The sequence below is a fragment of the Sphingopyxis microcysteis genome (genome assembly GCF_012274265.1).
Classification (GTDB): domain Bacteria; phylum Pseudomonadota; class Alphaproteobacteria; order Sphingomonadales; family Sphingomonadaceae; genus Sphingopyxis; species Sphingopyxis microcysteis.
Genome location: NZ_JAANYY010000002.1, coordinates 343314 through 454501, shown reverse-complemented (window position 1 = coordinate 454501; position 111188 = coordinate 343314). Strand labels below are relative to the sequence as shown.

General features: G+C 65.7%; 107 protein-coding genes, 3 tRNA genes, 1 other RNA gene and 3 pseudogenes (1 of these 114 only partly in view). 43 read left to right on the top strand and 71 right to left on the bottom strand.

What is annotated here, in order from left to right:
• Nucleotides 1-1231: the 5' portion of an AAA family ATPase gene (locus G9408_RS02095; RefSeq protein ID WP_168452489.1), read on the bottom strand. It extends 494 nt beyond the left edge of the window; 1231 of the gene's 1725 nt are visible here — the first part of the coding sequence; it begins with the start codon at nt 1229-1231; its stop codon lies off the left edge, out of view.
• 141 nt (nt 1232-1372) lie between these two features.
• On the opposite strand from G9408_RS02095, the gene G9408_RS02090 reads away from it, so the two are divergent.
• Nucleotides 1373-2332: a hypothetical protein gene (locus G9408_RS02090; RefSeq protein WP_168452488.1), complete on the top strand. Its 960-nt coding sequence runs from the start codon at nt 1373-1375 to the stop codon at nt 2330-2332.
• Between the two features lie 191 nt (nt 2333-2523).
• On the top strand, nt 2524-3078 hold the full coding sequence (locus G9408_RS02085) for a GNAT family N-acetyltransferase (protein WP_168452487.1): 555 nt from the start codon (nt 2524-2526) through the stop codon (nt 3076-3078).
• Here the strand turns inward: G9408_RS02085 and G9408_RS02080 are convergent.
• The 3 genes and pseudogenes from G9408_RS02080 to G9408_RS02070 all read right to left on the bottom strand — a co-directional run bounded on the left by G9408_RS02080 (nt 3075) and on the right by G9408_RS02070 (nt 5909).
• The gene (locus tag G9408_RS02080) at nt 3075-4337 is read right to left on the bottom strand and encodes an RNA polymerase sigma factor (RefSeq protein WP_168452486.1); all 1263 of its coding nucleotides are present in this window, start codon (nt 4335-4337) and stop codon (nt 3075-3077) included. The two genes, G9408_RS02085 and G9408_RS02080, sit on opposite strands and share 4 nt — an antisense overlap.
• Nucleotides 4338-4448: 111 nt before the next feature.
• Nucleotides 4449-4808, bottom strand: a pseudogene (locus G9408_RS02075) (YciI family protein); the annotation flags it as partial.
• Nucleotides 4809-4898: 90 nt separating this feature from the next.
• The gene (locus G9408_RS02070) at nt 4899-5909 is read right to left on the bottom strand and encodes a GlxA family transcriptional regulator (protein WP_168452484.1); all 1011 of its coding nucleotides are present in this window, start codon (nt 5907-5909) and stop codon (nt 4899-4901) included.
• 128 nt (nt 5910-6037) lie between these two features.
• On the opposite strand from G9408_RS02070, the gene G9408_RS02065 reads away from it, so the two are divergent.
• The 4 genes from G9408_RS02065 to G9408_RS02050 all read left to right on the top strand — a co-directional run bounded on the left by G9408_RS02065 (nt 6038) and on the right by G9408_RS02050 (nt 9306).
• Nucleotides 6038-6865 carry an alpha/beta fold hydrolase gene (locus G9408_RS02065; RefSeq protein ID WP_168452483.1) on the top strand — a complete coding sequence of 276 codons (828 nt, stop codon included), beginning with the start codon at nt 6038-6040 and terminating at the stop codon, nt 6863-6865.
• Nucleotides 6866-6922: 57 nt separating this feature from the next.
• Entirely contained in the window at nt 6923-7699 is a 777-nt protein-coding gene (locus G9408_RS02060) for an SDR family NAD(P)-dependent oxidoreductase (protein ID WP_168452482.1), read from the top strand.
• Nucleotides 7700-7711: 12 nt separating this feature from the next.
• A complete protein-coding gene (locus tag G9408_RS02055) occupies nt 7712-8209 on the top strand; it encodes a hypothetical protein (protein ID WP_168452481.1) in 498 nt (165 codons plus the stop codon).
• A 125-nt stretch (nt 8210-8334) separates the two neighbouring features.
• Nucleotides 8335-9306 carry an NAD(P)H-dependent flavin oxidoreductase gene (locus G9408_RS02050; RefSeq protein ID WP_168452480.1) on the top strand — a complete coding sequence of 324 codons (972 nt, stop codon included), beginning with the start codon at nt 8335-8337 and terminating at the stop codon, nt 9304-9306.
• Between the two features lie 222 nt (nt 9307-9528).
• Here the strand turns inward: G9408_RS02050 and G9408_RS02045 are convergent, their stop codons facing one another.
• The 14 genes from G9408_RS02045 to G9408_RS01985 form a co-directional block, all read right to left on the bottom strand.
• Nucleotides 9529-10023 (bottom strand): AHH domain-containing protein, encoded by a 495-nt coding sequence (locus G9408_RS02045; RefSeq protein ID WP_168452479.1) that lies wholly within the window; start codon nt 10021-10023, stop codon nt 9529-9531.
• Nucleotides 10023-10844: a hypothetical protein gene (locus G9408_RS02040; RefSeq protein ID WP_168452478.1), complete on the bottom strand. Its 822-nt coding sequence runs from the start codon at nt 10842-10844 to the stop codon at nt 10023-10025. Before G9408_RS02040 ends, G9408_RS02045 begins: the two co-directional genes overlap by 1 nt.
• A 102-nt stretch (nt 10845-10946) precedes the next feature.
• On the bottom strand, nt 10947-12908 hold the full coding sequence (locus G9408_RS02035; RefSeq protein ID WP_168452477.1) for a potassium transporter Kup: 1962 nt from the start codon (nt 12906-12908) through the stop codon (nt 10947-10949).
• A gap of 39 nt (nt 12909-12947) precedes the next feature.
• A complete protein-coding gene (locus tag G9408_RS02030; RefSeq protein ID WP_168452476.1) occupies nt 12948-13625 on the bottom strand; it encodes a tetratricopeptide repeat protein in 678 nt (225 codons plus the stop codon).
• Nucleotides 13622-14017, bottom strand: a complete 396-nt coding sequence (locus G9408_RS02025; RefSeq protein ID WP_210423225.1) for a cytochrome c-type biogenesis protein — start codon at nt 14015-14017, stop codon at nt 13622-13624. The genes G9408_RS02030 and G9408_RS02025 overlap by 4 nt, the downstream gene beginning before the upstream one ends.
• 146 nt (nt 14018-14163) lie before the next feature.
• Entirely contained in the window at nt 14164-14694 is a 531-nt protein-coding gene (locus G9408_RS02020) for a DsbE family thiol:disulfide interchange protein (RefSeq protein ID WP_137871642.1), read from the bottom strand.
• Nucleotides 14691-16661, bottom strand: coding sequence for a heme lyase CcmF/NrfE family subunit (locus tag G9408_RS02015; protein ID WP_168452475.1), 1971 nt, complete (start codon nt 16659-16661; stop codon nt 14691-14693). The genes G9408_RS02020 and G9408_RS02015 overlap by 4 nt, the downstream gene beginning before the upstream one ends.
• Complete coding sequence (locus G9408_RS16630; RefSeq protein WP_268932519.1) at nt 16658-16780, bottom strand: hypothetical protein; 123 nt, start codon at nt 16778-16780, stop codon at nt 16658-16660. Before G9408_RS16630 ends, G9408_RS02015 begins: the two co-directional genes overlap by 4 nt.
• A complete protein-coding gene (ccmE, locus tag G9408_RS02010) occupies nt 16777-17214 on the bottom strand; it encodes a cytochrome c maturation protein CcmE (RefSeq protein ID WP_168452474.1) in 438 nt (145 codons plus the stop codon). Before ccmE ends, G9408_RS16630 begins: the two co-directional genes overlap by 4 nt.
• On the bottom strand, nt 17211-17366 hold the full coding sequence (locus tag G9408_RS02005) for a hypothetical protein (protein WP_168452473.1): 156 nt from the start codon (nt 17364-17366) through the stop codon (nt 17211-17213). Before G9408_RS02005 ends, ccmE begins: the two co-directional genes overlap by 4 nt.
• A gap of 3 nt (nt 17367-17369) precedes the next feature.
• A complete protein-coding gene (gene ccmC / locus G9408_RS02000) occupies nt 17370-18101 on the bottom strand; it encodes a heme ABC transporter permease CcmC (protein ID WP_168452472.1) in 732 nt (243 codons plus the stop codon).
• A 254-nt stretch (nt 18102-18355) separates the two neighbouring features.
• Nucleotides 18356-18709, bottom strand: coding sequence for a YbaN family protein (locus G9408_RS01995; RefSeq protein WP_168452471.1), 354 nt, complete (start codon nt 18707-18709; stop codon nt 18356-18358).
• 142 nt (nt 18710-18851) lie between these two features.
• A complete protein-coding gene (locus G9408_RS01990) occupies nt 18852-19901 on the bottom strand; it encodes a Glu/Leu/Phe/Val family dehydrogenase (protein WP_137871647.1) in 1050 nt (349 codons plus the stop codon).
• Nucleotides 19902-20012: 111 nt separating this feature from the next.
• Nucleotides 20013-20089 (bottom strand) — tRNA-His (locus G9408_RS01985).
• A gap of 111 nt (nt 20090-20200) precedes the next feature.
• Between G9408_RS01985 and G9408_RS01980 the strand changes: the two genes are divergently transcribed.
• Nucleotides 20201-20881, top strand: coding sequence for a prolyl hydroxylase family protein (locus G9408_RS01980; protein WP_408021858.1), 681 nt, complete (start codon nt 20201-20203; stop codon nt 20879-20881).
• Nucleotides 20882-21011: 130 nt separating this feature from the next.
• Here the strand turns inward: G9408_RS01980 and G9408_RS01975 are convergent, their stop codons facing one another.
• On the bottom strand, nt 21012-21758 hold the full coding sequence (locus G9408_RS01975; protein WP_168452470.1) for an SIMPL domain-containing protein: 747 nt from the start codon (nt 21756-21758) through the stop codon (nt 21012-21014).
• 135 nt (nt 21759-21893) lie between these two features.
• Between G9408_RS01975 and G9408_RS01970 the strand changes: the two genes are divergently transcribed.
• Complete coding sequence (locus G9408_RS01970) at nt 21894-23669, top strand: ABC-F family ATP-binding cassette domain-containing protein (RefSeq protein WP_168452469.1); 1776 nt, start codon at nt 21894-21896, stop codon at nt 23667-23669.
• Nucleotides 23670-23944: 275 nt separating this feature from the next.
• Here G9408_RS01970 and G9408_RS01965 read toward each other — a convergent pair whose 3' ends face one another.
• Entirely contained in the window at nt 23945-24427 is a 483-nt protein-coding gene (locus tag G9408_RS01965) for a DUF6456 domain-containing protein (RefSeq protein WP_235957436.1), read from the bottom strand.
• An 88-nt stretch (nt 24428-24515) separates the two neighbouring features.
• Here G9408_RS01965 and G9408_RS01960 point away from each other — a divergent pair, with 88 nt between their 5' ends.
• Entirely contained in the window at nt 24516-25076 is a 561-nt protein-coding gene (locus tag G9408_RS01960; protein WP_168452468.1) for a helix-turn-helix domain-containing protein, read from the top strand.
• Nucleotides 25077-25183: 107 nt separating this feature from the next.
• On the top strand, nt 25184-26368 hold the full coding sequence (locus G9408_RS01955) for a glycosyltransferase (RefSeq protein WP_168452467.1): 1185 nt from the start codon (nt 25184-25186) through the stop codon (nt 26366-26368).
• Nucleotides 26369-26452: 84 nt separating this feature from the next.
• Here the strand turns inward: G9408_RS01955 and secF are convergent, their stop codons facing one another.
• Genes secF through yajC form a run of 3 tightly spaced genes read right to left on the bottom strand, consistent with a single transcriptional unit; the run spans nt 26453 to nt 29443 of the window.
• The gene (gene secF / locus G9408_RS01950) at nt 26453-27433 is read right to left on the bottom strand and encodes a protein translocase subunit SecF (RefSeq protein WP_120215807.1); all 981 of its coding nucleotides are present in this window, start codon (nt 27431-27433) and stop codon (nt 26453-26455) included.
• 13 nt (nt 27434-27446) lie between these two features.
• Nucleotides 27447-29060, bottom strand: coding sequence for a protein translocase subunit SecD (gene secD / locus G9408_RS01945; RefSeq protein ID WP_168453410.1), 1614 nt, complete (start codon nt 29058-29060; stop codon nt 27447-27449).
• 53 nt (nt 29061-29113) lie between these two features.
• The gene (gene yajC / locus G9408_RS01940) at nt 29114-29443 is read right to left on the bottom strand and encodes a preprotein translocase subunit YajC (RefSeq protein ID WP_168452466.1); all 330 of its coding nucleotides are present in this window, start codon (nt 29441-29443) and stop codon (nt 29114-29116) included.
• 275 nt (nt 29444-29718) lie between these two features.
• Between yajC and G9408_RS01935 the strand changes: the two genes are divergently transcribed.
• A tRNA-Pro gene (locus G9408_RS01935) sits at nt 29719-29795 on the top strand.
• A gap of 65 nt (nt 29796-29860) precedes the next feature.
• Here G9408_RS01935 and G9408_RS01930 read toward each other — a convergent pair.
• Both G9408_RS01930 and G9408_RS01925 read right to left on the bottom strand, forming a co-directional pair.
• On the bottom strand, nt 29861-30190 hold the full coding sequence (locus tag G9408_RS01930) for an EF-hand domain-containing protein (protein WP_168452465.1): 330 nt from the start codon (nt 30188-30190) through the stop codon (nt 29861-29863).
• Nucleotides 30191-30288: 98 nt separating this feature from the next.
• On the bottom strand, nt 30289-31266 hold the full coding sequence (locus G9408_RS01925; protein WP_168452464.1) for an NADPH:quinone oxidoreductase family protein: 978 nt from the start codon (nt 31264-31266) through the stop codon (nt 30289-30291).
• 72 nt (nt 31267-31338) lie between these two features.
• On the opposite strand from G9408_RS01925, the gene G9408_RS01920 reads away from it, so the two are divergent.
• Together G9408_RS01920 and G9408_RS01915 are read left to right on the top strand one after the other, a co-directional pair.
• Nucleotides 31339-31908: a glycoside hydrolase family 108 protein gene (locus G9408_RS01920; RefSeq protein ID WP_168452463.1), complete on the top strand. Its 570-nt coding sequence runs from the start codon at nt 31339-31341 to the stop codon at nt 31906-31908.
• Between the two features lie 61 nt (nt 31909-31969).
• On the top strand, nt 31970-32383 hold the full coding sequence (locus tag G9408_RS01915; RefSeq protein WP_168452462.1) for a holin family protein: 414 nt from the start codon (nt 31970-31972) through the stop codon (nt 32381-32383).
• A 100-nt stretch (nt 32384-32483) separates the two neighbouring features.
• Here G9408_RS01915 and G9408_RS01910 read toward each other — a convergent pair whose 3' ends face one another.
• The 14 genes from G9408_RS01910 to dapA all read right to left on the bottom strand — a co-directional run bounded on the left by G9408_RS01910 (nt 32484) and on the right by dapA (nt 47557).
• Nucleotides 32484-32957 (bottom strand): SRPBCC family protein, encoded by a 474-nt coding sequence (locus G9408_RS01910; RefSeq protein WP_168452461.1) that lies wholly within the window; start codon nt 32955-32957, stop codon nt 32484-32486.
• Nucleotides 32954-35599: an alanine--tRNA ligase gene (gene alaS / locus G9408_RS01905; protein WP_168452460.1), complete on the bottom strand. Its 2646-nt coding sequence runs from the start codon at nt 35597-35599 to the stop codon at nt 32954-32956. The genes G9408_RS01910 and alaS overlap by 4 nt, the downstream gene beginning before the upstream one ends.
• A 74-nt stretch (nt 35600-35673) precedes the next feature.
• On the bottom strand, nt 35674-36414 hold the full coding sequence (locus G9408_RS01900; protein WP_168452459.1) for a hypothetical protein: 741 nt from the start codon (nt 36412-36414) through the stop codon (nt 35674-35676).
• Between the two features lie 126 nt (nt 36415-36540).
• Nucleotides 36541-37128: a DUF4019 domain-containing protein gene (locus tag G9408_RS01895; RefSeq protein WP_168452458.1), complete on the bottom strand. Its 588-nt coding sequence runs from the start codon at nt 37126-37128 to the stop codon at nt 36541-36543.
• Nucleotides 37118-37744: a glutathione S-transferase family protein gene (locus G9408_RS01890; protein WP_168452457.1), complete on the bottom strand. Its 627-nt coding sequence runs from the start codon at nt 37742-37744 to the stop codon at nt 37118-37120. Before G9408_RS01890 ends, G9408_RS01895 begins: the two co-directional genes overlap by 11 nt.
• 18 nt (nt 37745-37762) lie before the next feature.
• Nucleotides 37763-38578, bottom strand: coding sequence for an agmatinase (gene speB / locus G9408_RS01885; protein WP_168452456.1), 816 nt, complete (start codon nt 38576-38578; stop codon nt 37763-37765).
• Between the two features lie 310 nt (nt 38579-38888).
• Nucleotides 38889-39116, bottom strand: a complete 228-nt coding sequence (locus tag G9408_RS01880; RefSeq protein ID WP_168452455.1) for a hypothetical protein — start codon at nt 39114-39116, stop codon at nt 38889-38891.
• Between the two features lie 207 nt (nt 39117-39323).
• Nucleotides 39324-40403, bottom strand: coding sequence for a recombinase RecA (gene recA / locus G9408_RS01875; RefSeq protein WP_137870216.1), 1080 nt, complete (start codon nt 40401-40403; stop codon nt 39324-39326).
• 202 nt (nt 40404-40605) lie between these two features.
• Complete coding sequence (locus G9408_RS01870; protein WP_168452454.1) at nt 40606-40956, bottom strand: response regulator; 351 nt, start codon at nt 40954-40956, stop codon at nt 40606-40608.
• Nucleotides 40949-43297, bottom strand: a complete 2349-nt coding sequence (locus tag G9408_RS01865) for a hybrid sensor histidine kinase/response regulator (RefSeq protein ID WP_168453409.1) — start codon at nt 43295-43297, stop codon at nt 40949-40951. Before G9408_RS01865 ends, G9408_RS01870 begins: the two co-directional genes overlap by 8 nt.
• A gap of 122 nt (nt 43298-43419) precedes the next feature.
• Nucleotides 43420-45480 (bottom strand): M13 family metallopeptidase, encoded by a 2061-nt coding sequence (locus G9408_RS01860; RefSeq protein WP_235957435.1) that lies wholly within the window; start codon nt 45478-45480, stop codon nt 43420-43422.
• A 96-nt stretch (nt 45481-45576) separates the two neighbouring features.
• The gene (locus tag G9408_RS01855) at nt 45577-46155 is read right to left on the bottom strand and encodes a DUF2062 domain-containing protein (RefSeq protein ID WP_120218102.1); all 579 of its coding nucleotides are present in this window, start codon (nt 46153-46155) and stop codon (nt 45577-45579) included.
• 32 nt (nt 46156-46187) lie between these two features.
• On the bottom strand, nt 46188-46673 hold the full coding sequence (gene smpB / locus G9408_RS01850) for an SsrA-binding protein SmpB (RefSeq protein WP_120215792.1): 486 nt from the start codon (nt 46671-46673) through the stop codon (nt 46188-46190).
• Nucleotides 46674-46681: 8 nt separating this feature from the next.
• On the bottom strand, nt 46682-47557 hold the full coding sequence (gene dapA / locus G9408_RS01845) for a 4-hydroxy-tetrahydrodipicolinate synthase (RefSeq protein ID WP_168452453.1): 876 nt from the start codon (nt 47555-47557) through the stop codon (nt 46682-46684).
• A 100-nt stretch (nt 47558-47657) separates the two neighbouring features.
• Here dapA and G9408_RS01840 point away from each other — a divergent pair, with 100 nt between their 5' ends.
• On the top strand, nt 47658-49685 hold the full coding sequence (locus G9408_RS01840) for a lytic transglycosylase domain-containing protein (RefSeq protein WP_168452452.1): 2028 nt from the start codon (nt 47658-47660) through the stop codon (nt 49683-49685).
• A 6-nt stretch (nt 49686-49691) separates the two neighbouring features.
• Nucleotides 49692-50177: a transcription elongation factor GreB gene (gene greB / locus G9408_RS01835; RefSeq protein ID WP_168452451.1), complete on the top strand. Its 486-nt coding sequence runs from the start codon at nt 49692-49694 to the stop codon at nt 50175-50177.
• Nucleotides 50178-50218: 41 nt separating this feature from the next.
• Here greB and G9408_RS01830 read toward each other — a convergent pair whose 3' ends face one another.
• From G9408_RS01830 to G9408_RS01805, 6 genes are all read right to left on the bottom strand, one after another.
• Entirely contained in the window at nt 50219-51937 is a 1719-nt protein-coding gene (locus G9408_RS01830) for a caspase family protein (RefSeq protein WP_168452450.1), read from the bottom strand.
• A gap of 156 nt (nt 51938-52093) precedes the next feature.
• Nucleotides 52094-52249 (bottom strand): hypothetical protein, encoded by a 156-nt coding sequence (locus tag G9408_RS01825; RefSeq protein ID WP_168452449.1) that lies wholly within the window; start codon nt 52247-52249, stop codon nt 52094-52096.
• A gap of 78 nt (nt 52250-52327) precedes the next feature.
• Nucleotides 52328-52724: RNase P RNA component class A (gene rnpB / locus G9408_RS01820), an RNA gene on the bottom strand.
• Between the two features lie 593 nt (nt 52725-53317).
• Nucleotides 53318-53986, bottom strand: coding sequence for a DUF4197 domain-containing protein (locus G9408_RS01815; RefSeq protein WP_235957434.1), 669 nt, complete (start codon nt 53984-53986; stop codon nt 53318-53320).
• A gap of 542 nt (nt 53987-54528) precedes the next feature.
• Nucleotides 54529-56316: a sensor domain-containing diguanylate cyclase gene (locus G9408_RS01810; RefSeq protein WP_168452448.1), complete on the bottom strand. Its 1788-nt coding sequence runs from the start codon at nt 56314-56316 to the stop codon at nt 54529-54531.
• An 89-nt stretch (nt 56317-56405) separates the two neighbouring features.
• Nucleotides 56406-57017: a TetR/AcrR family transcriptional regulator gene (locus G9408_RS01805; protein WP_168452447.1), complete on the bottom strand. Its 612-nt coding sequence runs from the start codon at nt 57015-57017 to the stop codon at nt 56406-56408.
• Nucleotides 57018-57103: 86 nt separating this feature from the next.
• On the opposite strand from G9408_RS01805, the gene G9408_RS01800 reads away from it, so the two are divergent.
• Complete coding sequence (locus tag G9408_RS01800) at nt 57104-58546, top strand: 8'-apo-carotenoid 13,14-cleaving dioxygenase (protein ID WP_168452446.1); 1443 nt, start codon at nt 57104-57106, stop codon at nt 58544-58546.
• Here G9408_RS01800 and G9408_RS01795 read toward each other — a convergent pair.
• Together G9408_RS01795 and G9408_RS01790 are read right to left on the bottom strand one after the other, a co-directional pair.
• Entirely contained in the window at nt 58467-59327 is an 861-nt protein-coding gene (locus tag G9408_RS01795; protein ID WP_168452445.1) for an NTP transferase domain-containing protein, read from the bottom strand. The genes G9408_RS01800 and G9408_RS01795 overlap by 80 nt on opposite strands.
• The gene (locus G9408_RS01790; protein ID WP_168452444.1) at nt 59324-60352 is read right to left on the bottom strand and encodes a D-alanine--D-alanine ligase family protein; all 1029 of its coding nucleotides are present in this window, start codon (nt 60350-60352) and stop codon (nt 59324-59326) included. Before G9408_RS01790 ends, G9408_RS01795 begins: the two co-directional genes overlap by 4 nt.
• Before the next feature lie 286 nt (nt 60353-60638).
• On the opposite strand from G9408_RS01790, the gene G9408_RS01785 reads away from it, so the two are divergent.
• Nucleotides 60639-61664, top strand: coding sequence for a hypothetical protein (locus tag G9408_RS01785; RefSeq protein WP_168452443.1), 1026 nt, complete (start codon nt 60639-60641; stop codon nt 61662-61664).
• Nucleotides 61665-61776: 112 nt separating this feature from the next.
• Here the strand turns inward: G9408_RS01785 and rplL are convergent, their stop codons facing one another.
• Nucleotides 61777-62148, bottom strand: a complete 372-nt coding sequence (gene rplL / locus G9408_RS01780) for a 50S ribosomal protein L7/L12 (RefSeq protein ID WP_120218100.1) — start codon at nt 62146-62148, stop codon at nt 61777-61779.
• Between the two features lie 59 nt (nt 62149-62207).
• Nucleotides 62208-62723, bottom strand: a complete 516-nt coding sequence (gene rplJ / locus G9408_RS01775) for a 50S ribosomal protein L10 (RefSeq protein ID WP_168452442.1) — start codon at nt 62721-62723, stop codon at nt 62208-62210.
• Nucleotides 62724-63131: 408 nt separating this feature from the next.
• On the opposite strand from rplJ, the gene G9408_RS01770 reads away from it, so the two are divergent.
• The 5 genes from G9408_RS01770 (at nt 63132) to G9408_RS01750 (ending at nt 65571) form a co-directional block, all read left to right on the top strand.
• Nucleotides 63132-63740 (top strand): PadR family transcriptional regulator, encoded by a 609-nt coding sequence (locus G9408_RS01770; RefSeq protein ID WP_168452441.1) that lies wholly within the window; start codon nt 63132-63134, stop codon nt 63738-63740.
• The gene (locus G9408_RS01765; protein WP_168452440.1) at nt 63740-64060 is read left to right on the top strand and encodes a DUF2218 domain-containing protein; all 321 of its coding nucleotides are present in this window, start codon (nt 63740-63742) and stop codon (nt 64058-64060) included. The genes G9408_RS01770 and G9408_RS01765 overlap by 1 nt, the downstream gene beginning before the upstream one ends.
• A gap of 315 nt (nt 64061-64375) precedes the next feature.
• The gene (locus G9408_RS01760; RefSeq protein ID WP_168452439.1) at nt 64376-64900 is read left to right on the top strand and encodes a DUF2975 domain-containing protein; all 525 of its coding nucleotides are present in this window, start codon (nt 64376-64378) and stop codon (nt 64898-64900) included.
• Nucleotides 64900-65109, top strand: a complete 210-nt coding sequence (locus G9408_RS01755) for a helix-turn-helix domain-containing protein (RefSeq protein WP_168452438.1) — start codon at nt 64900-64902, stop codon at nt 65107-65109. The genes G9408_RS01760 and G9408_RS01755 overlap by 1 nt, the downstream gene beginning before the upstream one ends.
• Before the next feature lie 201 nt (nt 65110-65310).
• Nucleotides 65311-65571, top strand: a complete 261-nt coding sequence (locus G9408_RS01750) for a TFIIB-type zinc ribbon-containing protein (protein ID WP_235957521.1) — start codon at nt 65311-65313, stop codon at nt 65569-65571.
• A gap of 102 nt (nt 65572-65673) precedes the next feature.
• On the opposite strand, the gene G9408_RS01745 is transcribed toward G9408_RS01750, so the two are convergent.
• The 3 genes from G9408_RS01745 to G9408_RS01735 form a co-directional block, all read right to left on the bottom strand.
• Nucleotides 65674-67074, bottom strand: a complete 1401-nt coding sequence (locus G9408_RS01745; RefSeq protein WP_168452437.1) for an amino acid permease — start codon at nt 67072-67074, stop codon at nt 65674-65676.
• A gap of 141 nt (nt 67075-67215) precedes the next feature.
• Nucleotides 67216-67857, bottom strand: a complete 642-nt coding sequence (locus tag G9408_RS01740; RefSeq protein ID WP_168452436.1) for a YoaK family protein — start codon at nt 67855-67857, stop codon at nt 67216-67218.
• 4 nt (nt 67858-67861) lie between these two features.
• Nucleotides 67862-68149 (bottom strand): 4a-hydroxytetrahydrobiopterin dehydratase, encoded by a 288-nt coding sequence (locus tag G9408_RS01735; protein ID WP_168452435.1) that lies wholly within the window; start codon nt 68147-68149, stop codon nt 67862-67864.
• Between the two features lie 51 nt (nt 68150-68200).
• Between G9408_RS01735 and G9408_RS01730 the strand changes: the two genes are divergently transcribed.
• The 3 genes from G9408_RS01730 to G9408_RS01720 all read left to right on the top strand — a co-directional run bounded on the left by G9408_RS01730 (nt 68201) and on the right by G9408_RS01720 (nt 69994).
• On the top strand, nt 68201-68629 hold the full coding sequence (locus tag G9408_RS01730) for a metallopeptidase family protein (protein ID WP_168452434.1): 429 nt from the start codon (nt 68201-68203) through the stop codon (nt 68627-68629).
• Nucleotides 68626-69210, top strand: coding sequence for a heme ABC exporter ATP-binding protein CcmA (gene ccmA, locus G9408_RS01725; RefSeq protein ID WP_168452433.1), 585 nt, complete (start codon nt 68626-68628; stop codon nt 69208-69210). The genes G9408_RS01730 and ccmA overlap by 4 nt, the downstream gene beginning before the upstream one ends.
• Before the next feature lie 136 nt (nt 69211-69346).
• The gene (locus tag G9408_RS01720; protein WP_168452432.1) at nt 69347-69994 is read left to right on the top strand and encodes a heme exporter protein CcmB; all 648 of its coding nucleotides are present in this window, start codon (nt 69347-69349) and stop codon (nt 69992-69994) included.
• A 453-nt stretch (nt 69995-70447) separates the two neighbouring features.
• On the opposite strand, the gene rplA is transcribed toward G9408_RS01720, so the two are convergent.
• The 8 genes and pseudogenes from rplA to G9408_RS16730 all read right to left on the bottom strand — a co-directional run.
• The gene (gene rplA, locus G9408_RS01715) at nt 70448-71146 is read right to left on the bottom strand and encodes a 50S ribosomal protein L1 (RefSeq protein ID WP_168452431.1); all 699 of its coding nucleotides are present in this window, start codon (nt 71144-71146) and stop codon (nt 70448-70450) included.
• A 4-nt stretch (nt 71147-71150) separates the two neighbouring features.
• Nucleotides 71151-71582: a 50S ribosomal protein L11 gene (gene rplK, locus G9408_RS01710; RefSeq protein ID WP_120218097.1), complete on the bottom strand. Its 432-nt coding sequence runs from the start codon at nt 71580-71582 to the stop codon at nt 71151-71153.
• 274 nt (nt 71583-71856) lie between these two features.
• Nucleotides 71857-72786 carry an acyl-CoA thioesterase gene (locus G9408_RS01705; protein ID WP_168452430.1) on the bottom strand — a complete coding sequence of 310 codons (930 nt, stop codon included), beginning with the start codon at nt 72784-72786 and terminating at the stop codon, nt 71857-71859.
• A gap of 114 nt (nt 72787-72900) precedes the next feature.
• Nucleotides 72901-73437, bottom strand: coding sequence for a transcription termination/antitermination protein NusG (nusG, locus tag G9408_RS01700; RefSeq protein WP_168452429.1), 537 nt, complete (start codon nt 73435-73437; stop codon nt 72901-72903).
• 36 nt (nt 73438-73473) lie between these two features.
• A complete protein-coding gene (gene secE, locus G9408_RS01695) occupies nt 73474-73671 on the bottom strand; it encodes a preprotein translocase subunit SecE (protein ID WP_120215766.1) in 198 nt (65 codons plus the stop codon).
• A 157-nt stretch (nt 73672-73828) separates the two neighbouring features.
• Nucleotides 73829-75163, bottom strand: a complete 1335-nt coding sequence (locus G9408_RS01690; protein WP_168452428.1) for an MFS transporter — start codon at nt 75161-75163, stop codon at nt 73829-73831.
• 246 nt (nt 75164-75409) lie between these two features.
• A pseudogene (locus G9408_RS16735) lies at nt 75410-75700 on the bottom strand (TetR/AcrR family transcriptional regulator C-terminal domain-containing protein); the annotation flags it as partial.
• A 147-nt stretch (nt 75701-75847) separates the two neighbouring features.
• A pseudogene (locus tag G9408_RS16730) lies at nt 75848-76006 on the bottom strand (TetR/AcrR family transcriptional regulator); the annotation flags it as partial.
• Between the two features lie 149 nt (nt 76007-76155).
• Between G9408_RS16730 and G9408_RS01680 the strand changes: the two are divergent.
• The 4 genes from G9408_RS01680 to G9408_RS01665 are packed head-to-tail and all read left to right on the top strand — an operon-like array spanning nt 76156 to nt 82990.
• The gene (locus G9408_RS01680) at nt 76156-77310 is read left to right on the top strand and encodes an efflux RND transporter periplasmic adaptor subunit (protein WP_168452427.1); all 1155 of its coding nucleotides are present in this window, start codon (nt 76156-76158) and stop codon (nt 77308-77310) included.
• 3 nt (nt 77311-77313) lie between these two features.
• Entirely contained in the window at nt 77314-80481 is a 3168-nt protein-coding gene (locus tag G9408_RS01675; protein WP_168452426.1) for a multidrug efflux RND transporter permease subunit, read from the top strand.
• Complete coding sequence (locus tag G9408_RS01670; RefSeq protein WP_168452425.1) at nt 80474-81874, top strand: efflux transporter outer membrane subunit; 1401 nt, start codon at nt 80474-80476, stop codon at nt 81872-81874. Before G9408_RS01675 ends, G9408_RS01670 begins: the two co-directional genes overlap by 8 nt.
• A gap of 51 nt (nt 81875-81925) precedes the next feature.
• Complete coding sequence (locus tag G9408_RS01665) at nt 81926-82990, top strand: DNA alkylation repair protein (protein ID WP_235957433.1); 1065 nt, start codon at nt 81926-81928, stop codon at nt 82988-82990.
• Between the two features lie 156 nt (nt 82991-83146).
• Here the strand turns inward: G9408_RS01665 and G9408_RS01660 are convergent, their stop codons facing one another.
• From G9408_RS01660 to G9408_RS01645, 4 genes are all read right to left on the bottom strand, one after another.
• The gene (locus tag G9408_RS01660; RefSeq protein ID WP_168452424.1) at nt 83147-85120 is read right to left on the bottom strand and encodes a transglycosylase domain-containing protein; all 1974 of its coding nucleotides are present in this window, start codon (nt 85118-85120) and stop codon (nt 83147-83149) included.
• Between the two features lie 161 nt (nt 85121-85281).
• Nucleotides 85282-85357, bottom strand: a tRNA-Thr gene (locus G9408_RS01655).
• 60 nt (nt 85358-85417) lie between these two features.
• Nucleotides 85418-86122: a UTRA domain-containing protein gene (locus tag G9408_RS01650; RefSeq protein ID WP_168452423.1), complete on the bottom strand. Its 705-nt coding sequence runs from the start codon at nt 86120-86122 to the stop codon at nt 85418-85420.
• The gene (locus tag G9408_RS01645) at nt 86119-87468 is read right to left on the bottom strand and encodes a formimidoylglutamate deiminase (protein ID WP_168452422.1); all 1350 of its coding nucleotides are present in this window, start codon (nt 87466-87468) and stop codon (nt 86119-86121) included. Before G9408_RS01645 ends, G9408_RS01650 begins: the two co-directional genes overlap by 4 nt.
• A gap of 29 nt (nt 87469-87497) precedes the next feature.
• On the opposite strand from G9408_RS01645, the gene hutI reads away from it, so the two are divergent.
• From hutI to G9408_RS01615, 6 genes are all read left to right on the top strand, one after another.
• Entirely contained in the window at nt 87498-88709 is a 1212-nt protein-coding gene (gene hutI, locus G9408_RS01640; protein ID WP_168452421.1) for an imidazolonepropionase, read from the top strand.
• The gene (gene hutH, locus G9408_RS01635; protein ID WP_168452420.1) at nt 88706-90235 is read left to right on the top strand and encodes a histidine ammonia-lyase; all 1530 of its coding nucleotides are present in this window, start codon (nt 88706-88708) and stop codon (nt 90233-90235) included. Before hutI ends, hutH begins: the two co-directional genes overlap by 4 nt.
• Nucleotides 90235-91038: an N-formylglutamate deformylase gene (hutG, locus tag G9408_RS01630; protein WP_168452419.1), complete on the top strand. Its 804-nt coding sequence runs from the start codon at nt 90235-90237 to the stop codon at nt 91036-91038. The genes hutH and hutG overlap by 1 nt, the downstream gene beginning before the upstream one ends.
• Complete coding sequence (hutU, locus tag G9408_RS01625) at nt 91035-92699, top strand: urocanate hydratase (protein ID WP_168452418.1); 1665 nt, start codon at nt 91035-91037, stop codon at nt 92697-92699. Before hutG ends, hutU begins: the two co-directional genes overlap by 4 nt.
• A gap of 118 nt (nt 92700-92817) precedes the next feature.
• Entirely contained in the window at nt 92818-94188 is a 1371-nt protein-coding gene (gene rimO / locus G9408_RS01620; RefSeq protein ID WP_168452417.1) for a 30S ribosomal protein S12 methylthiotransferase RimO, read from the top strand.
• 93 nt (nt 94189-94281) lie between these two features.
• Nucleotides 94282-95736, top strand: a complete 1455-nt coding sequence (locus G9408_RS01615; protein WP_235957432.1) for a DUF4403 family protein — start codon at nt 94282-94284, stop codon at nt 95734-95736.
• On the opposite strand, the gene G9408_RS01610 is transcribed toward G9408_RS01615, so the two are convergent.
• Nucleotides 95737-96750 carry an inorganic phosphate transporter gene (locus tag G9408_RS01610; protein WP_168452415.1) on the bottom strand — a complete coding sequence of 338 codons (1014 nt, stop codon included), beginning with the start codon at nt 96748-96750 and terminating at the stop codon, nt 95737-95739.
• Between the two features lie 138 nt (nt 96751-96888).
• Nucleotides 96889-98013, bottom strand: a complete 1125-nt coding sequence (locus G9408_RS01605; RefSeq protein WP_171005249.1) for a DUF47 family protein — start codon at nt 98011-98013, stop codon at nt 96889-96891.
• A 188-nt stretch (nt 98014-98201) separates the two neighbouring features.
• On the opposite strand from G9408_RS01605, the gene G9408_RS01600 reads away from it, so the two are divergent.
• Entirely contained in the window at nt 98202-99740 is a 1539-nt protein-coding gene (locus tag G9408_RS01600) for a flavin-containing monooxygenase (protein ID WP_235957517.1), read from the top strand.
• A gap of 34 nt (nt 99741-99774) precedes the next feature.
• Here the strand turns inward: G9408_RS01600 and G9408_RS01595 are convergent, their stop codons facing one another.
• On the bottom strand, nt 99775-100608 hold the full coding sequence (locus tag G9408_RS01595) for a DUF4163 domain-containing protein (RefSeq protein WP_168452414.1): 834 nt from the start codon (nt 100606-100608) through the stop codon (nt 99775-99777).
• Nucleotides 100609-100663: 55 nt separating this feature from the next.
• Between G9408_RS01595 and G9408_RS01590 the strand changes: the two genes are divergently transcribed.
• The 3 genes from G9408_RS01590 (at nt 100664) to argC (ending at nt 104027) form a co-directional block, all read left to right on the top strand.
• Entirely contained in the window at nt 100664-102067 is a 1404-nt protein-coding gene (locus G9408_RS01590) for a leucyl aminopeptidase family protein (protein WP_168452413.1), read from the top strand.
• A gap of 130 nt (nt 102068-102197) precedes the next feature.
• Nucleotides 102198-103097, top strand: a complete 900-nt coding sequence (locus tag G9408_RS01585) for a C40 family peptidase (RefSeq protein ID WP_168452412.1) — start codon at nt 102198-102200, stop codon at nt 103095-103097.
• A 3-nt stretch (nt 103098-103100) separates the two neighbouring features.
• The gene (gene argC / locus G9408_RS01580) at nt 103101-104027 is read left to right on the top strand and encodes an N-acetyl-gamma-glutamyl-phosphate reductase (protein ID WP_168452411.1); all 927 of its coding nucleotides are present in this window, start codon (nt 103101-103103) and stop codon (nt 104025-104027) included.
• A gap of 129 nt (nt 104028-104156) precedes the next feature.
• Here argC and G9408_RS01575 read toward each other — a convergent pair whose 3' ends face one another.
• Nucleotides 104157-104372 (bottom strand): hypothetical protein, encoded by a 216-nt coding sequence (locus tag G9408_RS01575; protein ID WP_120215739.1) that lies wholly within the window; start codon nt 104370-104372, stop codon nt 104157-104159.
• 183 nt (nt 104373-104555) lie between these two features.
• On the opposite strand from G9408_RS01575, the gene G9408_RS01570 reads away from it, so the two are divergent.
• Nucleotides 104556-105899: a PQQ-dependent sugar dehydrogenase gene (locus tag G9408_RS01570; protein WP_168452410.1), complete on the top strand. Its 1344-nt coding sequence runs from the start codon at nt 104556-104558 to the stop codon at nt 105897-105899.
• Nucleotides 105900-105987: 88 nt separating this feature from the next.
• Here G9408_RS01570 and dnaN read toward each other — a convergent pair whose 3' ends face one another.
• A complete protein-coding gene (gene dnaN, locus G9408_RS01565; protein ID WP_137870257.1) occupies nt 105988-107103 on the bottom strand; it encodes a DNA polymerase III subunit beta in 1116 nt (371 codons plus the stop codon).
• 172 nt (nt 107104-107275) lie between these two features.
• On the opposite strand from dnaN, the gene G9408_RS01560 reads away from it, so the two are divergent.
• Nucleotides 107276-107773 (top strand): hypothetical protein, encoded by a 498-nt coding sequence (locus G9408_RS01560; protein ID WP_168452409.1) that lies wholly within the window; start codon nt 107276-107278, stop codon nt 107771-107773.
• A 21-nt stretch (nt 107774-107794) separates the two neighbouring features.
• Here the strand turns inward: G9408_RS01560 and G9408_RS01555 are convergent, their stop codons facing one another.
• Nucleotides 107795-108676 (bottom strand): LysR family transcriptional regulator, encoded by an 882-nt coding sequence (locus G9408_RS01555; protein WP_168452408.1) that lies wholly within the window; start codon nt 108674-108676, stop codon nt 107795-107797.
• A 151-nt stretch (nt 108677-108827) separates the two neighbouring features.
• Here G9408_RS01555 and G9408_RS01550 point away from each other — a divergent pair, with 151 nt between their 5' ends.
• Nucleotides 108828-109160 (top strand): UrcA family protein, encoded by a 333-nt coding sequence (locus tag G9408_RS01550; protein ID WP_168452407.1) that lies wholly within the window; start codon nt 108828-108830, stop codon nt 109158-109160.
• A gap of 74 nt (nt 109161-109234) precedes the next feature.
• On the opposite strand, the gene G9408_RS01545 is transcribed toward G9408_RS01550, so the two are convergent.
• Entirely contained in the window at nt 109235-109738 is a 504-nt protein-coding gene (locus G9408_RS01545) for a hypothetical protein (protein ID WP_168452406.1), read from the bottom strand.
• 122 nt (nt 109739-109860) lie between these two features.
• Between G9408_RS01545 and rlmN the strand changes: the two genes are divergently transcribed.
• Nucleotides 109861-111105: a 23S rRNA (adenine(2503)-C(2))-methyltransferase RlmN gene (gene rlmN, locus G9408_RS01540; RefSeq protein ID WP_210423158.1), complete on the top strand. Its 1245-nt coding sequence runs from the start codon at nt 109861-109863 to the stop codon at nt 111103-111105.
• The last annotated feature ends 83 nt before the right edge of the window (nt 111106-111188 follow it).

Below are 111188 nucleotides of genomic sequence, written 5' to 3'. Positions count from 1 at the left end.
GAAACTCGAGGCCATCGCGAAGGATATCGAAATCAACGATAACAGCATGACCCGTCCCCATATTCCGATAAGGAGCGGTCATCTTAATCGCCGCCGACTTCCCATACGCGTTTAAAAAGTGGATAGAACCGCTTCCGTCTGCTTGCTCCAATACCTGACGGTAAATTGCTACATCTGAATCGGACTCCGCTATGACAACTCCTCGATAGAAAAGCCCGTCGAGGACACGAGCAGAAGATAGAAGAGGATCTCTCGATATTTCTCGGAGGTCTTTTGAATCGATCAATCTAGAACGAAATCCAGAATCAGTTTCAGTGAGACGAAGAATTTGGACGTCGGTCGTTTCACCTATAATGCCGCGCAACACTTCCGCGCTGTGCGTGGCAACAAAGACTTGCGCTCCCATGCCGTTGAGGCGCGCCAAAGCTCTGCCCATCAAGAGTGCCTGGGGCGGATGTAAGAATGCTTCGGGCTCGTCTATCAGGACAATAGACCGGTCGGTTGTCGCCGCCGCCGCGACGACTCCACAGTAGGCACGTACCCCATCGCCCTGCTCCTCTGCCTTACGAAGCGTTCCCAATGCGATTCTACGCTCTTGATGATGCGTCGGCACAGCCTCGGCATCGCCAAGCACAATTCCGATCTGAAAGAGCACGCTATCATCGACAATCAGATCGCTTTGGAAAGCTCCTCGAACTTGCTCGTTTATCCAGTTGATGACTTTGGTATCGGCAGCGTGCATAGCCCCAGCAACCGAACTCGGGCCGACGATATGTGCCTCCACCGATTTCTGACGTGCAATCAGATTGAGCCTCGTCTCGGTTCCAAGATTAGCCAAATAGAAATGGCCAAAGAACTCTAACGCACTTTTCTGCTGATCGACGTGCTGTTGCCTAGATTCATTCACCATAAAGGGCTGCACGTTACTTTCGTGATGCCTCAGATGATCAGATTTGACCAAGTCCACCCCTAGTCGGTCAAATATAAGGTTCCCCTTCTCATCCTTCTTCAGATTTGAGGCCAGTTTGTCTAACAAGGCACGCCAACTTGGAAGTGCCTCTATGTCAGCATCAAGTACACTAGGTGTGTGCGCTCGTGGCGTCGAGATTTTAGCCTTAATATCTCTAAGAAATTGACTTTTTCCGCCATTATTGGGACCAATCACCACCGTCAAAGCAGCAGGATGAAACGATACCCCGCTGGTCAGCTCGACTTTTGATACCTTTAACAATCGCTTCCTCCCAGATATTCCTCAAGATAGATTTGTCTGGCGAGACAAACAAGATAGCTAAAAAGGTAGAAAATCCCCCTTTCCTACATTTCACCCATATGGTTCATTCTATCGGTTTCAACCAACCGAAAGGACGAATCGATGGACGACTACCCCTATGACCCCGCGCAAATCCCTGCCCCCGCTAGCTATCACTGGACGCCGCAGCTCCAGCGCGAATTTCTGGAGGCGTTCGCCACCAACGGGTCGGTGAAAATTTCGGCGGCAAAGGTCGGCATGTCGCCCGCCGCCGTCTATCAGCTGAAACAGCGGCCCGCGGGCGCGGCGTTCCGGCTCGGCTGCGGCGCGGCACTGCTGATCGCGCGCGGGCGGCTCGTCGACGAACTGCTCGACCGCGCGATCTGGGGGCATGACGAAACCACCGAGCTGCAACGCGAGGACGGCCGCAGCTTTATCAAGCGTCGCCGCATCGACAGCCGCCTTGGCCTCGCGATGCTCGCGCGGCTCGACCGCATGGTCGAAACGCGCGCGGAGGCGGGCGAAGATATGCTGGCGCAGTCGATCGCGGCCGACTGGCCGGGCTTTCTGGCGCTGTTCGACGCCGCGGCGGCGCCGGGCGCCGCGGGCGACGCGGGCGCAGAGGACGCGCCGGGCGACCTGATCGCCGCGCTCGCCGTCTGGCTGGCGGCGCGCGACCGCTGCACCGACCCGATCGCGGCACTGGCCGGGGATAGTGAAATCGCGCGTCAAGTTGCGCAGATTTCCGCCGATCCGGGCTATGGCGACGATGGCAGCGAAACCCCCGAAGAGGCAGCGGCGGCGATGACCGTGTGGTTCGACGACCATGCGGGCGACTGGCGCACCGATTTCCCGCCGCCCGCCGATTTCTGGGGGCACGAGGAGGGGCAGTTCGGCGACCCCGCCTATGCCCGCGCGCTCGATGACGACGAGCTGGAAGTTTACGAAAACCTGCGCGCGGCCGAGGTCACCCCGCTGCTGATCGCGGGCGAAGCCGCGCGCCGCGCCTTTTTCGCTTTGCTCGATCCGGCGAACGATCAGGTTGCGGAGGGCGGAAGCGTGCGCAAAAGCGCCAGCGGCTGACGCGCTCCCCCCTTCGCCATCCCGGACGACATCTGCTCCCCGGCGAAAGCCGGGGTCCAGGGCGTCCTGAAGCAACGCCGGTCGTGGAGCGCCCTGGGCCCCGGCTTTCGCCGGGGAACGGACTTCGGGGCAAAAGCGCGGCGCACATCGCACATGGACTCGCCCACGCCCCGTCCCATAAAGGCCGCCCCATGTTCACCCATCGCCTTGCCACCCCCGCCGACCTCGACGCGCTGCGCGACGTGATGGCGCGCGCCATCGCCGAGCTGCAACGCGGCTTTCTCGACCCCGACCAGATCGCCGCAAGTCACGCGGTGATGGGGCTCGATACCCAGCTGATCGCCGACGGCACCTATTTCATCGTCGAGGCGGCGGCGGGGGACGGCGGCGCGCGCATCGCGGGCTGCGGCGGCTGGTCGCACCGCGCGACGCTCTATGGCGGCGACCATAGCGCCGATCTGCGCGACCCGGCGCCGCTCGACCCCGCGGTCGACGCCGCGCGCATCCGCGCGATGTACACCCACCCCGATTTCGCGCGGCGCGGCGTCGGGCGGCTGGTCATGGCGCTGTGCGAGGATGCGGCGCGCGCCGCGGGCTTTCGCCGCGCCGAAATGATGGCGACGCTGGCGGGCGAGCCGCTGAACCGCGCCTGCGGCTATGCGCCGATCGAGCGGATCGAGGCTCCCGGGCCGGGCGGCGCGCGGGTGCCGCTGATCCGCATGGGCAAGCCGCTGACCGGCGGCTAATCGGCGCAGCCCGCGGCGCGGCGGAGCAGGAATTCGCGTTCACGGTCGTTGCCCGCCAGCGCCGCCGCCGCCTCGAACGCCGCCTTCGCCTCGGCGGGGCGACCGGCGCGGAGCAGGAAGTCGCCGCGCGCGGCGGGCAGCGGGGCATAGTGGCGCAGCGCCGCGTCGCCCGCGATCTGGTCGACCAGCGCCAGTCCGGCGTCGGGGCCGAACGCCATGCTGTGCGCGACCGCGCGGTTCAGCTCGACCACGGGCGAAGGCATCACCTGCCCCAGCCGGTCGTACAGCGCCGCGATGCGCCGCCAGTCGGTGTCCTCGGCGCGGCGGGCGCGGGCGTGGCAGGCGGCGAGCGCGGCCTGCAACGCATAAGGTCCGTCGGCGCCGCCCAGCGCCTCGGCGCGCTCGAGCGCGTTGAGGCCGCGGCGGATGAGCAGCTGGTCCCAGCGCGCCCGGTTCTGCTCGGTCAGCGGCACGAACTGACCGTCAGGACCGGCGCGCGCCGCCAGCCGCGACGCCTGGATCTCGACCAACGCGAGCAGCCCCAGCACCTCGGGCTGCTCGGGCATCAGCCCGGCCAGGATGCGCGCCAGCCGCTGCGCCTCGGCACAGAGCGGCGGGCGGACCAGCGACGGCCCCGCGGTCGCGGCATAGCCTTCGTTGAAGATCAGATAGACGATTTCGAGCACCGACGGCAGCCGCGCCGCCAGCTCGGCGCCGCGGGGGACTTCGAACTGGACCCCGGCCTTGGCAATGGCTTTCTTGGCCCGGGTGATCCGCGCCGCGATCGCCGCTTCGTTGGAAAGGAACGCCCGTGCAATCTCCTCCACCGTCAGCCCGCCGACCAGCCGCAGCGTCAGCGCGGCGCGCGCCTCGGCGCCGATCACCGGGTGGCACGCGGCAAAGATCAGCCCCAGCAGCTCGTCGCCCAGCGGATCGTCGAGCGCCGCCTCGACCGCCGCGGCGCTCATGTCCTGCTCCTCGTCCAGTTCACGAGCGATTTCGGCATGTTTGCGGCTTTGCATCTGGGCGTGGCGGATGCCGTCGATCGCCCGCCGCTTCGCCGCCGCCATCAACCAGGCGCCGGGATTGTCGGGGACGCCGCGGGCGGGCCATTCGGTCAGCGCGACCAGCAGCGCATCCTGCGCCAGCTCCTCGGCGCGGTCGACGTCGCGGGTCAGCCGCGCCAGCCCGGCGATCAGCCGCGCCCGCTCGATCCGGAAAACCGCCTCGATGGTCCGATGGGTGGGGTCCGCCGCCATGCGCCACGGTTAGAGGCGCATGGCGGGGCAGGCAAGCGATCAGCCCTTCGCGAGCTTTTCGCCCACGCCGTCGTGGATCGCGGCGGCTTCGTCGGGGATGATGTCGGCGAAGTCTTCCATCTCGTACAGCGGGCGGATCTCGATCTCGCTCGGCCCGAACATCGGGTTGGGGCAGCGCTTCACCCATTCGACCGCTTCGTCCATGTCCTTGACTTCCCACAGCCAATAGCCGGCGACCAGTTCGCGCGTCTCGGCAAAGGGCCCGTCGATCACGGTGCGGCTGGGGCCATCGAAGGCGACGCGCTTGCCGAACGACGATGGCTTCAGGCCGTCACCGGCGACCAGCACCCCGGCATTGACCAGCTCCTCGTTGAACTTGCCCATGTCGACGAACATCTGGTCGAGCTCGGGCGACGCCGTCATCCCCTGTTCGCTGTCCTCGGTCGCTTTCACAAAAACCATCACGCGCATTCTTCATCTCCTTTTGGTCGGGCCAACAGCGGCGCCTGACCACATGACGAACGAGCCAGCGCCAAATCGACACAGGCTGCGAAAAAATTTTCAGGCGACCTCGGCCAGCGACTGCGGCGTCGCAAAACGCTGCCGATACTCGTGCGGCGACAGGCCGGTCAGGCGGTGGAACAATTTGCGGAAGGCCGCCGCATCCTCATATCCGACGCTCCATGCGACCTGGTCGACGGTGCGCCGCGTGAACTCCAGCAGCTCGCGGGCCTTGCCGACGCGCAGATGCTGGACATATTCGACCGGGGTCATGCCCGTCGCCGCCTTGAACCGGCGCTGGAACGTCCGCTCTTCCATCCCCGCTTCACCCGCCATCGCGGCGACCGCGACCGGCCCCGCGCCGCGTCCCTGCAACCAGTGCTGCACCTTCAGGATCGCCTCGTCGCCATGCGTCAGCCGCGGCGCGAAGCTGGCGTAATTCTTCTGCTCGCGCCCGCCGGGGTCGATCAGCAGGAACCGCGCGGTTTCCATCATCACCGTCGGCCCCAGCAGCCGCTCGACGATGCGCAGGCCAAGGTCTGTCCACGCCATCAGCCCGCCCGCTGTGACGATGTCGCCATCGTCGATCACCATGCGGTCGATCTCCAGCCGCACGTCGGGGAAACGCTCGCGGAACTGTTCGGCAAAGAACCAGTGCGTCGTCGCGGGGCGTCCGGCAAGCAGCCCGGTCGCCGCCAGCGCAAAGGCGCCGCCGCAATTCGACGCCAGCACGGCGCCATGCGCATGGCGATCGAGCAGCCAGCGGGCATAGGGTTCGACCTCGCCGGGCTCGAGCAGCTTGTGCAGGCTGCCCGGCGCGATCAGCACCGCGGGCGAATTGCCTGCGGGCTCGTCGGGATGGCTGTCGTAACAGCGCGCAAAACCCCCGCCCTCCTGCAATCGCCAATGGCTGGCGCGGATCGGCGCGCGGCCGTGCTGCACCGCGAACCGTCCCGCGATGTCGAACAGGTCGGTGATACCGTGGACCATGCCGATCTGGCAGTCGGGATAGAGCATCATCCCGACCTCGACGAGCGGTTGCGGCGCATCGGGCAGCTTCACTTTCGGCATGGCGAACCTTTTGTCGGAATCGGCCCGCATAATGTCGGGTCCGCCAATCCCGCGCAAGCCCGCTCTGGCCTATCTCTCCTTCATCGGGACGGACATCCCGCCCCCCTCGAAACGAAAGGAACCACGCCATGACCACGATCACCACCAAGGACGGTACGCACATCTTCTACAAGGACTGGGGTCCGAAGACCGGCCAGCCGATCATCTTTTCGCACGGCTGGCCGCTCAGCGCCGACGCCTGGGACGCCCAGATGGTGTTCTTTGCGGGCCAGGGTTTCCGGACCATCGCCCACGACCGCCGCAGCCATGGCCGCTCGGATCAGGTCTGGGAAAACAACAATATGGATCAATATGCCGACGATCTCGCCGAACTGATCGAACAGCTCGATCTTAAGGATATCATCCTCGTCGGCCATTCGACCGGCGGCGGCGAGGTCACCCGCTATATCGGTCGCCACGGCACGGCGCGCGTCGCCAAGATCGCACTGATCGGCGCGGTGCCGCCGCTGATGCTCAAGACCGAAGCCAATCCCGGCGGTCTGCCGATCGACGTGTTCGACGGCATCCGCAAAGGTACCTTCGACAATCGGCCGCAGTTCTTCAAGGATCTGACCATCCCCTTCTACGGCTATAATCGCGACGGCGCGGTGGTCAGCGAAGCGGTGCGCGACGATTTCGTGCGCCAGGGCATGATGGGCGGCCTCAAGGGCCAGCTCGACAGCATCCGCGCCTTTTCGGAAAGCGACTTCAACGCCGACCTCAAGAAGTTCGACATCCCGACCCTCGTCCTCCACGGCGACGACGACCAGATCGTTCCCGTCGACGCCTCGGCCCGCGCCACGGTCAAGATCGTCAAACAGGCGGTGCTGAAAATCTATGCAGGCGCCGACCATGGCCTGACGGTCACGCATCAGGACCGCTTCAACGCTGACCTTCTGGATTTCATCAACAGCTGATACACGGAGGCGCGGTCCAGCAGGGCCGCGCCTCCTCCTGCATCAAGGAGACAGACCATGACCAAACAGACCTTTCTCATCACCGGCGCATCGGACGGCATCGGCGCCGTCTATGCCGACCGCCTCGCCCGCCGCGGCCACAATCTGATCCTCGTCGCGCGCCGTGCCGACAAGCTGGCCGAGCTCGCCGACCGGCTGCGTCAAGACACCGGCGTGTCGGTCGACGTCATCGCCGCCGATCTCGCCAGCCCCGCAGACCTTGCCCGCGTCGAAGCGCGCCTGCGCGATGACGATGCGGTCACCGGCCTCATCAACAATGCCGGGATCGCGGGCGAAACCAGCTTTGTCGACGCCGACCCGGCGCATCTGACGGCGCTCATCAATCTCAACATCCTGGCGGCCACCCGGCTCGCCGCGGCGCTTGCCCCACGGCTTGCCGCGAAGGGCAGCGGGGCGATCATCAACATCAGCTCGGTAACCGCGCTGATCCCCGACGGCTTCACCGCCACCTACCCGGCCAGCAAGGCCTATGTGCTGGCGTTCAGCGAAGCATTGGACGTCGAACTCGGCGCCAAGGGCGTACGGATCCAAGCAGTGCTGCCGGGCGCCACGCGCACCCCGATCTGGACCGAGGAGCAACTGGCCAGCCTGCCCGCCGAAATCGTGATGGACGTGAACGACATGGTCGATGCCGCACTCGCCGGTTTCGATGCTGGCGAAACCGTCACTATTCCCGCGCTGCCCGACATGGCCGATTATGACGCCTATATCGCGGCGCGCGCGGCGCTTCGTCCCAACCTGTCGCTGGCGCGCCCCGCGCCACGCTATCTGTAAAGGAGGCGTGCCATGATCCTTGGTCTCACCATCCCGCAGTTCACCGCGCTGCACGTCGCAATCAGCCTGATCGCAATCGCCGCGGGGCTGATCGCCCTTCCCGCTTTCGCTCGCGGCCGGATCCTGCCGCGCACGACCGGCATCTTCCTGTGGACGACGCTACTCACCAGCCTGACGGGTTTCCTGTTCCCGATCGTCGCCTTCACCCCGGCGCTTGGTTTCGGCATCCTGTCGACGCTGATCCTCGTCGCGACCTTCTGGGCCTGGTACGGTCGCAAGCTCGTCGGCGGCGCCGCGACCATCTATGCGACCACCGCCACCCTCGCGCTCTATCTCAACATGTTCGTGCTGGTGGTACAGAGCTTCCTGAAAGTTCCCGCGCTCAACGCGCTGGCCCCCAATGGCACCGAACCGCCCTTCGCCATCGCCCAGGGCGCGCTGTTGATTGCCATGGTCGGGCTCGGCTATCTGGCGTTCAAGGCGGCCCGTCGCCGAACCGTCACGGTCTGAACACAACGGGATTATTGGCACAGGCGGCTTCGGCCGCCTTTGTCCGTTGTGTCGCCGTCAACCCCTCTTGCACGACCTTCCGTTTACGTTAAGGTCAGTTTCAAACTGCTACCGGAGAGTGATTCATGGCCCTGCCCCCCATTTTCGACCGCCTGCGCCTGCCCGTCATCGGCTCGCCCCTGTTCATCGTGTCGGGGCCGGAACTGGTGATCGCGCAGTGCAAGGCGGGCGTCGTGGGCAGCTTCCCGGCCCTGAACGCACGCCCCCAGACGTTGCTCGACGAATGGCTGCACCAGATCACCGAAGAACTCGCCGCGTGGGACCGCGACAATCCCGACCGGCTGTCGGCGCCTTACGCCGTCAACCAGATCGTCCATAAATCGAACGACCGGCTGGAACAGGACATCGCGACCTGCGCAAAATGGAAGGTGCCGATCACCATCACGTCATTGGGCGCGCGCGAGGAGCTCAACCAGGCGGTACATGGCTGGGGCGGCATCACGCTGCACGACGTCATCGACGACCGCTTTGCGCGGAAAGCGGTCGAAAAGGGCGCCGACGGTCTTATCCCCGTCGCCGCGGGCGCGGGCGGTCATGCCGGACGGCAATCGCCCTTCGCGCTGGTGCAGGAAATCCGCGAATGGTTCGATGGCCCCGTCGCGCTTTCGGGCGCGATCGGCCACGGCCGCTCGATCCTTGCCGCGCAGGCGTGCGGCGCCGACCTCGCCTATATCGGCAGCGCTTTCATCGCCACCGCCGAAGCCAACGCCGACCAAGGCTATAAGGATGGCATCGTCGAAGGCCGCGCCGCCGACATCGTCTATTCGAACCTGTTCACCGGGGTGCATGGCAATTACCTCCGCCAGTCGATCGTCGCCGCGGGCATGGACCCTGACAATCTGCCCGAAGGCGACCTGTCGACGATGAACTTCGGTTCGGGTGGCAACACCAAGGCCAAGGCGTGGAAAGACATCTGGGGATCGGGCCAGGGCATCGGCCCGGTGACCGCGGTCCGCCCCGTCGCCGACTTCGTCGCCGAACTCGAAGCGCAATATTTGGCAGCGCGGCGCGAGCTGGAGGCCAAGGTGAGGCTGTAACGCCAACGACTATGACGATTGCGAACCGGGAAGGCGATGTCTGCTTTGGAGTGAGAAGCGGACCTTTCGGATCCTCCCCGCTTGCGGGGAGGTGGCAGCGCGAAGCGCTGACGGAGGGGGGTGGCGTCCTTTAACGGCGCATCAGGTCGATAGCCCCCTCCACCGCCTTCGGCGGTCCCCCTCCCCGCAAGCGGGGAGGATCTCGATGGCAACTTCCGGTCGTTAACCGCCGCTCCGGTTCACGCCGCCAAACAACCGCTCGATCGCATCATCCAGATAGGGACGATCCACAAACAAGCGCATTGGATCGCGGCGGTTGGGCCAGAATCCGGCCCCGTGCCGGTCGGTCAGTGCACGGCGCGTCGTGTCCTGCAACAGTCGCAGCCGCATCACCGCGGTCCGCCGCGCAGCACGCGGATCCGACGCCGCGTGCTGCGCGAAATGGGCGCGAATACCCTCGACCCGCGCGGCAACGACGTCGCTATAGCCTTGATGCGGTCCGCGGTGCAGCGCGTGGCCCGACGACAGCGCCGTCCCCTCGCAGGCGGGCAGCATCACGCCGTTGCGATGGAAATCGGCGAGGACAAAGCGCTCGGTTTGCAAATGATCGAACATCGCAGCCATTTGCGCCCTGTGCAGCAGCGCGATCGGGATCAGGTGATGGCGCTGGAAGCCCGGTTGCGGTGGCGGTGCGCCCAGCCAACCGCGGCCCGGCATCAGCGATCGCGGCCAAACTCGACGACGACGGTCGATCGCGGTCCGCCGGTAGCGGGCGATGGCGACAGGTCGATCCACTCGCCGCTCTCCAGCCCGCGCATCGTGCGGTCGTGTCGTACTGGACCGTTCAGCATCATATCGAGCGCCAGTCGGGACAGCCGTTTCACCATGTCGGCGACCGTCCACCCCTCGGGGATCCGCGCTTCCAACTCCTGCCCGGCGAACAGTGCCAGTCCGCGCGTCCCCATGCTGGCACCGTCGGCATCCTCGCGGCGCCGAAACGCGACGAGGTGCAGAACCGGCGGCATGCCGCTCGCCAGCATTTCGGCGATCGCCGCGCGAAACTGCGCCGCGTCCGACCACAGCCGCGCGGGCGACCAAAAAAGGTGGCTGGCATCGAACAGGTCGATCAGCAGCACCAACATCTTGAAGAATTCGCGCATCTGCGTCGGCTGCGCAGTCGCCGACGCGGGCTCGTCGGTCGGTTCGGGTACGAACATCCAGCAATGATCGTCGCCGCGCCACTCGCGCGGCAGGCTGGCGGCGAGCAAACTGGTCGACGGATGGTCGGGATCGGCGGCGTCGAGCGCATGATCCGTAGCGGGACCAGCCAGCACCGCGACCGCCCCGAAACGCAGGCGAAAGCGCGGCGGACCACCATCGGCAGCGTCAAGCGCGACCGGTTCGGGCCGCAATCCCATATGGCGCAGCGCCGTTTCCAGCGCGTCCGCCGACTGCCCCCGCATCGCCCCGCCGACGATCAGCCCGAAAGGTTCGGGCGGCACCGGCAGGATCAGATCGTCCGTGTTCCCCGCGCCCATCTCGCCGGCCAACCTCCATCGCCTCGCGCCCGCATCGCAAGACCGGCGGCAATGATCAAACGCATAATTGCCGATGACGGCGAGTTAATCCGGTCGGCCGCGTCAGATTGCAACCTGACTGCCCAGTTCGACCACGCGATTGGTCGGCAGCCGGAAATATTCCATGGCGCTTTCCGAATTGCGCAGCATCCACGCGAACAGCTTTTCGCGCCAGATCGGCATCCCCGGCTTGCTCGCCGCGATCAGCGTCTGGCGCGACAGGAAAAAGCTCGTCTCCAGCATCTTGAACTCGCCGCCGCAGCTCGTCACGCGCTTGAGCGCGTCGGGAACGTCGATCGGCTGCATAAAGCCATAGTTCAGGATCAGCCGATGGAACCCCTGCCCCAGATCCTCGAGCGCGCAATGATTTTCCTCGCGCACGAAAGGCACGTCGGCGACCTTGATCGTCAGCAGGATGATCCGCTGATGCAGCACCTTGTTGTGCTTCAAATTGTGGAGCAGCGCATGGGGTACCCCGTCGCTGCTCGATGTCATGAACACCGCCGTGCCCGGTACGCGCGTCGCGCTGTTCGCCGCCGATTTGACAAACACCGGGATCGGCATCGCGCCTTCGGCCATTTCCTGCTGCATCAGCTTGCGCCCGCGCGACCAGGTGGTGAGCATCGTGAAGATGATCAGCCCGATCACCAGCGGCACCCAGCCGCCATCGGGCACCTTGATCAGATTGGCGCCGAAATAGGCGATATCGACGATGAAGAACACCGCCAGCACCGGCAATGCCTTCCACGCCGGCCATTTCCACAAGGTGAAGAGGACGACCGACAGCAGGCAGGTGTCGATGAACATCGCGCCGGTGACCGCGATGCCGTAAGCGGCAGCGAGATTGCTCGACGAACCAAAGAACAACACCAGGATGATCACCATGATCATCAGGAACCAGTTGACCACGGGGATGTAGATCTGCCCCGCCGCCGATGCGCTGGTGTGTTCGACGCGGAGGCGCGGGATGAAGCCGAGCTGGATCGCCTGCTGGGTCAGCGAGAAGGCGCCCGAAATCACCGCCTGGCTGGCGATGATCGTCGCCAGCAGCGCGAGGATGACGACCGGCACCTCCAGATATTGCGGCATCATCTGGAAAAACGGATCGGAGATGAGGTCGGCGCGCGGCCCGGCTTCGGCGGCCAGCACCATTGCGCCCTGCCCCATATAGTTGAGCATCAACGCGGGCAGCACGAACGCCAGCCAACTGATCCCGATCGGCCCGCGCCCGAAATGGCCCATGTCGGCATAGAGCGCCTCGGCGCCCGTCACCGCGAGGACCACCGCGCCCAAGGCGATGAACGCGGTAAACCCATCGACGTAAAAGAAGCGCAGCGCGTTCACCGGATTGATCGTCTCGACGATGATCCAGGGATTATCCGCAATGTGCATGATGCCTAGCCCCGCCAGCGTCAGGAAATAGAGCAGCATGATCGGCCCGAACAGCGCGCCTACCTTGGCCGTGCCGCGTGACTGGATCGCGAACAGACCGATCAGGATCGTCAGCGCGATCGGGACGATATAGGGCGCAAACCCGGGGTTGATATAGCGCAGCCCCTCGGTCGCCGACAGCACCGACATCGCCGGGGTGATCATGCTGTCGCCATAGAAAAGCGCGGTCGCGAAGACGCCGAGCAGGATGATCGGCCAGGTCCAGCGCTTTTCCCCCGACGATCGGCTGATCAGCGCGAGCAGCGCGAGACTGCCGCCCTCGCCCTTGTTGTCGGCCTTCATGATCGTCAGCACATATTTGAAGGTGACGACCAGCATCATCGACCAGAACACCAGGCTCAGCACACCATAGATGTGCAGCCGATCGGGTTCGATCGGGTGATGCCCGGCAAAGGTCTCGCGAAACGCATAGAGCGGGCTGGTGCCGATGTCGCCGAACACGACGCCGACCGCGCCGACGGCAAGCTTCAGCTTGCCATCGCCTTGATGTCCGTGGCCATGATGGCCGGTATCGGCGGCGACCGGTGCGGCGCTTGGCGCGCCTGCGGCCCCCTGTTGCGACTCAGCAGTCATCGCGCGCCTTTAGACGAGCCAGCGCCTTTGGAATAGGTTTCAATTCGGGACGCCCGCCGCCGCTCCGGGAGCGTCATCGGCCGGTGGCGGCGGCAGCTGCGGCCCGAGCGCCTGCCGCAGCTGACCCAGCCGCATTTCCAGGTCGGCGCGCCACGGCGCGTCGGCGGGGCTGCGCACCAGAAGCTCGCTCCACACCGCCTCGGCGCCCTTCAGGTCGCCGCCCTGCGCGAGCGCGAGCCCCGCGAAAAAGGGCGGCGCGGGGTGCGAGGGATCGCGCTTCGCCGCCTCGTCGAAGGCGAGCGCCGCCGCGGGCGACATCATGCCACCGCCATGCGCCGCAAGTGCGTTACCGAGCCCGACCCACAGATCGACATTGTCGGGATATTTCTGAAGCCCCTTTTCGAGCGTCTGCGCCGCGAGCTCGGTCTTGCCGGTGCGCGCAAAGCCGTCGGACATGCCGAGCCACTGCGCCGCAGGGCCAAAGCGGTCCGCCATCCCCTGCCGCTGGTCGGTCAGCGCCTCGCCGAACCCCTCGGGCTCCTCGGGCGCGGCGACCGGCTTGCCCGCGAGCGACGGACTACCCTGCAGCGCATAGCCTGCAAGCCCCAGCATCACCGCCGCCCCCGCGAGCGGCCGCGCCGCCGCGGGCAGCTTGCCGAGCCAGAAGATGCCGCCGACCGTCAGCGCCGCGACGAGCAATACCCAGAGCCAGATCATGCCGCATCCTCTCCATCGCTCGCGCCGCGCCGGAAGCGGCCAAAGGCAAGCCAGCCGCCGATCGCGAGGAACAGCAAAGGCCCGAGCCACAGGAACGCCGTCGCCGCATCGAACGGCGGATCATAGCTCACCCAATTGCCATAGCGCGCGACGAGCCACGTCTTGATTTCGCCGGGGCTTTCGCCCGCCGCGATCTTGCTGCGCACCTCATGCCGCATATCGCCCGCCAAGGGCGCGTCCGAATCGGCGATCGACTGCCCCTGACAGACAAGGCAGCGCAATTCCTCCATCAGCGCCTTGGCGCGCGCTTCCTGCGCCGGGTCTTTGAGCTGCTGATAGGCATAGGGTGCGGGGGGCAAGCGGTCCTGTGCGAGCGATAACGACGAGAACATACCAGTAGCGGCCAGCAGCAGCGCCGCCAAAAGCCATGCTCCCCCGCGAAAGCGGGGGTCCAGGGCGACCTTGCGCCCACGTCGCACTTTGCCGCCCTGGACCCCCGCTTTCGCGGGGGAGCGCGACGAGGTGGAGCATGTCTTGCTCACTTCATCGCCTCGAGCTTGGCGATGATCTCGGGCACCTGATCGGCCAGGATAACCCCCTGGATCTGTTCGCGGATGATCCCCTTGCCGTCGATCAGGAAGGTTTCGGGAACCCCCGACGATCCCAAGGCAATCTGCACGCTCGACTGCATGTCGGCGCCGATCCGGTCGAAGGGATTGCCATATTCGTTCAGGAACATCGCGACATCTTCGGGCCGGTCGCGGATCGCGATGCCGTCGATCGGCACCCCCGCGGCCTTCAGCGCCTCGAGCTGCGGCGCCTCGGCGCGGCACGGAATGCACCAGCTTGCGAACACATTGACGAGGCGCGGTTTGCCGTCGGCGAGCTGGCTGCTCTTCAGCCCCTCGACCCCCGCGGTCGCGGGCGGCAGGTCGAACAGCGGCATCGGCTTGTCGATCCACTGCGACTGGATCAGCGTCTCGGCAGGGGTCACCAGCCGGTAGATGAAGGCGCCGAACAGCAGCCCCATGATCGCCAGCGGTACAAAAAGGACCCAGCGGTTCTTCATGGCGCAAATCGTTCCTCTGCCTTGCGCGCGCGCCGCGCGCGCCAGATTGCCAAAAGCTGCGCGCGACCGAGCATCGACAGCGCCGCACCGACAGCGATCAGCCCGCCGCCCAGCCAGATCCACCACACCAGCGGCTTCCACCACAGGCGGATCTGGTATCGATCGGCGCGCCCGTCGTCACCCGTCACCGGCTGGCCAAGCACCGCATAGAGCTGCCCGCCCGGCCGCGTGAGCAATGCCGCCTCGTTCGTCTCGGTCGGCGCGGTACCCATCAGCCCCGGAAAGGTGCGCGCTTCGGGCTTCATCGTAAAGCTCGTCCCCGACGACGACGTCGCGACCAGCGTCCCCTCGATCGCGGTATAGTTCGGCCCGGCGACCGGTTTCACGCCGACGAATTTCACCGAAAAATCGCCGATCCGGATGTCGTCGCCCGGCGCCGCCGCAACCAGCCGTTCCTTGATGAAGGCGCTTTCGGCGCCCATCCCGGCAAGGCACACCGCGACGCCGAAATGCGCCACCACCATGCCCCATGTCGGCAGCGGCGTGCGGCGCAGGTTGCGTCCCCACAGCGGCGCGAGGCTCGCCACCGCGACGATCCCCGCGACGGTCATGCCGAGCAGCGGCAATATTCCAACCTTGCCGCCGAACAGGATCAGGGCGAACAGCACCGCCGAGCCCGCGAAGATCGCGAGCGGCAGGCGCGACCAAAGCCGCTTCCCGTCATCCTTGCGCCAGCTCAGCAGCGGTCCCGCGACCATGACAAGGCAGAGGATCAGCGCGAGCGGGCCCGCGACGCGGTTGTAATAGGGCGGTCCCACCGAAATTTTCTCGCCCATCGCCTCGGCGACGATCGGATAGAGCGTGCCGAGCAGCACGAGCGCAAGGATCGTCGTCAGCAGCAGATTGTTGATGACGAGCGAGCCCTCGCGGCTCAGCAGCGCGAATTTCTTGCCCTCGGCGACCGCCCCGGCGCGCAGCGCAAACAGGGTGAGCGCGCCGCCGATATAGATCGCCATCAGCACAAGCAGGAAAGTGCCGCGCTCGGGGTCGACCGCAAAGCTATGGACGCTGGTAAGCAGCCCCGACCGGACGATGAAGGTGCCGACCATCGACATCGAAAAACCGATCACCGCGAGCATCACCGTCCACGCGCGCAAGGCATTGCGCGTCGCGGTCACCGCGACCGAATGGAGCAAGGCCGCGCCCGCGAGCCAGGGGACGAGCGAAACATTCTCGACCGGATCCCAGAACCACCAGCCGCCCCAGCCAAGCTCATAATAGGCCCAATAGCTGCCCGCGGTGATGCCCAGCGTCAGGAAAATCCAGCTGCCGAGCACCCACGGCCGCATCGCGCGCGCGAACGCCGGGCCGATCTCGCGCGTGATCAGCGCGCCGACGGCAAAGCTGAACGCTACCGAAAGCCCGACATAGCCGACGTAAAGCGTCGGCGGGTGGAAGGCCAAACCGATGTCCTGGAGCAGCGGGTTGAGCCCCTGCCCGTCGGGCGGCGCAACCGGCAGCCGCTTGAACGGGTTCGACGAGAAGAGCAGGAACGCGAAAAAGCCGATGCTCAGTGCCGCCTGCGCGGCGAGCGTGGCAATCAGCGTATCCTCGCGCAGCCTCTTCTCGAAAATCGCGATCAGCCCGCCCGACAGCGACAGGATCATCAACCACAGCAGCATCGACCCTTCGTGATTGCCCCACGTTCCCGCGACCTTGAAGATCATCGGTTTCAGGCTGTTGCTGTTGCGCGCGACAAGTTCGACCGACATGTCCGACCGCACGAACAGCGCGATCAAAAGCCCGAACGCCGCCGCGGTAAGCACGCCCTGCGCGACGCTTGCGGGGCGCACGAGCGCGCCCAGATCCTTCGGCCCGCCGCGCAGGAACAATATCCCCGCGACCAGCGACAGGCACGCCAGCGCGGCCGCGATCCACAGCAGCGCGAGGCCGAGTTCGGCGATCATTGGGCGACCACTCCACCATTCGTCATCCCGGCGGAGGCCGGGATCTCGCCGGTGCGTTCGAATGCTAAGGGCGAGACCCCGGCCTTCGCCGGGGTGACGACGAGGTGGTGAGTTGTCATACTTTGGGCGCCGCCTTCATATTCTTCGGCATCTCACCCATCTGCGGCGGCATATAGCGCTCGTCATGCTTCGCCAGGATGCGGTCGGCGACAAAGGTTCCGTCGGCGCGCATCCGGCCGTCGGCGACCATCCCGCTTTCTTCGCCAAACAGATCCGGGACGATGCCGGTATATTCGACCGGCACCGACGCCTTGCCGTCGGTCGCGACAAAACGGATGGTCAGCCCGTCGCTCTGGCGCTTGATGCTGCCCTTGGCAACCATGCCGCCCAGCCGCATCGCCTCGCCAACCGCGGCCTTGCCGCCTTGCACTTCAACCGGCGTGCGGAAATAGGCCGCCTCGTCGCGCAGCGCGCTCGCCGCGAGCACGCCAGCGCCGGCGACGCCGACCAGCGCGACCAGCGCCAGCACCAATCGTTGATGTTTCGCCTTCATGTGCGGTCCCGGCGCAGCGCATCGCTACGCCGCTCGGCCTTCGCCATAGCGCGCCAGCTCGACCACAGCACGGCGCCGGTGAGCAGCACCGTCAGTCCGTAAGCTGCCGCCACATAGGCCCATTGGCCGCTGCCGCTGATCACCCCCGTCACCCGTCAATCCTCCTCGTCGGCGAGCCGCCGTAGCCGCGCCGCAACGCGGTTGTCGGCAATGATCCGCCGCATCCGCATCAGCACGATCGCGCCGAATAACAGCGAAAAACCGAGCAAGGTCAAGCCCAACGGCCACAGCAGCGCATTGTCGATGCTCGACCCGCGCAAGGTGATGCTCGGCCCCTGGTGCAGGCTGTTCCACCACACGACGCTGCGGTTGATGATCGGAATGTTGATCGCGCCCACCAGCGCATAGATCGCCGCGCCGCGCGACAGCGAGCCGCCCTGCCGCTGCCCCTCGTCGCCATTGGTCAGCGCGATAAAGCCCGCATAAAGGAACAGCAGGACGAGCATTGACGTCATCCGCCCGTCCCATTCCCACCAGGTTCCCCACGTCGGCTTGCCCCAGATCGACCCGGTGGCGAGGCACAGCGCGGTGAACAGCATCCCCGGCACCGCGATCGCGCGCGCGGCGATACCCGACAGCGGGTGGCGCCACACCAGCTGGATCAACCCCGCAAGAGCCAGCGACGTCCAGCCGCCCATCCCGAGCCACGCCGCCGGGACATGGACATAAAGAATCCGTGCCGTTTCGCCCTGCTTATAGTCGCCCGGCACCTGCGTCAGCCCGGCCCACGCGCCCGCCAGCACGAGCAAAAGGCCAACACCGAGCAACCATGGCGTCAGCGGCCTGGCGATCGCCAGAAAACGGGTCGGATTCGCATAAGCGTGCATCGGTTCGCGTCCTTAGGGGAGCCCGGCGTAGGGGTCCAGCAATTTGCCCGATGCGACCCGGCGGCGCGGTGTCGCCTGTGCGGCGCGCGCAAACGGCTGCTTAAGGCCGAAGCAAGACGTCGCCCCCGCGCAGGCGGGGGCCGCTGTCGGTTTACGCTGCGACACAGGACAAGGCCGGTAGCGGCCCCCGCCTGCGCGGGGGCGACGGTCTATTAGAACGGCAGCTCCTCACCCCAACCCGGCCAAACCCCGCGCTAACCCTCCGGCCGCGTCCAGATCCAGCTGCCCCCCACCGCCGCCGCGATGATCGGCGCCATCATCCACGGCCAGGGGGCGAACAACAATGCCAGCACGATGCTGAACGCAAAAGCCAGTGTCGCCGCAATCTTCCCCTTGCGGCTGATCGCGCCCTTTTCACGCCATGCGACAATATGATGCCCAAAGGCGGGATGGCCCAGCAGCCACGCCTCGAGCCGCGGCGACGATCGCGCGAAACAGAAGGCCGCCAGAATTACCAGCGGCACCGTCGGCAGCAACGGCAAAAAAGCGCCCACCGCGCCGATCGCCAGCGACGCCCAGCCGCCGACCAGATACAAATGCCGCTTCATTGCGGGGTGGCTTAGCGGATTTCACAATCGACGCCAGCCCACTTCCCGTCGCCCCCGCGCAGACGGGGGCCGCAGTCGGTTTACGCAGCAGCGCGGGAATAGGCGGCTAGCGGCCCCCGCCTGCGCGGGGACGACGTTTTTCCTATCCCCGCCCGATCAGCTTCTGCGCCATCCGGTCGGCCACCGCCGACGCCGGCGTACCGCTCGCCTTGCTCTCGGCCCAGATCTCGGCGAGGCGGCCGGGGATCAGGTGGATGCGGCTCTCGACCTCTTCGCGGCTGCCCTGCCCCAGATATTCCAGCGCGACATTGATGATGCCGCCCGCGTTGATGACATAGTCGGGGGCATAGGTGATGCCGCGATCGTGAATGCGCTGACCGTCGGCGGCGGTCGCCAGCTGGTTGTTCGCGCCGCCCGCAACGATCGGTACGCGCAGCTTTTCGATGCTGCGTTCGGTCAGGATCGCGCCCAGCGCATTCGGGCTCAGCACATCGGCCTCGATCTCCATGATCGCCGCCGAATCGGCGAGCTCGGCGCCCAGTTCTTCGGCGAGTTCCTTGGCGCGCGTCAGGTTGACGTCGGCCAGCGTCAGCTTGGCGCCCTCGGCAGCCAGCCGCCGCGCGACGCCGCCGCCGACGCTCCCGACGCCCTGGATCGCGATCCGCACGTCCTTGGCGCTGTCGGTCCCCAGCCCCTGCTTGATTGCCGCCTTGATGCCCAGATAGACGCCGAGCGCGGTCAGCGGGCCGGGATCGCCGCCCGCTTCGCCGCTCGCGACGGGCAGCCCGCTGACATGCTTGGTATGCTTCGAAATCGCGACCATGTCGGCGTCGGACATGCCGACATCTTCGGCCGTCACATAGGCGCCGCCCAGCGACTCGACCGCGCGCCCGAACGCCGCGAGCAGTTCGGGGGTCTTCGCCGCGCCCTCATCGGCCAGAATCACGCCCTTGCCGCCGCCCATCGGCAGGCCGGCCATGGCATTTTTATAGCTCATGCCGCGCGACAGGCGCAGCGCGTCGGTGATCGCCGCGGCGCGCTGCGGATAGTGCCAGTAGCGTACGCCGCCCGCGCCCGGGCCAAGATGCGTCGAATGAACCGCAATGACCGCCGTTAGCCCGCTGGCCCGATCGCGGAACATGTGAACATGCTCATGATCGTCAAAATCGGCGAAATCCCAGACTGCGGACATGGATTCGATCCTTGCGTTAAAAAATTACGTCAAGGCGTAATAATCAGACGCGAGCGCAGAGTCACGTCGAAACGCGGTCCGAACGATTGCCTCGAAAGTCTCGGGAAAAGATGGGGCGACCAACGGGGCTCGAACCCGCGACCTCCGGTACCACAAACCGGCGCTCTAACCAACTGAGCTATGGTCGCCACACAGGACGGGGACGCGAAATGCGACCTCGACAGCGCGCGGCGAATAGGCGCGGGGGTGGCCCTTCGTCAAGCATTGTTCGCACGCGCTTCCCTGCTAAAAAGCGCGCCATGGCTGCGAATGAACATGTCGATATGACGACTTCGGGCGCCGATCGCACCGCGGCGCGGCTCGCCGCGATCCCCGGCATCCGCCGCGCGCCGACGCCAAAGCTTGAACAGTTCATGCTTTCGCGCTTTCTCGACCCCGAAGCCTGCGCCGCGCTGATCGCCCAGATCGACCGCGATGTGCGCCCGTCGACGATCGCCGATCCCAATGGCGACGACGCCTTTCGCACCAGCACGACATGCGATCTCGACCACCGCGACCCGCTGGTGATCGCGCTCAACAATCGCCTCCACGACCTCACCGGCATCCCGCTCGAATTTGGCGAGCCGATGCAGGGGCAGCGTTACGATGTCGGCCAGGAATTCAAGGCGCACACCGATTATTTCGACCCGCATGGGGCCGACTGGGAAACCTATTGCGCGGTTCCGGGCCAGCGCAGCTGGACGCTGATGATCTATCTCAACGAGCCCGCAGCGGGCGGCGCGACGCGCTTTCTGGCGACCGGAAAGCTGCACCAGCCCGAGGTCGGCAAGCTGCTCGCGTGGAACAATGTGCGGCCCGATGGCACGACGAACCCCGACACGCTCCATCACGGGATGAAGGTGCGCAAGGGGCGCAAATATATCATCACCAAATGGTTCCGCGAACGGCCGTGGCCATGGGCGGAGGGGGAGCTGGGGTAAACCTGCTCAGAACCCCGTTCGTGTCGAGCGAAGTCGAGACACGCTGCGTTCGTGCTTGGCCTCGTGTGTCTCGACTTCGCTCGACACGAACGGAATAGGGGAGTCGGCCAAAACCAACTCCCCGATCCGCTTACTTCACCAACCGATACTGAAAATTCAGCGTCAGCGTGTTCGCGACCTGCCCCGGTTCGACCGGCGTTGCCTTCGCCTCGGCGGCCATCAGTCCGCGCCCATAGGGCATCGGCGGTTGCGGCCCGCCAAAGCTGCCGCCTTCGCTGATCGACACCAGCTCGGCGCCGCGATAGCCCGCGAGCCGCGCATAGTCCGCCGCCTTCGCCTCGGCGGCCTTGATCGCTGCGCCGCGCGCGCCGACCAGCTGGGCATCGGCGTCCTTCATGCCGAACCACGGACCCTCGATATTGGTACCGCCCGCGGCCACCAGCGCGTCGAGCAGCGGGCCGATGTCGTCGATCTTCCCCGTCGTCGCGCGCACGGTGTTGCTGACATGATAGCCGATGAAGCGCGGCGGCTGGCCATTGCCCTGATTGCTGTAATCATATTGCGGCGACAGGTTGATGCCGCTCGTCTGGATGTCCTCGGGCTTGATCCCGCGCGCCTTGGCGGCGGCGATCAGCTTGTCCATCGCCGCGGCATTGGCGCGCATCGCTTCGACCGCGGTCGGCGCGGTCGTCGTCACGCCGGCGCCGACGGTCGCCTGATCGGGACGCGAACGCACCTCTTCATTGACGCTGAAGCTCAGGATCGGACCCTGCACCGTTGCTGCCGTCACCGTCGAACCTCCTTGCTGCGCCAGCGCGGGCGTCGCCGCCATCAGCGCCAGTCCGGTTGCCATAACGGCGAACAATTGCTTCGTCATTTCATTCTCCTGTCGGCCGGACCCCCGGCCAGTTGTGAAATCCGGTTCCGTAACGCTGACGGAGCAGACCCGTTCCGGCCTTTGTGCGCTCGGCGCTTGCATGATGCTGAACGCGCCAGTAGCGAGCCGTTCATCATGGCAGCACCGATTTTATCTTACGAAGGCCTTGGCCTTGTGCAGGGCAGCGGCTGGCTGTTCCAGGATCTCGACATCTATGTCGGCGAACGCGACCGGCTGGCGCTGATCGGGCGCAACGGCGCGGGCAAGACGACCTTGCTCAAATTGCTCGCGGGCCGGATCGAGCCCGACAAGGGCAAGCGCGTCATCGTCCCCGGCACCCATGTCGTGATGCTCGAACAGGAACCCGATTTTTCGGGTTTCGCGACGTTGATGGACTTTGCCGTCGCCGCTCCGAATGCGCCGGAAGAATTTGAAGTCGCCGCGATCGCCGACCAGCTCGGCATCGACATGAGCCGCACCGCCGCCAGCGCCTCGGGCGGCGAGCGCCGCCGCGCTGCGCTCGCCCGCGCCCTCGCGCAAAACCCCGACGTGCTGCTGCTCGACGAGCCGACCAACCATCTCGACCTCGCCGCGATCGACTGGCTCGAAAGCTGGCTCGCGCGTTACACCGGGGCGTTTGTGGCGATCAGCCACGACCGCACTTTCCTCACCCGCCTGACGCGCCAGACCTTGTGGCTCGACCGCGGCAGCATTCGCCGCAAGGAAATCGGCTTCGGCGGCTTCGAGGAATGGAGCGACGCCGTCACCGCCGAAGAAGTCCGCGCCGCGCAGCGCCTCGATTCCAAACTGCGGCTCGAGGCACACTGGCTCGAACGCGGCGTCACCGCGCGGCGCAAGCGCAACCAGGGCCGGCTCGAGAAGCTGAAGGAAATGCGCGCGACCCGCGCCGCGATGATCGGCGGCCCCGGCGTCGCCAAATTGGGCCTCGCCAACGACGATGTGCGCTCGAAATCCGTCATTGTGGCGGAGAACATCTCGAAAAGCTTTGGCGACCGCACGATCATCAAGAATTTCGATTTCCGCGTCCAGCGCGGCGACCGCATCGGCATCGTCGGCGCCAATGGCGCGGGCAAATCGACCCTGCTCAAACTGCTCACCGGCGAAATTACGCCCGACAGCGGCACCATCACCCTCGCCCCGACGCTCGACGGCATCGTCATCGACCAGCAGCGCAGCCTGCTCTCGCCCGACAAGACCGTCCGCGACATCCTCGCCGACGGCGGCGACTGGGTCGAGGTGCGCGGGGTGAAGAAGCACATCCAGGGCTATTTGAAGGAGTTCCTCTTCAACCCCGGCGTCGTCGAGGCCAGCGTCGGCGCGCTGTCGGGCGGCGAACGCTCGCGGCTACTGCTCGCGCGCGAATTTGCCCGCGAATCGAACCTGCTCGTGCTCGACGAGCCGACCAACGACCTCGACCTCGAAACGCTCGACCTGTTGCAGGAAGTCATCGCCGACTATGCCGGCACCGTGCTGCTGGTCAGCCACGACCGCGACTTTCTCGACCGCACCGTCACCGTGACGCTCGGCCTCGACGGGTCGGGCAAGGTCGACATCGTCGCGGGCGGCTATGCCGACTGGGAAGCCAAGCGGGTCAAGCCGAACACCGCCAAGGAAAAGGCGGCACCAACCGCCGCCCCGCCGCCGCCCACCGCGCGCAAGAAGCTGAGCTACAAGGATCAGCGCGACTATGATTTGCTGCCGGGCCGGATCGAGGAAATCGAGGCGGAGATGGCAGCGGCAGAAGTCGAGCTGTCGGACGGCACTTTGTTCACGCGCGACCATGCAAAATTCACGGCGCTGACGAGCAAGCTGGAAAAGTTACGTGAGGAAAAGGCGGCAGCCGAAGATCGCTGGCTCGAGCTCGCCGAAGCGGTCGAGGCGCTGGGGTAATATTGGCACGCCGCGTCCACTTTGGGGTGGGAAGCGGACGTAGCGATCCTCCCCGGAACGGGGAGGGGGACCAGCGAAGCTGGTGGAGGGGCACCGTCGGTTTGCCTTGCCGCCGAAGTCGTGATCCATTGCGACGTTCCCGGAACGCTTGGCTCTTCCAGCCCGGCGCTGCGGTAACCTCCTGTGCCCCTCCACCACCCTTCGGGTGGTCCCCCTCCCCCGTTGGGGGAGGATCGGCTACGTCCGTAACCGGTCATTTGTGGCCGCGCACTCTCTCACCCCGTCCCATAAAACCGCGCTAGCCGGTCCAGCGCCAGCCCCAGCACCAGCTTCCCCGACCGCGCTGGCCAGCCCAGCCCCTTCTCCGCTCCGGCAATCCCCTCGCCCGCGCAAATCACGCGCCAGCAGATGTCGGCCAACCCCGGCCCCGCGGCGTCGAGCGCCGCATGAAAGCGCCGGTGGGCATCGATCCGCGCCAGCGACGCATCCGCCGCGCGCGCGCCGCCACGGCTCTTCGCGGGCGGCGCCGCATCCCAGCGCATCGTCACCCGCGCCGCGAGCCCCGCGCGCTCGTAATCGGCGCGCAGCCGTTCGCCCGCATTGAGTTGCGCCGGCGTCAGATGCCCGCGCGCCGCCAACCAGGCGATCGGACTCTCGGCGATATTCACCGTCACCTGCCGCATCATCTGCGGACCGCTTTTATCGGGATCGATGCGGTCGTCGGGATGCAGGCGGGTGGCAAGCTGGCGTGCGGTCATGGCAATCTCCTTGATTCGAAGACAGGTCTTGACACTGGAATATTTTGTAGGAAAGAAGAAACCGATTTGGTTATTCGAGGATCTTGCAATGATCAACAGCATCCGCGCCGTGCGCCGCGCCAAGGGACTGACGCTGGAGGAGGTCGGCGCGCGCTGCGATCCGCCGACCACCGCGCAGACGATCGGCCGCCTGGAAACCGGCACGCGCAACCTGTCGCTCACCTGGATGAACCGCATCGCCGCCGCGCTGGGGGTCGATGCCGCCGAGCTGGTGCAGTTGCCGCAGGATACCCAGCTCACCATCACCGCGCACCTTGGTGCCGATGGCGCGCAGGCGCCGACGCGCGTCGAACAGGCGCTGACCGCGCGACCGGGGGAGGATATGGTCGCGGTCCGCGTTACCTCATCGATCGGCGACTATCGTGCCGGCGATGAAATCTGGTGTCGCCGGATCACCGGCGACTGGGCCAGCGCGCTCAACCGCGACCTGCTCGTTCCCCGCCCCGCCGGGCGCTTCTTCTTCGCGCGCCTGCTCAACGTCGATGGTGAGAAACTGCACCTGCTGCCGCTCGGTACCGGCGCGCGGCAACAGGTGGTCAGCAATCCCCCATGGGCGGCGGTCGCGGTGCGGCTGATTCGATCGCTCTAATTCACCCCGTTTGCCCTGAGCTTGTCGAAGGGCCGACCTTTCTTTCACCGACGCCAAGGAAAAACGGTGCTTCGACAAGCTCAGCACAAACGGTTGAGAGGGCGGACATGACGCCCCTCCGCGTCCTCAGCATCGCCACCCTCTTCCCCGACGCCGCGCGCCCGAACTTCGGGCTGTTCGTCGAACGCAGCCTCAGCGCACTCGCCGCGCAGCCGGGGATCGAGCTCACCATCGTCGCGCCGGTCGGCCTGCCGCCCTTCCCGCTCTCGCTCCACCCGCGCTACCGCAAGCTCCGCGGCCTGCCGCGAACCGAAAGCTGGCACAGCCTCACCGTCCATCGCCCGCGCTTCACGCTCATCCCGCGCGTCGGCGCTCGCCTGAACCCGGCGATGGTGTCGCGCGCGGTGCTGGCGGCGGTGCGCGGCCAGACCTTCGACGTCCTCGACGCGCAATTTTTCTACCCCGACGGCCCCGCCGCGATGCGCGTCGCCGATGCCCTTGCCCTGCCCTTTTCGGTCAAAGCGCGCGGCGCTGACATCAGCCATTTCGGCCATGACCCAGCGACCGCACCGCAACTGATCGCCGCCGCCGACAAGGCCGCGGGCCTGCTCGCGGTCTCCGAAGCGATGCGCCGCGACATGGCGGCGATCGGCATCGATCCGGCCAAGATCGCGGTCCATTACACCGGCATCGACCGCGCGCGCTTTGCCCCCGGCGACCGCGCCGCGGCGCGCGCGGCGCTCGGTATCGACGACGCGCCGACGATCCTGACCGTCGGCGCCCTCATCCCGCGCAAGGGGCAGGAACTGGTGATCGAGGCGCTCGCCGCGCTTCCCGGCGTCCACTATTATCTCGCAGGTGCCGGCGAAGCCGAAGGGCGCTATCGCGCGCTGGCCCAGCGGCTCGGCGTCGCCGACCGCGTGCAATTCATGGGTCCGGTCGCGAACGCCGACCTGCCGCTGCTCTACCGCGCCGCCGACGCGGTGGTGATGCCGTCGGTCAGCGAAGGGCTGGCCAATGCGTGGGTCGAGGCGATCGCCTGCGGCACCCCGATCGTGATCAGCGACGCGGGCGGCGCCGCCGAACTGGTCACCTCGCCCGTCGCGGGCCGGATTGCCGCGCGGTCGCCCAAAGCCATTGCGCAGGCGGTACAAGCGATCCTCGCCAAGCCGCCCGCGGCGTCGGACGTTGCCGCCACCTTGGCGGGCCGCTTCGACTGGAACCGCAACGGCCGCGAGCTCGCCGCGCATCTGCGCCGCTGTGTAAATCCGCCAGCCCAAAAAGAACCGTAGCCCTGAGCCTGTCGAAGGGCGCCTCTCGGAGAAGCGCCCGTCGACAGGCTCAGGGCTACGGTAATTTCTATACTGTCGGCCCGGTCAGACGACCGCGCCGTCATCCTTGCGCTCGATCCGCTCGCCGCCGGCGATGCCCGCGCTCGTGCGCGGGATAAAGCTGTCGGGACCGACCTTCAGCCACACCAGCACCGGCGTCGACATCAGCACTGACGAATAGCCCCCGATGAACACGCCGAACAGCATCGCCGCGGTAAAGCCGAAGATCACGTCGGGGCCAAAGAGCAGCAACACGCCGAGCGCGAGCACCATCGCCACGGTGGTCATCACGGTACGCGACAGCGTTTCGTTGATGCTGAGATTGAGCAGCGGAATGATGTCCATCTTGCGATATTTTTTCAGATTTTCACGGATGCGGTCATACACCACGATCGTGTCGTTCAGCGAATAGCCGACGATCGTCAGCAACGCCGCGACACTGTTCAGGTCGAACTGCATCTGCGTCACCGCGAACAGGCCAAAGGTCAGCGACACTTCGTGGAACAGGCGCCCCAGCGCCCCGACCCCGAACTGCCATTCGAACCGGATCCAGATGTAGATCGAAATGCCGATGATCGCGAGGCCCAGGCTGATCGCGCCGGTGCGGATCAATTCGCCCGACACCTTGCCCGACACCGTCTCCACCGACCCCGCCTTTGCCGTCGGGAACGCTTTCTGGATGCCTGCGACCAGTTGCTGTCCAGCGCGCTCGGCAGCCGCCTTGTCGCCTTCGGGCAGCGCGGTGCGGATCGACACCGCCTTGTCCGACCCGAACTGCTGGATCGTCGCTTCGCCGAGGCCGATCTGACCGACCTTTTCGCGAATTTCATCGATCGGCGGCATTTCCTGCGCGAATTCGACGCGCACCGACTGGCCGCCGACGAAATCGACGCCCAGGTTCAAGCCCTTGACCGCGACCAGCGCGATCGACACCGCGACCAGGAAAAAGCTCATGAACGACGCGAGCTTCCGCCAGCGCAGAAAGTCGATGTTGGTGTCGTCGGGGACGAGTTTCAGCAAGCGCATGATATCGCCTTCCTCAAATATTGATCGTCGTCGGACGCTTGGTCCGCAGCCAATGGGCGACGAACATGCGCGTGACGGTAACGGCGGTGAAAACGCTGGTGACGATGCCGATGGTCAGCACCACGGCAAAGCCCTTGATCGGGCCGGAGCCGAACCAGAACATCAGCACCGCGGCGATGACGTTGGTGACGTTGGCGTCGAAAATCGCGCGGCTGGCTTCCGAATAGCCAAGGTCGATCGCCTGGAACACCTTGCGCCCGCGTTTCAACTCCTCGCGTATTCGTTCATTGATCAGCACGTTGGCGTCGACCGCGGCGCCAATCGTCAACACGAAGCCCGCGATCCCCGGCAAGGTCAGCGTCGCGTTGAACGCCGCCATGATCGCGATGATCAGGAACACGTTAAAGAACAGCGCGATATTGGCGTAGATGCCGAACCGGCCATAGACGACCATCATCAACACCAGCACCGCGACCGTCGCGATGATGCCCGCGATCACGCCCTTGCGGATCGAATCGGCGCCGAGCTCGGGCGTGACGGTGCGTTCCTCGACGACCTCCATCTTCACCGGCAGCGCGCCCGATCGCAGCGAGATCGCCAACGCATTGGCGCTCGCCACCGAAAAGCTGCCCGAAATCTGGGCGCTGCCGCCCAGGATCGGTTCGTTGATCGACGGCGCCGACAGCACCTTGCCGTCCAGCACCATCGCGAACCGCTTGCCGACATTCTGTGCGGTCACCTTGGCAAAGGTGCTCGATCCGCCCGAATCGAAACTGATCGACACGACGGGTTCGTTCGACTGCGGGTCGAAACTCTGCTTGGCGTTGATCAGCTGTTCGCCGCTGATCATCACCTGGCGGCGAAGCACTTCGAACGTCGCGCCATTGCCTTCGCCTTCGGCATAGGGGACGATCTCGCTGCCCACCGGCACGCGGCCCGCAGCGGCCTCCGCAGGATCGGCATTGGGATCGACCATGCGGAATTCCAGCCGCGCGGTCTTGCCGATCAATTCCTTCAGTGCCGCCGGATCCTGAAGCCCCGGCACCTGCACGACGACGCGGTCATTGCCTTCGCGGATGATCGTCGGTTCGCGGGTCCCAAGGTCGTTGACGCGCTTGTCGATAATGTCGCGCGCCGAATCCATCGCATCGGCCACCGCCTGCTGCTGGCCCGCGTTGGTCGGGGTCATCACGATGCGGGTGGTATCGACGATGTCGATGTTCCAGTCGCGCTGTCCGGTCAGCGCCGCGCCCTGCGTCTGGCTGAACAACCGGTCGCGCGCATCGTCAAGCTGCGCCTGATCGCGGATCAGGAAGCTGATCCTGCCGCCCTCGGTGGACAGTTCGCCGATGGCGATGTCGTCGTCGGGACCGCGCTCGCCGCGCATTGCGGCGCGCACCGTCTTTTCCATGTTGGTGAGCTGCGTCTTGCGCAGGTCGGCGACGTCGGCCTCCAGCAGCAAATGGCTGCCGCCCGCCAGATCGAGCCCCAGATTGACCTTTGCCTGCATGAACGCCGGCAGGCTCTCGCGCGTCTTTTCGGGCAGGAAGCTGGGGATGGAAAAGAGGATGCCCAGCACCAGGATGATGCTGATGCTGATGGTTTTCCAGCGCGGGAAATCGAGCATGGTCTGATGGTCCGATAACATGCGCGGGGCGGCATAACACCGCCCCTGCGGCGTCAGTCGTTGGCGGGCTTGGCGCCGGGCTGCATCACGTCGGCCAAGGTCGACTTGACGACCTTGATCTTGACGCCCTGCGCGATTTCGACGTCGGCGAAGTCATCGTCGACGCGCGTGACCTTGCCGACGATGCCGCCGCCGGTCACCACCTGGTCGCGCGGCTTCACCGCGGCGATCTTGGCGCGATGTTCCTTGGCCCGCACCTGCTGCGGGCGGATCAGGAAGAACCAGAACACGACAAAGATCAGCAGATAGGGGACCAGCATCAGGAAACCGGCGGCCCCGCCGCCCGATCCGGCCGCCTGGGTCAGAAGCAATTGCGTCGACATGGATGAAAAACTTTCCGTTTGAAAACGCAGCCCGTTCCGTGGGGAACCGGCGCGCATATAATGGCGCGGCGCCTATCACGCAGGGGCGGCGCGCGCAACCGGTCGCTGCGCCCTCCCCCTTGGCAAGCGCCGCCGAAATGGGGAGGATCGCGATCAGGTCAAGGGCACGATGCCGCACACCCGCTGCAATCAACCTGCCGAACGACTTTGCGCAGGGAAGCCTTGCATCCCCCGACAACCCGCGCTAGTGGCCTCGCCTGCCCAACAGGGCCGGTCGGGACGTAGCGCAGCCTGGTAGCGCATCACACTGGGGGTGTGGGGGTCGGAGGTTCGAATCCTCTCGTCCCGACCAATTTTCAAACCAGCAAATCTTGGTAAGCGGCGGGCGGCGGACACAGCCGCCACCCGCGCGCAGGCTCAGTTCGCAGCCGTCGGCGCTTCGGCCGGCGGTGCCGATGCGCGCGCATCGCGCATTGCGGCGATTTCGGCCTTGTCGATCACGCCATCCTTGTTGGCGTCGACATGCTTGATGAACGCATCGACTTTTTCGGGCGACGCCAGCGTCGGGTCGCCCTGACGCTGCGCGCGCATTTCGGCCATCCGGGTCACTTCGGCCTTGTCCAGCTTGCCGTCGCCGTTGGCGTCGATCATCGCAAAGATACGGCCGTCGTCCGGCTTCGGCTGCGCGCTGGCAAGCGCCGGGAATGCCATCGCGAGCACAGCGGCAGTCATCGTCAATGTCTTCATATTCTATCCTTTGGTGATGGTCGGCAAAGTCGCCGGGATACCCCGCGCCGACATGGCAGCTTCGACGTCGCAAAACTATGGCAGCCGGACTCGGTTCGTCACGGTTTCAGCACGACCTTGCCCACCACCTCGCGCCGTTCCAGCATCGCAAAGCCCTCGCGCCAGTCGGCAAGGTCCAGTGCGGCGTGGACGTGCGGGCGGATTTTGCCCGCCGCGGCCAGCGCATCGACCGCCGCAACATTCTCGGCCCCGCGCGCCGGGAAGCGGCGGCCATATTCGCCCGCGCGCACCCCGACGACCGAGAAGCCCTTGATCAGCGGCATGTTGACCGACACCTCCGGAATCCGTCCCGACGCAAAGCCGATCACCAACAGGCGCCCACCGAACGCGATGCAGCGCGTCGATTCGTGGAAGACATCGCCGCCGACCGGATCGAAGATCACATCGGCCCCCACCCCGCCTGTCAGTTCCTTCACCCGTTCGCGAAACCCCGGCGCGCCGTCGATCACCGCGTCGGTCGCACAAAGCCGCGCAATCGCGTCGCGCTTGTCGGCGCTGCTCGCCGCCGCGATCACCCGCGCACCCAGCGCCCTCGCCAGATCGACCGCCGCCAGCCCGACGCCACCCGCCGCGCCATGCACCAGCAGCCACTCTCCCGCCTCGATCCGCGCACAGCGGACCAGCGCGACATAGGCGGTCAGATACGCGACCGGATAGGCCGCCGCTTCCTCCCATGTCAGCCCTTCGGGCTTCGTGCGCAGGGCCGCCGCGGGTACGGTACAATATTCGGCCATCGCGCCGAACCGGTTGCCGCCGACCACCGCATCGCCAATCCCCCAGCCAGCGACCCCGTCGCCCAGCGCATCGATTTCGCCGGCAAATTCCATTCCCGCCACGAACGGCAGCTCGGGCTTCAACTGATAATCGCCGCGCGTCATCAACAGGTCGGGGAAATTTACCGCCGCCGCGCGCACGCGCACCCGCACCTCGCCCGGGCCAGGCTGCGGAAGCGGCAGGTCGGCGAGCGCCGTCCCCGCGTGGTCGGGCAACAATTCGCGCACCTGCAAAGCCCGCATCAAGAAAAGCCTTTCCTACAATTTGCCAATATGGTTCGTTTGTTTAGTTCTAACAAACCACAGGAGCGAATCATGTCCAGAACCGAATGCCCGCCCGTCGACGCCGACGCGCTGATCGATGCCGTCATCGACCGCGAAGGTCGATATGTAAACCACCCCGCCGATCGCGGCGGCCCGACCTGCTGGGGAATCACCGAAGCGGTGGCGCGCGCGCAGGGCTATAGCGGCGCGATGCGCGACCTGCCGCGCACCGAGGCCGCGGCGATCTATCGTCGCATCTATTGGCTGCGTCCCGGTTTCGATCGCGTGGCGTTGCGCGCGCCGAAAATCGCCGCCGAACTGTTCGACACCGGCGTCAATATGGGCACCGCCGTCGCCGCGGGTTTCCTGCAACGCGCGCTCAACGCGCTCAACCGCGCCGCGCGCGACTATCCCGACATCGCCGTCGATCGCGACATCGGCCCGCGCACCCTGTCGGCGCTCGACGGCTTTCTGAAGGCGCGCGGCAAAGGCGGCGAGACCGTGCTGTTGCGCGCGATGGAAGCGTTGCAGGGCGAACGCTACATCGCGCTCGCCGAACGCCGCCCCAGCCAGGAGGCGTTTCTCTACGGCTGGCTCGCCAACCGGATCGGGCCGCAGTGACGCCGTTCGGCGCGCCATTGGGCTGAACTTTCCTGAACTTTGAACATACAGGAGCATCGAAATGAGCATCATCGAAGGCCTGATCGGCCCGATCGCCAAGCTGATCGACAAGATCATCCCCGACCCCGAAGCCCGCGACCGCGCCAAACTGGAACTGCTCAAGCTGGAGGGCAGCCAGGAAATGGAGGCGATCCGCACCCGGATGACCGCAATCGTCGCCGAGGCGAACAGCGCCGACCCCTGGACGAGCCGCGCGCGGCCAAGCTTCCTCTATGTGATGTACGCGCTGTTGCTGTGGGCGATTCCGATGGGCCTGATCGCCGCGGCGCGGCCCGAGATGGCGGAGGGTATCGCGCGGGGGATGAACGCCTATCTCGCGGGGATTCCCGAGCCCCTCTACGCGCTCTTTGGCACGGGGTATCTGGGGTACACGGCGGCGCGGGCGTGGGGGAAGGCGAAGGGGGTGGAGGCCTAAAGCTCAAATCGTCGCCCCCGCGAAGGCGGGGGCCGCTGGAGGCATGCGCAACGAAGCAAATCAAGGCCGGCAGCGGTCCCCGCCTTCGCGGGGACGACGGCTACTCCACAACCCTTGCCAAATTCGCGAGCGACGAATTCAACCCCTCCAGGTGATCCTTCGCCGAAATCCCCGGCGGCACATGATGCGCGTCGATCGTCACCAGCGTCCCCCCACCTTGCCGCGACAGATACCAGTGCATCGCCATCGTCCCCGAAAAGCGCGGATCGTCTGACACGAACTCGACCTCCCACACGATCAGACGGCCGTCGTCGAGCGTCGGAATATAGACCTCGACGACATCGCTATCGTCGTCGCTCTTGGTCTCGACATCGGCATCCTCGAACGTCAGCCGCATCAGAAAGCCGCCGCCCGCACGCAAATCGACATGCTCGAATTCGCCCGTCGCCCCCTCGGGCGGCAACCAGCGCGCGAGTTTCGCTTCGCTGGTGAATGCCGAAAAGACGTCGACCAGCGGCGCCGCGATCAGCCGTTCGGCATGATCGGTGCGCCGCGTTTTCTTGGTGGGTTTCAAGCGAGCGCCGAGCGCACCGCGGCGACCGCGTCCATCGCCGCGCTGCCGTCGGGACCGCCGCCCTGTGCCATGTCGGGCCGGCCGCCGCCGCCCTGCCCGCCCAGCGCCGCAACCGCGAGCTTGACGAGATCGACCGCATTATGGGGGGCGCCTTCGGTCACCCCGACCGCCACCGAAGCGCGCCCGTCGTTGACCGCGACCAGCATCGCGACGCCGCTGCCGACCTGCTTCTTCAGCCCGTCGACCGTGCCGCGCAGTTCTTTCGGGTCGAGCCCATCGACGACCTGCGCGATGAACGCGGTGTCGCCGACCTGTTCGACCGCCGGACCTGCCGCCGCGCCGCCGCCGCCCGAACCGCCGAGTGCCAGCGCCTTCTTCGCATCGGCGAGCTCACGCTCGGCCTTCTTGAGCTGCTCGGCGAGCGCCGCGACGCGCGCGGGGACATCGTCGGGCGAAGTCTTGAGCGCCGCCGCCGCCGCCTTCAGCGCCTCGTCGCGACCGTTCAGCCAGACGCGCGCGGCGTCGCCGGTCAGCGCCTCGATGCGCCGCACGCCCGACGACACGGCGCTTTCGCCGATGATCTTGAGCAGCGCGATGTCGCCCAGCGCGCGGACATGCGTCCCGCCGCACAGCTCGACCGAATAATGATGGTCATCGGCCGCGCCCATGCTGAGCACGCGCACCTCGTCGCCATATTTCTCGCCGAACAGCGCCAGCGCGCCCGCCGCGACGGCGTCGTCGGGGGTCATCAGCCGCGTCGTCACCACCTCATTGCCGCGGATCTGCGCATTCACTTCGGCTTCGATGTCGGCAATCTCTTCGGCGGTGAGTGCCTTGGGGTGCGAGAAGTCGAAGCGGAAGCGGTCTTCGGCGACCAGGCTGCCCTTTTGCGTCACATGCTCGCCCAGACGGCCGCGCAGCGCCGCGTGCAGCAAGTGCGTCGCGCTGTGGTTGGCGCGGATGCGGTCGCGACGCTCGGCGTCGACGGTCAGCTGCACCGTGTCGCCGACCTTCAGCGTCCCCGCTTCGAGCTTCGCCTGATGCGCGTGCAGCCGCCCGAGCGGCTTGCTGGTGTCGCTGACCGACGCCTTTGCGCCGCCCAGCGTCGCGATCGTGCCGCTATCGCCCATCTGGCCCCCGCTCTCGCCATAGAAGGGCGTCTGGTTGGTCAGTACGACCAGCTCGTCGCCTGCTTGGGCAACATCGACCTGCACGCCGTCCTTGACCAACGCGATCACCTCGCCCTCGCCCACGGTCGCGCCATAGCCGGTGAATTCGGTGCTGCCGTTCGTTTCGGCAAGGTCGAACCAGATTTCTTCCGAAGCCTTCTGCCCGCTGCCCTTCCACGCTGCGCGCGCCGCCGCCTTTTGCTGCGCCATCGCCGCGTCGAAGCCCGCGCGGTCGACCGATATGTCCTGCGTGCGCAGCGCGTCCTCGGTCAGGTCGTAAGGGAAGCCATAAGTGTCATAAAGCTTGAACGCGACCTCGCCGGGCAGCGTATCGCCCTTGCCCATGCCGACGGTGGCCTCGTCGAGCAGGCGCAGCCCCTTGTCGAGCGTCTGGCGGAATTTGGTCTCCTCGCGCTCCAGCGTCTCGGCGATCAGCGGCTGGGCGCGGATCAACTCGGGGTAAGCGGCGCCCATCTCGGCGGTCAGCGATGGCAGCAGCCGGTACATCAAGGGATCCTTGGCGCCCAGCAGATGCGCATGACGCATCGCGCGGCGCATGATCCGGCGCAGCACATAACCGCGCCCCTCGTTCGACGGCAGCACGCCGTCGGCAACGAGGAAGCTCGACGCGCGCAGATGGTCGGCGATCACGCGGTGGCTGGCCTGCGTGGCGCCCTCGGCCGGCACCCCGGTCAGCTCGACCGACGCCGCGATCAGCGCCTTGAACGTGTCGGTGTCATAATTGTCGGTGACGCCCTGCAGCACCGCCGCGACACGCTCCAGCCCCATGCCCGTATCGATGCTGGGCCGCGGCAGGTCGACGCGGTCGCCCGGCGCGCGCTGTTCATATTGCATGAACACCAGGTTCCAGATTTCGACGAAGCGGTCGCCGTCTTCCTCCGGAGAGCCCGGGGGGCCGCCCCAGATATGGTCGCCATGGTCGTAAAAAATCTCGCTGCACGGCCCGCACGGCCCGGTGTCGCCCATCGACCAGAAATTGTCGTTGGTCGCGATGCGGATGATCCGCTCCTCGGGAAGCCCCGCAATCTTGCGCCACAGGTCATAGGCTTCGTCATCGGTGTGATAGACGGTCGCGGTCAGCTTTTCGGGTGCCAGCCCCCAGGTCTTCGTGATCAGCGTCCACGCATGATGGATCGCCTGCTCCTTGAAATAGTCGCCGAACGAGAAATTCCCGAGCATTTCAAAGAAAGTATGATGCCGCGCGGTAAAGCCGACATTGTCGAGGTCGTTATGCTTGCCCCCGGCGCGCACGCATTTCTGTGACGAGGCCGCAGTGCTGTACGGGCGCTTTTCGAGGCCCGTGAAGACATTCTTGAACGGCACCATCCCGGCGTTGACGAACATCAGCGTCGGGTCGTTGTACGGCACCAGCGGCGCCGACGGTTCGATATGGTGGCCGGTCCCCGCGAAATAGTCGAGGAACGAGCGGCGAATGTCGTTGGTCGATGTCATGCGCGCGATCTAGTGCGCCGCGGCGCGTTTCTCAAGCAAGATACGCGCCGCAGCCCCAGCCTCGCAACGGAAACCTATCGCTTGCAAAGGCGATTGAGTTCCTCGTCGCTGAACCCCTCTTCGTCGATCAGCCGCTGCGAGATATAGCGCACGTCATATTGCGAGATTTGATACTCGCCATCGCGCAGCCGATAGAGCAGGATCCCGCCGCAGGTTCCGGCGATCCCGGGATGCGAACTCAGCACCGCAAAATAAGCGTAAGCCCCCGGATAAATGGCGTCGGGCGGATTGGTCATCCAACCGTCGAGCCGCAGCGTGAATTCGCCCGGCCCCGTCTGGTACATCTTCGCTTCGTCGCTGAACCGCTTCATTTCGGTCGGGTTCGTCTCAAGCGCGGGGTCCATCATCTTGGCGAGCAGCACCGTGTTACCGGCGTCGAGATTGTCGACAAAGCGCTGCGCAAAGCGTGTGGCGGCGGTGGTTTCGGCGGCGCTCGGCTTCCAGTCGGCGGGAACGGGTTTGTAGGGATCGGTCGCCGGATCGAAGCAACTGAACGCCTGACGGAAATCCTTGATGACCGTGACGCCGCGTTCGACATCGATGTGATTGTCAAAGAAATAGCGCCCGAACCGCACTTTCTTGGCGCCGCAGCGCTGCTCGGCCAAGATCTTGATGCGATCGACGACCGGGTCATATTGGTCCGCGTCGATCGTGGCGACCGTTGCCGCAAAACCCTTGCCCGGAACGGCCTCTACCTTGATCGGCGGCAATGGCTGGGCGGACGCCATCAGCGCCGCCAGAATAATGGCTGTCATGTCTCAAAAACCCCCAACGATTCCTTCGAATCGCGACCCCGCGCCGCAAAGGCCGAAGCTTCCTTCGCGGTACGCACCCATCCTGCGGACAAGGCTTGCGCGTTGCAAGGGGGTTTTGCGGCAATATCAGAAGTTTGTCGCGATACCCTTGCCCAGATAACAGGGCAGCTGGCGCAGCACGTCGGCCTTTGGCACGCCGTCCTCGATCAGGTCGGGCGGCACCTCCGACGTGTCGGTGCGCACGACGGTCCATTCGGCGCCCGGTGCGGTGCGGTGGACGACGACATAGCCGCAATCCATCGTCCGGTCGGACCGATCGCCGCGAAAATCGAACGCGGCGTACAGCCCCGGCGGCTGGCCCGCGGGGTCGGCGTACCAGCTGACACGCAGCACGCGAAGCGTGCCATCGGCCCACAGCACCGGCCGCTTGCGAAGGTTCATTTCCCATTCGAGCCGCGGGTTCGCCGCCTGGAACGACAGGCGCAGCATGGCATAGGCGCTGGCATAATCGCGCTTCGCCAGCGCCATCGTGTAAGCGGCGAAGCGGCCCATTGCCGCGCTCTCGTCGGCCGCCGCCACGACGAACGCCGCGCCGTCGGCGCCCGTCGCGACGCGCTCGACCTCCGGCCCAAGCGGCGGCGCCTGCGCCGCAGCGGCGCTGGCGATCAGCCCCAGCGCGGCGAGCGGCAGCCAGCGCCGCCGGTCAATAGCCATAATAGGCGCCGCCCTTTTCGCGCGCGCGCTGCCAGGCGGGGCGCGCATGGCAGGCGTTCACGAACGCCGCGAGCTTGGGGTAGCGCGGCGCCATGCCCTGCATGATCGCGATTTCGGCCGGGAAGCTCAGCATGATGTCGGCCGCCGACAGGTCGTCGCCGATGAAATGGCCGCTGTCGCCGACGCGGCTCTCCATATAGGCGAAATGCGCGTCGAGCTGCTGGTTGATCCGCGGTTCGAGCGGCGCTGCCGCTTCGCCGAGCCGCGCGGTGTAGATCCGCAGCAGGATCGGGGTCATCGCCGACCCTTCGGCAAAATGCAGCCATTCGAGATGGCTGACATGATCGTCGGTGCCGCGCTCGGGCACGAGATGGCCGCCGCCGTGACGTTCGCACAGATATTCGGTGATCGCGCCCGATTCGATGATGACGCGGTCGCCGTCCGAAATCACCGGCGACTTGCCGAGCGGATGCACTGCGACCAGCTCGGGCGGCGCCAGATTGGTGGTCGCGTCGCGGTCATAATATTTGATTTCGTACGGCGCGCCGATTTCCTCGAGCAGCCACAATATGCGCTGCGAGCGGCTGTTATTCAGATGGTGGACGATCAGGGTCATACTTCTCTCCTCAAAGGGTCAATTCTTGTAGCGTCCATTGCGGTCGATCAGCGCCGCGAGCTCGCGGACCAATTTGGCACCGAGGATCGCGGTGACATCGCCAATGTCGCGGCCGGGATGATGCTCGACGATGTCGGCGCCGACGATCGGCGCGGTCTGCTTGTGCAGCACCGCCAACACTTCGCGCACCGTCAGCCCGCCCGGCTCGGGATGCGCTACCCCGGGCGCCGCCGACGGATCGATGCCGTCGAGGTCGATCGAGATATAGAGCGGGCCGTCCAGAACGGGGACGCGATCGGGGGTGAAATCCGCCATCGGAATGATCTCGACCCCGAAGCGCGCAGCCTGTTCGCGGCAATGGGTGTTGAGGGTGCGGATGCCGACTTGCACCAGTCGCTTGGCATGGCCCGCCTCGCAAATACGCGCGAAGGGCGAGGCATGGCTGCGCGGGTTGCCCGCAAAATCATCATAGAGGTCGGGGTGAGCGTCGAAATGGAGGATGCTCACCGGCCCAAAGCAGGTCGCTGCGGCCTCGACGAGCGGAAAGGTTACCGCATGGTCGCCGCCGAGCGCCAGCGGCACCTCGCCATCCTCGTGCAGCATCACGACATGCCGCCGGATCGCGGCATCGTCCTGCGCAGTGTTTTCGGTCAGCGGCAGGTCGCCATCATCGGTGAAGGCGATGTCGATGCCGATCTCCGGGCCAAGCTCGCTCGCCATATTGCCGCGGTCGCTGAACAGCGCCGCCCGGATTGCCGCGGGTCCGGTGGCAGCACCGCGTTCGAAGCTGCTGTTGATGTCGGTGGGCAAGCCAAAGAGACGGATCGCAGGCATGGCTCGCTTGTAGCTGGTGGTCGGGCGCGCGCAAGGCGCGGCAGCGAGGATTGCGCTGGAGAGACAGGAGGCGCGGCGTAGAGGAGAATCGGGTCCGGTCGGCGGCCACCCGTCCTACCTGCGTTTGCATCGAGCGAAGTCGTGATACCCGGCAGAACCCAGCATGTCCGATGGGTGTCTCGACTTCGCTCGACACGAACGGAAATAGACGTGCCGGATAACGACCGGAAGCAGGCCGCATTACATCGTCATCCCGGACTTGATTCGGAATGAAGAAGGTCGGCAAGCGACCGATTTCGGACAATCCGATCTATGCGGAGCCGCTCGCAATTTCGCGTTTAGCCGCAGCAGCCGCCATCAAGATGCGTTCAACGATAGCGTCAAACTCGTCCTTGCCGATCGGATCGAGCGAATCGTAGTTAGAGACGCTTTCCGGCCACCAGCCGTGTTCCTCTCCAGATAAATGCAGTTGCCGTGCGGCGGCTTCCACCTCTTCGTCGGTGGGCCGATCACTATCTGTAACGCGGGGCGAAGACATTCTCGAGGTCTATCAAACCTGACTTCCGCTTCCCACCCCAAAGCGGCTATCTCCGGCAACGCTCGGAAAGCGGTCGGCAAAAAAATCAACGGCCGGCGGGTCCACCTGCGGGGAGAGGGGAGTGCAGGTGCCCGTAGTTACAAGGGGGGCTGAAGACCCGCCGCCGTTTCCCGGTCGGTCCGCCAGTGCGGGCCGACCGGACCGGGATCAATTATCGTCGTCGCCGTCCTCGTCGGAGCCGATCATCATTTCTTCGGCAACCGCGTCGGTGCGGCCGCGGATCGCGGCTTCGAGCCGTTCGCGTAGTTCGGGATTCTCGGTCAGGAAATTCTTCGCATTCTCGCGGCCCTGGCCGATGCGGATCGAATCATAGCTGAACCAGGCACCCGATTTTTCGACCAGCCCGGCCTTGACGCCGATGTCGAGGATCTCGCCGATCTTGGAAATGCCCTGCCCGTACATGATGTCGAATTCGACCTGCTTGAACGGCGGTGCGACCTTGTTCTTCACGACCTTGACCTTGGTCGTGTTGCCGACGATTTCGTCGCCATTCTTGATCTGGCCGGTGCGACGGATGTCGAGGCGGACCGAGGCATAGAATTTGAGCGCATTGCCGCCGGTCGTCGTTTCGGGGTTGCCGTACATCACACCGATTTTCATGCGCAGCTGGTTGATGAAGATCACCATGCAGCGCGAGCGGCTGATCGAACCGGTGAGCTTACGCAGCGACTGCGACATCAAGCGCGCTTGCAGGCCGACATGGCTGTCGCCCATCTCGCCCTCGATTTCGGCGCGCGGGACGAGCGCGGCGACCGAGTCGACGACGAGTACGTCGATCGCGTTCGAGCGCACCAGCGTGTCGACGATTTCGAGCGCCTGTTCGCCGGTGTCGGGCTGCGACACGATCAGCTCGTCGATGTTGACGCCAAGCTTGCGCGCATAGACGGGGTCGAGCGCATGTTCGGCGTCGACGAAGGCGACGGTGCCGCCGGTTTTTTGCGCTTCCGCCAGCGTGTGCAGCGCCAGCGTGGTCTTGCCCGAGCTTTCGGGGCCGTAGATTTCGATGACGCGACCGCGCGGCAGGCCGCCGACGCCGAGCGCGATGTCGAGGCCGAGCGACCCGGTCGAGATCGCCTCGACCTGCATCGCCTCCTTCGAGCCCAATTTCATCACCGAGCCCTTACCAAAGGCGCGGTCGATCTGCGCGAGCGCGGCGTCCAGCGCCTTTTGCCTGTCCGTGTTGTTCACTGATTTCCCCGATTCGACGAGTGACAATTGACCGGCCATATGCCGTCCTTTCCTGCTCTAAAGCGAAGGCTGAACCACCGCAACGCCGGAACCATGTACGTCATTTGTTCTCAAAGAACAAGAGAGGAACAAATTTTATTTGCCACGTCGCCCCGCGCAGGCGGGGGCCGCGGTCGGTTTATGCAGCGATGCAAGAAAAAGGACGATCGCGGCCCCCGCCTGCGCGGGGGCGACGTGGCGGCTACCCGCGAAACTCCGCCAACGCCGCTTCGATATCGCTGATCCGGAACGGCTTGCCGACCAGGCGGCGATGCGCGTGGGCGGGCGGCAATATGTCGCCGCCGCCCGAGGTGAAAGCGAAGGGAATGCCGCGATCGGCCAGCGCGTCGGCGACCGGCCACCCCTTGTCGTCGCCGAGGTTGATATCGACGAGCGCGCCATCCAGCGGCTCGGCAGCGATGATCGCCAACGCCTCGTCCTTGCTCGATGCCTGCGCCGGTTCGGGAAGCCCGAGCGCGTCGAACATGTCGGCGAGCATCATCCCGATCAGCACATCGTCCTCGACCAGCAGAATGCGCGGATTATCAGCCATTTTTCATCCTGTGCGCGGCGTCATCCAGCGCCGCCGAAGTCGCCTCGGCGAGCTGCGCGACCGAAAAGGGTTTGGGCAGGAAGGCGACATCGTCGATGTTGATCGACTGACGCAGCTGTTCCTCGGCATAGCCCGACATGAACAGCACGGGCAGGTCGGGGCGCTTGGCGCGCAGCGCGCGGACCATCGCGGGGCCATCCATCGTCGGCATCACGACATCGCTGATGATCAGATCGACCTCGGCCATTTGCGCAAAGCGCTCGAGACCTTCCTCACCCTGCGACGCGGTGACGACGGTATAGCCCGCGCGGGTCAACGCGCGTTCGGCCACCGCACGCACCATATCCTCGTCCTCGACGAGCAGGATCGTGCCGCTGCCCCACTGGCTTTTCTTGGGCTTCGGCGGCGGCGCGGCCGCGCTCGGCGTCTCGCTCCCGCTGCGATGGATCGGCAGGTAGATGGTAAAGCTGGTCCCCTGCCCCGGCTTGCTGTCGGCAAAGATGAAGCCCGCCGACTGCTTGATGATCCCATATACGGTCGACAGGCCCAGCCCCGTTCCCTTGCCGACATCCTTGGTGGTGAAAAAGGGTTCGAAAATCTTGGGCAGCACATCGGGCGCGATGCCGGTGCCGGTATCGCTGACCTTGAGCGCGCAATAATCGGCGGGGGGCATGAATTCATTCCCCATCTGGCGCACGTCCGCCGCCGACACGGGATAGGTTTCGATGGTCAGCGTGCCGCCGCCCGGCATCGCGTCGCGCGCGTTGACCGCCAGGTTGATGATCACCTGTTCCAGCTGTCCCGGATCAGCGCGCACCGCGCCCAGCCCGCGGCCATGATGCACCGCCAGCTGCACCGTCTCGCCGATCAGCCGCTTCAAGAGGTGCGAGACCTCTGAAATCACGTCGGGCAGCTGCAGGATCTGCGGCCGCAACGTCTGCTGCCGCGAAAAGGCGAGCAATTGCCGCGTCAGGCTGGCGGCGCGGTTGGCGTTGCTGCGAATCTGCTGGATATCGTCATAGTCGCTGTCGCCCGGGGTATGGCGCATCAGCATCAGGTCGCAGGCGCCGAGCACCGCGGTCAGTATATTGTTGAAGTCATGCGCGACGCCGCCCGCGAGCTGGCCGACCGCCTGCATCTTCGACGCCTGTGCGACCTGACGCTTCAGCCGCGATTCCTCGCTCGAATCCTTCAGGCTCAGCAGCACCGCCGCCTCACCGAGCCCGCGCACCCCGACGACGCGCATCGACACGGGCTCGCCGCTTTGCCCCGCCAGCCGGATCGACAGGTCGCCGCCGACCTGCTGCCCGCTGCTGTGGCGGCGGATCATGTCGGCGAGCGGTCCCTTGTCTTCGCCCACGACAATGTCGCCGGGATAGCGCGGCATCTTGCCCTCGCCCAGATTGGCGGCGCGCACAAAGGCGCGGTTCATGTACAGAAAGCGTCCGTCGCGATCGACCATCGCTAGCCCGAAGGGAAGCAGCGACAGCAGGGTTTCGACATAGGTCTGCGCGGTGCCGCGATCGGTCGGACCCATTTCCTCGTCGAGCATCGCGAGCAGCACCGGCGTATTGCTGTCGGCCGGGGCCAGCGGGATTTGCAGCATCCGCACCGGGGTCGCGCGGTCGCCCTCGCGCGCGAAATAGAGCGCCCCGCCGTCGTCGATGCGCAGCATCGGGGCAACATCGCGCCCGGCATAATGGCCGGCGTCATCCTCACCCAGCGCGCGGAGCAAGAACGCCTGATTGGCGACGCGCAACCGCCCCTCGGCATTGACCAGCGCCGCCATCACCCCGGCGTGGCTCAAGGTCCGGCCCGCGGGGCCATCGAGATGGCGGGTGATTTCAGAGGCGAGATCGAGCCGTTCGAGCGCCGAAAAGCGCCACACCAGATAATCCTCCGCCTGACCGGTGCGTGTCACCTGCGCGCGCAGTTGCAGATGGCCGATCGCCAGATCGTCGGCGCGCCCCTCGCCATCGCGCCACGCGATGCGCCCGGCATTTTTGAGCAGCTCGGCGCCGCGTCCTTCGAGCGGCAGCCCCGGCGGGGTCACGAAGCCGCCCATCCAGGTACCGAACAGGTCGTTGGCGCACACCATCCGCCCGGCCCGGTCGGTGACCGCGATCGCAACATCGTCGTGATTGACCGCCTGACGCAGCATCGTCCAGTCGGGCGCTACCGCCTCACCGGCGACGGTGGCAGGAAAAAGGCGCCGCGCGAGCAACACGCCGCCGACCGCAACCGCGAGCCCGGCGACGAAACCGGCAGCAATCACCGCGTCGCGTGTCGCCCAGAACAGGAGCAAAGTCGACAGCAGCGCCAGCCCGCCGAGTATGGCCATATCGACGCGCGACAGCCCCGGCGGCACCGACAGCGGACCAGCGGAGCCCACCCCCCTGCCGATATCGGAATCAGCGGAAGGCAGGCTCGTCGCGGTCAATGACTGTCTTTCTTATCGGTGCATCACCAGATGCGGACGCGGTCTTTGGGCGCCAGATACAGCTTCTGGCCTTCCTTGATCTGATACGCCTTATACCACGGGTCAAGGTTGCGCGAGACCCAAGTCCGCTGGATCGAGGGCGAATGCGGATCGGTCGTGATGCGCTGCGACAGATTCTGGTCGCGGTAGTTGCGCCGCCACACCTGCGCCCAGCCAAGGAAGAAGCGCTGGTCGCCGGTCAGCCCGCCCAGCACCGGCGCTTCCTTGCCGCCGAGCGACGCCTTGTACGCGTCATAGGCGACGGTGAGGCCCGCGAGATCGCCGATATTCTCGCCCAGCGTGAACGTCCCGTCGAGCTTTTCGCCGGGCAGCACTTCATAGGCGTCATATTGCGCGATCAGTGCCTTGCCCGCGGCCTCGAACGCCGCGACGTCGGCGGGGGTCCACCAGTCGGCAAGCTTGCCGGTTTCGTCATATTTCGCGCCCTGGTCGTCGAAATGATGGCTGATCTCGTGGCCGATCACTGCGCCGATGCCGCCATAGTTGATCGCCGGGTCGGCGTGCGGATCAAAGAAGGGCGGTTGCAGGATCGCGGCGGGGAAGACGATCTCGTTCATGCCGAAATTGGCATAGGCGTTGACGGTCATCGGGGTCATCCCCCATTCCCAGCGGCGGATCGGGCCGCCCAGGCGGCTGATATTGTCGTCATGCGCGAACTGGTTTGAGCGCAGCGCGTTACCGAACAGGTCGTCGGCCTTGATCTCCAGCTTGCTGTAATCCTTCCACCGGTCGGGATAGCCGATCTTGGTGGTGAAATTGGCCAGCTTCTGCTTCGCCTTCACCTTCGTCTGCGGCTGCATCCACGCGAGACCGTCGATGCGGCGCCCCATTGCGGCGAGGACATTCTTGACCAGCTTGTCCATTTCCGCCTTGGTTTCGGGCGGGAAATATTTCGCGACATAATCCTGCCCGACCGCTTCGCCGAGGTTGCCCGTTGTGAAATCGACCGCGCGCTTCCAGCGTTCCTGCATCTGCGGCGTGCCCGACAGCGCGGTGCCATAGAAGGAGAAGGCCTCCTGCGCGAACTTGTCGGGCAGCACGCCCGAAAAGCCGTCGAGGCTGCGGATCATCAGCATGTCGCGCAGCACCGCGATCGGCGCATCGGCGAGCAATTTTGCCTCGCCGGTGAAGGCGCTCGGCTGCGACACCAGCAGTGCATCTTCCTTGACGCCGATGCCGCGAATGAAGGTCGCCCAGTCAAAACCCGGCGCCGCGGCGGCGAGCTCGGCGATCGTCATCTTGTTATAGACTTTGGTCGCGTCGCTGCTGTCGTTCTTGTCCCAATGGACGGTCGCGATCTGCTTTTCGAAATCATAGATCGCCTTGGCGCGCGCCGCGGCATTGGCCTCGCCCGCCAGCGTCAGGACATTTTCCAGATGCTTGAGGTACGCGGCTTGCAGCTTCGCGTTGCGCTCATTGTCCTTCAGATAGAAATCGCGGTCGGGCATGCCGATGCCGCCCTGAAACATCGTGTAGATGTACACTTCGGGATTCTTGTCGTCCTGCCCGACGAAGCCGCCAAAGAAATGCTGGACGCCGTTGCGGTCGGCTTCGGCCAGCAGCGCCGCAAGCCCCGCCTTGTCGACGGCGCGGATCTTGGCAAGCCACGGCTGGATCGGTGCCAGCCCCTTGGCTTCGACGGCGGCGCCATCCAGATAGGCGGCATAGTTGCGACCGATCATGCTGTTCGGATCGCCCTTCGCGGCGTCCAGGATTTCGCGGGTACGCACCTGCGACAGATCGCCGAGCGCGGTGAACATGCCATAGTTCGACTTGTCGGCGGGAATCGCGGTGTTCTTGGCCCAGGTGCCGTTGGCATAGGCATAGAAATCGTCGCCGGGCTGCACCGACGTGTCCATGCCCGCGGTGTCGAAGCCAAAGGTGCCGAGTTCGGGCTTGGCCGCGCTTTCGGCGGCGGGCGCCGGGGCGGCCTTTTCCTTGGCGGCGGCGGGAAGTGCCGAAATCAGCATCGCGCCAAGCGCGGCGGTCGCCATCAGGCGCGACGAAACATGCGAAAACATCATGATAGTCCCCAGTTCTCAAAATGACGCGATGATGTGCGGCGCATCGGCGGGGCACAGCATCGCAATGGGACAGCTATACGACGGCGCGCGCGCCGTTCAACCGGCGGGGGTGTCGCTGGTCGATGCCTCATGTCGTTGGTCGCGTGCCCGCTGCAATTTGCGCCGCCAGCGCAGGCGAATCCAATTGTCCCAGAACACCGACGCCAGAACATAGCCCAGCGCTGCCGACACCAGCGAAATGACCAGCAGCCCGCCCAGCATCGCCGGAGCCGCGTCCGAAAAGGCCCAGCGCGCCCATTCGCCCGCCGACGCGCCATGCTCGATCATCGCCGAAAAGGTGGCGCTGTTGGCTTGCAGGCCAAACAGCCAGTCGCCGAGCCACACCGACGCCAGGATGATGAACGGCGTCGTGACCGGGTTCGACAGGAACGTCATTGCGGCACCGATCGGAATATTGGCGCGGACGGGCAGCGCCAACAGCGCAACGCCCAATATCTGGATACCCGGGATCAGAAAGAATATCCCGACGAACAGCCCCAGCGCGGTACCGCGCGGCACCGAGGTACGGGTAAAGCGCCACAAATGGCTGTGCGCAACGCGGTGCGCAAACGGCTTGACGAAGCGGCTGGCGAGCAGCTCCTCGCGCGTCGGCGAGTTGCGGCGGATCCAGTTCATCACCGCCGCCTTGTCCTTGGGCTTGCCGCCGCTCACCCGCGCTCTTTCATCAGACGCTGCTTGTCGCGCTTCCAGTCGCGTTCCTTGATCGACTCCCGCTTGTCATGTGCCTTCTTGCCCTTGGCGAGCGCGAGTTCGACCTTGGCGCGGCCGCGGCTGTTGAAATAGACGCTCAGTGGGACCAGCGTCATGCCCTGCCGCGCGACGGCGGCGTACATCTTGTTGATCTCACGGCCGCTGAGCAGCAGCTTTCGCGGGCGCTTGGGTTCGTGATTGTGGCGGTTGCCGTGACTGAATTCGGGGATGTTGCTGTTGATCAGCCACACCTCGCTGCCCTTCACCTCGGCATAGCTCTCGGCGATCGTGCCTTCGCCGAAACGCAGCGATTTGACCTCGGTCCCCTGCAGCGCGATCCCCGCCTCGAACACCTGTTCGATGGCAAAGTCAAAGCGCGCGCGCCGGTTTTCGGCGACGATCTTTTTCTTGTCGAATTCGGCGGCGGACTGCGGACGGGCCATGACGAAACCTAAATCACTCCTGCCGCGGACAATGCGGCATCGACGGCGGCGCGCGATGCGTCGTTCGCCGGAATGATAGGTAGGCGCACTTCGGGCGAAAACCAGTCGTGGACGCGCGACAGCGCATATTTGACCGGCCCCGGCGAGGTGTCGGAGAACATCGCCTGATGCAGGTCGAACAGCCGGTCGTGCAGCGTCAGTGCGCACGCCCAGTCGGCGGCGGCGCACGCCGCGGCAAAATCGGCGCACAGGCGCGGCGCGACATTGGCGGTGACCGAGATACAGCCGACGCCGCCCAACACCGCGTGCGGCAGCCACAGGTCGTCGTTGCCGCTGAGTTGGCAGAAATCGGGCCCGGCGCCCGCGCGATGCATCGTCACCCGCGCCAGATCGCCGCTGGCATCCTTGATCGCGACGACCGAGGGGATTTCGGCAAGCTTGCACAGCGTGTCGGCGCTGATGTCGGCGACGGTGCGACCGGGGACGTTGTAGACGACGATCGGCAGGTCGCTGGCGTCGGCCAGCGCCTGAAAATGCGCGATCATCCCGGCCTGGCTCGGCCGGTTGTAATAAGGCGCGACGATCAGCGCCGCCGCCGCCCCGGCGGCTTGCGCGTAGCGCATGTGGCGAACCGCGGTCGCGGTGTCGTTCGATCCGCAACCCGCGATCACCGGCACGCGCCCTGCCGCCGCCTGGATGCAGCTGTCGATCACCTGATAATGTTCGTCGAACCCCAATGTCGGGCTTTCGCCGGTTGTCCCGCACGGAACCAGCGCGCTGGTTCCTTCTTTGATCTGCCAATCGACAAGGCGCGCGAAGGCGGGCGCGTCGAACGCCCCATCGCGAAATGGCGTCACCAAGGCGGGAATAGACCCCGAAAACATGCCCCGCTCCTTTACAAAAACACGGGCCAGCCGGTAGAGTCCCGACGGCGCGCCGCTAATGGACGCCTATTCAGCGCCCCGCAAGGAGTTTGCCACTAACATGGCCGCCATGATTACGCTGCCCCGAATTTCTCGTCTGGCCCTGGCCTTTGCGCTGCTCGTCCCGGCGACCGCTCAGGCAAGCGAGCTGACCCCCGAACAGATGCAGTGGTATCGCGCGCAAATGGGTCTCGCCTCGACATCGGGACCGCCGCCAGCGACCAGTTCGGTCGGCGATGCGGTGATGGAATGGCGCCGCCTGACCGCCAATACCGGCGCCTCGTTCGATCAGCTGTCGCGCTTCCTGATGGCGAACAAGGGCTGGCCCGACGCCGACAAGATGCGCGTTCGCGCCGAAAAGGCGATCGCGATCGACAGCTTCGACCCCGCGCGCACCCTCGCCTATTTTCAGGCCTATCCCCCGCAGACGCCCAGCGGGCATCTGCGCCATGCGATGGCACTGAACGCATCGGGCCGCCGCGACGACGCCAACGCCGCGGTGCGCCGCGCCTGGACCGGCGGAGCGCTCGACGAATATGAGGTCAGCCGCGCGCTCAGTCTGTTTCCGGGCGCGCTGTCGGTAGCCGACCATGACGCGCGGATGGACCGGCTGCTGTGGTCGGGCGCCACTGGCGCGGCGAGCCGCCAGCTCGCCTATACCTCGCCCGAACGGCGTAGCGTCTTTGCCGCGCGCCTCGCGATGCGCAGCAGCGCGGTCGACGCGGCGTTCCAGGCGTCGGCCGTCGAAAGCGCCAACCCGTCGCTGGTCCGCACGGACGCCGGGTACATCACCGACAAGGCGACCTGGCTGCGCCAGACCGGCCGCGTCGGCGAAGCGCGCGCGCTGCTCGCTGCACCCCGCTCGCTGGCCAAAGCGCCGACCGATCCCGAGGAATGGATCGAAACGCTGCTCACCAACGCGCGGCAGGCCGACAGCGGCGGCGACAAGCTGACCGCCTATAATATCGCACGGCAGATCGACGACGCGTTCCCGCCGGGAACGGTGATCCGCGAAACCCCGCTCGCCGTCCGCGACGATTATACGTCGCTGGCGTGGCTCGCCGGGCAGCTGGCGTACAAGGATCTGCGCCGCCCAGCCGACGCGGTGCGCCTGTACCGCGCCTATGGCGAAGCCGCACGATCGGCGCAGACGCGCACCAAGGGTTTCTACTGGGCCGGCCGCGCCGCGCTTGCCGCCGGGGACCGATCGACCGCGGACGCGCATTTTGCCGACGCCGCGCAGCATTACGACCAATTTTATGGCCAGCTCGCGCTCGAACGGCTGGGCCGTCCGCAGCCCAAGCCGACACCCAATCCCACGAGTCGCGTCAGCGATGATGAAAAGCGCGCCTTTGCCGACGACCGGCTCGTCCGCGCCGCGCGCGCTCTCGGCGAAATTGGCGCGTGGCGTGAGCAGACGCTGTTCCTGCGCGCGCTGTCGCAAAAGGCTACCTCGCCCGCCGACCATGTCCTCGCCGGGCAACTGGCCTCGCAGATCGGTCGCCCCGACCTCGGCGTCATGATCGGCCGCAGCGCGCAGGCGAACAGCCTCGATGCGGTCGAGGTCGCGGGCTTCCCGACCGTCCGCGTGCCCGCAGGGCACGAAGGCAACTGGACCTTCATCCACGCGATCACCCGGCAGGAAAGCCAGTTCGACCGGCAGGCGATCAGCCATGCCGGGGCGCGCGGCATGATGCAGCTGATGCCCGGCACCGCGAACGAAGTCGCGGGCAAGCTCGGTCTTTCCTATACCCGCGACCTGCTCACCACCGACACCAATTACAACATGACGCTGGGATCGACCTATTTCCAGCAGATGCTGCGCTATTATGGCGGCAGCTATCCGCTCGCGGTCGCCGCCTACAACGCCGGTCCCGGCAATGTGAACAAGTGGCTGCGCGCCAATGGCGATCCGCGCACCGGATCGATCGAGATGCTCGACTGGATCGAGGCGATTCCGATCTTCGAGACCAAAAATTACGTGCAGCGCGTGCTGGAAAATGCGGTCGTTTACGACACGCTGCAACCCGGCAAGACGATGCCGCAGGCGCCGCTCAGCTTCTACCTCGGCAAACGCACGCCGGGATAAGGCCGCGTGGCGGGGGAACGCAGCAACATCATCAGCCCGGCAGGCTTTGCCGCGCTGCGCGCCGAATATGACGCGCTGCTCGGCGACGAGCGGCCAAAGCTGGTCGACGTGATCAGCTGGGCGGCGGGCAATGGCGACCGCAGCGAAAATGGCGACTATATCTATGGCCGCAAGCGCCTCCGCGAAATCGACCGGCGGCTCTCGTTCCTTGCGCGCCGGATGAAGGCGGCGCGCGTCGTCGATCCCGCCGAGCAGCCCGACAAGAGCCGCATCTGGTTCGGCGCCACTATCGAACTTGCCGACGACGACGATGCGCGACGCACCGTCACGCTGGTCGGCGACGACGAGGCCGAGGCGGGCGACGGCCGGATCGGCTGGAACAGCCCCCTCGCCCGCGCGCTGCGCGGCGCCGCGGTCGGCGATCTGCGCGTGGTCCAGCTTCCGTCAGGGCCGAAGGAGTGGGAGGTGATGGCGATCCGTTATCCCTCCTGACGTTCGTCCTCGCGGCAGCGGCCGGCATAGCCGGCAAAGTGCTACTCCCCGATCCCCGCAATCAACGCCCGCTGATCCTTGCGCAGTTCGGGCAGCGCGCGCGCCAGCTTCGCCCAATGCGCCGCCTCCTTCGCATCGGCCGTAACGCCGACCCCCTTGGCATAGGCATCGGCCAGGATCGCCCGCGACCCCGCAAAACCGGCGCGCGCCGCAACGCTGCAATCCTCGATCGCCCCGGCCAGCGTCTTGGCGGCAAAATGCGCCTCGCACAGCCAGTGATTGCCCTCGGGATTGCCCGCCGCCGCAATCGTCCGCAGCCGCGCGAGATTGGCGTCGCGGGTGTCGGCGAAATAGGTCAGCGCAAAAATAGCCGCCGGATGCCCCTTCGCTGCCGCCTCGGCATAAAGAGACTGCGACCGTGCGAAATCGGCGGGGCCAAAGGTTCCCGCCGCCAGCCGATACGCCAGATGCGTCTTTGCTTTCGAAAAGCCCGCGTTCGACGCCGCGACATACAGATCATAGGCGCGCTTGACGTCGGCCGCCGACGGATCATTTTCCAGCAGCAGATAGGCGAGTTCCTGCTGCCCCGCCGGAAACCCCTGCGCCGCCGATGCCTCCAGATACGTCCGCGCGCGCGGCAGGTCGCGCTTCACCCCGACCCCCAGCGAGAACATATATCCCACCAGCTGCTGCGCCAGCGGATGCCCGCCGTCGGCCAACCGGACCAGCTCGGCGGCCGGATGGCGCGACAGCACGTCGGCGATCAGCACCGGCTCGTCCTCGATCGCCAGCCGGTCGAGCGAAATGTCGGCGAGCGGGTCGGTCGCGGCGCTGCGCGCGGCGGTGGCCGCCTCTCCCTTCGCCGGGAGCGGAACGACCGCCACCGCCGACGTCGGGCGGGCGGGCGCAGCCGCCGGAACCTCGGGCGGCGCGACCAGATAATAATCGTCGAACCAGCTGCCATAATGAAACGGCTGCTGCGGCCCCAGCTCCATGCCATGTGTGCGCTTGTAAACTTCGCGCGATACGATCTTGAAATAATCGGAGATTTCGAGCCCGGGAATGGCCAGTTCCTTGACCACCGCCGCGGCAAACGGGCTGACCGGCGATCCGACCGGCGCAAAATCCAGCGCTGGCCGCCCCTTCGCGGTCGAATAGAAAACCGCGCCTTGGCCAATATCGAGCAGCCCCAGCGGTGCCGAGGCCGCTTCGCCCGCGGCGACATTGACGTCCTCGATCCGCACCACCGGCTCGGCGGTGCGGCAGGCATCGACGAACAGCAGGGTAAAGGCGCCCGTCGGCACGACCCGCTTCACCGCAGCCTCGATCGACAGGTAGCGCTTTTCGACATCGGCACGCCGCGCCGCGGGCGGCGCCTCCATCGGGACCAGCCAGTTGCGCCCGCCATATTCAAAGCCGTGCCCGGCATAATAGATGATCACCGATTTCGCCCCCGCTGCCTCTGCGGCAAAGCGCGTCAGCGCGGTGTCGAGCGTTGCCATATCGGCGTTGCGGACGATACGCGGCGAAATCCCCGCCTTGGCAAAAGCGTCGCAGACATAATCGATGTCGTTGACCGCATTTTTCAGCGACGGCCATTCCCAGTCATTATAGGCGCTGTTGCCGATGAGCAGCGCGACGCGATCGCCCGCGAGCGGCGCGGTGCCGCAGGCGGAAGGCTGGGCGGCAGCGATCGGCGTGGTCGCAATCGCCACAAACAGCGCCGCCAACACCGCCGCCAAACGTGCCTGAATCGCCATCCTTGCCCCTATCCGCCCCGGCTTGCGCCCGCATGAAAAGTGGCGGAAATCTGCGCAACTTTACTCTGAAAATCGCGTCAATTGCCGCTTTCGCGCACCCATGTCACCGATGGTAAGTGACGCAGACAATGTAGGAAAGCGGAAAGTCGCGGCTGATCAGGGTTGCAGCAGCGCCGGGACGATCCAGATCGCCGACAGGACGATCACCACCGCGATCAGCGAAAAGCCCAGCACATAGCGAACATTATGGCCTTTGACCCCGCCGCTGGCTTCGGTCTCGGTCACTTCGACATGGTCATCGACGACTTTCATGATGCGTTTCCCTTTCAACTGGTCCGACATAGAACGCGGGCGGCGCACGGGCGTTCCGCGCACCGCGTTGGGGAGAATGTTGCCAGAGGGTCTGTAAGCCGGGTTCTGTCCACCCCGTTTCCGGGGATGGGCGATCATTCCTCTAGGCGAATGGTTACCCATACGCTCAAGCAGTCAACCCGGACGGCGGGGCCGGAACCAGCCCTGGAATTGCTCCCGTGCCATCCCTATTCGACCTTGCTCCCGGTGGGGTTTGCCGTGCCGCGTCCGTTACCGTCCGCGCGGTGCGCTCTTACCGCACCCTTTCACCTTTCGCCGGGCCAAAGCCGTGGCGGTTTGCTCTCTGTGGCACTTTCCCTGAACCAGTCCTTCGGACCGGTCCGCCGGACGTTATCCGGCACCGTGATTTCCGTGGAGCCCGGACTTTCCTCCCCCGGCAGGATACCCCACCGGCGGCGATCGCCCGACCCTCTGGCAGCGGCGAGTATAGCGCGAATGAAAGGCGATGACGAGCGATTGTGAGGAGGGGTGGTTTGGGGTGGGGAGCGGATGTAACGGCAAAGACACGCCCTCCCCTTCAGGGGAGGGCAGCGAGACTTACGAACTTGTTCGTTAGTCGCAGCGGGTGGGGGCCAGCGGCCTAGCGCTACGCCGCTGGCCCCCACCCCGCTACGACTAGGCAGCAAGCTGCCAAGTCTTCGTTGCCCCTCCCCTGAAGGGGAGGGGCTTGCTCCTCGTTACGTCCGCAATCGCTCGCTTCCGGTCATTCGTTCTGGATCGGCGGCAACGTCCGAAATGGGCGGTGCCAGCTTCGTCATCCCGGACTTGATCCGGGATCCGCGACGACAGTGCAGCTATAGATCCCGGATCAAGTCCGGGATGACGATGAGGAAAAATCCTCCCTGTGGCGAAGCCATTGGGAGGGCGACCGCTCGCGAAGCAAGGGGTGGAGGGGCCACGACGGTAGTTCCAAAGCCCCTCCGTCAGCGCTTCGCGCTGCCACCTCCCCATCGCTGCGCGACAGGGAGGATCGACGGCTTACCTCGCCCGCTTACGGCCCCGTCCAGCTCAAAAAATCCCTTTCAGCAGCCGCCCGGGATTGCGCCGCAACGCCGCCTCTTCGTTCGCCATATAGTGGAATATCCCTTTCAGCGCCTGTTCGGTCACCGATCGCGTCAACCCGTCGCGCGTCAGCCCCGCCGAAGCCATCAGCGAATTGCCCTTCGCCAGCTGGTCGAGCTGGCGATAGGCGCCGACATTTTCCAGCGCCGATCCGACCAGCGGCGACACCTTGCCAAACAAAGTATCGCCCGCACTCGTCTGCAGATAGCGCGTGGCGCCGTCCTGCTTGCTCACCAGCGCAGGCGCGTCGGACCAGCGCAGATTGTCGATCGCCGACCGAAAGATCGGCTTGGCCTCGCCCGCCGCCTTGCCGCCGGCATCGTTCAGGCTCTTGGTCAAATTGGTGGTCAGCCCCAGCTTGTCGCCGACGCCGAACAGCTTCGACGCCAGCTTGCCGCCCGCGCCCGGCAACAAAATGCGCACCGCGGTGTCGCGATAGAAGGCGCCGGGCTGCGCCAATTTGTCGAGCGCGCCATCGGATGCGCCGCCAATCAGCCCCTTGACCCCGCTGCTCGGCAATTTCGCCAGCGCCCATGGCGCCTGCGCCAACGCCGCCATCCCGACCGCACCCGCAAGCAGCCGCCGCCGTGCGATCATCACATCGTTCGACTCCATCGCGCGGCTCCCCTGTTTGTGGTTCGGGGCAACCCTAACAGCAAACAGGCCGCCGCCATAGGGTGAGCGGTGTTCAGCAGGGTCTGGTGGCGAATGGCGCCTTTGGGGTGGGGAGCGGACGTTGGGATAATATCACGCCCTCCCCTTCAGGGGAGGGCAGCGAGACTTACGAACTTGTTCGTTAGTCGCAGCGGGTGGGGGCCAGCGGCCTTGCCCATGGCCGCTGGCCCCCACCCCACTACGACTAGGCAGCAAGCTGCCAAGTCTTCGTTGCCCCTCCCCTGAAGGGGAGGGGCTGTCTCTTCGCTGCGTCCGCAATCGGTCGACTTCGGTCGTTCCCGACCTCTTCTCTTCCGTCATCCCGGCGAAGGGTGTTCAGAGGCACCTGACTCTGAAACACGATCTCGCCGGTGCGGTTCGACGATAGGGTGAGATCCCGGCCTTCGCCGGGATGACGATGACATAAATTTCGTGCTTCGATCGCTTCCACTCCACCGCCACCACCCGCACTCCGCGAACGGCAACCACCGCCTGCGTAACCCTCAAGCCGCCATGCGTAGCCGGTTCCGTCCCTCGCGCTTTGCGGTGTACAGCGCCTTGTCGGCGCGCTGGAGCAGGTCTTCGATGCTCGCCTCGCCCGCATAGACCGCCAGCCCGATGCTGACCGTCACCTTGGGCAGGCCCGCCACCGCGCCTTCGGCGTCGGCGTGGACCGCCTTGCGCACCCGTTCGGCGACCAGTTCGGCCGACAGCGCGCTGCGGCCTTGCAGCACGCAGACAAATTCCTCGCCGCCATAGCGCCCGACCATATCGTTGTCGCGCAGCGACGCCTTGGCGCGCTGGCCGACGCGGCGGATCACTTCGTCGCCGGCGGCATGGCCGTGCACGTCGTTGATCGCCTTGAAATGGTCGATGTCAAAGATCGCGACCGCCAGCGGCGCGCCATCCTGTTCTGCCCGCCGCAGCGCCTGATCGAGGAAGCTCAGCGTGCGGCGCCGGTTGGGCAGCCCGGTCAGCATGTCGGTGTTGGCCACCCGCTCCGCCGCGCTGCGCGCCGATTCCAGGATGCGCGCATTTTCGACCGTGTCGGTGACGTCCTGCACGGTCCCGAAAATGCCGATCGCCTTGCCGCCGCGACCCATTTCGATCGACCCGTGCGATTTGACATGCCGGATTTCGCCGTCGGTCCGCATGATCCGGCCCTGAAACACGAACGGCTCGCCCGACCGGACCGCTTCGGCCAAAATCTTTTGCACCGCCACCCGGTCCTCGGGCAGATATTGCGCGACGCTATATTCGACATCGACCGCGGTGCCGGGTTCCAGCCCATGGACACGGTACGTCTGGTCCGACCATTGGATCGTCCATTCCGTCAGGTCGACGCGCCAATGCCCAACGAGCGCCGCCGCTTCGGCCTGGAGTAGCCAGCGATTGCTCTGCTCCAGCCGCTTCGCCAGCCGCCGCTGGACGACCAGCAGCGCCGCGAGCGGCAACGCGATGAACAGCATCGTCACCAGATAGAATTGCAGGAACAGCACCTCGACTTTCTGGCTTTCGTTCATCGCCGCGATCGGGCCATGTCCCTGCCCGGTCAGCAGCGACGCGATGAGCGCGACGATCAGCATCCCCGCTGCGGCGCCGAACGGCCCGAGGCGATAGGCGGCGATGATCAACGCGACGCACGGCAGGAAGGTCACGGGAAAGTCGGACTGCGAAAAAGATGCGCCGGTCACAAATGCCGCGACGGTCAGCAGCGCGATCGCTTCGACCTTCATCGCGGTCGGCACCTTGTTCACCGCGTTCGACGCGATCATGCGCGCCAGCATGACGATCGGCGGGGTGACGATCAGCATCCCGAGTGCGACGGTCGTCATCCACGACAGAAAGAAGTTGAAGCCATTGCCCGTCAACAGCATCGCGATTCCGGCGCTGGCGGCGCTGGCGGCAAAGGCGGCAGCGCAAAAACGTCCGACCGCGCGGGGGACCATGAACGACATCTCGCCGCGTTCGTGCCGCCGGATCAGCCACAGCGCGATCGTCGCCTCGGCGGCGTTGGCGACCGTGTAGGCCGCGGCGGCCCCGGCCCGGATCCCCTCGACCATATTGGCGCCGACGCTGGCCGCGGCCATCGCCAGAAAGGCAGGGATGCGCGCCTGATTCGGCATCAGCAACAACAGCGCGAGGAAATAGCCGCTGGGCGGCCAGACGGCGGCGATATTGTCCGCGCCCTTGGTCGCATGAAGCGCCAGGCTGGCGAGCAGAAAATAGCCCGTCGCGGTCAGGAGGAACCAGAAGACCGCCTCAACTCGGGGGGACAGGGGCCGGGTCATCGCCCCAACTAACCGAAAAGAGGGAAAGAAACCGCTAACATGTTGCCGCTTGCCTCCCCTTTTGTCGCGCGATCAGGTCGCGTCGGCGCTCACGCTATCCCGCCAAAAGTCAAACCGACCACTTCTTCGACCATGGCTTCGTCCCACTCCAGCCGCCGGTCGAGGATCAGCATCGCCAGCCCATGGACCAGCGCCCAAGCGTGCAACGCCGCTCTATCGGGGTTTTCGACCCCCGGCAACGCTTCGCCGACGCCCGCCCGCAGCAGGTTATAGGCAACTTCGCCGCCGTCGCCGCCAACATTGGCATGGCGCGCCGACATCTGCCGCGTGAAGCTCAGGCGGAACAATGCGGGCTCGTCGTGGGCAAAGCGCACATAGGTCGTCCCCGTCGCCTTGAACCCATTGCGCCCGCCGCCAGCTTTCAGCCACGCCTGCGCCTGCCGCGCACCCAGCCGCCGCAGCCCTTCGTCGGCGAGCGCGTCGAGTAACGCCTCTTTGTCCGGAAAATGGCGGTAAAGCGCGGTTGCGCTGACCCCAACGTCGCGCGCAAGCGCCCGCAGGCCCAGCTCGCCGTCGTCGCCCGCTTCCAGTCGTTTGAGCCCCGCCGCGATCACCGCCGCGCGCAAGTCGCCATGATGATAAGCGCCCGCCGCCTTCGCGCCGTCGCTTTTTATGTTGACACTGTTATCTTGATCGATCATGTTGTCACCGTAAACATTCCGAGTCGCCGGCGCAATCCCCTCCACGCCGTACGGCACTTTCGCCAACATCCGTAAGGAGCAATATCATGGCAAGCAACGTCGAAACCCTGATCCGCGGCGCCGTCGTCAAAGGGATTGGCAAAGTCGCCGATTTCAACCGCAAGCGCCTGCCCCGCCCCACCGACGCGCATCCCTATCTCACCGGCATCCACAAACCGATGACCGAGGAGCTGACGCTGGAGGAACTGCGCGTCGAAGGCGATATCCCCGCCGCCCTCACCGGCCGCTATCTGCGTAACGGTCCGAACCCCGCGATCGCGCCCGACCCCGCCAGCTATCACTGGTTCACCGGCGCCGGGATGGTCCATGGCATCCGCATCGAAGGCGGCAAGGCCGACTGGTACCGCAACCGCTGGGTGCGCGGCAGCGAAGCTTGCGAAGCGCTGGGCGAAGAACTGCCCCCCGGCCCGCGCGCCGATCGCAACGACGCCCCGAACACCAACGTCGTTGGGCTGGCGGGCCGCACCTTCGCGATCGTCGAAGCCGGCGGCAAGCCGGTCGAGCTCGGCTATGAGCTCAATACGATCACGCACAACCCGTTCGACGGGACGCTCGTCGGCGCGTACACCGCGCACCCGCACCACGACCCGGTCACCGACGAGGTCCATGCGATCACCTATCGCGGCGACGAACCGAACAAGGTCTGGCACGTCGTGCTCGACAAGAATGCCCAGGTTATCCGCGAGGAAGCGATCGCGGTCAGCGACGGTCCGTCGATCCACGACTGCGCGATCACCCGCAATTATGCCCTGGTATTCGACCTGCCCGTCACCTTTTCGATGAAGATGCTGCTCGCGGGCTATCGCTTTCCCTACGCCTGGAACGAAGCGCATCCGGCGCGCGTCGGCCTGCTTCCCCGCAATGGCAGCGGCGACAGCATCATCTGGGTGCCGGTCGAACCCTGCTATGTCTTTCACCCCGCCAACGCCTATGAGACCGCCGACGGCAAGGTGATTGTCGATGTGGTGGCGCATGACACGATGTTCGCGAGCTCGAAACGCGGCCCGGACAGCGAGCGGTCGCGGATGGAGCGCTGGACGATCGATCCGGCAGCAGGCACGACCACCCGCGCGATCATTTACGACCACCCGCAGGAATTTCCGCGTTACGACGAGCGACTGACGACGCAGCCCTACCGATATATTTATTCGGTCGCGCTGCCCGACCACGCGACGACCGAAATGGAGATCGCCGATACCCGCCTGTTCCGCCACGACCTGCAAAGCGGCACCACCGCGATCCACGATTTCGGCCCCGGCCGCCACCCCGGCGAGTTCGTTTTCGTTCCGCGCGGCAGCAACGGCGCCGAGGATGACGGGTGGCTGATCGGCTTGGTCGTCGACATGAGAGACGAAACGACCGCGCTCGTCATCCTGAACGCCGATGATTTTACCGGGTCACCGCAAGCCGTCGTTCATCTGCCGCACCGAGTTCCGCCGGGCTTTCACGGCAATTGGGTGGCGGACTGACCCCGCCGCGACGTGCCAACAGCGCTTCGGTCACGCCGAGCGAGCGTTCATTGTCGACATCGATCGCCGTCGCCCCGTTGCTGACCAGCAGCGGGGCGATTTCGACGTTCATGTGACGCGAAATGCGCGCGAAAATATGGTGGATCGGCCCCAGCCCGAAACGAAAGCGGAGCAGGTTGATGAGCCCGAACGCCTGCATCACCCGCAACGGCCTTTTGACAAACTGACCGCCGCCACGAAACGCCTCGGTGGCCCTGAGCGCGCCCGGATGGGCAATCCAATAGGCGTTGCAGTTCGATACCGCGACGTCGGCAAACTCGTAAAAGCGCCGCTGGCCTTCGGGATGTACCGCCAGCACATCGTCACGCCGCGCCAGCGCCACCCCTGCCTCGATGTCGAGCCGCGCGGCTTCGGCGGCAATCTCGGCGATCGTTTCGGGGGTCAGCAGGCAATTGTCGGCGGTCGTGACCAGCAACGGAAAGGCCGCGACGCCCGCGACCGCAAGCACCGAGTCCGCCAGATTGTTCGCCGCCGGGACGATGATCAGGCGCTTGCCCAACGATGCGACGACCGGATCGTCGAGATCGGACAGCAAATTCACATGATGTGTCGACACGAAAATCTGCCGCGCATCGCTCGCCGCGGCGGCGCTCAGCACATGCGCGATCATCGGCCGCCCCGCCACCGGGACAAGGCACTTGTCGGCGACGCCATGCGCGACGGCCAGCGGATCGGGCGCGCCCGGTCGGCGCCCCGCAAGGATCAGGACCGCCCCCGTCATGCCGCGTCGCGCCGCGCCATCGCGGGCCCGATCTGGCGGATCATGCTTTCGGCAACGATCGTTTCGACCAGCGCCGCATGGGTGAACCCCGCAATCGCCGCCGAACGCGCGAACAGCTTTTCCGACCACAGGTTGCAGTTGAGATTGACCTCGAGCAGTCGGACGTCGCCGGTCGCCTGATCGACGCGAAATTCGAACCGGCCATAATCGAACGGGCGAAACACGTCGGCCATGCGGCGGGTATATTCGGCCACCTGCCGACTGATCAGCGGATCGTCGAAGCGTTTGATGCAATATCCCACCTGCCCGACCAGATCGCGCTTTTCCTGATAGGTGCGCAGCTGCGCCGGGTCGGCCTGCTCGAAAATCATCATCGGCAGCATCGCCGGTTCGCCATCCAGAGTGATCACCGGCACTTCGATGTCGCTGCCGTCGATAAAGGGCTCGACGAGCGCGTCATGGTCGAGCGCGTGGATTTCGGTGATCGAGCGCGCGAGTTCGGCGCGGTCGTGGGCATCGCGGACGCCCCATGACGCCGAGCTGTTGTTGGGCTTGATCACCCAGCGCCGCGCGGGCGGACACCGCGCGACATCGACCGGCGCGCCGCGACGAAACAAAGCCCATGGCGCCGTCGGTACGCCGCGCGCCGCCGCCTCCAGCTTGGTCAGATGCTTGTCGTCGGACAGCCCGCGCACGATCGGCGAGGCGCCGAGATAGGGCAGGCCATGCTGGTTGCAGAGCAGGGGCAACAACATTTCGGAATTGAAGAAGCCGCCGCGATTGAGCAGTGGAAAGACGAAATCAGCCGCGGGCCGATCGAACAGCGCGGCATAGCTGTCGGCGATCAGCAATTCGACGCCCAGACCCTCCAGCGTCTCGCGCATTTCGCGGTGATACAGCGCATGATTGCCGTCGTCGGCGTGCAGTCCGCCGGTCCAGCGGGCGTGCTTGGCGATGAACAACAGGCGCTGTGTTTCGCGCAGGCGATCGGGCAGCCGGGTGGGCGCAAGGTCGGTCGTTTTCATGGGCGCGCCTGACCACGCCGGGGTTGCGCGGTGATGACGAATTGGTGACGATTGATGACCGCGAAATGCAAAAACAGTGTCACACTCGCCGACAAGGCACGGAAAATCAGTGAATTATGCTTCGTCGTACTAATCTTTCAGCGCAGTGCGGCTGACCGCAAAGCCGGTCGTTACCCACGATCAATCGGCCCAAAATCTTCGCCGCGCCGCCCGACCGCCACGGCTCGTCGCGGAAATCCGCGCTTTGGCGCAGCGCTTTTCGAGCGCGGTTCGTTCCTCCTTCACTATGATGAAGAATATCGCCCTCTCCCGCCCCGCCACGAGCGCGATTGCCGCGTTCCTGGTCCTGTCCACCCCCGCCGCTTTCGCACAGGAAGCGCCGACCATCACGATGACCCCGCCGGTCACCGCGCCGACCGCGCCGACGCCGCAAACCCCGCCGACGGTCGCTGAACCGAGCGCGCCCGCACCGGTCGCGGCACCGCAGGCCGCGCAGCCCGTGGCCCCGGCGCCGGTCATTCGCGTACCGCTTGAAATCGAACCTGCCGAAACCACCCCCGCGCCGCGCGCCGCCGAACGGGCAGAAGCGCCCGCCCCTGCGCGCCCCGCACAGCGCGCTCGCTCGGTCGCTGCCGCACCGGTGGCTGCTGAACCGGTCGCGACGCCCGTAGCGGACACCGCGCCGACTGCCGAACTGGCGCCGGTCGCCACGCCGATGGCCGCGCCCGCCGAAGCGGTGATCGAACCGACGTCGGCGCCCGCCGAACCCGCACCCGCCGCGAGCGGAGAATTTCCGTGGGAAATCGTCGGCGGGGCCGCCGCCCTGCTGGTGATCGGCGGCGCCGGGCTGGCATTCGCGCGCCGCCGTCGTCACCCCGCCGACGACATGGCTTATGCCGAGGTCGTCCGCGACGCACCCATCGAGCGGACCGCTGCGACCGCGCCGATTGCGGGCGAAGGCCAGCAATGGGTAAGCCCGGCCTATGCGCCGCGCACGACGCCCGCCTTTGCCGCCGCGCCGAGTGGCAGCATGGGGCGCCATGAAGCGATGGCGATGGCCGGTCCCACCCCCGAAAATCCGTTCGTGACGCTGTCGAAGCGGCTGAAGCGGGCGCGTTTCCTCGATCGTCAGGAACGCCTGGCCTATAATGAAACGCTCGGCGCGCAGAAGGATATGACGCGCAAGCCGGTCAGCGCCTGGGAGATCGCCCAGCGCCCCGAACCCGCGATGCAGCAGCAGGACGTCCGCCGTCCGGAAGCTCCGCGTCCGCGCACGACCACGACGTTCCGTCCGGGTTATTCGAACGGCTGAGCCAGCCTCCTGCGGTAATCCCTCACCGCACAAAAAAGGGCGGTGCCTCGCGGCGCCGCCCTTTATTTTTGTCCGTCACCGGCCGGAATATCCGACCGGATCCGCCAACCGATTACTTCAGTTCGACGGTGCCGCCGGCGGCAACGATCTTGGCCTTCAGCTCTTCAGCTTCAGCCTTGCTCACGCCTTCCTTGAGCGCCTTCGGTGCGCTTTCGACCAGCGCCTTGGCTTCGCCAAGACCCAGGCCGGTGATCGCACGGACTTCCTTAATCACGTTGATCTTGTTGCCGCCGTCACCCGTCAGGATGACGTCGAATTCGGTCTGCTCTTCAGCAGCCGGGCCAGCAGCGGCAGCAGCCGGAGCGGCAGCAACAGCAGCAGCAGCCGAAACGCCCCACTTTTCTTCGAGCATCTTCGACAGGTCAGCCGCTTCGAGGACGGTCAGCGACGACAGTTCTTCAACGATCTTTGCGAGATCAGCCATGTTCATTCTCCATCAGAACCGGGACGCACCCGGCATTAAGTTTCAATAATAGTTCGAAATCACGCTGCTTCTTTGGCGGCATATGCGCCAAAAACCCGCGCCAGCTGGCCAGCCGGGGCTGCGGCGATCTGCGCAACCTTGGTGGCCGGAGCCTGCACCAGACCAATGATCTTGGCGCGCAGCTCGTCGAGCGAGGGAAGCGAAGCCAGCGCCTTCACGCCATCCACGTCGAGCACCACGTCGCCCATGCCGCCGCCAACGATTTCAAGCTTGTCGTTGGTCTTGGCAAATTCCACCGCGATCTTCGCCGCCGCGACCGGGTCGGTCGAGGTTGCAAGCGCGGTGGGGCCGGTCAGCAGTTCGCCGATCCCGCCATAGGACGTGCCGTCGAGCGCGATTTTGGCAAGACGGTTCTTCGTGACGCGAAAATCGGCTCCTGCATCGCGCATCTGCTGACGCAGCACCGTCGACTGGGCGACGGTCATGCCAAGGTTGCGGACGACCACAACCGCGGCAGCTGACAACAGCGTAGCGTTCAGCGAGGATACGGCTTCGGCCTTTTCCGTACGATCCATGCCTATACTCCACTCTGTGCCCGGATACGCGGGCGCCGAAACGCACGCGCCGCCGGGCGGCTAACACACGCAAAGCCGGTCACGAGCCAAGGCTCACCCGTCCATGCGCAACGATGTCCGAAGGGGTCGGTCAAGACGCGTCGCCTGAACATGCAGGCGGGCGACCGATAAAGACTGTTCCCCGTCTCGGCTGGAAATTAAGCAGGGCAAATCCCCTGCACCAACTGTCTCGGACGGAATTGCCGCAGGCGGACCTGCAACAACACGGGGGCGCTAATAGCCGGAAACCGCCGGAAGTCAAGGCGGCGGGCGGAAGTTGACGAAAGTGTCGCACAGCGTGCCGTCGCAAGCTTGCAAAATTCGCATTAAGATATATCTTAGACACATCAAGAATCACACAAAGGAAAAATGATGATGTTTTATGCAAAGATCGCGGGCCGCGGCTGCGGCGGGCGGCACGCGATGCACCGCGGCGGCGGACGCGGGTTTGGCCATGGTTTCGGGCATGGCTTTGGCGGGCGACGCGGCGGCGGTGGCCGGGGTGAGCGCGGCGGCCGACAGCGCATGTTCGACAGCGGCGAACTGCGGCTGGTGCTCTTGAAGCTGATCGCCGACGAACCGCGCCACGGATATGACCTGATCCGCCAGATCGAGGAGCTGACCGGCGGCGCCTATGCGCCCAGTCCGGGGGTGATCTATCCGACGCTGACCCTGCTCGACGACATGGGCCAGATCGCGGCGCAGCAGAGCGAGGGCGCGAAAAAGCTGTTCGCAATCACCGACGCCGGGCGTACCGAACTGGAAACCCATGCCGACGTTGTCGCCGCGGCGATCGCCCGCCTGACCGCGGTCGGCGAAGAAACGCAGCGCACCGATTCGACGTCGGTCCGCCGCGCGATGGGCAATTTGCGCCAGGTGCTGATGGACCGGCTGAGCGACCGCGACCTCGACAAGGCCGCCCTGCACGACATCGTCGCGCTGATCGACGAAGCCGCGCAAAAGATCGAGCGGCTGTGATGACCGTCAGCGCCACCGCAGCGGTACCGACCGCGCATGCAAGCAAATATCTGCAACAGCTGTGCAAGCATTGGCAGCATAATCTGGCGGTCACCTTCACCGCCGAGCACGGGACGGTGACCTTTCCCAAGGATACGCGCGGAGCCGACTGGCCGGGCGACGGCCTGGTGACTTTCGACGCGGGACCGGACACGCTTTCGGTCCGCATCGACGCGAGTGTCGAGGGGCAGCTTGAAGGATTGAAAGGCGCCGTCGCACGCCACCTCGACCGCTTCGCGTTCCGCGAGGCGCCGCTGCCGTTCGACTGGCGGGGGGCTTGAACCCTTCCCTATTGTCATCCCGGGCTGAACGTCGACACTCATCCCCTGACGCAAGTGATGGGCTGCTCCCCGGCGAAAGCCGGGGTCCAGGGCGTTCCCACACAGGCGTTGCATTCGGACGCCCTGGGCCCCGGCTTTCGCCGGGGAGCAGGTATGTGGTCGCGAGAGCCAGACCCCCGGCAAGCCTGAGGTGACGGGAAAACCGGGCCGACCGCATACCAGTATCCCATCATATCGTTTTTCAATATTATTGATTGACGATAAATCCGAATCGCAATATATCGTTCTTCGATAACCACCCTATTGGAGAACGATATGCCTACGACCAATCCCACCCTGTTCCGCGCCACGCACGGCCTGCTCTGGCTGATGCTGACGCTGGTCGTCGCCGCCGCGCTGATCGTCGCCGGCGTCGCCATCGCGCTGGTCGTCGCCTGGCCCGACGTGATGGCCGAAATTCGCACCATGCCCGAATTTGTCGACGTCGCGACAATCCGCTTTCCGCTGGGCATCCTGATGCTGTTGCTGATCGCGGTGCTGGGCGTTGCCGCCTATATCCTGCGCCAGTTGCAGGCGCTGGTGACCAGTGCGTCGCGCGATCCCTTCATCGTCGACAATGCGGCGCGGCTGCGGCGGATCGGCTGGTCGCTGGTGACAATCCAGGTGCTGGCCCTGCCCGTCCACTGGACCGCGGCCAACATCGCCAGGGCCGGGAGCGAATTCAGCCAGATGGGCGGCCTTTCGATTGGCAGCCTGCTGTCGATCCTGCTCGCCTTTGTCCTGGCGGCGGTATTCGAACAGGGCGCCGCGATGCGCGGCGAGCTGGAAGGAACGGTGTGATGGCGATCGTGGTGAAACTGGATGACCTGCTGCACGCCAAGCGGATGACGCTGACCGACCTGTCCGAGCGGATCGGAATCACCCTGGCCAATCTGTCGATCCTGAAAACCGGCAAGGCAAAGGCGATGCGCTTTTCGACCCTGGAGGCGATCTGTACCGAGCTGGAATGCCAGCCGGGCGACCTGTTGGCGTTCGAAACCGACCGCTGACCGCGCCGCCAGCCAGACCCTTGACCCCGCTCCGCCCCCGGTCGGAGCGGGGTTTCTTCGTCTTGGAAGCGGAACGCGAATCTGCGATCGTGCGTTGAACGAGGCAGCGGATCTGCGCCGCCTTTTTCGCAACCGACGAAAGGAAAATCTGTGACCGATGCCCAAGGGCTGCTGTGCCCGACCTGCCGCGTGAATCTGACGATGTCCGAGCGCCAGGGAATCGAGATCGATTATTGCCCGCAATGCCGCGGCGTGTGGCTGGACCGCGGCGAGCTCGACAAGATTATCGAGCGCAGCGAAGCCGCCGCCCCTGCCCCGCGCGCGTCGGCCCCGCCGCCGCCCCAGCCGTCCTATCAGCAGCCGCCGCAATATCGCGAGCATGGCCATGACGACCGCTATTATGGCGGCAAGCCGTACAAGAAGAATTACAAGAAGAGCTTCCTGAGCGAATTGTTCGACTAAAGGCCGTCGCCCCCGCGAAGGCGGGGGCCGCTGTCGGTCCACTCAGCAGCGCAGGACAAGGCGGCTAGCGGCCCCCGCCTTCGCGGGGGCGACGCCTGTTGATCACGCCACCACGGCATGCCTTCGGGCATAGAGGAAATAAACCCCCAGCCCGGCGACGTTCCACACCAGGAACCACAGCTGCGTCTGCATTGGCAGGCTGAAGAACAGATAGATACAGCCGACGATCGCGCCGAGCCCGATCACCCATGGCATCGGGGCGCGGAAGGTGCGCGGGGCGTCGGGGGCGCGGACGCGCATGATCAGCATGCAGATGGCGACCGCGGTGAACGCTGCGAGCGTGCCGGCGTTGGCGAGCGCCGCCAGCTCACCGAGCGGGATGAAGCCCGCGAGCACCGCGACGACGATCGCGGTGAAGATCGTGATCCGCACCGGCGTGCCGCGCGACGACAGTCTGGCCAGGCTGGCGGGGAGCAGGCCGTCGCGCGCCATGGTGAAGAAGATGCGGCTCTGCCCATAGAAGAAGGCGAGGATCACGGTGGGCAGCGCGATGATCGCCGACACCGCGAGATATTGCGCCGCGAGCGGACTGCCGAGTTCGCGCAGGATCAGCGCCAGCGGTTCGGGGCTGTTGGCGAAGCGGGTGTAGGCGATCGCGCCGACCGCGGCGACCGCGACCGCGATATAGATGACGACGCACACGAACATCGATCCGACGATCCCGATCTTGAGATCGCGGTCGGGGTTACGCGTTTCCTCCGCCGCCGTGGCGATCGCGTCGAAGCCGTAGAAGGCGAAAAAGATGATCGCGGCGGCGGCCATGATCCCGCGCTCGACGCCGTCGGGGCCCATATGCTTGGTGAAGCCATAGGGGCTGAACGGTTCGAGATTGGCGGCATTGAACGCGGGGAGCGCGACGGCGACAAAGATCACCAGCGCCAGCACCTTGACCAGCACGAGGATGGCATTGAGCGTCGCGCTTTCGCGCGTGCCGACGAGCAGCAATCCGGCGACGACCGCGATGATCGCGATCGCGGGCAGGTTGACAATGCCGTCCAGCTCCGGCCCCTGCATCAACGCCATCGGCACCCCCGCCCAAGCTTCAAGCAGCGGCGCGGCGTAGCCCGACCAGCCGACCGCGACCGCGCTCACCACCAGCGAATATTCCAGGATCAGGCTCCACCCGACGACCCAGGCGATGAGTTCGCCGATCACGACATAGGAATAGGTGTAAGCGCTGCCCGACGCCGGAATCATCGTCGCCATTTCGGCATAGGCGAGCGCGGCGCAGGCACAGATGAGCCCGGCGATGGCAAAGGACAGGATGACCGCGGGACCGGCCTTGTCGGCGCCGACGCCGATCAGCGTCAGGATGCCGGTGCCGACGATCGCCCCGACACCGAGTGCGATGAGGTGCGGCCAGCCGAGCGTGCGCGCGAGCGCGTGCTGCCCCTCCTGCTGTTCCGGGACGATCGGTTTGCGACGCAGCAGGCTGCCAGACATGCGGACCCCTCTCCTAAAGGAAAAATTTTTCCTGCCTTTTAGACCGGTGTGGCACGAGCGCAAGATGCGCCGTCCGAATTGCTGTCGCCGACCCGCCTGGCTCGGCAAGCGCATCGTTTTACGGCCATTATCGGGCGTCCGCTATCCGGCGTCGCGGACGATCCAGCCCGCGCGGGCGGCGAGCAGCGCCGCCATCATCACGGCAAAGCCATAGGCGAGCGGCGCCGACCAGATGACGACGCCCGCGCCGAGCAGCGCGCCGCCGACGAGCGCCGCCCACAGGCCCAGATGATGCAGCCAGCGGCGATCCCCCTCCCCGCGCAAGGCGTTGGCGATCTTTTGCCCCATCTGGACCAGCGTCCCGGTCATATAGGTGACGCCGATCACCGACCCGTCGCGCCCCGCAACGGCAGCATTGGCGACTCCCATTGCGAGCGCGAGCGACAGGATCGCGCTCCATCCCTCGCCCTCGAGCCGCAGCAGCGTGGCGATCGCCAGCAGGATGGTGACGCCGAGCAGCACCGCAAGCGAGCGCCGCCGCCCGGCCTGCGCGCCGACCAGCGACCCCGCGACCACGCCGAAAACGAACGTCGCGATGATGATCGCGGCGACCAGCGCGGCATGTTGCCCCTCGGCCAGCCCGACCGCGAGCCGGGTCGAATTGCCGGTCATGAAGGAAACGAAAAAGCCAGCCGATTCGACGAACCCGATCGCATCGACGAACCCCGCAAGGATCGCCACCCCGACCGCGAGCAATTGGTGCGAGGGGTCGAAACGGAGCATCGGCTCAGAGCAAACCTTCGATCGCTTCGGCGAGCCTCGCGTCGCGCTCCGACAGGCCGTCGGCGTCGTGCGTCGTCAGCAGGATGTCCACGCGGTTATAGACGTTCGACCATTCGGGGTGATGATCCATTTTTTCGGCGATGATCGCGACGCTGGCCATGAACCCGAACGCTTGGGCGAAATCGTCGAAGGTGAAGCGGCGGGTGATCGCATCGCGCACCGGTTCGTGCGTCCAGTCGGGGAAGCGGGCGAGCAAGGCGGTGCGGGCGTCGTCGTCGAGTTTCTGGACCATCTGGTTTCTCCCGCTGGTAAAGGCCGTGCCGCCGCCATAAGGAAGGGCGCGATGAGCGACAAGACCGCCCTTCCCGATTTGCCAGCCGGCTGGACTGGCGTCGCGCCGGACGCCGACGCGATGTTCGCGATGGCCGAGGCGGCGCTGGCGACGATGCCCGCGGTGTTCCTGCCGCATATTCAGGGCGTCGTCATCGCGATCGAGGAGTTTGCCGACGACGAGGTGCTTAGGTCGCTCGACATCGAGCATCCCTATGGCCTGACCGGCCTGTACGAAGGCCGCCCGCTGACCGAGCGCAGCGTCAGCGAAAGCGGCGGCATGCCCGACCGCGTGACGCTGTACCGGGTCCCGATATTGGTCGAGTGGATCGAAACGGGCGAGAGGCTCGAGTGGCTGGTTCGCCATGTGCTGATCCACGAGATCGGGCATCATTTCGGCTTTTCGGACGACGATATGCACGCGCTGGAAGATATGGCGTGAGTGCGCTTTTGCAGCTTGATGGGGTGGCGTGCATTCGCGGCGACCGGCTGCTGTTTGAAAATCTGTCGCTGGCGCTGGCACCCGGCGAGGCGCTGTGGCTGCGCGGACCGAATGGCGCGGGCAAGTCGAGCCTGATCCGGCTGGCGGCCGGGCTGCTGCGTCGCGCCGCGGGTGCGGTCGAGCGCCGCGGGCGTATCGCGCTGATCGACGAGGCGGCGGCGCTCGACGCCGAACTGCCGCTCCGCCACGCGCTCGATTTCTGGGCGCGCGTCGATACCGTCGATGGGCATGCGGTCGACCGCGCGATGGCGGCGATGGCGCTGGAACCGCTGAGCGAGGTGCCGGTGGCGATGCTGTCGACCGGGCAGCGCAAACGCGCCGCGATGGTCCGCGTGATCGCAAGCGGGGCGCCGATCTGGCTGCTCGACGAGCCCGCCAACGGCATGGACGACGCGGCGCAGGCGCGGCTGGTCGCGGCGATCGCGGCGCACCGCGCGAATGGCGGCGCGGTGTTGCTGGCGTCGCATTTTGCGCTGGGGGTGCCTGACTTGGCCGAGCTGGATATGGGGGTGGTGGCGTGAAACCGCCTCCGTCTCAATCCGTTCGCCCTGAGCTTGTCGAAGGGCCGTTCTTTCTTTCGACGCCGCAAAGAAGAACGGTGCTTCGACAAGCTCAGCACAAACGGATTTTGGGTAGTGGACGTGGGAAAATGCAGCCATGACCACCCTCCTCGCCCTGTTCTGGCGCGACCTGCGCCGCGCGTGGGGCAGCGGGGCGCTGTGGCTGCCGGTGCTGTTCTTCCTGCTCGTCGCGACCGCCTTTCCCTTTGCGGTCGGCCCCGATACCCCGTTGCTCCGGCGCGCAGGCGGCGGAATGGTGTGGGTCGCGGCGTTGCTTGCCGCCTTGCTGCCAATCGACCGGCTGGTGCGACCCGACCGCGATGCGGGGGTGCTCGATCAGCTGGCGGTGCGCGGGATCGCCGACGAGGTGATCGCGGCGGTGAAGATTCTGGCCCACGCGATCGCGTTCGGATTGCCGCTGATGATTGCGCTGTTCCCGGCGGCGGCGTTGCTGGCGCAAGATGCGGCGCGGGTGGAGTTGCTGGCGGTCGGCATTGCGATCGCGGTCCCGGCGCTCGCCTCGCTCGCGGTGCTGAGCGCGGCGCTGACCGCGGGGCTGAAGAGCGGGAGTGCGATCGGCGGGCTGCTGGTGCTGCCGCTGGCGGTGCCGCTGCTGATCTTCGGCGCCGGGATGCTCGACCCATCAGGGCGCGGGGCGATGAAGTTGCTGGCGGCGACAAGCTTGCTGCTGACGATGATCGGGCCGTTTGCCGCGGGGGCGGCGATGCGGGGGCTTAGGGAGTAATCCCCTGTCCCCGTTAGTGTCGAGCGAAGTCGAGACACGCTTGGGAAGCGCCAGCCTTCGCGTGTCTCGACTTCGCTCGACACGAACGGAAATGGAGGGTGGCTGTTTTCGATGGATGCAGAAGGTTGCGGAAGCGGATAAATCGGGTCATTCTCCGATCGCAACAGGTGGAGCATAATCAATGAATTGGCACCGCGAGTCAACGCTGATTTGCATAACCGTCATTGCGGCACGCGGTGTATCAGGATGGTTTGGTGACGGCGTTCTGATGGCCTTCGTTGGTATCGGACTCACTCTCGTCATTGGTGATCGAACTCGCATGTACCTGAAATCGAAAAACGGTCGGATACAACCGCAAAACCGGTAGACTGGCCAGCTGCTACCTCCCAGTTTCTTCCATAAGAAAAGGGCCGGAGTTTCCCCCGGCCCTTCCCTAAATCATTATGCCTGAAATCAGGCGCCGGTGACGTCGGCGGTGTCGACCTTGATCCCCGGACCCATAGACGACGACAGCGCGATCTTGCGGACATATTTGCCCTTTGCGCCGGCCGGCTTGGCCTTGACGATCGCGTCGACGAAGGCGTCGAAGTTCTGGCGCAGCTTTTCCTCGCCGAACGACAGCTTGCCGAGGCCGGCGTGGACGATGCCGACCTTTTCGACGCGGAATTCGATCTGACCGCCCTTGGCGGCCTTCACGGCTTCGGCGACGTTCGGGGTCACGGTGCCCAGCTTCGGGTTCGGCATCAGGCCCTTCGGACCCAGCGTCTTACCGAGGCGGCCGACGATCCCCATCATGTCCGGCGTCGCGATGACGCGGCCATAGTCGAGGTTGCCCGCGAGCATGTCTTCCATCAGGTCTTCGGCACCGACCTTGTCGGCGCCGGCGGCCAGCGCCTTGTCGGCATTGTCGCCGCGCGCGAACACGGCGACCTTGACGTCCTTGCCGGTGCCGGCGGGCAGCGTGACGACGCCGCGGACCATCTGGTCGGCGTGGCGCGGATCGACACCCAGGTTCATCGCGATTTCGAGCGTTTCGTCGAACTTCGCCGAGGCGAGTTCGCGGACGGTCTTCAGCGCTTCGTCGACGGTGTGCAGCTTGAGGCTGTCAACCTTGCCCTCGAGCGCCTTCTGCTTCTTGGTCAGCTTGGCCATCGGTTCAGCCCTCCGTCACTTCGAGGCCCATCGAGCGCGCGCTGCCCTCGATGATCTTCGTTGCCTGTTCCAGATCGTTCGCGTTGAGATCCTTCATCTTGATCTCGGCGATTTCGGTCAGCTTCGACCGGGCGATCTTGCCGCCGCTGATCTTGCCGGGTTCCTTCGAACCCGACTTGAGGTTCGCGGCCTTCTTGATGAGGTAGGTCGCGGGCGGCGTTTTCGTGACGAACGAAAAGCTCTTGTCGGCGAAGACGGTGATGATGGTCGGGGTCGGCGTGCCCTTTTCCATGCCGTCGGTCGCGGCGTTGAACGCCTTGCAGAATTCCATGATGTTTACGCCGCGCTGGCCGAGGGCCGGCCCGAGCGGCGGCGAGGGGTTTGCGGTCCCTGCCGGAACTTGCAGCTTGATGTAGCCGCTAATCTTCTTGGCCATGATGGCCTCCTTTCTTTCTGTCGCCCCCTTCGACAGGCTCAGGACAAGCCGGTTGAAAGTGACTCAAAATAAGCGGTCAAGCAGAAGGGCATCACCCCTTCCTCCCGCGCGGAATCACGCCCGTATCTGACGCGAAGCGGCGCCGTTAGCGGGAACGGGCCGGAATTGCAAGCGTTGCCCGATCCCGAAACGGCGAGATCCCGGCCTTCGCCGGGATGACGAAATGATGGGTGTCATCCCGGCGAAGGCCGGGATCTCGCCATATCGGCCTTGGTCAGCCTTGCGTCACCACGCGCAGCAGACCTTCCTGCATCACCGAAGCGATCAGCGTGCCGTCCTGGCGATAGACGAGCCCGCGGTTGATCCCGCGTGCGCCGCCGGTCCAGTCGCTGTCCATGACATAGGCGAACCACTCATCAACGCGGATGTCATCGTGGAACCACATCGCATGATCGAGGCTGGTCGAAAACAGTCCCGGCGTCGACCAGGTAAAGCCGTGCGGGAGCAGGGACGAGGATAGCAGCCCCATATCGGAGGCGTAGGCAAGAAACGCGCGGTGGAGCAGCGGGTCGTCACCGATCGGTGCCGCGAGGCGGTACCATTGATAATGCGCCGACGCCTTTTCGGTCGAGGGCGGCCGGAAACTGCGCATCTCGAACGGGCGGAGGCGCGCCATGCGGTCGAGCTGGGCGTCGCTGACATTGGGGTCGGCGGCAAGGTTCTCGGTAAATTCGACGCATTGGTCGGGCGGCAACAGGTCGGGCATCGGCACCTGATGCGCGGCGCCGGGTTCGGGGGCGTGGAAGGAGGCGGTGAGGTTGAAGATCACCTTGCCGTCCTGCCGCACGACGACGCGGCGGTTGGCGAAGCTGCGCCCGTCGAAATCGCGGTGAACGCGGAAGTGCAGCGGCTTGGCTTCGTCGCCGCCGCGCAGGAAATAGGCGTGCAGCGAATGCGCCGACTTGCCCGGATCGACGGTGCGCGCCGCGGCGACCAGCGCCTGCGCAATCACCTGTCCGCCGAAAATGCGGTCGCGCGTCGGCTTGTCGAAGGCGGGAAAGGTAAACTCGTCGGGTTCCTCGGCAGGGACCAGATCGAACAGCCGGGTGACCGCGCCGACGACTTTTTCGGGCGAGGAGGTCGACTGGATGTGCCGTGCGCGATCGATGCGGGCCTGAATCTCGGCGGGAGTGAGCGAACTCATAAGACGGGCCAGCCCCTATCCGTCGCCCCCGCGCAGGCAGGGGCCGCCATCGGTTGATGCAGCACTGCCAGGCAATGCCGCCAGCGGCCCCCGCCTGCGCGGGGGCGACGCCGATTATTTCATGCGTTCGACCTGTTCGAAATCGAGCTCGACCGGGGTGGCGCGACCGAAGATCGACACCGACACCTTTACGCGCGCCTTTTCGAAATCGAGTTCCTCGACCAGCCCGTTGAAGCTGGCAAACGGACCGTCGAGCACCTTGACCTGATCGCCGATTTCGTAATCGACGCGGATTTCCTGTTTCGGACGCGCCGCGGCGTCTTCCTTGCTGTTCAGGATGCGCGCGGCTTCGGCTTCGCTGATCGCCTGCGGCTTGCCCATCGACCCCAGGAAGCCGGTGACCTTCGGCGTGTTCTTGACCAGGTGATAGATGTCATCGGTCATCGTCAGCTTGGCGAGGACATAGCCGGGGAAGAATTTGCGTTCGGCCTGCACCTTCTTGCCACGCTTGACCTCGGTGACGGTTTCCACCGGCACCTCGACCGCTTCGACAAAATCGGTGAGCCCCATGCGCTCGGCTTCGGCGAGCACCGAATCGCGTACCTTGTTCTCGAAACCCGAATAGGCGTGAATGATGTACCAGCGCGCCATGTCTATCCCGTATCCTGTCCCTGAAAGCCGCGGCGTTTAGCGCGCGAGCGACGTCAGCCAGCTGACGATCGCGTTGAAAACCGTGTCGACGCCGAAAAAGAACAGTGCCAGGATCGTCGTCATGATCAGAACCATGATCGTCGTCTGCACCGTCTCGCGCCCCGTGGGCCAGACGATCTTCTTGGCTTCGGCGCGCACCTGATTGATGAACTCAGCCGGGCTGGTTTTCGCCATGTCGATCGTCCTGTCCTACAAACTAATGCTTCGGGCCAGATGGGTTGCCGTGCCCCGCGCGTCAAGCGCGCTTTGGGCAATAGTCCGCCCACCCTCCCCGACGATGTCGGCGAAAGGCGGAAAGAAAACGGCGCATCTGTCCGAATGAAAGCGCCCTTTACTGGCGCGCTGCGGCGATTGCAAGTGCGGGGTCGGCATCGCGGGCGAGCGCCCGGCGCATCAAAATCAGCAAGCCGATCATCACGATCCAGCTCGTCGTCGGCTGGAGCGCGAACACAAGATGCAGTTCGCGCGCCGCCGCGGCACCGTTTTTCGGATCGAAGCCGACAAGGTCGAGCAGCAAATAGCTGACTGCAATGGCAGCGGCGACGCCGAATTTCTGCATCAGGTTGAGCAGCGCAAACAGGAAGGCCGAACGATTGCGCCCGCAGCGCGCGGCATCGCGCGGGATGATGTCGGCCAGCATCGAATAGGTGAACAGCAAGCCGACGAACCCCGTTCCCAGCATCAGCGAAAAGCCGGTCGCCTGCACAATCCCCTGCGGTTGCTGAAGCAAGGTCGCGACCAGCAGGCTGGAGATCAGCAACCCCATCGCCATCATCATCGGAGGCTTCCCAAAACGGCGCGCCGCCATGGTCCAGATCGGCGAAGCAATGGCGCCGCCGATGAAGCTGGCGAACAGCAACAATGCGCTTTGCGCATCCAGATCAAGGACCGCCGCTGCAAAGAAGACGAACAGCGAGGTCAGCGAGCCAAAGGCGAAGCTGTTGAGAAACTGTACCCCGAGCAGCAGCATGAGCGGCGGGAAAGACAGCGAGGCCCGCAGCTCGCTGCGCCACCCGATACCGGGTTCGGCGACGACCGCGCGCAGCGGAACCTGGCGGATTGCGTAGAGCGCAATCGGCACCATCAGCATGAACAGGCTGGCATAGGCCATGATCCGCCCCTGCAGGCTGACCCCGGGGACCAGCAGCTGCGCGGCGGCGGGGGCCGCGAACGCCAGGATCAGCGCGATCTTCGCGAACCAGTCGCGCATCCCATAGAGCAAGGCGCTGTCACGCGGGGTGCGGACCAGCGCCGACCCCCAGGAGAGCTGCGCGACCTCGTACAGGCTGTAGCTGGAATAGAAGAGCACCATCATCAGGAACAGCGCGGCGAAGGGCAATCGATCCCCGATCGTGACGAGTGCCAGCAACAGCGACGCGAGCGGCACGAGCGCCAGCAGCATCCAGCGGCGATGCGCGCCAAGCCCGGTGCGCACGCGATCGACCATCGTCCCGATCAGCGGATCGACGACGCCGTCCCAGATCGTGGTGAGCGAAAAGAGCAGCCCGACCAGCGCCACCGAAATCACCCCGCCCTCGGCAATATAGGGCGGCAGATAAACGCTGAACGGCAGGCCGAGGATGACCGTCGGCCCGGCGGTCGCGGCATAAGCGGCGACGGTGCGCGGTCGCAATGTCTCGACTGGTTCGGGGGCAGTATTGGCCACGATGCGATGCTCCCGATGCCGAGGCGCGCAGGCTTTCAGTTATTGACAGCCATGTCAACAGGTCGGGGTGTCGACCATCACAGAATAGCCGGGCCATTTGCTCCGAGCTTGTCGAATCCTATTCCGTTCAGCTCGATCGTCCTTCACCGTAGCCCTGAGCCTGTCGAAGGGCGCCTCGCCGCGAAGCGCCCTTCGACAGGCTCAGGGCTACGGTGATTGGTCGAGACGCACCGCAACGCGCTCTGGCTAACCAATTTTGAAATGCGACAGAAACGGCTGGAGGCGCCAGTCGAGCTGGTCATTGTCGAGCCATTCATCCTCGAGCCCGGCCAGCGTGTGGAGCATCGAATCGCCGATGACGATGCTGAGCAGCAGTTTTGCCGCGGCTTCGGGGTCGTCGATTTCAGCCTCGCCCGTCGCGGCCCATTCGGCGAACAGCGTCGCCAGTTCCTCGATCGCCGGGATGTGAAGATCGCGGTAGATTTGCAGGGCGAAGTCGCGGTCGCGCAGGCTTTCCGAAATCAGCATCCGCATCAAGGCGACGGCGCGCGGCGACCGCATCCGGTCGCATTGCCGGTGCGCATAGCCGCGGAGCAGTTCGACGTTCGACAGGTCCGCCATCGCGAGGCACTCGGCCGGCTGGCACCGCGCTTCGTTGCCCCAGCGCGAGGCGATGGCGTGGAGCAACCCCTGTTTGTTGCCGAACAGGTCATAGAGCGTCGCGAGCGACCCGCCCGACCGTTTGACGATTTCGGCGAGGCTGGTGCGGTCATAGCCCTGTTCCAGAAACAGCGCCTCGGCGGCGTCGAGGATCGCGTCGCGGCGGCGTTCGCGCAGCGACATCGGCTCTGCGACGCATTCCAGCAAGTCGGACTGTGTCATCCGCGATTCTCTCCCTTGTGCTTTTCTGTAATCTAAATTACACATAGATAAGTGCAAGGCGTTTTCTGCGCCATCCACGCGTCATAATACAGCATTATTCAGGGGTTCTCATGAGTCGCGCTCGTTCCTTTGCCAGCGTCAGCGCCGCCGCGTTGGCCCTGTTGCTCACCGCCTGTTCGCCCGAAGCGCCCCCGGCCCCGCCGCCGCCCGAAGTCACTATCGTGACGGTCCGGTCGCAGGCGGTCCCGAACGTCATCGAGCTGCCCGGCCGGGTTCAGGCGGTCCGCACCTCCGAAGTCCGCGCCCGCGTCGACGGGATCGTCGAACGGCGACTGTTCAACGAGGGCAGTTTTGTGCGTGCCGGAACCGCGCTGTTCCGGATCGACCCGCGTCAGCTGACCGCCAACGCCAATGCGGCGCGCGCGCAGCTGTCGCGGGCGCAAGCCACCGCCGCCAACGCGCGGCAGGTCGTCGCGCGCTACCAGCCGCTGCTCGCCGACCAGGCGATCGGCCGCCAGGAATATGACGCGGCGGTCGCCGCGCAGCGCACCGCCGAAGCCGATGTGCAGGCGGCGCAGGCGAACCTGGAATCGGCGCGCCTGAACCTTGGCTATGCGTCGGTGACCGCGCCGATTTCGGGCCGCGCCCGCCGCGCCGAAGTCACCGAAGGCGCGCTGGTCAGCGCCGGGCAAGGCACCCTGCTGACGACGATCGAGCAGATCGACCGCGTTTACGTCAATTTCGGCCAGTCGAGTTCGGACCTGCTCGCCACGCGCCGCGACATGAGTTCGGGCCAGGTCAGCGCCCCGCAGCTCGAACGTGTCGAGGTCCAGCTGATCCTGGAAGATGGCAGCGCTTACCCCGTGGTCGGGCACCTCGACTTTCTCGACCTGTCGATCGACGAGGCGACCGGCACCGCGGCGCTGCGTGCGGAATTCCCGAACCCCAATGCAGCGCTGCTGCCCGGTCAGTTCGTGCGCGCGCGTATCTTTGCCGGAAATCGCGCCGACGGGATGCTGATCCCGCAGCGCGCAGTCAGGCTGGCGGCGGACGCCGCGACGGTGATGGTTCTGGATGCCAAGAACGTCGCGACGCCGCGCCCGATCAAGCTGGGTGCCATGGTCGCGGGCCAGTGGGCGGTTCTCGACGGCCTGAAACCCGGCGACCGGGTGATCGTCGATGGCCTGCAAAAGGTCCAGCCGGGCCAACCGGTGCGCATCGCGCCGCCCAAGGGAACGGCATCGACGCCTGCGGCAAAGCGCTGATCGATGACCCCGCGCTTTTTCATCGACCGACCCATTTTTTCCTGGGTCATCGCCATCGGCATCCTGCTTGCCGGGATCATCGCGCTGCGCGGCCTGCCCGTCGAACAATATCCGTCGGTCGCACCGCCATCGCTGTCGATCGGCGTCACCTATCCGGGTGCCGACGCCAAGACGCTGGAACAGAATGTCACGCAGGTCATCGAGCAAGAGCTGAACGGGGTCGAGGGCTTCCTCTACATGGCCTCGACCAGCGAATCGAACGGCACCGCGTCGATCAACCTGACCTTCGAGGCCGGGACCGACATCGACAATGCGCAGATGGAGGTGCAAAACCGCCTGCGCCGCGTCGAACAGCGGCTGCCCGAAGATGTCCGGCGTCAGGGCATTTCGGTGACCGAAGCCAATTCGGGCTTTCTGCTGATCGTCGCGATCACCTCAAAGAGCGGCAACACCGATCCGATGGAGGTCAACAACTTCGCCAACACGCGCGTCCTCGACGAGCTGCGGCGGGTGAACGGCGTCGGCAATGTGCAGGCTTTCGCCCCCGAATATGCCATGCGCATCTGGCTCGATCCGCAAAAGCTGGCTTCGTACAATCTGTCCGCCGCCGAAGCGCTCGGCGCGGTGCAGGAACAGAATAGCCAAACCCCGGGCGGCCAGCTGGGTGACCAGCCGATCGCCAAGGGTGCGCAGCTCAACGCGGTGATCACGACGCAGGGCCGCTTTACCAAGCCCGAGCAGTTCGAGAGCATCATCCTGCGCGCCAACCCCGACGGGTCGGCGGTCACGCTCCGCGACGTCGGCCGCGTCGAGCTGGGATCGGCGAGCTATCTCTTCTCCTCCGAACTCAACGGCAAGCCGATGGCGGGGCTGGCGGTTCAGCTGACCCCCGGCGCCAATGCGTTGGCGACGGCGGAAGGCGTACGCGCGCAAATGGCCGAACTGGCGAAGGGCTTTCCGCCCGACATCACCTGGTCGATCCCCTATGACACGACGCCGTTCATCCAGCTGTCGATCGAAGAAGTGGTGATCACCCTCGTCGAGGCGATGGTGCTCGTCTTCCTCGTCATGTTCCTGTTCCTGCAGAACTGGCGCGCGACGGTGATTCCGACCGTGGTCGTCCCGATCGCGCTGGCGGGCGCGTGCCTCGGCCTCTGGATGTTCGGTTTTTCGATCAACGTGCTGACGCTGTTCGGCATGGTGCTGGCGATCGGCATCCTCGTCGATGACGCGATCGTCGTGATCGAAAATGTCGAGCGGATCATGAACGAGGAGCATCTGTCGCCCTATGATGCGACGGTGAAGGCAATGGGGCAGATCACCAGCGCGATCATCGGCATCACGCTGGTGCTGATCGCGGTGTTCATTCCGATGGCGTTTTTCCCCGGATCGACCGGCGGCATCTATCGCCAGTTTTCAATGACGCTGGCGATCTCGATCGCCTTCTCGGCGCTGCTCGCGCTGACGCTCACTCCGGCGCTATGCGCAACGCTGCTCAAGCCGCACGACGATACGGCGCGCAAGGGCAAGATCGGCGCCTTCTTCGACCGCTTCTTTGCCCGCTTCAACAGCTGGTTCGGGCGGACGACCGATCGATATCAGGGCAGCGTCGGCAAGATATTGGCAGCGCCGCTGCGCTGGCTCGGCGTGTTCGCGGCGATGGTGCTGGTGACCGGCCTGCTGTTCACGCGCCTGCCCGGATCCTTCCTGCCGCAAGAGGATCAGGGCTATCTGATCACCGTGGTGCAGGCGCCGCCGGGCGCAACGTCGCAGCGGACCGCCGAGGCGACCAAGCAGGTCAAGGCCTTCTTCGCCGAACAGCCGCAGGTCGCGAACATCGTGCTGGTCAATGGCTTCAGCTTTTTCGGGCAGGGTCAGGCGAACGCGATCATGTTCACGCCGCTGAAACCCTGGGACGAACGCACCGGCGATGGCGACAGCGCCGATGCGATCGCGGGCAAGGCGATGGGGACGTTGATGGGGATCAAGGAGGCGTTCGCCTTTTCGCTGAGCCCGCCTTCGATCCCCGAACTGGGCACGTCGAGCGGCTTTACCTTCAAGCTGCAGGACCGCGGCGCCAACGGGCGCGAGGCGCTGGTCGCGGCGCGCAACCAGATGCTGGGCGGCGCGATGCAGAGCAAGCTGCTCGCCAACGTCCGCCCCGAGGGGCAGGAAGATGCCCCGGTGCTGAAGGTCGACATCGACCGCATTCAGGCGCGCGCGCTTGGGCTGTCGATCGGCGAGGTCAATGCGACGCTGGCGATCAGTTTCGGCAGTGCCTATGCCAATGACTTTACCCGCGAAGGGCGCGTGCTGCGCGTGTTGCTGCAGGCCGATGCCGCAAGCCGGATGACGCCGCAGGACGTGCTCGACCTGCGCGTGCGCAGCGCCAATGGCGACATGGTGCCGTTCGGATCGTTCAGCAAGGCGGCTTGGTCGGCCGAAGCGCCGCAGTTGCAACGCTATAACGGCTATCCGGCGATGACGATTTCGGGCGAACCCGCGCCGGGGCAATCGACCGGCGAGGCGATGGCCGAAATGGAACGGCTGGCCGAGCAATTGCCGCCGGGCTTTGCGTTCGAATGGACCGGCATCTCCTATGAAGAGAAGCAGTCGGCGGGGCAGATCGGGCTGTTGCTCGGGCTGTCGCTGGTCGTCGTCTTCCTGCTGCTCGCGGCGCTCTACGAAAGCTGGTCGGTGCCGGTGTCGGTGCTGCTGGTGGTGCCGCTCGGCGTACTCGGCGCGGTCCTGTTCTCGATGTTCCGCGGGCTTTCCGCCGACATTTATTTCAACGTCGGGCTGATCACGATCATCGGGCTAGCGGCGAAGAACGCGATCCTGATCGTCGAATTTGCGATCGAGCAGGAGGCCGAAGGCAAATCGACGCTCGATGCGGTGATGGAGGCGGTAAAGCTCCGCCTGCGGCCGATCATCATGACCAGCCTCGCCTTCATCCTCGGCATGGTGCCGCTCGTCATCGCGAGCGGCGCGGGCGCGGCGAGCCGCATCGCGGTCGGGTCGGGGGTGATGGGCGGAATGATCGCCGCGACCTTGCTCGGCATCTTTTTCATTCCGCTCTTCTATCTGTCGGTGCGCAAATGGCTCAGCCGCAAACGCCCGCCGTCGCCTGCCGAAAAGGGCCATCATGGCGAGGAGCCGACCCATGCGTAAGCTGATCGTCCTGCTCGCCGCCACGATGCTCGCCGGCTGCGTCAATATGGCGCCGCGGCACGAGCGCCCGGCGCTGCCGACCGCGCCCGACTATCCGCAGGCCTTTGCGGGCGATGTGACGCTGGGCCAGCGCGCCACCGACGTCGCGTGGCAGGATTTCTTCGCCGACCCGCAATTGGAAGTGCTGATCGCGCAAGCAATCGAACGCAACCGCGACCTTGCGGTGGCGGTGGCGCAGATCGAGGAAGCGCGCGGACTCTACCGCATCCAGGACGCCGACCGGCTGCCGACGGTCGGCGCGAGCGCCGATGCGGCACGCACCCGCGGGCCGTCGCTGACCGGCGCCGGGACCGACACGACCAGCCGCTATTCGGTCGGGGTCGGGGTGACGTCGTTCGAGCTCGACTTCTGGGGGCGGGTCAAGAATCTGTCCGAAGCCGCGCGCAGCCAGTATCTGGCGACCGAACAGGCCGAGCGCGCGTTCCGGCTGGCGCTGGTGCGCGACGTCGCATCAACCTATTTCGCCTCACGCGGCGCCGAGGAGCAGATCGCGCTCGCCGAAGCGACGGTGACCAGCCGCAAGCAAGGGCTACGGATCGCCAAGCGGCGCCTCGACGCGGGGGTGACCTCGGCGCTCGATTATCGCCAGTCGGAAACGCTGCTGACGCAGGCCGAGACGCAGCTGGCGAGCCTGAAGCTGGGCAAGGCGCAGGCCGACAATTTCTTGGCCGTGCTGACCGGCGGACCGGTGTCCGGTCCCCTGCCCGCGCCGTTACCGCTCGTTGCGCAAGGCCAGTCGCCGACGCTGACCGCGGGGCTACCATCGGACCTGCTCGTCGCACGGCCCGACATTCTCGCCGCCGAGGAACGGCTGCGCGCCGCGCGGGCCAATGTCGGCGCGGCGCGGGCGGCGTTTTTCCCGTCGATTTCGCTGACCGGCAACCTGGGCTTTGCGTCGGGATCGCTCGACAATCTGTTCAGCAACGATGGTTTCGGGTGGAGTTTCGGCCCGACGATCAGCCTGCCCATTTTCGATTTCGGGCGCAACAAGGGCAATCTGACCGTCGCCGAAGCACGCGAGAATATCGCGGTCGCCACCTATGAGCGCACAGTGCAGGGCGCGTTCCGCGAAGTCGCCGACGCGCTCGCCGGGCGCCGCTACCTTGCCGAACAGGTCGAGGCGCAGGAACGCGGCACGCTGGCGCAGCGGCGCATCGCCGATCTGGCGCGCAAGCGGTACCGCGAGGGCGTGTCGACATACCTCGAAGTGCTCGACGCCGAACGCAATCTGTTCGCGGCCGAACAGGCGCTGGTGGAAATCCGCCGCGCGCAGGTCGATAATCTGGTCACGCTCTATGTGGCGCTCGGCGGCGGGCTGGTCGAGCGGAGGTAAAGGACCAGACCGATTTCGGATAGCGCCAGCCCTGCCCTGCTGAAGGACATATTGGGTCCGCAAGCGCTGGCGACGATCGCCGACGCGGGCGCCGCTGCTTCGCCGCGCTTTGACCGGGCAGCGTTCCTTGCTGCCGCGACTGGCGGGCTCGAGGCGCTGTCGATCATGGAGCGGGTACGCCATATCGCCGATGCGTTGCGCCCCGCGCTGCCCGCCGATTACGATGCGGCGCTGGACGTGATTACCGTTATGGCGCCGCGACTGACGCACGGGTTTCAGGCGGTCGCGGTGACCGAATATGTCGCGCGATACGGCCTCGACGATTTTGATCGCTCGATGGATGCGCTCGCGGCGCTGACGCGCTTCGGCACCGCCGAATTCGCGATCCGGCCGTTTCTGGCGCTCGACGCCGACCGGGCGCTCGCGACGATGGCCGGGTGGACCAGCAGCGACGACGAGCATGTCCGCCGCCTCGCGAGCGAGGGCGGCAGGCCGCGACTGCCGTGGGCCGCGCGCGTCCCCGCGCTCAAGGCCGACCCGACCCGCGCGGCGGATATCCTCGAGGCGCTGAAGGCGGATCCCGCGCTTTATGTCCGCAAATCGGTCGCCAATCATTTGAACGACATCGCCAAGGACCGGCCCGACTGGTTGCTCGACCGGTTGGCGGACTGGCCGCAGGTCGATCCGCACACGGCGTGGATCATCCGTCACGCGCTGCGCACCCTGATTAAGCAAGGCGAGCCGCGCGCGCTCGCGCTGATCGGGGTCGGACATGGGGCGGCGGTGACGGTGCGCAATTTCGTCGTCGAGCCAGCGGTGGTGCGACTGGGCGATCGGATCGCGATTGACGCGGAAATTACATCCACCGCTGCCGAAAACCAGCCGCTGGTGGTCGATTATCGGGTCCATTATGCGCGGGCGGGGGGCAAAAGCGCGGCCAAGGTGTTCAAGTGGAAGACGTTCGACCTCGCGGGGGGCGAGGCTGTCGCACTGCGCATCAACCAGACGATCCGCGATTTCACTACGCGGCGGCATCATCCCGGGCGGCATACTGTTGAACTGATCGTCAATGGGCAGACGGTGGGGGCTAGCGGGTTCGAGTTGTTGGCGGATTGACCAAGGCCCAAGAAAATTCGTGTTTCCCCGCGAAGGCGGGGATCCATCACCGATCGGCTCAAACTTGCGCAGGCCGGTGATGGGCTCCCGCCTTCGCGGGAGCACGGCGCTACTAAATGGCGATTGAAACTTTCGCCGACGCTCCGCACCCTCCCCTTACGGCGGCGGCGGGACCGGCTCCGCAGGCGTATCTTTCGGCAGCGGCAACCGCAGGTCGATCCGGCTGCCGTTGATTTCGGTCGAGATCACCGCGTCGCCGCTTTCGATGCCGACGCTGGTATTTTCGCCCACCGGAATCGCGCCGACGTCGGGAATATCCTGCGGCTCGACGGGCCCGCGCGGGTTCGTCTCGCGCCGCGGCGCCGCTTTTTGCCCCGACGCCTGCATCATGAAGTCGCGCCAGATCCGGGCCGGCAGCCCGCCGCCCGAAATGCCGCGAAGGGGCGAATTGTCATCGTTGCCAATCCACACCCCGACCACCAAGCCATTGGCATAGCCCACAAACAGCGCGTCGCGATTGTCCTGGCTCGTTCCGGTCTTGCCGAAATTGGCCTGCGGCAGTCGCGCGGCGCGACCGGTGCCGCGATTGACCGCGGCGCGCAGCATTTGTTCGATGTCGTCATGCACGCCCGACCCAAAGCGGCTGGGTCCCGAGATCAGATTTTCGAACCACCCCTTTTCCTCGCCCTTGAACGCGTGCGGAACGACCGGATAGCTGTTCGCCGCGACCGCGGCATAAGCAGCGGTGAGTTCGAGCAGGGTCATGCTCGACGTGCCGAGCGCGAGGCTGGGATCGCCCTTGGTCATCGGCGCGGTGACCCCCAGGTCGCGCGCCATGTCGATCACCTTGTCATCGCCGACCTCGCGCAGCAGCCGCACCGCGGCGACGTTGCTCGACGTCGCAAAGGCGTCCTCGAGGCTGATTTCCTTCGAGTATGTGCCGCCCGAATTTTTCGGCTGATACGCGCCGGTCACGATCGCTTCGTTGCTGATCATGTCGTCGGGGTCCCAACCGTCCTTCAGCGCGGCGAGATAGACGAACAGTTTGAAGGTCGATCCCGGCTGGCGCTTCGCCTGCGTCGCGCGGTTGAAGGGCGACGCCGAATAATCCTTGCCGCCGATCATCGCGACGACTTCGCCGTTCGGGCGCATCGCGACGAGCGCGACCTGCGCCTTGCCCAGCCCCGCGCGACCGGTGACGCGGCGCGCGATCGACTGGAGCCGCGCGTCGAGCGTCGTCGTGATCGTCTGGCGCGAATAGCCGACGTCGCTCAATTTGCGCGCCTCGGGGAGCGCCCAGTCGGCGAAATAGGTCCCGGTCGGCAGCGTGTTGCGGGTGCGCACGTCGATGCGCGGGGTGCGGATCGCCCTGGCTTCGGCGGCGGTCATGGTGCCGGTGTCGACCATCGCGTTCAGCACCAGTTTCATGCGCTTTTCGGCGAGATCGGGATTCTTGGTCGGCGCGAGACGCGACGGCGCCTGCACCAGTCCCGCCAGCATCGCCGCCTGCGCCGGGGTGAGTTTTTCGGGCTGGCGATAGAAATAATGCAGCGACGCGGCGCGCAGACCATAGGTATTGTCACCAAAATAGGCGTTCGACAGATAGCGTTCGAGGATCTCGTCCTTGGTCAGCCAAGCTTCGAGCCAGAAGGCGATCAACGCTTCGCGCGCCTTGCGGCCGAGGGTGCGTTTCGGGGTCAGGAAGGTGAATTTCGCCAGCTGCTGGGTGATCGTGCTGCCGCCCTGCGTCCGCCCGCCCGTGACATTGCTCCACACCGCGCGCGCGATGCTGCGCGGATCGACCCCCCAATGACTGTAAAAGCGCCGGTCCTCGATCGCGAGGAAGGCGCCGGTGACATGTTTCGGCAGGTCGGCGGCCTTTACCGGCGCATCGACGATCGCGCCCGACCGCGCGATCGGGGTGCCGTCCGACGCGAGCAGCGTAACCTGCGGCGGAGCAATTGGTTCGAGCGATTTCGACAGCGGCGCGGTGAGCGCCAGCCAGCCGACGAGCAGGATGAAGAGGATGCAGAAGATCGCAAAGCCGCGCGATATGCGGCGCAGCCATTTGCGGCGGCGGCTTTCCGGAACAACCGGCGGCGGCGCGTCGAAACCGGGGGTGTCCGGCATCGCGAACGATGGCGCAGCGGGCGCTGGTTCGGGCGTTTGGGATTTACGAAACCACGTCATGCTCACTCGCCGTATTACAATCGCAATACAGCATAAGCAAATGGCTTATGCGGCCTGCCAGCTATCGCAACCCGCCGATTGCGCGCGAATGAACGGGAGGGTGGTGCCGCTTACAGGACTCGAACCTGTGACCCCATCATTACGAATGATGTGCTCTACCAACTGAGCTAAAGCGGCAACGAGGCGCGCCTCTAACAGCGTGTCGGGACGAAAACAAGCGGTGTTGCGACCCTGGGCTCAATTGCCCTCGCGCTTGCCCGTCCCCGCCTGAAATTCCGCCACCAGATCGAAGCGGTCGCCGCGGAAGAGCTGGCGGACATGGGTGACCGGACGGTCGCCGCGCCAGGTATCGCGTTCGAGCTGGAGGCAGGCGGCGCCGCTGCCGGTCGCCAGCGCCGCGGCTTCGGCGCGAGTGGCGGCGACGGCGCGCACGACATGGCGGGCCGAGGTCCAGGGGATATGCGCGAGCAGCCAGGTTCCGGGCGCCTCGGCGGCGAAGTTCGCTTCGGCTGCGGCGGGCACTTCGGCGAGTTCGATCGTGCGATTCTCGAGCGCAAAGGGTTCGTCGGCGGCAAAGTGAATGCCGTCGATCTGGAGCGTGTCGGCGCCGCCTGCATTTTTGCGGCGCAGGATCGCGCGCGCTTCCCAGCGATAGGATTCACCGCGCGCGGCGATCAGCTCGGCAAGGTCGGGTACGGTCATCACCGCCGAATGCACCGGCGGATGCGCGACGAACGACCCGGCCTTGCGGCGCCGTTCGACCAGTCCCGCCGCGACGAGTTCGGCCAGCGCCTTGCTGACCGTTGCGCGCGCGCAGCCGTAGCGTGCCGCGAGCTCCTGTTCGATCGGGATGCGCGTGCCGGGTTTCCATTCGCCCGAGTGGATGCGGCCCTCAATATCCTCGCGGATCCGGCGCGCAGGGTTCGGCGCCGCGCGCGTCACGCGACGATCCGCTCGACGCTTTTGCGATACGCGGCGGCGATGGCGGCGCGATCGACGTGGCGCCCCTGCACGACGCGCTTCACCCCGGCGCGCCAGACGCAATCGATCGCCCCTGCCCCGCCCGCAAAAATCCAGCGATCAAGCAGCGTCGCATCGTCGGTCCCTGCAAAGCTCGGGTGATCGAGGTCGAGCGAGACGATGTCGGCGGGCTGGCCGACCCTGAAGCCGGCTTCGACCCCCAGCGCCTGTGCACCGCCAGCGAGCGCCCGGGCATAGAGGTTGGCGCCGACGAACGGCGACGCCTCGCCAGCCAGCAAGGCCCGCGCACGGTGTGCGAGCCGCTGCGAATATTCGAGCGCGCGCAGCTCGCCCGCTGCATCGATCAGGATATTGCTGTCGGTACCGATGCCGAAAGCGCCGCCCGCCGCGAGATAGTCGATCGCCGGAAAGATGCCGTCGCCAAGGTTCGCCTCGGTAATCGGACAAAGCCCGGCGACCGCCCCCACTGTGGCGAGCCGCGAGGTCTCGCGCGCATCGACATGCGTCGAATGGATGAGGCACCAGCGTTCGTTGACCCCGGCATTGTCGAGCAGCCATTCGACCGGCCGCGCCCCGCTCCACGCGACGCAATCCTCGACCTCTTTCACCTGTTCAGCGGCGTGGACATGGACCGGGCCGGTGGGCGACATGGCGAGGAGTGCGGCCAACTCGTCGGGTCCGACGGCACGCAGCGAGTGCGGTGCAATGCCGATATTGGCGTCGCCAGCCAGCTTGGCGCGCGCGCCGTCGAGCAGCCGCGCAAAACCGTCGATGTCGCAGAGGAAGCGGCGCTGGCCGGGGCTGGGCGCAGCGCCGCCGAAATTCCCATGCGCATAGAATACGGGTAGCAGGGTCAGGCCGATCCCGGTCGCCGCGCTGGCCTCGACGATCGCGCCCGCGATTTCGGCTGGGTCGGCGTAGGTCGCGCCCGCCGGGTCATGGTGGAGATAGTGGAATTCGCCGACGCGGGTGAACCCACCCTCGAGCATTTCGACATAGGCCTGCGCGGTGATCGCCGCGACATCCTCGGGCGTTAGCCGGTCGAGGAAGCGGTACATGATCTCGCGCCAGCTCCAGAAATTATCGTCGGGGCGGCTGCGGCGCTCCGAAAGCCCGGCCATGCCGCGCTGGAACCCATGGCTGTGGACATTGCACAACCCGGGCAGCGCCGCCGCGTGGTGCTCGTCGTCCTGCGCCGCTTCGACCCCGGTTTCAAGCGCAGCAATCCGCCCATCTTCGACGGTCAGCCGCACATCATGCTGCCAGCTGTTGTCGATCCACGCGCGCTGAAACCAGTAAGCCATCATCGGGAGCCCTCATATTATGTCTAGACATAATGACCCATTCGGGAGATGTTGTCCAGATGGAGCATAGCTGGACCAACGCGCGACTCGCGACGATGATCGATGACGGGCTGGGGCTGATCGACGATGGCGTCGTCACGGCCGAGGACGGGCGCATCGTTTATGCCGGACCCGCCGATGGCGCGCCGGCGCAGACGGCGCCGAGCACTGATTGCGGCGGCCGGTTGATCACCCCCGGGCTGATCGACTGCCACACGCACCTCGTCCACGGCGGCAATCGCGCAAACGAATGGGCGATGCGGCTCGACGGTGCGAGCTATGAAGATATTGCGCGTGCGGGCGGCGGGATCGTGTCGACGATGCGCGCGACGCGCAACGCGAGCGAGGCCGAGCTCATCGATAGCGCACTGCCGCGCCTCGACGCGCTGCTCGCCGAAGGTGTCACGACGATCGAGATCAAGTCGGGCTATGGCCTGTCGACGGAAGACGAGACCAAGATGCTGCGCGCAGCGCGCGCGCTTGGCGAGCAGCGGCGGGTCCGGGTCGCGCCGACCTTTCTGGGCGCCCACGCGCTTCCCCCCGAATATAAGGGCGATAGCGACGCCTATATCGACCTTGTCGTCGACGCGATGATCCCGGCCGCGGCGCCGCTCGCGACCGCGGTCGACGCCTTTTGCGAGGGCATCGGCTTTTCGCCCGCGCAGTGCGAGCGCGTGATTGAGGCGGCGAAAGCGCATGGCCTCGCGGTGAAGCTCCACGCCGAACAATTGTCGGCGCTGCACGGCAGTGCGCTAGCGGCAAAGCATGGGGCGCTATCGGCCGATCATCTGGAGCATGCGACCGACGACGATGTCCGCGCGATGGCGGAGGCCGGGACGGTCGCGGTGCTGCTGCCCGGCGCCTATTATTTCATGCGCGAGACGAAATTGCCGCCGATCGCCGCGATGCGCCGCCACGGCACGCGGATTGCGCTGGCCACCGACTGTAATCCCGGCACCTCGCCAACGACGTCGCTGCTGCTGATGCTCAACATGGGTGCGACGCTGTTCGGACTGACCGTCGTCGAGGCGCTGCGCGGGGTCACCGTCAACGCCGCCGCGGCGCTGGGGCTTGGCACCGAGATCGGCACGCTCGAGCCCGGCAAGGCCTGCGACCTTGCGATCTGGAACGTCAGCGACCCCGCCGAGCTGGTCTATCGCATCGGTTTCAACCCGCTTCACCAACGCATCAAGGACGGCCAATGACATTTGTGACGATCATCCCCGGCGCAATGACGCTGACCGACTGGCGCGCCATTTATGACGGCGCGGGCGCCGCGCTCGATGCGGCGGCATGGAATGCGATCGACGCAAGCGCCGCCGCGGTGGCGCGAATCGTTGCCAAGGGCGACCCCGTCTATGGCATCAACACCGGTTTCGGAAAGCTGGCCAGCGTGCGGATCGCGAGCGACGATCTGGCGACGCTCCAGCGCAATATCGTGCTCAGCCACGCGGCGGGGACCGGCGCGCCCTCACCCACCCCCGTCGTCCGCCTGATGATGGCGCTCAAGCTCGCGAGCTTCGGCGTCGGCGCATCGGGGGTCCGACGCGAAACCGTCGCGATGCTCGAAACGATGCTGGGCCAGGGCTTGACCCCTGTCGTTCCGTCGCAGGGATCGGTCGGGGCGAGCGGCGACCTGGCGCCGCTGTCGCATATGGCCGCCGCGATGATCGGCGTCGGCGACATCGAGGTTGGCGGCGAAACGAAGCCCGCGGCCGAGGCGCTGGCACAGGCGGGCCTGGCGCCGCTCGAACTCGGCCCGAAGGAAGGGTTGGCCCTCCTCAACGGCACCCAATTTTCGACCGCGAATGCGCTCGCGGGATTGTTCCGCGCCGAAACCGCCTTCCGTTCGGCGCTGATCACCGGCGCGCTCTCGACCGAAGCCGCCAAAGGCTCCGACGCGCCGTTCGACCCGCGCATCCACGCGCTGCGCGGCCATGCCGGGCAGCGAGAGGTGGGTGACGCACTGCGCGGGCTGATGGCGGGATCGGCGATCCGCGCCTCGCACGCGGTCGACGATCCGCGTGTGCAGGATCCCTATTGCCTCCGCTGTCAGCCGCAGGTGATGGGCGCGGTGCTCGACCTGCTCCGCCAAGCCGCGACAACGCTCGGCGTCGAAGCCAATGGCGTCTCGGACAATCCGCTCATCTTTGCCGACACCGACGAGGCGCTCTCAGGGGGTAACTTCCACGCCGAACCCGTGGCATTCGCCGCCGACATGATCGCCATGGCGCTGTGCGAAATCGGGTCGATTGCGGAGCGCCGGATCGCGATGCTCGTGGATCCGGCCTTGTCGGGCCTGCCCGCCTTCCTAACCCCGCGCCCCGGCCTCAACTCGGGCTTCATGATCCCGCAGGTGACCGCCGCCGCACTCGTCAGCGAGAACAAGCAGCGCGCTTATCCTGCCAGCGTCGATTCGATCCCGACCTCGGCCAATCAGGAGGATCATGTGTCGATGGCGGCACACGGCGCGCGCCGCCTGCTCGACATGGCCGACAATGTCAGCGCGGTGCTCGGCATCGAATTGCTCGCGGCCTGTCAGGGGGTCGATTTCCACGCGCCGCTCGTATCGAGCGATGCGCTGGAAGCGGCGCGCCGGCATTTGCGCGCCGCGGTTCCGACGCTCGAGGACGACCGCCATTTCTATCCCGATATGGAAGCGGCGACCGCGCTGATCCGCGACGGCAGCCTGGTCGCGACGGTTCCCGCCGACCTGCCGGGTCTCGGCTAATGGACTGGATGCGCGTCCATCGCGGCGACGCGCCGCTCGTCATCGCCTTCCCGCATGGCGGCACCGACCTTGCGGGTCTGGACGCGCAGTTCGTTTCGCCCTGGCATGCGCAGATCGACACCGACTGGTGGATTGCGGACCTCTACGCCTTCGCCGCCGATCTCGGCGCGACCTTGGTCGCGACCGATATTTCGCGCAGCGTGATCGACATGAACCGCGATCCGTCGGGTGCGTCGCTCTATCCCGGACAGGCAACGACCGAGCTCTGCCCGACGACGACCTTTGACGGCGAACCGCTCTATCGCTTTGGCGAACCCGACGAGGCCGAGATCAGTGCGCGGCTGAATCTCTATCACCGCCCCTATCACGACGCGCTGAGCGAAGAACTGGGCCGACTGAAAGCCGCGCACGACCGCGTCGTCCTGTACGACGCCCATTCGATCCGCAGCCACGTCCCGCGCCTGTTCGACGGCGAGCTGCCGCAGTACAACATCGGCACCAACGGCGGCGCGACATGTGCGCCTGAGCTGGAAACCATCGTCGCCAATATCTGCGCCGCCAGCGGACGCAGCCATGTGGTCAACGGCCGCTTCAAGGGCGGCTGGACGACGCGCCATTATGGCCGCCCCGAAAGCGGCGTGCACGCGGTCCAGATGGAGCTCGCGCAGCGCGGCTACATGGCTGAACCCGACACGATCACCCACGCCAACTGGCCCAGCCCCATCGATCCCGATCCCGCGATCCGGCCTGCCCTTGAACAGGTCATCGCCGCGACCCTCGATTTTGCGAAAGGACAAGCATGACCCGTCTCGACAACAGCCGCGTGATCCGCCCGGCAACCGGCCCGGACATCACGGCAAAAAGCTGGCTTACCGAAGCGCCGATGCGGATGCTGATGAACAACCTGCATCCCGACGTCGCCGAGGCGCCGCATGAGCTCGTCGTCTATGGCGGCATCGGCCGCGCTGCGCGCGACTGGGAAAGCTACGACCGGATCGTCGAGACGCTGAAACGGCTCGAAGGCGACGAGACCCTCCTCATCCAGTCGGGCAAGCCCGTCGGCGTTTTCCGCACCCACGAGAATGCGCCGCGCGTTCTGCTCGCCAATTCGAACCTCGTCCCCGAATGGGCGAATTGGGAACATTTCCACGAGCTCGATAAAAAGGGGCTGATGATGTACGGCCAGATGACCGCGGGCAGCTGGATCTACATCGGCAGCCAGGGCATCGTGCAGGGCACCTACGAAACCTTCGTCGAAATGGGCCGCCAGCATTATGGCGGCAGCCTCGCGGGCAAGTGGCTGCTCACCGCCGGCCTCGGCGGCATGGGCGGCGCGCAGCCGCTCGCGGCAGTGATGGCGGGCGCGAGCTGCCTTGCGATCGAATGCCAGCCGAGCCGCATCGAAATGCGCCTGCGCACCGGCTATCTCGACAAGCAGGCATCGAGCATCGACGAGGCGATCGCGATGATCGAGGCCAGCCATGCCGAGGGCAAGCCCGTCTCGGTCGGCCTGCTCGGCAACGCTGCGGAGATCCTGCCCGAGATGGTGCGCCGCGGCATCCGCCCCGACCTCTTGACCGATCAGACGTCGGCGCACGACCCCGTCAACGGCTATCTCCCCGCGGGCTGGACGCTCGACGAGTGGTTTTCGAAGCGCGAGAGCGATCCGGCATCTGTCGCCAAGGCCGCCAAGGCGTCGATGGCCGTCCATGTGCAGGCGATGCTCGATCTGCAGGCAGCAGGCGTGCCGACAACCGATTATGGCAACAACATCCGCCAGATGGCGAAGGACGAAGGCGTCGAGAACGCGTTCGACTTCCCCGGCTTCGTCCCCGCCTATGTCCGCCCGCTTTTCTGCCGCGGCATCGGCCCGTTCCGCTGGGCGGCGCTGTCGGGCGATCCCGAGGACATCTACAAGACCGACGCCAAGGTGAAGGAGCTGCTCCCCGACAACAAGCATCTCCACAACTGGCTCGACATGGCGCGCGAGAAGATCCAGTTCCAGGGCCTGCCCGCGCGCATCTGCTGGGTCGGGCTCGGCGACCGCCACCGGCTCGGCCTTGCCTTCAACGAGATGGTCGCGAACGGCGAACTCAAGGCACCGGTCGTCATCGGGCGCGACCATCTCGATTCGGGCTCGGTCGCCTCGCCCAACCGCGAAACCGAAGCGATGCGCGACGGATCGGACGCGGTTTCGGACTGGCCTTTGCTTAACGCCCTGCTCAACACCGCGTCGGGCGCGACCTGGGTGTCGCTCCACCATGGCGGCGGCGTCGGCATGGGCTATTCGCAGCACAGCGGCATGGTGATCGTCGCCGACGGCACGCCCGAAGCGGCGAAGCGGCTGGAGCGCGTGCTGTGGAACGACCCCGGCACCGGCGTGATGCGCCACGCCGACGCGGGCTATGACATCGCGATCGACTGCGCGCGCGAAAAGGGGCTCGACCTGCCCAGTTTGGGGTGAGGGTTCGGGGGGAGCGGAGCGATAGGAGCGGTTGTGGCTGGATCCGAACGCTTCGCGCCGCACCTGCGACAGCATCGCGTGACAAAGTGCAAAAAATCGCTTATGCGCGCCCGCAATCATGACAGTCAAAACGCTCCCCACCCAGCCGAAGGTCGGCATGGTTTCGCTCGGCTGCCCCAAGGCATTGGTCGATAGCGAACGGATTCTGACCAAGCTGCGCGCCGACGGTTACGGTCTGTCGCCCGATTATGCGGGCGCCGACGTCGTGCTGGTCAACACCTGCGGCTTCCTCGACTCGGCGAAGGAGGAAAGCCTCGAAGCGATCGGCGAAGCAATGGCCGAGAATGGCCGCGTCATCGTCACCGGCTGCATGGGCAATGAGGCCGAAGTCATCCGCGCCCGCTTCCCGAACGTCCTCGCGGTAACCGGCGCACATCAGTATGAGCAGGTCGTCGACGCAGTCCACGACGCCGCGCCGCCCACCCAAGGCCCCTTCATCGACCTCGTCCCCGAGGGCGGACTCAAGCTTACGCCGCGCCACTACAGCTATCTGAAGATTTCCGAAGGCTGCAACCACAGCTGCTCCTTCTGCATCATCCCCGATCTGCGCGGCAAACTCGTCAGCCGCCGCATCGATGCGGTGCTGCGCGAGGCCGAAAAGCTCGTCGCCGCGGGGACCAAGGAGCTGCTGGTGATCAGCCAGGACACCTCGGCTTACGGCGTCGATATCAGGCATGATCCGCGCCAGTGGCATGGCCGCGAAGTCCGCGCGCATATGACCGACCTCGCGCGCGAACTCGGCCAGCTGCGCACCAGCGAAGGCCGCGCCCCATGGGTGCGCCTCCACTATGTCTATCCCTATCCGCATGTCGACGCGGTGATCCCGCTGATGGCCGAAGGGTTGCTGACGCCGTACCTCGACATCCCCTTCCAGCACGCAAGCCCAAGCGTCCTCAAGCGCATGAAGCGCCCCGCGAACGAGGCGAAGGTGCTCGAGCGGCTGAAAAGCTGGCGCGCGATCGCGCCCGACATCGCAATCCGCTCGAGCTTCGTCGTCGGCTTCCCCGGCGAGACCGAAGAAGATTTCCAATATCTCCTCGACTGGCTCGACGAGGCGCAGCTCGACCGCGTCGGCGCCTTCCGTTTCGAACCCGTCGCGGGTGCGCAGGCAAACGCCCTGCCCGATCCGGTGCCTGAAGAGGTCAAGGAAGAGCGCTTCCAGCGGATCATGGCGAAAACGGCCGCGATCAGCGCCGCGAAGCTCGAAGCCAAGATCGGCCGCACGCTGCCCGTGATCATCGACGAGGTTGGCGAGGCGGACGAAGAGGGCAGCATCGGCGCGACAGGCCGGTCACAGGCCGACGCGCCCGAGATCGACGGCCACGTCTACCTCCGCGACGTCGCCGCGACGCTGAAGGCGGGCGACATCGTCGATGTCGAGATCGAGGACGCCGACGAGCATGACCTGTTCGGGGTCGTCCGCGCCTGAACCGCGCATTTGTTGGAACAACCTTTACCGACTGGTGTTACCATGAGGGCATCAATCGGGGGCTGAGACATGCGGGCGATCAACTTGTTGGCCATGGCCATTGCGTCGGGAAGCATGCTCACGGCGTGCGACCGCAAGGTCGATGTCGAACCGCCGCCGCGATCGACCGACAAAGCCCCTTCCCCGTCGCAAAAATCGCTGATCGCGGTGCCGATCAACGCCGATACCAGCGCGCTCAAGCGGGCGCTGGAACGCGCGGTGCCCAGGACGCTGTGGACGATCAACCGGCGCGAGCGGGCGTGCGTCAAGCCGCAGCGGGTCAAGGTGTTCGGCAAGAAGGTCAAGGTGACGCCGCCGATCGCCTGCACCATCGTCGGCCGCGTCACGCGCGGGGCGTTGCGGCTGCGTGGGGTGGGTGACGAAATTATCGTCGATGTGCCGCTCAATGCCACGATCGCGGCGCGCGACGTCGGCGGGGTGCTGAAGGGCGAGACCGCAACCGGCGCCGCGATGGCGCATGCGCGCGTCAGGATCGATGTCACCCCCGACTGGCGTACGCGCGGCACGGCGCGCATCAGCTATGGCTGGACCAAGGCGCCGGGGATCGATTTCCTCGGCAAGCGCATCACCTTCACCGACGAGGCCGATGCGAAGCTGAAGCCCGTCGTCCGCGACGTCGAGCGCGAGGTTAATCGGGAGATCGCGCGGATCGACATCCGCAAACAGGCGTCCGACGTGTGGCGACAGAGCTTCACCGCGCTCGAGCTCAATCGCGAAAACCCGCCGGTGTGGATGCGCGTGACGCCGCAGCGCATCCTGTATGGCGGGTATCGGATGGAGGGGCAGCAGATGCGGCTCAACCTGGGGCTGGAGGCGATCACCGAAACCTTTGTCTCGGGCCGACCCGCCGATCCCGCGCCGACGCCCTTGCCGACCATGGTTCGCGAAAAACCGACGCCGCACTTTGATGTGCGGGTGCCGGTACTCGCCGACTATGCGCAGTTGCAGCCCGTCGTCGATCGCGCGCTCAAGAAACGGTCGGCGCGGCCGTTCGACCTGCCCAAGGTCGGACCGATGATGGTCAAGTTCGGGCCGTCGACGATCTATGGCGCACCCGACGGGCGCGTCGCGCTGGGCGTCGATGTCGCGATGCGGCTCGCCAGTCGCAGCGGCGAACCGACCCATGGGCGCATTTGGATGACTGCGGTACCGGTCAACAACCCGGGGTCGGCCGAGGTGCGCTTTACCGACCTGCTGATCACCGGCGATACCGACGGTGTCGGCGGCGACGTGCTCATCGCGCTCGGACAGAATCCCGGCTTTGCGCCGTTGATCGCCGACGCCCTGACCCAGAATTTCACCCGCGACCTTGGCGAACTGCAGGGCAAGATCAAGCGCGCGGTCGACCAGCGCCGCGAAGGCGCCTTTGTCATTCGTACCCAGATCGACGGGTTCGAAATCGGCGCGATCAAGGCCTATGGCAACGGGCTGTATCTGCCAGTGCGCATGGTCGGCGGCGCGCGGGTCGACTACCGCCCGGCGCGCTGATCAGAACAGCCGGGTGATCGCGTAGAACGCTGCCGCAACGACCGCGCTCGCGGGGATCGTGATGAACCACGCCGCGACGACGTTGCTTGCCACGCCCCAGCGCACCGCACTAGCCCGGCGGGCGACGCCCGCGCCGATGATGCTGCCGGTGATCGTGTGCGTCGTCGACACCGGGATGCCGAGCAGGCTGGCGGTGAACACCATGATCGACCCGCCGGTCGAGGCGGCGAAACCCTGATGGTGCGACAGCTTGGTGATCCGCCCGCCCATCGTCTCGATGATCTTCCACCCGCCCGACAGGGTGCCGAGCGCGATCGCGACATAGCAGCTGAACGCCACCCAGTGGGGAACATGAAACTCGCCCTGCAGATAGCCGGTCGAATAGAGCAGCACCGCGATGATCCCCATCGTCTTTTGCGCGTCGTTCAGCCCGTGGCTGACCGAATAGGCGGCCGACGACAGCAGGTGGAGGCGGCGAAAGGTTTTTTCGGCGAATTTGGCGGTGGCGCGGTGCAGCGCCCAGCTGCTGACCAGCATCACCAGCATCGCCAGCAACATGCCGAGCATCGGCGAGAGGAAGATCGCGATGACGGTCTTGTTCAGGCCCGTCCATTCGATCCCCTCGAATCCCGCATGCGCGACCCCCGCACCGACGATGCCGCCGACCAGCGCGTGGCTCGACGACGACGGAATGCCCTTCAGCCAGGTGACGATGTTCCAGAACATCGCGCCGACCAGCGCCCCGAACACCACCGCCGGGGTCACCAGATCCTTGTCGATGATCCCCTTGCCGATCGTCTCGGCAACCTTGTGCAGTTCGGGAAAGATGATCGACAGGAAATAGGCGGCGAAATTGAAGAAAGCGGCAAAGACCACTGCCTGCACCGGACGCAACAGGCGCGTCGCGACGACGGTCGCGATACTGTTCGCGGCGTCGTGCAGCCCGTTCAGGAAATCGAACGCCAGCGCCAGGATGATCAGGCCGACGAGGAGCGGGAAAGCGAGTTCGTGCATCGACCTATATTCCCGAACTCAAAAGCCCGTTCGTGTCGAGCGAAGTCGAGACACCCGTCGGGGCAGCGCCATGTGGATGGGCATCTCGACTTCGCTCGATGCGAACGGACTGGTGGGAGCACATTTGCAATTGTCCGCTTATGCGTGGTCGATGACCAGGCCGTCGATCTCGTTCGCGACATCCTCGAAGCTGTCGGTGACGCGCTCCAGATGACGATAGAGTTCGCGCCCGATCAGGAAGCGGGCGCTGTTCGATTGCCCATGTTCCTTGAACAGGCGCTTGAGCCCCGCGGCGTGGATTTCGTCGGCATGGCCTTCCATGCGGACCAGTCGCTCGGTCAGCTCGTGCAGGCGCGTGGCGTTGGCGGAGATATTGCGGAGCAGCGGCAGCGCCTCGGCGGTCAGCCGCGCCGCGTCGACGATGATGCCGCCGATATCGCGCATTTCGGGTTCGAATTCGGTGACATCGTACAGATCGACAGCGCCCGCGGTCTTTTGCATCTCGTCGATCGCATCGTCCATCGATGCGATCAGGTCGGTGATCGCGCTGCGGTCGAACGGGGTCAGGAAAGTACGGCGCACCGTCTGCAACACCTCGCGCGTAATCGCGTCGGCGTCGTGTTCGCGCTCGATGATTTCCTGGACATGGTCGGCCATCCCCTCGCCGCCCTGCAACATGCGCGACAGCGCGTTGGCGCCGGCGACCAGCGTCGCGGCATGGCTTTCGAACAATTCAAAGAAATTTCCCTGTCGCGGCAGCAATCGCTGAAACCATGCGAACATTCGGCTTACCCCTGCTTTTTCGGCTACATCCAGGACAACACTGCGCGGCGCGGCGACGGCGCGAAAACCGCCATCGCCGAACGAGCGGATCAACGCCTGCAAATCGGGTTCCTCGACCGCCGAAGCGGCATCGCGGAACGAGAACCATTTGCGTTCGCGTTCGTCCATTTCCTTCCACTCGGCGAGCTCGTTGGTAACGGCCAGCGGAAAGACTTCGACATTGTACATGATCGCAGCGCCGTTCGCGCGGCGCTTGCGATATTCATAACTGCCGATCGGGGTCGGGCAGACGGAACCGGTTACGCCCGCTTCCTCCTCCGCCTCGATCGCCGCCGCGGCATGGCGCGTCATTCCGGTCAACGGGTTGCCCTTTGGCACCACCCAGCGCTTGGTCTCGCGCGACGTGATCAACAGGATTTCGGTCGGGCCATCGTGCGCCGCGCCGCTGAAGCGATAGGGAAGGACAGCGATCTGACGCACGGGCTCTATCCTTTCCTGCAAGGTCGGGCGCGGCGGCCCAAGGTGACAAAATCGTTACGCCCCTATGACAATATTGTGACAGCGACAAGCGGGCTTCACCGCCTCGCTGCTTTCCGTAAACGTCAATTCGATTGCAAAATGCAACGCGGTGCGTAATCTGCCTTCAAACATAGTCGGGAGACAGGATGATGGCAGGCACGGCGACGATGGAACGCCCCGCGAACGCGAACGCTGCACCGGTCGATCAGGATGTGCTGATCGTCGGCGCGGGCATCTCGGGCATCGGCATGGCGGTGCATTTGCAGATGCATTGCCCCGATCGCAGCTTTGCCCTGGTCGAGCGTCGCGCCAATCTGGGCGGCACCTGGGACCTGTTCCGCTATCCCGGCATCCGGTCGGACAGCGACATGCATACGCTGGGGTTCGTGTTTGAACCCTGGAAGCATGAAAAATCGATCGCCGACGGTCCGTCGATCCTGGAATATCTGAACCGCATCGTCGACGAACGCCATATCCGCGAGCGCATCCGTTTCGACCGCAAGGTCGTCGGGGCCGATTGGGACAGCACGGCCGCGCGCTGGACGGTGACGCTGGAGGACGCCGCGGGCGGGACATCGACCACCACCGCGCGCTGGCTGTACCTCGGCGCGGGCTATTACGACTATGACGAACCGTTCGACGCCAATTTCACCGGGCGCGAGGATTTCCAGGGGCAGATCATCCATCCGCAGTTCTGGCCCGAAAATCTGGACTATGCGGGCAAGAAGGTGGTGGTGATCGGATCGGGCGCGACCGCGGTCACGATCGTCCCGTCGATGGCCGACAAGGCCGCGCATGTGACGATGCTGCAACGCACCCCGACCTGGTATTTCATTCGCCCGGCAAAGGACGGGCTTGCAAATTTCCTGCGTAAATTCCTGCCCGAGGAGCTGGCGTACAAGATCACCCGCTTCAAGAATGTCCGCCTGCAGGACATCGCCTTTCGGCGTGCGCGAGAAAAGCCCGAAAAGGTCAAGGAATTCCTGACCAACAAGCTGAAGGCGAGCCTCGGCGACCGCTATGATGCCAAGGCGTTTACCCCGCCCTATAACCCGTGGGATCAACGGCTGTGCCTCGTCCCCGATGCCGATTTCTTTGAGGCGATGAAGGCCGACAAGGCGTCGGTCGTCACCGACCACATCGAACGCTTTGACGCGACGGGCATCCAGCTGAAATCGGGCAAGCATCTGGACGCCGACATCATCGTCACCGCGACGGGGCTGAAGCTGGCCGTCGCGGGCAAGATTCCGGTGCGCGTCGACGGTGAAACCGTCAACTGGCACGATCATTTCTATTACAAGGCGTGCATGTTTTCGAACGTGCCGAACTTCTCGGCGGTGTTCGGCTATCTCAACGCCAGCTGGACGCTGCGCGCCGACATCGTGTCGGAATATGTCTGCCGCGTGCTCAACCATATGCAGGCCACCGGGACGACGGTCGCAACCCCCGCGCTCGCCGATCCGGCGAGCCTGGAGGAAGAGAATGTCTTCGACTTCTCGTCGGGCTATATCCAGCGTTCGCTGCACATCATGCCCAAGAGCACGGTGGCGCTGCCCTGGCGGCTCAGCCAAAATTATGTGCAGGACCGGATCGACATGCGCAGCGGAGCGATCGACGACGGCGTGCTGACCTTTGCCAACGCGCGCGAAGCGGCAGCCGCTGCGAACGAACTCGAAGCCGCCGAATAGCGTTTGGCGATGCAGCGCGGGGCGTGCGGCCGCCTCAGTTGATGGGGAGCAGGTCGCGCTTGAACTCGTCCTTCGCCGCCGCGACCACCGCGCCGGTCATTGGCACGTTGACCCGGTAACTGCCCTCGGCAAAGGGACCGATTTCATAGGGGGCGATCGCGATCGTCATGCGGTCGAGATAACGTCCGTCGGACGATCCGATCCACACCGTCTGCGCCGATGCCGGGGGGCAGCCCGCGAACGGGCTGTCGGGCGCCTCTTCGCGGACGATGCCCTTCGCTGCCTTGGCGCGTTTGATCGCTGCGCAGAAAGGCTCGCGGATCGCGGCATCGAACGCCTCGCCGCTGGTGAACAGGTCGAGCGGTTGCAGCCGCTTGGCGCGATTGCGATCCCACAGCAACGTCGCAAAGCTGGTCATGCCATGGGCGCCGCCGGTATAGGTCTGGATTTCCGCCGACAGGCTCAGGAAGCGCGGTGTGTTCGACACACGTTGCCATGTTTGCAAATGGCTATGCTTGCGATAGGGAAAGCCGGCTTTCTCCGCCGCGGCCTTGTCGCGCCCCGCCGCCGCGATCAGCGCATCGCGCCTCGTCGCGCGGTCATTGTCCAGCCACAAGGCGAGACCCGGAATCGTCGCGGCCTCGCGCGGATAGGCATAAGCAAACTCGATCAGGTCATTGCTTTCCCTCACGTTCGACGCTGCCGCGTTTTTCGCCTCCACGTCAGCGACCCCGTCAGGCGGCGCGCCGGGAACCGCAGCCGCGGCCGCCTGCTCGGCGGGCGTCGGCGGATCCTCGGCACAGGCGGCAAGCAGCGCCGCACCGGTCAGGAGCAGCAGGGCGGAACGGGGCCGAATTTCTGTCGTCATGACAGCATAACGCCGGGAATCGACAAAATATCCCCAGCGGCCTAGCACCGTCGGCATGACCGACTATTCCGACCTGATCCAGCCCGACAAGGGGCAGGACGCGCGCACGATCCATCTTGTCGACAAAAAGCGCTATGACGAATGGCTCAAGAGCCGCAGCGCCCGCGAACGCGCGCACCTTGCCGCAGTCGGCTTCAAGCCCGACCCCTATGTCCACGCGATCCTGCCGGGTGACGACCCCGACAATTGGGCGGTCGTCACCACCGTCGCCAAGGTCGACAGCCTGTCGGCGTGGTGCCTTGCCAAACTGGGCCAGATCCTGCCCGCCGGGCGCTATCGGCTCGAAGATCAGCAACCCGGCAAGGCGCTGTTCGGGTGGATGAGCGCGCAATATCGTTTCGACACCTATCGCACGAAGGTCGAGAGCAAGGGGCCGCGCGTGCTGCTGACCAGCGATGTCGGCGCGATCGCACCGATGGTGGCCGAAATGCGGGCGGTCGCGCTGGTTCGCGACATGGTGAACACCCCCGCCGCCGATATGGGGCCCGCCGCGATCGAAAAGGCCGCCGAACGGATCGCCAAGGCGCATGGCGGCAAGCTGACCGTCACCAAGGGCGAGGCGCTGGAACAGGGCTATCCGATGATCCACGCGGTCGGACGCGCGGCCGCCAAGCACCATGCTCCGCGGCTGATCGAGATCGAATGGGGCAAGGACGGCGACCCGCGCATCGCGTTGGTCGGCAAGGGGATCAGTTTCGACAGCGGCGGGCTCGACATCAAACCGGCGTCGGGCATGCGGCTGATGAAAAAGGACATGGGCGGCGCCGCACATGTGCTGGCGCTCGCCGAGCTGGTGATGGCGAGCGGGCTGCCCGTGCGGCTGCACTGTCTGGTCGCCGCGGCAGAAAATGCGATCTCCGCCGACGCCTTCCGTCCCGGTGACGTGCTGAAGAGCCGTCTTGGCCTGACGGTCGAGATCGGCAACACCGATGCCGAGGGCCGATTGGTGCTGGGCGACGCGCTGGCGAAGGCGGGCGAGGACAAGCCCGAGCTGATCATCGATTTCGCGACGCTGACCGGGGCCGCGCGCGTCGCGCTCGGCCCGGACCTCCCGCCGCTGTTCGCCAATGATGACGCGCTGGCCGAGGCGATGCTGGCCGCCGGTACCGACCGCGACGACCCGTTGTGGCGGATGCCGCTATGGGACGGCTATGCCGAGCTCCTCGAAACCGACGTCGCCGACCTTGGCAATGCCGGCAGCTCGGCCTTTGCGGGAACGATCACCGCGGCGCTGTTCCTCAAACGCTTTGTTCCCGAAGGCGCGCTATGGGCGCATCTCGACACCTTTGCCTGGCGCCCGTCGGCCAAGCCCGGACGACCCAAGGGCGGCGCCGCGCTGGGGCTGCGCGCCGCATGGGCCATGCTGCAGGCGCGATACGACCGGCGCGGCAGGGGTTGAACATTCTTGATATGCGGACCCCGGCTGGTCTAATGGCGCGCGACTGTCCGCGCCCGGCGGACGTCGGATGACAACAGGACGGCAAGTGACAGGTCAAAGCGGCGACAATTCAGCGGCAAATCGCGTCCGCATGGGGCGCCCCGGCGCCGTGGGCGCAGGTCGCGATCGCTTTGGCCTGACCGGCACATCGCAGGCCTATGACCCGCGCATCGTCGCGATCCGCCCCGACCTCGCCGACATCGCGGTCGCGGGCCAGCATTTCGCCCCGCATTATGCCGCGCCGATGATGCGCAGCGGCGTGCTGCCCGCCGCGGTGCTGCGCGGATCGCCGTCGCTGGGTGCCGACCAGACGAGCGAGCTGCTGTTCGGCGAAGGTTTTGCGCTGCTCGACCTCACCGGCGGCTGGGCGTGGGGATATTGCCTTGCCGACCATTATGTCGGCTATCTGTCGGCCGACGCGCTTGCCGCGCCGATCGCGCCGACGCACCGCGTCGAGATGATCGAGGCGATCCTGCACAGCGCTCCCGATGCTGCGAGCGGCGGCCCCGCCGTCCTGCCGCGCGGCGCGCTGGTGATGGGCGAGATCGAGGGCGAATGGCTGGCGACCGCGCACGGTTATTTGCCGCTGGCCGCGCTGGTCGAGGTTGGCGCCGAAGACCGCGACCCCGCCGGACGCGCCGAGGAACTGATCGGCACGCCCTATCTGTGGGGCGGCCGCACGTCGAAGGGCATCGACTGTTCGGGCCTCGTCCAGCTGAGCTGGGCTGCCGCGGGAGTCCAGTTGCCGCGCGACAGCGACCTGCAGCTCGCATCGCTCGGCGCGGACAAGGATGTCGACCCGGCGGCGCTCGCGCGCGGCGACCTCGTCTTTTTCCCCGGCCATGTCGGCATCATGGCCGACGAGCGCAACATCATCCATGCCAGCCGACGATGGATGGCGGTGAAAGCGGAACCGCTGGCCGACGTCATCGCGCGATCGGCTGCCAAGGATCATGATCCGCCGGTGAGCGGATATAAACGACTGCGATAAGATATGACAAAGACGGTTTTCATCGACGGCGCGGCGGGAACGACGGGCCTCGAAATCGCTGAGCGGCTTGGCGGACGGAGCGAATTTTCGTTGCTGACGCTGGACGAGGCGCGCCGCAAGGATGCCGATGCTCGGCGCGAAGCGTTGAACGACGCCGATTTCGTCATCCTCTGCCTTCCCGACGATGCGGCGCGCGAAGCCGTGGCGATGATCGCCAATGATCGCACCCGCGTCATCGACGCGTCGACCGCGCACCGGGTCGCGCCCGGCTGGGTCTATGGCTTTCCCGAGGTCAGCGGACATGACGCGGTCGCCGACGCCGCGCGCGTGTCGAACCCCGGCTGTTATTCGACCGGTTTCATTGCGCTCGTCGCACCGCTCGTGCGCGCGGGCCTGCTCCCTGCCGACTGGCCCTATATCTGCCACGCGGTCAGCGGCTATTCGGGCGGCGGCAAGGCGCTGATCGAACGCTTCGAAGCGGACAGCGACATCGCTTGGCGCGGATATGCGCTGACGCTCGGCCACAAGCATGTGCCCGAGATGCAGGCGCAGTGCGGACTCGCGATCGGCCCGCTCTTTTCGCCCGCAGTGATCCCCGCGCATCGCGGGATGGTGGTCGAGGTTCCGCTGCCGCTCGGCGTGATGCCCGGTGCCGCGTCGCCCGACGCCTTGCGCACGGCGCTCGCCGAATTTTACGGAGCGAGCCCGGTGGTCGTCATGGGTGAAGCGCCGACCGACGGCGAGATGCTGCTCCGCGCCTCCGACGCGGGCGACGACCGGATCGCGCTGTTCGTGTTCGGCAACGCCGACGCCACTCAGGCGCGCCTCGTCGCGCGGCTCGACAATCTGGGCAAGGGCGCGAGCGGCGCCTGTGTCCAGAATCTCAACATCATGGCGGGGCTGCCGGAGACGGCGGGCCTGCGGATTTAACCCAACGCGTCATCCCGGCGAAGGCCGGGATCTCACCCGTGCGTGACGGTGCAAGGGCGGGATCCCGGCCTTCGCCGGGATGACGGTACTGGTCAAAGATGGTGCTGGTTAACTCAGACGATCACGCGCTCAATGCACCGTGTCGAGAACATCCTCGGCTGCCAGATAGGTGATCAGCCGTTCGATCTGCCGCCAGCGCGCGAAATGGACGTGATTGCCCAGCACGCGATATTGCTCGGCACGCGCGGCGGCGGCGAAGCCGGCCTCTTCGCCGTGCATGCGGATCAGCGCATGGGCGTCCTCGACCGCGGCGCGATCGGACAGAAATGGTGCAGGCAGATGCATGGAGTCCCCGTCCGTTGCCTTGGAGCGCCCCTCCTAAACCGCGCCCCTCACCGCGCCGTTCCCAACCATGATGAAGATTCGGGTAAGGTTAATCGCGATCGCTCCGCTGTTAACCGCGTTCGTCGCCGCGCCGCCGATGTTTCAACCCTTTGCCGCCGCGCATCAGCCGTGTAGATAAGCGCGATGCGCAAGATCCTGAAATATGTCGCCCTCGCCCTGCTGCTGCTGATCATCGTCGGCGGCGTGACGCTGTACATCATGTCGCGGCCCGACGTGGCGCGCTTCTCGACCGCCGAACTCAGCGGCCGGGTGCCGGTGATGGCGTCGCAAAAGACCGAGACATTCCCGACGATCAACGTCCCCGAAGCGACGAGCTGGCCCGCAGGGCAGGCGCCGCGCGCCGCGCAGGGGCTGGCGGTCGCCCGTTTTGCCGAAGGGCTCGACCATCCGCGCACGATGCTCGTGCTGCCCAATGGCGACGTGCTCGTCGCGGAATCGCAGAGCCCGCCGCGCGACACGTCGGGGATCGAAGGCAAGATCATGAACCGCCTGATGACCAAGGGCGGCACCAGCCGCCGTCCGTCGGCGAACCGCATCACCCTGCTCCGCGATGCCGACGGCGACGGCAAGGCCGAGGTCCGGACTGCCTATCTGACCGGGCTCAACTCGCCCTATGGCATGGCGCTGGTTGGGACGACGCTCTACGTCGCCAACACCGACGCGCTGCTCGCCTTCCCTTATGTTGCGGGGGAAACGAAGATGAGCGGGAAGCCCACGAAGATCGTCGACCTGCCCGCCAAGGGCACCAATCGTCACTGGACAAAGAGCCTTGTCGCCGCCCCCAACGGTTGGCTCTATGTCGGCGTCGGCGCTGACAGCAATATCGGCGAGGCGGGCATGAACCGCGAATTCCGCCGCGCCAGCGTGCTCGAAGTCCGGCCCGAACAGAAATATGTCCGCACCTTTGCCGGGGGCATCCGAAATCCCGTCGGGCTCGGTTTCTATCCGGGCAGCGAGCGGCTGTGGGCGGTCGTCAACGAACGCGATATGCTCGGCAGCGACCTCGTCCCCGACTATCTGACCGACGTCACCGAAGGCGATTTCTATGGCTGGCCCTGGTATTATTGGGGCGGGTTCGTCGACCCGCGCGTCGAACCCGAGGCCGAGGATCGCCGCCAATATGTGAAGCGCCCCGAATATGGGCTCGGCGCGCACACCGCGCCGCTGGGCATGACCTTTACCGAAGGACTCGACCTCGGCGAGCGCTGGGCCAATGGCGCGCTGATCGCGCTGCACGGGTCATGGAACCGCGAGCCGGTCGCGGGTTACAGCGTCGTGTTCGTGAAATTCGGCGCCAACGGCAAGCCCGTCGATGCGCTGCCCGTTACCCTGCTCGACCAGTTTCTCGGCCAAGATGGCAAAACCACCCGCGGTCGTCCGGCCGACGTCAAGGTCGCGAAGGACGGCAGCGCGCTGGTCGCCGACGACACCGGCGGGGTGATCTGGCGGGTCGCGAAGGCGGGGTAGGCGACCGTCGTCCCCGCGAAGGCGGGGGCCGCTGGAAGCCTCGTGCTACATCGATAACGGCCCCCGCCTTCGCGGGGGCGACGCCAGATTACACCCGCATCGGCATCAGCACATAAAGCGCCGGGCTCTTCTCGCTCTCGCGGATCAGCGTCGGGGCGTTCGCATCGGCGAGGTGCAGTTCGACGCTGTCGCCATCGACCTGGCCCAGGATGTCGCTGAGGTAACGGGCGTTGAAGCCGATCTCCATCATGTCGCTGTCATAGGCGGCGGCGACCTCTTCAGCCGCGGTGCCGTTTTCGGGGCTGGTCACCGACAGCGTGATGCGATCCTTGTCGAGTCCGACCTTGACCGCGCGCGTCTTTTCGCTGGCGATCGTCGAGACGCGGTCGACGCCCTGATAGAGACTCTTCGGATCGACCTTGAGCAACTTGTCGTTCGCAGTCGGAATGACGCGGCTGTAATCGGGGAAGGTCCCGTCGATCAGCTTCGAGGTCAGGATCGCATTGCCAAGCTGGAAGCGCACCTTCGACGCCGACAGGCTGATTTCGACATTGCCTTCGGCTTCGTCGAGCAGCTTGCGGATTTCGGTGACGCATTTGCGCGGTACGATGACGTCGGGCATCGACGCCGCGCCATCGGGGCGCGTGACGGTGTAGCGCGCAAGGCGATGGCCGTCGGTCGCCGCGGCCTTCAGCACCGGACCGGACGCATCCTCGGCGACGTGCAGGAAGATGCCGTTCAGATAGTAGCGCGTTTCCTCGGTCGAAATCGCAAAGCGCGTCTTGTCGATGATCTGGATCAGCTCGGCGACCGGCAGCTCGAAATTGGTCGGCAGGTCGCCCTCGGCGATCACCGGGAAATCGTCGCGCGGCAGCGTCGGCAGGTTGAAGTTCGACCGGCCCGCCTTGACCTGCATCTTGCCCTCGGCGGCGGCCAGGCTGACCTCGGCACCCTCGGGCAGCTTGCGCGCGATTTCGAATAAAGTATGCGCCGACACGGTGGTCGTGCCCGCGGTTTCGACCTTGGCCGCGATCGTTTCGACAACCTGCAGGTCGAGGTCGGTCGCCATCAGTTTCAGCTGGCCGGTGCTGTCGGCTTCGATCAGGACGTTCGACAGGATGGGAATGGTATTGCGCCGTTCGACCACCGACTGGACGTGGCCAAGGCTCTTCAACAACACCGCGCGTTCGATCGTCGCTTTCATTCTAATCCGCCATCCCTGTGTTCCGCGGGAAAAGTCCCTGAGGGACAAGGCGTCGGCGGCGATTCGCTGCCCCGATTCCCGGCCCCTGAAAATGCCCACCTTCCTTAACGCACGCATCAGCACGTGCAAGCCATGCTTGCAAAGCATCCCCAATCGCGCGAACGAAGGCGCGATGCGGCTCCGGCTTTTCCTTATCGCGACATTGGCGGCGCTACCGGCGACGACGCTTGCCGCCACCCCGACCGCGCTCGGCATTTTTGACGGCTGGGGCGCCTTCCGCGACCCCGCCACGCCGCGCTGCTACGCGCTGGCCGCACCCTCGGCAACGATCGGGACGCCGACGGTCAAGGGCTATGCCAGCGTCGGATACTGGCCGAAATCGCGGATCCGCGGGCAATTTTATATCCGCCTGTCAAAGGCGCGCGCGCCGGGGCGCGACCTGCGCCTGACGATCGGTAGCCGCCGCTTCATCCTGACCGGCAACGGCGCGCATGGCTGGGCCAGCGACGCGCGGATGGACGCCGCGATCATCGCCGCGATGCGATCGGCCCCCAGCATGAGCGTCACGAGCAGCACGGCGACCGGCGGTGCGATCGCCGATACCTATCGGCTGCGCGGCGCGGCGACGGCGATCGACGCCGCGGCATTGGGGTGCGCCAAGATCCGTTGATCGCGAGACGGGTGGCGATGCCTAGGCGCGCGCCAGTTTGGTCAGCTCGACCGCGAGAAAATCGAGCACCAGCCGCACCCGGGGTACGTGGCGGAGCCGCTCATGGGTGAGCAACCATAGCCCCGTCGTGTCTTCCTGCTTGGGCGGGATGCAGCGGATCAGATCGGGTTCCCGGTCGGCAATGAAGGCGGGCAGGACGGTGAGCCCCATGCCCGATCGCACCCCGGCGAGCAGGCCGGTGGCGCTGTCATATTTCATCACCACCGCCTCCTCGAGCCCATATTGCCGGAGCCACGCCAGATAGGGTTCCCACACCCCGCCGCCGCCGCCGATGAACGGATGCGCCGCCAATTGCTCACGACTGTGCGGGATGCCGTGGCGGTCGGCATAATCGCGGCTGCAATAGACCGTCCACGGATTGTCGGCGATGCGGCGCCCGACCAGTCCCGCGCCGGTCGGCTGCTTGCTGCTGCGGATCGCGATGTCGGCGGCGCCGCTCGCCAGATCGCGCGTTTCGTCGGAGGTGTCGAGTTGGATATGGATGCCGGGATGTGCGGCGCGCAAATCGCGCAGGATCGGTGGCAGGATGGTGACCGCAAAAATCTCCATCGTCGTCAGGCTGACGGTGCCGCCGACTTCGCGCGACGACGCGCTGGCCGCTTCGCCGAACCGGTCCGCCGCGTCGCGCACCGCCGCCGCGCTGCCCAGCATCGCCTCGCCCACCGGGGTCAGCGCGTAACCCGCCTGCCGCCGTTCGAACAGGTTGAGCCCGGTCGCGGCCTCCAGCGCCGCGATCCGCCGCGCGACCGTCGTCTGGCTCACGCGCAGCGCCTGCGCCGCGGACAGGGTGCTGCCCGTTTCGGCCACCGCCAGAAAGGCTTTGAGGTCGTTCCAATCATACATGGCGTCTTGTGCGTCATAAGCGCCGTCGCGGCATTCTGCAATTTTGCAGAATGATCGCGCAACATCGTTGCTCCTGCCGCCCCGCCCGATCGCTTATCTCTCCGATACCGGCTTCCTCCCCTCCTCTTCAGCCGGCCGAAGGAGATACAAGATGCAAAAGCTTCTGATCCTCGCCGCGCTGGCTGCCACGTCGGCGGTCCAGCCTGCCCTCGCCCAACCGGCGCCGCTCGCGAACCCGAGCGTCACGGTCCAGCATAGCGACCTTGACCTCAGCACCGAGGCCGGGGCCAAGAGCCTCGATCGCCGCATCTGGCGCGCCGTCGTCGAAGTGTGCGGCACCGCGCCCGACTATGACCTTCAAGGCAAGAATGACGTCCGCCAGTGCCGCGCCGACACGCGGCAGTTTGCCTCGGCACAGGCCGAACAGGTGATCGCCGACGCGACCCGCCCGCAGATGATCCGGGTCTCGTCGATCCGGAAATAAGGCGTCACAGCGGCGTGATTGCATATCGGGCGTTGCGCCGCCGTCCCTTTAGCGGCGGCGGTGCGACGCCCGCGCTATTTCATCAACCCCTGCCCCGGCACCCAGCGCAAGTCGCAACCGCTCGTCTGTCCCAACAGAACGCGGCTCCACACCGTCTTGTCGGCGTCGGTGCCCTTGATCCGCGGCTGGGCCAGCGGTCGCCGGTCGATGTACAGGCCGCTGATGAACGCGGTAAGCTGTTTGCCCTCGATCAGCCGCGACGCCTTCGAATAGATGGCATAGATTTGCGGCGTGTGGCCGCGGCGGACGACCGTCTGCGTCCTGGTCGACGCAACCGCCACGTCGCCCGCGCCGGGAGCGGGCAGCCCGTTGTAATCGACAAAAATCCACTGCCCCGCGGGGCCGGAGATCAGCAGTTCGACCCCGCTCGCCCCCGCGCCATTGACCTCGGCCTTTTCGCCGGGTTCCAGCACGATCGTCGAATGGCGGGTGCAGATTTTCTGTCCCGTCTCCGCCGACGCGGTCGGACAGAGTGCGATCGCGAATGGCAGGGCGGCAAGGGAAAGCGCGCGGCGCATGGCATAACCTTTTCAATGTCTGCCGATATTCTAGGGAGAGCGGCGTGTCGTCGGCACCCGCAATCATGTACCGGTTCAGCAGATTGCACATTGGCCCCTTCCCCCCTATATGGCCGCGCATCATGCAGATTCCCGGCCATATCGACCCCGTCACGACGGGCACCGTCCCCTTGCGCGGGGGCAACCGCATCGACCTGGTCGGGCTGAGCCGCGACGCGATCGGCGGCGTGCTGATCGAAGCGGGGCTGGACGCAAAGGCCGCCAAGCTGCGCGCCAAGCAGATCTGGCACTGGATGTACCACCGCGGGGTCACCGATTTCGAGGCGATGACCGACATCGCCAAGGCGATGCGCCCTTGGCTGACCGACCGGTTCATCATCGGCCGTCCGACGGTGCGCGAGGCGCAGGTGTCGAGCGACGGCACGCGCAAATGGCTGCTCGCCGCTGCCGACGGGCAGGAATATGAAATGGTCTTCATCCCCGACGCCGATCGGGGAACCCTGTGCGTGTCGAGCCAGGTCGGCTGTACGCTAAATTGCCGTTTCTGCCACACCGGCACGATGCGCCTCGTCCGCAACCTCGCCGCGGGCGAGATCGTTGGGCAGGTGATGCTGGCGCGCGACGAGCTTGGCGAATGGCCCAAGGGCACGATGGCGGGCTTCGGCCCCGACCCCGAGGATGAAGACGACGAAGAGGGCGGCCACTACACCGCCGACGGCCGCATCCTGACCAACATCGTGATGATGGGCATGGGCGAGCCGCTGTATAATTTCGACGAGGTCAAGGGCGCGCTGAAGATCGTCATGGACGGCGACGGGCTGGCGCTGTCGCGCCGCCGCATCACCCTGTCGACCAGCGGCGTGGTGCCGATGATGGCACGCGCGGGCGAAGAGATTGGCGTCAATCTGGCGGTATCCTTGCACGCGGTGTCAAAGGAAATCCGCGACGAGATCGTGCCGCTCAACCGCAAATATGGCATCGACGAATTGCTGAAAGCCTGCGCCGACTATCCCGGCGCGGGCAATTCGCGGCGCATTACCTTTGAATATGTGATGCTGAAGGACAAGAATGACAGCGACGACGATGCGCGCGAGCTTGTTCGGCTGATCCGCGAATATGGCCTGCATGCCAAGGTCAACCTGATCCCGTTCAACCCCTGGCCCGGAGCGATCTATGAATGTTCATCGCCCGAGCGGGTCAAGGCGTTCAGCAACCTGATTTTCAAGGCCGGGATTTCGGCCCCGATCCGCACCCCGCGCGGGCGCGATATCATGGCGGCGTGCGGCCAGCTGAAAAGCGCCGCAACCAAGCCGACGCGCGCCGAACTCGACCGGATTGCGGAAGAGAAACAGGCGGCGTTGGGCTGATCGCCCTTCGCGGCGCCAAGCGAACATCACGAAAATCCGAGCTTTTCCGCCATGTTTTTGGCCGCGCTTTTGCACGTCCATTC

What these genes read in the sequence shown, in the direction of transcription:
- G9408_RS02090 (WP_168452488.1), top strand. Translation starts at nt 1,373, where the DNA reads ATGGACGACTACCCCTATGACCCCGCGCAAATCCCTGCCCCCGCTAGC.
- G9408_RS02085 (WP_168452487.1), top strand. Translation starts at nt 2,524, where the DNA reads ATGTTCACCCATCGCCTTGCCACCCCCGCCGACCTCGACGCGCTGCGC.
- G9408_RS02080 (WP_168452486.1), bottom strand. Translation starts at nt 4,337, where the DNA reads ATGGCGGCGGACCCCACCCATCGGACCATCGAGGCGGTTTTCCGGATC.
- G9408_RS02070 (WP_168452484.1), bottom strand. Translation starts at nt 5,909, where the DNA reads ATGCCGAAAGTGAAGCTGCCCGATGCGCCGCAACCGCTCGTCGAGGTC.
- G9408_RS02065 (WP_168452483.1), top strand. Translation starts at nt 6,038, where the DNA reads ATGACCACGATCACCACCAAGGACGGTACGCACATCTTCTACAAGGAC.
- G9408_RS02060 (WP_168452482.1), top strand. Translation starts at nt 6,923, where the DNA reads ATGACCAAACAGACCTTTCTCATCACCGGCGCATCGGACGGCATCGGC.
- G9408_RS02055 (WP_168452481.1), top strand. Translation starts at nt 7,712, where the DNA reads ATGATCCTTGGTCTCACCATCCCGCAGTTCACCGCGCTGCACGTCGCA.
- G9408_RS02050 (WP_168452480.1), top strand. Translation starts at nt 8,335, where the DNA reads ATGGCCCTGCCCCCCATTTTCGACCGCCTGCGCCTGCCCGTCATCGGC.
- G9408_RS02045 (WP_168452479.1), bottom strand. Translation starts at nt 10,023, where the DNA reads ATGCCGGGCCGCGGTTGGCTGGGCGCACCGCCACCGCAACCGGGCTTC.
- G9408_RS02040 (WP_168452478.1), bottom strand. Translation starts at nt 10,844, where the DNA reads ATGGGCGCGGGGAACACGGACGATCTGATCCTGCCGGTGCCGCCCGAA.
- G9408_RS02035 (WP_168452477.1), bottom strand. Translation starts at nt 12,908, where the DNA reads ATGACTGCTGAGTCGCAACAGGGGGCCGCAGGCGCGCCAAGCGCCGCA.
- G9408_RS02030 (WP_168452476.1), bottom strand. Translation starts at nt 13,625, where the DNA reads ATGATCTGGCTCTGGGTATTGCTCGTCGCGGCGCTGACGGTCGGCGGC.
- G9408_RS02025 (WP_210423225.1), bottom strand. Translation starts at nt 14,017, where the DNA reads ATGTTCTCGTCGTTATCGCTCGCACAGGACCGCTTGCCCCCCGCACCC.
- G9408_RS02020 (WP_137871642.1), bottom strand. Translation starts at nt 14,694, where the DNA reads ATGAAGAACCGCTGGGTCCTTTTTGTACCGCTGGCGATCATGGGGCTG.
- G9408_RS02015 (WP_168452475.1), bottom strand. Translation starts at nt 16,661, where the DNA reads ATGATCGCCGAACTCGGCCTCGCGCTGCTGTGGATCGCGGCCGCGCTG.
- G9408_RS16630 (WP_268932519.1), bottom strand. Translation starts at nt 16,780, where the DNA reads ATGACAACTCACCACCTCGTCGTCACCCCGGCGAAGGCCGGGGTCTCG.
- ccmE (WP_168452474.1), bottom strand. Translation starts at nt 17,214, where the DNA reads ATGAAGGCGAAACATCAACGATTGGTGCTGGCGCTGGTCGCGCTGGTC.
- ccmC (WP_168452472.1), bottom strand. Translation starts at nt 18,101, where the DNA reads ATGCACGCTTATGCGAATCCGACCCGTTTTCTGGCGATCGCCAGGCCG.
- G9408_RS01995 (WP_168452471.1), bottom strand. Translation starts at nt 18,709, where the DNA reads ATGAAGCGGCATTTGTATCTGGTCGGCGGCTGGGCGTCGCTGGCGATC.
- G9408_RS01990 (WP_137871647.1), bottom strand. Translation starts at nt 19,901, where the DNA reads ATGTCCGCAGTCTGGGATTTCGCCGATTTTGACGATCATGAGCATGTT.
- G9408_RS01980 (WP_408021858.1), top strand. Translation starts at nt 20,201, where the DNA reads ATGGCTGCGAATGAACATGTCGATATGACGACTTCGGGCGCCGATCGC.
- G9408_RS01975 (WP_168452470.1), bottom strand. Translation starts at nt 21,758, where the DNA reads ATGACGAAGCAATTGTTCGCCGTTATGGCAACCGGACTGGCGCTGATG.
- G9408_RS01970 (WP_168452469.1), top strand. Translation starts at nt 21,894, where the DNA reads ATGGCAGCACCGATTTTATCTTACGAAGGCCTTGGCCTTGTGCAGGGC.
- G9408_RS01965 (WP_235957436.1), bottom strand. Translation starts at nt 24,427, where the DNA reads ATGACCGCACGCCAGCTTGCCACCCGCCTGCATCCCGACGACCGCATC.
- G9408_RS01960 (WP_168452468.1), top strand. Translation starts at nt 24,516, where the DNA reads ATGATCAACAGCATCCGCGCCGTGCGCCGCGCCAAGGGACTGACGCTG.
- G9408_RS01955 (WP_168452467.1), top strand. Translation starts at nt 25,184, where the DNA reads ATGACGCCCCTCCGCGTCCTCAGCATCGCCACCCTCTTCCCCGACGCC.
- secF (WP_120215807.1), bottom strand. Translation starts at nt 27,433, where the DNA reads ATGCGCTTGCTGAAACTCGTCCCCGACGACACCAACATCGACTTTCTG.
- secD (WP_168453410.1), bottom strand. Translation starts at nt 29,060, where the DNA reads ATGCTCGATTTCCCGCGCTGGAAAACCATCAGCATCAGCATCATCCTG.
- yajC (WP_168452466.1), bottom strand. Translation starts at nt 29,443, where the DNA reads ATGTCGACGCAATTGCTTCTGACCCAGGCGGCCGGATCGGGCGGCGGG.
- G9408_RS01930 (WP_168452465.1), bottom strand. Translation starts at nt 30,190, where the DNA reads ATGAAGACATTGACGATGACTGCCGCTGTGCTCGCGATGGCATTCCCG.
- G9408_RS01925 (WP_168452464.1), bottom strand. Translation starts at nt 31,266, where the DNA reads ATGCGGGCTTTGCAGGTGCGCGAATTGTTGCCCGACCACGCGGGGACG.
- G9408_RS01920 (WP_168452463.1), top strand. Translation starts at nt 31,339, where the DNA reads ATGTCCAGAACCGAATGCCCGCCCGTCGACGCCGACGCGCTGATCGAT.
- G9408_RS01915 (WP_168452462.1), top strand. Translation starts at nt 31,970, where the DNA reads ATGAGCATCATCGAAGGCCTGATCGGCCCGATCGCCAAGCTGATCGAC.
- alaS (WP_168452460.1), bottom strand. Translation starts at nt 35,599, where the DNA reads ATGACATCGACCAACGACATTCGCCGCTCGTTCCTCGACTATTTCGCG.
- G9408_RS01900 (WP_168452459.1), bottom strand. Translation starts at nt 36,414, where the DNA reads ATGACAGCCATTATTCTGGCGGCGCTGATGGCGTCCGCCCAGCCATTG.
- G9408_RS01895 (WP_168452458.1), bottom strand. Translation starts at nt 37,128, where the DNA reads ATGGCTATTGACCGGCGGCGCTGGCTGCCGCTCGCCGCGCTGGGGCTG.
- G9408_RS01890 (WP_168452457.1), bottom strand. Translation starts at nt 37,744, where the DNA reads ATGACCCTGATCGTCCACCATCTGAATAACAGCCGCTCGCAGCGCATA.
- speB (WP_168452456.1), bottom strand. Translation starts at nt 38,578, where the DNA reads ATGCCTGCGATCCGTCTCTTTGGCTTGCCCACCGACATCAACAGCAGC.
- G9408_RS01880 (WP_168452455.1), bottom strand. Translation starts at nt 39,116, where the DNA reads ATGTCTTCGCCCCGCGTTACAGATAGTGATCGGCCCACCGACGAAGAG.
- recA (WP_137870216.1), bottom strand. Translation starts at nt 40,403, where the DNA reads ATGGCCGGTCAATTGTCACTCGTCGAATCGGGGAAATCAGTGAACAAC.
- G9408_RS01870 (WP_168452454.1), bottom strand. Translation starts at nt 40,956, where the DNA reads ATGGCTGATAATCCGCGCATTCTGCTGGTCGAGGACGATGTGCTGATC.
- G9408_RS01865 (WP_168453409.1), bottom strand. Translation starts at nt 43,297, where the DNA reads ATGGCCATACTCGGCGGGCTGGCGCTGCTGTCGACTTTGCTCCTGTTC.
- G9408_RS01860 (WP_235957435.1), bottom strand. Translation starts at nt 45,480, where the DNA reads ATGATGTTTTCGCATGTTTCGTCGCGCCTGATGGCGACCGCCGCGCTT.
- G9408_RS01855 (WP_120218102.1), bottom strand. Translation starts at nt 46,155, where the DNA reads ATGAACTGGATCCGCCGCAACTCGCCGACGCGCGAGGAGCTGCTCGCC.
- smpB (WP_120215792.1), bottom strand. Translation starts at nt 46,673, where the DNA reads ATGGCCCGTCCGCAGTCCGCCGCCGAATTCGACAAGAAAAAGATCGTC.
- dapA (WP_168452453.1), bottom strand. Translation starts at nt 47,557, where the DNA reads ATGTTTTCGGGGTCTATTCCCGCCTTGGTGACGCCATTTCGCGATGGG.
- G9408_RS01840 (WP_168452452.1), top strand. Translation starts at nt 47,658, where the DNA reads ATGGCCGCCATGATTACGCTGCCCCGAATTTCTCGTCTGGCCCTGGCC.
- G9408_RS01830 (WP_168452450.1), bottom strand. Translation starts at nt 51,937, where the DNA reads ATGGCGATTCAGGCACGTTTGGCGGCGGTGTTGGCGGCGCTGTTTGTG.
- G9408_RS01825 (WP_168452449.1), bottom strand. Translation starts at nt 52,249, where the DNA reads ATGAAAGTCGTCGATGACCATGTCGAAGTGACCGAGACCGAAGCCAGC.
- G9408_RS01815 (WP_235957434.1), bottom strand. Translation starts at nt 53,986, where the DNA reads ATGGAGTCGAACGATGTGATGATCGCACGGCGGCGGCTGCTTGCGGGT.
- G9408_RS01810 (WP_168452448.1), bottom strand. Translation starts at nt 56,316, where the DNA reads ATGACCCGGCCCCTGTCCCCCCGAGTTGAGGCGGTCTTCTGGTTCCTC.
- G9408_RS01805 (WP_168452447.1), bottom strand. Translation starts at nt 57,017, where the DNA reads ATGATCGATCAAGATAACAGTGTCAACATAAAAAGCGACGGCGCGAAG.
- G9408_RS01800 (WP_168452446.1), top strand. Translation starts at nt 57,104, where the DNA reads ATGGCAAGCAACGTCGAAACCCTGATCCGCGGCGCCGTCGTCAAAGGG.
- G9408_RS01795 (WP_168452445.1), bottom strand. Translation starts at nt 59,327, where the DNA reads ATGACGGGGGCGGTCCTGATCCTTGCGGGGCGCCGACCGGGCGCGCCC.
- G9408_RS01790 (WP_168452444.1), bottom strand. Translation starts at nt 60,352, where the DNA reads ATGAAAACGACCGACCTTGCGCCCACCCGGCTGCCCGATCGCCTGCGC.
- G9408_RS01785 (WP_168452443.1), top strand. Translation starts at nt 60,639, where the DNA reads ATGATGAAGAATATCGCCCTCTCCCGCCCCGCCACGAGCGCGATTGCC.
- rplL (WP_120218100.1), bottom strand. Translation starts at nt 62,148, where the DNA reads ATGGCTGATCTCGCAAAGATCGTTGAAGAACTGTCGTCGCTGACCGTC.
- rplJ (WP_168452442.1), bottom strand. Translation starts at nt 62,723, where the DNA reads ATGGATCGTACGGAAAAGGCCGAAGCCGTATCCTCGCTGAACGCTACG.
- G9408_RS01770 (WP_168452441.1), top strand. Translation starts at nt 63,132, where the DNA reads ATGATGATGTTTTATGCAAAGATCGCGGGCCGCGGCTGCGGCGGGCGG.
- G9408_RS01765 (WP_168452440.1), top strand. Translation starts at nt 63,740, where the DNA reads ATGACCGTCAGCGCCACCGCAGCGGTACCGACCGCGCATGCAAGCAAA.
- G9408_RS01760 (WP_168452439.1), top strand. Translation starts at nt 64,376, where the DNA reads ATGCCTACGACCAATCCCACCCTGTTCCGCGCCACGCACGGCCTGCTC.
- G9408_RS01755 (WP_168452438.1), top strand. Translation starts at nt 64,900, where the DNA reads ATGGCGATCGTGGTGAAACTGGATGACCTGCTGCACGCCAAGCGGATG.
- G9408_RS01750 (WP_235957521.1), top strand. Translation starts at nt 65,311, where the DNA reads ATGTCCGAGCGCCAGGGAATCGAGATCGATTATTGCCCGCAATGCCGC.
- G9408_RS01745 (WP_168452437.1), bottom strand. Translation starts at nt 67,074, where the DNA reads ATGTCTGGCAGCCTGCTGCGTCGCAAACCGATCGTCCCGGAACAGCAG.
- G9408_RS01740 (WP_168452436.1), bottom strand. Translation starts at nt 67,857, where the DNA reads ATGCTCCGTTTCGACCCCTCGCACCAATTGCTCGCGGTCGGGGTGGCG.
- G9408_RS01735 (WP_168452435.1), bottom strand. Translation starts at nt 68,149, where the DNA reads ATGGTCCAGAAACTCGACGACGACGCCCGCACCGCCTTGCTCGCCCGC.
- G9408_RS01730 (WP_168452434.1), top strand. Translation starts at nt 68,201, where the DNA reads ATGAGCGACAAGACCGCCCTTCCCGATTTGCCAGCCGGCTGGACTGGC.
- G9408_RS01720 (WP_168452432.1), top strand. Translation starts at nt 69,347, where the DNA reads ATGACCACCCTCCTCGCCCTGTTCTGGCGCGACCTGCGCCGCGCGTGG.
- rplA (WP_168452431.1), bottom strand. Translation starts at nt 71,146, where the DNA reads ATGGCCAAGCTGACCAAGAAGCAGAAGGCGCTCGAGGGCAAGGTTGAC.
- rplK (WP_120218097.1), bottom strand. Translation starts at nt 71,582, where the DNA reads ATGGCCAAGAAGATTAGCGGCTACATCAAGCTGCAAGTTCCGGCAGGG.
- G9408_RS01705 (WP_168452430.1), bottom strand. Translation starts at nt 72,786, where the DNA reads ATGAGTTCGCTCACTCCCGCCGAGATTCAGGCCCGCATCGATCGCGCA.
- nusG (WP_168452429.1), bottom strand. Translation starts at nt 73,437, where the DNA reads ATGGCGCGCTGGTACATCATTCACGCCTATTCGGGTTTCGAGAACAAG.
- secE (WP_120215766.1), bottom strand. Translation starts at nt 73,671, where the DNA reads ATGGCGAAAACCAGCCCGGCTGAGTTCATCAATCAGGTGCGCGCCGAA.
- G9408_RS01680 (WP_168452427.1), top strand. Translation starts at nt 76,156, where the DNA reads ATGAGTCGCGCTCGTTCCTTTGCCAGCGTCAGCGCCGCCGCGTTGGCC.
- G9408_RS01675 (WP_168452426.1), top strand. Translation starts at nt 77,314, where the DNA reads ATGACCCCGCGCTTTTTCATCGACCGACCCATTTTTTCCTGGGTCATC.
- G9408_RS01670 (WP_168452425.1), top strand. Translation starts at nt 80,474, where the DNA reads ATGCGTAAGCTGATCGTCCTGCTCGCCGCCACGATGCTCGCCGGCTGC.
- G9408_RS01660 (WP_168452424.1), bottom strand. Translation starts at nt 85,120, where the DNA reads ATGCCGGACACCCCCGGTTTCGACGCGCCGCCGCCGGTTGTTCCGGAA.
- G9408_RS01645 (WP_168452422.1), bottom strand. Translation starts at nt 87,468, where the DNA reads ATGATGGCTTACTGGTTTCAGCGCGCGTGGATCGACAACAGCTGGCAG.
- hutI (WP_168452421.1), top strand. Translation starts at nt 87,498, where the DNA reads ATGACCCATTCGGGAGATGTTGTCCAGATGGAGCATAGCTGGACCAAC.
- hutH (WP_168452420.1), top strand. Translation starts at nt 88,706, where the DNA reads ATGACATTTGTGACGATCATCCCCGGCGCAATGACGCTGACCGACTGG.
- hutG (WP_168452419.1), top strand. Translation starts at nt 90,235, where the DNA reads ATGGACTGGATGCGCGTCCATCGCGGCGACGCGCCGCTCGTCATCGCC.
- hutU (WP_168452418.1), top strand. Translation starts at nt 91,035, where the DNA reads ATGACCCGTCTCGACAACAGCCGCGTGATCCGCCCGGCAACCGGCCCG.
- rimO (WP_168452417.1), top strand. Translation starts at nt 92,818, where the DNA reads ATGACAGTCAAAACGCTCCCCACCCAGCCGAAGGTCGGCATGGTTTCG.
- G9408_RS01615 (WP_235957432.1), top strand. Translation starts at nt 94,282, where the DNA reads ATGGCCATTGCGTCGGGAAGCATGCTCACGGCGTGCGACCGCAAGGTC.
- G9408_RS01610 (WP_168452415.1), bottom strand. Translation starts at nt 96,750, where the DNA reads ATGCACGAACTCGCTTTCCCGCTCCTCGTCGGCCTGATCATCCTGGCG.
- G9408_RS01600 (WP_235957517.1), top strand. Translation starts at nt 98,202, where the DNA reads ATGGCAGGCACGGCGACGATGGAACGCCCCGCGAACGCGAACGCTGCA.
- G9408_RS01595 (WP_168452414.1), bottom strand. Translation starts at nt 100,608, where the DNA reads ATGACGACAGAAATTCGGCCCCGTTCCGCCCTGCTGCTCCTGACCGGT.
- G9408_RS01590 (WP_168452413.1), top strand. Translation starts at nt 100,664, where the DNA reads ATGACCGACTATTCCGACCTGATCCAGCCCGACAAGGGGCAGGACGCG.
- G9408_RS01585 (WP_168452412.1), top strand. Translation starts at nt 102,198, where the DNA reads ATGGGGCGCCCCGGCGCCGTGGGCGCAGGTCGCGATCGCTTTGGCCTG.
- argC (WP_168452411.1), top strand. Translation starts at nt 103,101, where the DNA reads ATGACAAAGACGGTTTTCATCGACGGCGCGGCGGGAACGACGGGCCTC.
- G9408_RS01575 (WP_120215739.1), bottom strand. Translation starts at nt 104,372, where the DNA reads ATGCATCTGCCTGCACCATTTCTGTCCGATCGCGCCGCGGTCGAGGAC.
- G9408_RS01570 (WP_168452410.1), top strand. Translation starts at nt 104,556, where the DNA reads ATGCGCAAGATCCTGAAATATGTCGCCCTCGCCCTGCTGCTGCTGATC.
- dnaN (WP_137870257.1), bottom strand. Translation starts at nt 107,103, where the DNA reads ATGAAAGCGACGATCGAACGCGCGGTGTTGTTGAAGAGCCTTGGCCAC.
- G9408_RS01560 (WP_168452409.1), top strand. Translation starts at nt 107,276, where the DNA reads ATGCGGCTCCGGCTTTTCCTTATCGCGACATTGGCGGCGCTACCGGCG.
- G9408_RS01555 (WP_168452408.1), bottom strand. Translation starts at nt 108,676, where the DNA reads ATGTATGATTGGAACGACCTCAAAGCCTTTCTGGCGGTGGCCGAAACG.
- G9408_RS01550 (WP_168452407.1), top strand. Translation starts at nt 108,828, where the DNA reads ATGCAAAAGCTTCTGATCCTCGCCGCGCTGGCTGCCACGTCGGCGGTC.
- G9408_RS01545 (WP_168452406.1), bottom strand. Translation starts at nt 109,738, where the DNA reads ATGCGCCGCGCGCTTTCCCTTGCCGCCCTGCCATTCGCGATCGCACTC.
- rlmN (WP_210423158.1), top strand. Translation starts at nt 109,861, where the DNA reads ATGCAGATTCCCGGCCATATCGACCCCGTCACGACGGGCACCGTCCCC.